Consider the following 91,231-nt stretch of genomic DNA (forward strand, 5'->3'; position numbering starts at 1 on the left):
CGATCACGACCGACCCCTACCTGGTCTACACCTCGAACATCTTCGCGATCCTCGGCCTGCGGGCGCTGTATTTCGCCTTGGCCGCGATCCTGCACCGTTTCGCCTATCTCAAGCCCGCGCTGGCCGCGCTGCTGATCTTCATCGGCGGCAAGGTGATCGTGGCCGAGATCCTGGGGATCGAAAAGGTGCCGCCGATGATCTCGCTGGGCGTGACCTTCGCCATCCTGGCCGCGGGCGTGATCGTGTCGCTGGTCAAGACCGCGCCGGGGCATGACGCCGCGCTGAGGAAGGACGAGGCCGCCGAGCGTCTGGCCGAGAAGGCCGTCGGACAGTCGCGCTGATCGAATCGCCGCCAACGTGAACGGAATGGGAACGCGGGCTTTGCAGAAAGGCCCGCGTTCTCTATGTTGCAGCCCATGAGCCAGTTTGACGATCACGACGCCTTCGAGGCCGCCGCCCGCCCCTCCCTTTCCCAGCGGGCGATGACGGGCCGAGCCGCGCCTTACCTGGACGGGCTGAACCCGGCGCAGCGGCTGGCGGTGGAAACGCTGGACGGCCCCGTGCTGCTGCTGGCGGGCGCGGGCACCGGCAAGACGCGCGCGCTGACCACGCGAATCGCGCACCTGCTGATGCAGGGCCGCGCCACGCCCGGTCGCATCTTGGCCGTGACCTTCACCAACAAGGCCGCGCGCGAGATGAAGGAACGGGTCGCCCGCTTGATGGGCGAGACGGTCGAGGGGATGCCTTGGCTCGGCACCTTCCACTCGATCAGCGTCAAGATTCTGCGCCGGCATGCGGAGATGGTGGGCGACGGGCAGGTCCATCTGAAATCCAGCTTTACGATTCTCGATACCGACGACCAGATCCGGCTGCTCAAGCAGCTGATCGCGGCCGAGAACATCGACGACAAGCGCTGGCCCGCGCGGATGCTGGCCGGGCTGATCGACGACTGGAAGAACCGCGCCCTGACGCCCTCGCGCGTGCCGGAAGGCGAATCGCACGCCTATGACGGCAAGGGCGCGAAGCTTTACGCCCAGTATCAGCGGCGCCTGCTGGAGCTGAACGCCGTCGATTTCGGCGATCTGCTGCTGCATTGCGTGATGATCTTCCAGGCGCACCCGGACGTGCTGGCGCAGTGGCAGGACCGCTTCCGCTATATCCTCGTGGACGAATACCAAGACACCAACGTCGCGCAGTACCTGTGGCTGCGGCTGCTGGCGCAGGCCCATCGCAACATCTGCTGCGTGGGTGACGACGACCAGTCGATCTACGGCTGGCGCGGGGCCGAGGTCGGCAACATCCTGCGGTTCGAGGCGGATTTCCCCGGCGCTCAGGTCATCCGGCTGGAACAGAACTACCGCTCCACCCCGCATATCCTCGCCGCGGCATCCGGCCTAATCGCCGCGAACAAGGGGCGGCTGGGCAAGACGCTCTGGACCGAACATACCGAGGGCGAGAAGGTCCGCCTGATCGGCCATTGGGACAGCGAGGCCGAGGCTCGCTGGATCGGCGAGGAGATCGAGGCCTTCCATGGCGGCCACCGCCATTCGGTCGGCCGGCGCAGCCTGAACGACATTGCCATCCTCGTGCGCGCCTCGCACCAGATGCGGGCCTTCGAGGACCGCTTCATGACCATCGGCCTGCCCTATCGCGTGATCGGCGGTCCCCGCTTCTATGAACGGCAGGAAATCCGCGACGCGATGGCCTATTTCCGGCTGGCCGTCAGCCCCACGGACGACCTCGCCTTCGAGCGGATCGTGAACACCCCGAAGCGCGGCCTCGGCGACAAGGCGATTCAGACCATCCAGCGCGAGGCGCGGGCCGAGGGCCTGTCGCTGCTGGAAGGCGCCGCCGCCGTGGTCGCCTCGGGCGCGCTGACCGGCAAGGGCGCGGCCAACCTGCGGCAGTTCACGCAGTTCATGGGCCGCTGGCACGCCGACGCGCTGGATTCCACCGTGAACCACGTCGAGCTGGCCGAGCGCATCCTGGACGAATCCGGCTATACGGCGATGTGGCAGAACGACCGCTCGCCCGACGCGCCTGGACGGCTCGACAACCTCAAGGAACTTGTCAAGGCGCTGGAAGAGTTCGACAATCTTCAGGGATTCCTCGAGCATGTCGCGCTGGTGATGGACGCCTCGGAAAGCGAGCAGGCCGAGGAGGTCTCGATCATGACCCTCCACGCGGCCAAGGGCCTCGAATACCCCATCGTCTTTCTGCCGGGGTGGGAGGACGGGTTGTTCCCCAGCCAGCGCAGCATGGACGAGTCGGGCCTGAAGGGCCTGGAGGAGGAACGGCGGCTGGCTTACGTCGGCCTGACCCGCGCCGAGAAGCTGGCGACCATCACCTTCGCCGGCAACCGCCGGATGTACGGGCAATGGCAGTCATCCCTGCCCTCGCGCTTCATCGACGAACTGCCCGAGGAGCATGTCGAGGTGCTGACACCCCCCGGCCTTTACGGCGGCGGCTTCGGCGCTGCGGCGCAGGTCATGGGCCAGCCCTTCGCACAATCGGCGATGCACGACCGCGCTAGCCGCGCCGATGTCTACAACTCGCCCGGCTGGAAGCGGATGCAGGAACGCGCGGCGGTGCGCCCCGCCCCCTCGCACCGCCCGCCGATCGTGATCGACGCTGAGCCTGCCGCGCGCTTCGCCGTGGGCGACCGGGTGTTTCACCAGAAGTTCGGCACCGGCAGCGTCATGGGCATCGCCGAGGATACCTTGACGGTCGAGTTCCCGGCGGGCTTCAAGACCATCAAGGCGGCTTACGTCCAGCCCGCCTCGGACGCGGCGTCGGACGACGCGCCCTTCTGAGACAGAACGAAAAGGCAGCCCATGTCACCAAAGCTCAAGGCCGCGCTCGACTACGGGCCGCTGATCGTGTTTCTGGCGGTGTTCCTGCTCTACCGCGACCAGGACGTCATGCTGTGGGGCCAGACCTACCCCGGCCTGATCCTGGCCACGCTGGTCTTCGTGCCGCTGACGGTGCTGGCCAATGCCGTGCTGTGGAAGATGACGGGCGAGCTGTCGGTCATGCAGCTGGTCACGCTGGTCGTGGTCGTGGTCTTCGGCGGGCTGACCGTCTGGCTGAACGACCCGCGCTTCATCAAGATGAAGCCGACACTGATCTATCTGACCTTTGCCGCGCTGCTGGCCATCGGCGCGGCGCTGGGCCGCAACTGGCTGGGTCGTGCGCTGGGCGAGGCGATTCCGCTGTCACCCGAGGGCTGGCGCATCCTGACCCGCCGCATCATCTGGTTCTGCCTGGGCCTCGCTGCGCTGAACGAGGTGATCTGGCGCACCCAGTCCGACACCACCTGGGTGGTCTTCAAGACCGTCGGGCTGATCGTTCTGACGATGCTGTTCTTTGTCGGGAACGCCCCGCTCTTCGGCCGCCACGCCCTGCAGCCGCAGGACAACGGCGATTCGCCGCGCTGAGGGCCCCAGGCTCTCAGCTGTGAGCCTGCGGCTCACCGGACATTGTCATCTGCCCGACAGGCCCGGACCACCCTGCATGACACGGCGCCATCCGGTGCCCAGCTGGGCCAACGATCTTCTGTCCCGAAATATCCTGGGGGAGCGCCGCAGGCGCGGGGGCAAAGCCCCCCTCTCGCGCAACAAAAAAAACCGCGCCTCGGTCACACCGGGCGCGGTTCTGATCCTTGCGGAACGGCTGATCTTACTTGATCTTGCCTTCCTTGTACTCGACGTGCTTGCGCACGACGGGGTCGTACTTGTTGACCGTCATCTTCTCGGTCATGGTCCGGGCGTTCTTCTTGGTGACATAGAAGTGCCCGGTGCCCGCCGTCGAGTTCAGACGGATCTTGATCGTCGTCGGCTTCGCCATTGGTCCTGCTCCTGCTTCGGGGCGGCCAGTGGCCAGTCCGATAACCCCGTGTAATCTGTGAAGCCCGCCTTTTAAGGCGAGCGTGGCCCAAGTCAACCCGAATCTGTGGGGAAACCCTTGGAAATCATGCGCGGATGGCCTGTAAGCCGGGTTCTGTCCGGGGCCTTGCGGCCCGTGGATGACCATTCCTCTGGTCCCGCCGTTGCCGACGGGCTCTAGCTGCCAACCCGGATCTGCTGGGGCGCAGGCAGCCCTGCGGGGCTCAGCCCCGCGCGCGATCCCTATTCGGCATTGCTCCTGGTGGGGCTTGCCGTGCCGGTCCGGTTGCCCGTCCCGCGGTGGGCTCTTGCCCCACCGTTTCACCCTTGCCCCCGCAAGCGGAGGCGGTCTGTTCTCTGTGGCGCTTTCCCTGGGGTTGCCCCCGCCGGGCGTTACCCGGCACCATGCCTGCATGGAGCCCGGACTTTCCTCGGACGGCTCACACCGCCCGCGGTCATCCGGCCATCCGCGCAAGCGCGCAGATAGGCGGAGGCCGCCCTGCGGTCAAGCGTCAGTCCAGCCGCACCGCCGCGAGGATCGGCCCCGGCTCGCCCCCGGCCAGCGCCTGCTGGACCAGGATCGCGTGCAGCGTGTCGGCGGGATAGGCCTCGTTCGGGTCGTTCCCCGGCCGCACGGTCAGGCGCAGCGGCTCGCGCGCGGGCCAGCGGGTCAGAAGCTCGCTGTCCACCACGATGTTGCGATAGTCGATGGTGCGGCCCCGGTTCTCGCCGGCCTTCACCTGCACCGAGCGGTGGGGAAGATAGCGCACCAGCGCGATCTCGACCCCGCCGGGAACCGCCACCCGGGGCGTGAGGTCGATGACATGGACCTCGCCCTCGGCCGCCGCCGTGACCATGATCGCGGGCGGCCGTGCCGCGTGCTCGTCGATCATTGCCATCAGCGCCGCGCGATGCAGGCTGAGCAGCGTGTCCTGCCCGTCGATGATGATCTGCGGCGTATAGACGCCCCGCTCGCCCGCGGCCTCGGCATAGGCCTCCTGCCGGGCGGTATGCTCGGGCCGGGCGAAGACGTCCGCCCAGCCGAGGTAATCCCAGTAGTCCACGTGCCAGCTGAGCGTCAGCACGCCCGGCTCGTCCGACATCGCCCCGATCAGTGCGTCGGCCGGCGGGCAGGACGAACAGCCCTGCGAGGTGAAAAGCTCGACGACCACCGGTGGGCTGCCGATCGGCCCCAGGCGGCCGCGCCCCGTCGCCTTGCCCTCGGGGGCCGCGAATGTCTGGCGTTCCGGCGCAAGCGAGAAGGCACCTTCGGGCAGCTCGGTCGCGGCACCCTCGGGCGCCTCGATGACCGCGATGCCGGCCTCGGCGGTAATGGCGGCCCCGACTCCCTGCCCTGGCGCCATGTCCTGCGCCCCCGAGGGCGCGGCCAGAACCGCCAGCGCGACGCCGATTGCCGCTGCAAGCCTCACCGGGCGAAAGCAAAGGATCGAAGTATCTGTCATTGCGTTCCGCTTAGGCCAGCCGCGCGCCCGAGGCCAAATCAATGCTTCGTTAGCATTTGTCTGCCCCCGTGATCTGTGCACTCGCACTTGAAAACCGCGCGAGATATGTATACCACGGCATACAAAGAAATGCCGGGCGAGTCTCGATGCATCCTTGCGCTTGCACCGCTGGATGAGTCGGGGCAATCCGGTCGTTGCCTGCCACCTGAGCCCTTGAGGAAGCAAAGCCATGCCGATCGTCACCGGAACCGATACCGCCAGGACCCGCCGCGAGCTGGTCGTCGGCGACCAGACCGTGGCCTATTACTCGATCCCCGCGGCCGCCGAGGCGGGCCTGGGCGACTTCTCGCGGCTGCCGGCCTCGCTGAAGGTCGTGCTGGAAAACCTGCTGCGCTTCGAGGACGGTGGCTTCACCGTCAGCGTGGATGACATCAAGGCCTTCGCGGACTGGGCGCAGAACGGCGGCAAGTCCGACCGCGAGATCGCCTATCGCCCGGCGCGCGTTCTGATGCAGGACTTCACCGGCGTTCCGGCGGTCGTTGACCTTGCCGCGATGCGCGACGGCATCAAGGCGCTGGGCGGCGACGCGCAGAAGATCAACCCGCTGAACCCCGTGGACCTGGTCATCGACCACTCGGTCATGGTGGACGAGTTCGGCAACCCCCGCGCCTTCCAGCGCAACGTGGACCTGGAATACGAACGGAACATGGAACGCTACCAGTTCCTGAAATGGGGCCAGGGCGCGTTCAACAACTTCCGCGTGGTGCCTCCGGGGACCGGCATCTGCCACCAGGTGAACCTGGAATATCTGGCGCAGACCGTCTGGACCGACACGGACCAGGGCGGCGCGACCGTGGCTTATCCCGACACGCTGGTCGGGACGGACAGCCATACCACGATGGTTAACGGTCTTGCCGTGCTGGGCTGGGGCGTCGGCGGGATCGAGGCCGAGGCCGCAATGCTGGGCCAGCCGATCTCGATGCTGATCCCCGAGGTCGTGGGCTTCAAGATCACCGGCGCGCTGCGCGAGGGCGTGACCGCGACTGACCTCGTGCTGAAGGTCGTCAAGATGCTGCGCGACCACAAGGTCGTCGGCAAGTTCGTCGAATTCTACGGCGAAGGCCTGGACAACATGCCGCTGGCCGACCGCGCGACCATCGCCAACATGGCCCCCGAATACGGCGCCACCTGCGGCTTCTTCCCGATCGACGACGAGACCCTGCGCTACCTGCGCCAGACCGGCCGCGACGAGGACCGCATCGCACTAGTCGAGGCCTATGCCCGCGCCAACGGCATGTGGCGCGAGCCGGGCTTCGAGCCGGTGTTCACCTCGACGCTGCATCTCGACCTGGGCGACGTGGTGCCCGCGATCTCGGGCCCCAAGCGTCCGCAGGACCACGTTGCGCTGGATGCCGCCGCCCAGACCTTCAAGGACTACATCGCCAGCCTGCCGCCCGCGCCCACCGCGCCGGTCACGCAGAAGAAGCTGATGACCGCCGAGGGCGGCGCGCCCTCGCCCCTGCCGGACGAGATCCCCGGCGGCGATCGCGACGGCACGGTCGCGCGCGGCGCGGTCGAGGGCACGAACTACGCGCTGCACGACGGCTCGGTCGTGATCGCGGCGATCACTTCCTGCACCAACACCTCGAACCCCTATGTGCTGATGGCTGCCGGCCTTGTCGCCAAGAAGGCCAACGAACTGGGACTGACCCGCAAGCCCTGGGTCAAGACCTCGCTCGCGCCCGGGTCGCAGGTCGTGGCCGAGTACCTGGAGGCCGCCGGCCTACAGGAGCACCTGGATGCGCTGGGCTTCAACCTGGTGGGCTTCGGCTGCACCACCTGCATCGGCAACTCGGGTCCGCTGGAGCCCGCGATCTCGAAGGCCATCAACGAGAACGACCTCGTCGCCGTCTCGGTCCTGTCGGGCAACCGCAACTTCGAGGGCCGGATCAGCCCCGACGTGCGCGCCAACTACCTGGCCTCGCCCCCGCTGGTCGTCGCTTATGCGATCGCCGGCGACATGAACATCGACATCACGCGCGAGCCGCTGGCCCGGACGGCGGACGGGCGCGACGTCTACCTGAAGGATCTCTGGCCCTCGTCGCAGGAGATTTCGGACCTCGTGGACCGGATCGTCACGCGCGAGATGTTCCAGGCCAAGTATGCCGACGTCTTCAAGGGCGACGAGCGCTGGCAGGCGGTCGAGACCACGGACAGCGAGACCTACGATTGGCCGCCGACCTCGACCTACATCCAGAACCCGCCCTACTTCCGCGGCATGTCGCAGGAACCGGGCGTGATCTCGGACATCGAGGGCGCGCGCGTGCTGGCGGTGCTGGGCGACATGATCACCACCGACCACATCTCGCCCGCGGGCTCGTTCAAGCCGACCACTCCGGCCGGGAAATACCTGACCGAGCGGCAGGTCGCGCCCGCCGACTTCAACAGCTACGGCTCGCGCCGCGGCAACCACGAAGTCATGATGCGCGGCACCTTCGCCAACATCCGCATCAAGAACGAGATGCTGGACGGCGTCGAAGGCGGCTACACCAAGGGGCCGGACGGGCAGCAGACCTCGATCTACGACGCCGCGATGGCGTGGAAGGACCGGGGCGTGCCGCTGATCGTGGTGGGCGGCGTCGAATACGGCGCAGGCTCGTCGCGCGACTGGGCGGCCAAGGGCACCAACCTGCTGGGCGTCAAGGCCGTGATCGCGGAAAGCTTCGAGCGCATCCACCGCTCGAACCTCGTCGGCATGGGCGTGATCCCCTTCGAGTTCACCGGCGGCGACAACCGCAAGTCGCTGGGCCTGACCGGCGACGAGGTGATCTCGATCCAGGGGCTGGCGGGCGAGTTCAAGCCGCTGTCGCTGGTGCCCGCCACGATCCGCCATGCGGACGGCACCGAGAAGACCGTGCAGCTGAAGGCGCGCGTCGATACCGAGGTCGAGATCGAATACCTCAAGAATGGCGGCGTGCTGCACTACGTGCTGCGCAACCTCGCCCGGTCGTAAGACCGCACGGGCTCCGACACCGACCCCGGCCTTCGCGGCCGGGGTTTTTTCATGCGCGCACCGGGACTTGGGGTTGATGGTCAGGGAAGCCGCCTTGCATCCCCCACCCGCGCTTGCCACATCGGAACCATGACCAGCGGAACGACGTGACGATGCAGAAGCTTTCCCTTCCCGAGCGGCCCGGCTGGCGCGACCGCGCGACCGAGCTGGGGTTCACCTTTGCCGACATGGGAGGAGAGCCCTACTGGGACGAGACCTCGGCCTATCGCTTCACGCTCGGTCAGATCGAGGATGACATCGAGGCGCCGGGGGCCGAGCTGCACGCCATGTGCCGCCAGGCCGTGGCCCATGCCGTCACCTCCGAGGAATGGCTGACCCGGCTGGAGATCCCCCGCCCCTACTGGGATTTCGTCGAGCGCAGCTGGGCCAATGGCGAGCCCGAGCTTTATGGCCGCTTCGACCTGGCCTATGACGGCAAGGGCCCGGCGAAGCTGCTGGAATACAACGCCGACACGCCGACCTCGCTATATGAATCCGCGTCCTTCCAGTGGCTGTGGTTCGAGGAAAGCCGCGACGCGGGCGTCCTGGGACCGAACACCGACCAGTTCAACCGCATCCACGAGGCGCTGGCCGAACGCTGGGCCGCCATCTGCGCGCCGGGCGAGAACGTCCATTTCGCCGCGGACAAGGACAACCCCGAAGATTATGCGACCGTCGAGGCGCTGGCCTGGGCCGCGCGCGAGGGCGGGCTCGGCGCGCATTTCACGCCCCTGTCGGGCATCGGCGTCACGGACAAGGGGCAACTGGCCGATGACCAAGATCGCGTGATCGGCACGCTGTTCAAGCTGTATCCTTGGGAGGATATGCTGCGCGACGACTTCGCGCCGAACCTTCAGCCCTCGGGCGCGCGCTTCATCGAGCCGCCGTGGAAGGCGGTCGTCTCGAACAAGGGGCTTCTGCCCCTGCTGTGGCATCTCTTCCCCAACCATCCGAACCTCCTGCCGGCGTTCTTCCAGGCGGATATCGAGGCCGCGCGCCGGGGCGAGCAGACCCCCTATGCCGCCGCCATCGCCGAGGCCGGGCCGCTGCTGGCCGGTGGCCATGTCACCAAGCCCATCTTCTCGCGCGAGGGTGCGGGCGTCGTGATCCACGAAGGCGGCCGCGAGACCGACCGTGCGCCGGACGACAGCTATTCGCATCACCCCCATGTAGTGCAGGCGCTGGCAGCGCTGCCCGATTTCGACGGCTTCCATCCCGTCCTCGGCGCCTGGATCGTGGGCGAGGACTGCGTGGGCCTGGGCGTCCGCGAGGACCGCGCCCGGATCACCCACAACCTGTCGCGCTTCAAGCCGCATTTCATCGAAGGGTAAGGCCATGACCGATCTTGCTGACCGCCCCGAGGAAACCCCCGCGCCGCGCCGCAAGCGGTCGCGCCACGTGGCCCTGCTGCTGGCCGGCGCCGCCGTCCTGACGCTGGCCGCCTGCGAGGATGACGCCGTGGACGCGCAGGCCTTCCCCGACCTGAACAGTTGCATCGCCGCCGCCCAGGAAGACGGGCTGTGGTTCACCGAGGAAGACTGCCGCACCCAGTTCGCCGCCGCCGAGCAGACGCATCTGGAAACGGCCCCCCGCTACGAATCGCGCGAACTCTGCGAGGAACAGCATGGCGCAGGCGCCTGCGGGACCGACCCGGCAGCGGGCGATCCCGCGACGGCGCAGCAGCAGGGCGGCGGGGGCTTCAGCTTCATGCCGCTGCTGGTGGGCTACATGATGGGCTCGATGCTGTCGCGCGGCGGCGGCGTCTTCAGCCAGCCGATGGTGCGGACGCCCACCGGCTACTCGACGCCCTCGGGTAACCAGACCTTTGCCAGCAACTCGGGTTCGGGCCGCGTGCCCGCCACGACCTTCAACCGCGCACCGACCACCATGGGCCAGCAGCCCATGAGCCGGGCGCAGGTCGCCCAGCGTGGCGGCTTCGGGGCGGGGGCGACGGCGCGCACGGCGACGGGCGGGGCGCGGGGCTTCGGCGGCTGAGATCAGGGGGCGGGCGGACGCCGCCCTTGCGTCGGACACGCGCCCGGCGCAGGGTCGCGCAGGATTTCCGAAAGGTCCCTCCATGACGCCCGAAAGCCAGTCCGCCCGTATCCGCGAGATCTGCGCCATGGCGCCGGTGATCCCGGTGATCGTGATCGAGGACGCGGCCTGGGCCGAGCCGCTGGCCCGCAGCCTCGTCGCGGGCGGCCTGCCCGTGCTCGAGGTCACGCTGCGCACCCCTGCCGCGCTTGAGGCCATTGCGGCAATGGCGCGGGTCGAGGGCGCGGTCGTGGGCGCCGGGACGGTCATCACGACGCAGGACGCTCACCGGGCCAGGGCGGCGGGGGCGCGTTTCGCGGTCTCTCCCGGCCTGACCGACACGCTGGTCGGCGCCTGCGAGGAATGCGCGCTGCCGCTGCTGCCGGGGGTCGCCACGGCGTCCGAGGCGATGCAGGCGGTCGAGGCGGGCTTTGACACGCTCAAGTTCTTCCCCGCCGGGCCTGCGGGCGGTCCTGCCTATCTCAAGGCGCTGGCAGGCCCGCTGCCGGGCATCCGCTTCTGCCCGACGGGCGGCGTCTCGGCCGCGAACGCGCCCGACTACTTGGCGCTGTCCAACGTCCTTTGCGTCGGCGGCAGCTGGATCTCTCCGGCGGACATGATGCGCGCGGGCGACTGGGCAGGGATCGAGGCGCTGGCGCGGCAGGCGGCGGCCCTTCGTCCATGAGCGTCCTTGCCACCGACACCCCTGACAGCCGCCGCCTGGCCTGGGCGAACGTCGGCGTTCTGGTGCTGGCCCAGGCGATCCTTGGTGCGCAGCTGTCGATGGTCTTCATCACCGCCGGGCTTGCGGGGGCGATGATCGCGCCGAACCCCTGCTTTGCCACGCTGCCGGTGTCGATGGTCATGCTGGGTTCGGCGATCTCGGCGCGGTTCCTGTCGGGCTTCATGGCGCGGCACGGGCGCCGGGCGGGCTTCACCGTCGCCTCGCTGGTCGCGGCCCTCGGCGCGGGCATTGCCTTCGCGGGGCTGGAACGCGGCAACTTCGCACTGTTCACCCTAGGCTGTACGCTGATCGGGGCGCAGATGTCGGCGCAGGGCTTCTATCGCTTCGCCGCCGCCGATACGGCACCCGAGGCGCTGCAGCCCAAGATGATCAGCTTCGTGCAGGCCGGTGGCCTCGTCTCGGCGTTGATCGGCCCGAAGCTCGCCACCATGACGGCCGAAGCAAGCGCGATCCCCTTCGCCATGACCTTTGCCGCCATCATCGGGCTGAACCTGCTGGGACCCTTCATCTATGCCATGCTGCGCATCCCCGTCCTGCCGCAGTCGCGCGGCGGCGCGGGCAAAGGGCGCAGCCTGTCGCAGATCCTGCGCAGCCCCGGCATTGTCGTGGCGATGATCTGCGGCACGGTCTCCTACGCGCTGATGAACCTGGTGATGACCTCGACGCCGCTGGCGATGGCCGGCTGCGGCTTTGCCGTCGCGGATGCGTCCGGCGTCACGCAGGCGCATATGATCGCCATGTTCGGACCCGCGTTCTTCACCGGCCACCTGATCGCCCGTTTCGGGGCCGAGCGGATCGTGACGGTCGGTCTGGTCATCCTTGCCGGGGCAGGCGCGGTCGCCCTGAGCGGGGTGGAGCTTGACCATTTCTACCTCGCGCTGATCCTGCTGGGCCTGGGCTGGAACTTCGGCTTCATCGGCTCGACCGCGATGCTGACCGCGCAGCACACGCCGGAAGAACGCGGCCGTGTACAGGGCATCAACGACGCAATCGTCTTCGGCGGCGTGTTCCTGGCCTCGCTGTCCTCGGGCGCGCTGATGGGCTGCGGGGGCGGCACCGCGCAGCAGGGCTGGTCGGCGGTCAACCTGATGATGCTGCCCTTCCTGACGCTGGCGGGCGGGGCGCTGATCTGGATGGCCCTGCGCCCGCGCGAGACGCGCTGAGGCGCTTAGAACAGCGAGCCCTGCTCGGGCGGCTTCCTCGCGCCGCGTCGTGGGCCGGGCGCGCTGCCTTCGGGATGCACCTTCACCCGCCCGTCGTGGAACTCGAGTTCCAGCGAGGCTGCCTTGCCCGCGACCGCTGCCGAGGTGACCAGCCCATCAGGGCCGCGCACGATGGCAAAGCCACGACGCAGGGTTTCGGTATGACCCAAGGTCTGGCGCAGGCGGTCGAGGGCTTCCAGCTGGCCCCGCCGCTCGGCCGTCAGCCGGAGAGCAAGGGCGGCGAGGCGGCGCGTGGCCTCCTGCGCCCGCACCCGCCCCTCGGTCTGCTCGCGCCGGATCTTCGCCTGCGCGCGGTCCAGCCGCGTGGTCAGGGCAGAAAGACGTTCCGCCACCTTGATGGTTGCGCGCTTACCCGCGCTGTCCAACCGGGGCTGCATGTCCTCTAGCCGCCGCGCTGCCTGCGCCTGCAACATCCGCACCGCGCCCGCACGGACCACGGGCAGCGCCGAGCGCCTGCGCTGCTGATCCCGAAGGCGCTCCTGCTCCAGTGCGCGCCCTGCCCGTTCCACGCCCGCGCGGCGGTCGGCCATGAAGCCGCGCAGAGCGAACAGTGGCAGGTGCAGCGCCTCGATGCTGCGGCGGCGGTCGCGGGTGAAAGCGCGCAGCACGGGCTCCAGCCGTGGGCCAGTGAGGTCCAGCCGCTGCCGCGCCGGGTCCGTCAGCGCCTGCGGGCGGCCCAAGCCGCGTCCCAGATCGCCCAGCCGCTGGGTGGAACGGTCCAGCCGAGCGCGCGTGCCGCGCAGCAGCCGCGCCTGCAGTTCCGACAGCCGCGCGGACAGATCGGCCAGCACCGGCACCGCCATCTCGGCCGCCGCCGTGGGCGTGGGCGCGCGCAGGTCGGCGGCATGGTCGATCAGCGTCGTGTCGGTTTCGTGCCCCACGGCCGAGATCAGCGGGATCGTCCCGGCCGCCACCGCACGGACCACCGCCTCGTCGTTGAAGCCCCACAGGTCCTCGACCGAGCCGCCGCCACGCGCCACGATGATGAGGTCGGGGCGCGGCACCGGCCCGCCGGGCCGGATTGCGTTCAGGCGCGTGATCGCGTCCGCTACCTGCGGCGCACAGGCGGTTCCCTGCACGGCCACCGGCCAGATCAGCACGCGGCTGGGGAAGCGGTCGCGCAGCCGGTGCAGGATGTCGCGGATCACCGCGCCGGTGGGCGAGGTCACGACCGCGATCACGCCCGGCAGGTAAGGGATCGGCCGCTTGGCAGAGGCGTCGAACAGCCCCTCGGCCGCCAGCGCCTTCCGCCGCTGCTCCAGCATCGCCATCAGCGCGCCGAGGCCCGCGGGTTCCACCTGCTCGACGATCAGCTGGTACTTGGACTGGTTGGCGAAGGTGGTCAGGCGTCCGGTGACGATGATCTCCATCCCCTCCTCGGGGCGGTGCGCCAGGCGGGCGGCCTGCATCTTCCAGCAGACGGCGGCCATGCAGGCGTTGTCGTCCTTGAGGTCGAAGTAGAGATGCCCCGAACCGGGCCGCGACACGCGCCCGACCTCGCCCCGCACGCGGACGCGGCCGAACTCGCCCTCGATCACGCGCTTCACGGCGCCCGAGATTTCAGAAACGGTCAGGGGCGGGGCGTTGCTGCCGGCCTCGGCGCCGGGCGCGTCGTCTTCGAAGAGGTCCATGGGGGATAGATGGACCGGTCGGGCTGCGGGGGCAAGCGCCCGACCGGGGTGCTGCCCATGAATGGGCCCCTGCCGCATTCATCCCGGGGTGTTTGCTCAAGGAAGAAACCCCGCCCGCGTCTTGTCCGAACCGGAGCTTTCGGCCACAAGCACGCGCAAGAATGGAGGGCTTGCGCATGAACATCCTGATCCTCGGTGGCGGCGGACGCGAACATGCGCTGGCCTGGGCCATCCGGCAGAACCCGAAATGCGACCGGCTGATCGTCGCGCCGGGAAACGCGGGGATCGCCGCCGTCGCCCGCTGCGCCGAGTTGGCGATCGAGGATGGCGCGGCGGTGGTCGCCTTCTGCGAGGAACACGCGATCGATCTGGTGGTGATCGGCCCCGAGGCGCCGCTGGCCGCGGGCGTGGCGGATGCGTTGCGCGCGGCGGGGATCGCGGCCTTCGGGCCGTCGCAGGCAGCGGCGCGGCTGGAAGCGTCCAAGTCCTTCACCAAGGAAATCTGCGACGCCTGCGGAGCGCCGACCGCCGCCTGGGCGCGCTTCGACGAGGCTGAGGGCGCGCGTGACTACATCCGCCGCATGGGTGCGCCCATTGTCGTCAAGGCGGATGGGCTGGCGGCCGGCAAGGGCGTCACCGTCGCCATGACCGAGGCCGAGGCGCTGGGGGCCATTGATGCGGCCTTCGGCGGCGCCTTTGGCGCGGCGGGCGCCGAGGTGGTGATCGAAGAATACATGGAAGGCGAGGAGGCGAGCTTCTTCGTCCTCGTGGACGGCACGGCCTGCCTGCCCATCGGCACCGCGCAGGACCACAAGCGCGTGGGCGAGGGCGACAGCGGCCCGAACACCGGCGGCATGGGCGCCTATTCCCCTGCCCCGATCCTGACCGAGGACCTGCAGGCCCGCGTCATGGCCGAGATCATCCAGCCCACCGTCGAGGAAATGGCGCGGCGCGGAACGCCCTTCCAGGGCGTTCTTTATGCCGGACTGATGATCCGGGACGGGCGCGCGCGGCTGGTGGAATACAACGTCCGCTTCGGTGACCCCGAATGCCAGGTGCTGATGATGCGGCTGGGCGCGCAGGCGCTGGACCTGATCCAGGCCTGCGCCGAGTCGCGGCTGGACAGCGTCAGCGTGAACTGGGCCGACGATCACGCGCTGACCGTGGTGCTGGCCGCGCAGGGCTATCCGGGCGACTATGCCAAGAGGACGGCGATCCGGCTGCCGCAAGACCTGGCCGAAAGCTCGTCCGCCATGATCTTCCATGCGGGCACGGCGGAACGCGAGGGGCGGCTGGTCTCGGCCGGCGGGCGGGTGCTGAACGCGACCGGCCGGGGGGCCAGGCTGGCCGAGGCGCGCGACCGCGCCTATGCGCTGGCCGAGGCGGTGGACTGGCCCGAGGGCTTCTTCCGCCGCGATATCGGCTGGCGGGCGCTGTAACGACAAGGAGCGCGTGATCGTCACGCGCCCCTTCTTTCGGGTCAGAGGATGCGCCGCTCAGACCGCGGCGTACATTCCTTCATAGATCGGCTGCAGCGTTTCCAGCTCGAACAGCGAAGACACCGAGGTCCCGTTCCAGGTGGACATGATCGCCTGCGCAAACAGCGGCGCGGTTGGCACGATACGGATGTTGCGGGCGTTCTTCACCGCCTCGGGCTGGGCGATCGAATCGGTGACGACCAGCGACTTCATGATCGAGTTCTCGATCCGGCCCACCGCCGGTCCGGACAGGACGCCATGGGTGATATAGGCGTGGACCTCGGTCGCGCCGTGGTCCGCCAGCAGTTGCGCGGCCTTCACCAGCGTCCCCGCCGTGTCGCAGATGTCGTCCACGATGATGCAGGTCTTGCCCGAAACATCGCCGATCACCGTCATCTCGGCGATCTCACCCGCCTTCTCGCGCCGCTTGTCGACGATCGCCAAGGGCGCGTCGATCCGGGCCGCGATCTCGCGCGCGCGGGCCACGCCGCCCACGTCGGGCGAGACGATCATCAGGTCGTCCATGCGGCCCTTGAAGTGGTGCATGATGTCCAACGAGAAGATCGGCGCGGCGTAGAGGTTGTCCACCGGAATGTCGAAGAACCCCTGGATCTGGGTCGCGTGCAGGTCCAGCGTCAGGACGCGGTCCACCCCGGCCTCGGTCAGCAGGTTCGCCACCAGCTTGGCGCTGATCGGCGTGCGGGCCTTGGCGCGGCGGTCCTGGCGGGCATAGCCGAAATAGGGGATCACCGCCGTGATCCGGTTGGCCGAGCTGCGCCGCAGCGCGTCGGCCATGATCAGCAGTTCCATCAGGTTGTCGTTGGCCGGGTTCGACGTCGACTGGATGATGTACATGTCCTCGCCGCGGACGTTCTCATACACCTCGACGAAGATTTCCTGGTCGTTGAAGCGTTCGACCCGCGCGTTCACCAGGTCCACGTTCATGCCGCGGTGCATCGACATCCGCCGTGCGATTCCGGTGGCCAGCGGACGATTCGCGTTCCCCGCGATCAGCTTGGGTTCGGTCATTGCAGGCATGGGAGTCCTTGGTCGCTAGGGTCGCCCGGCCGGGATTCGCCGGATTGCGGCCCGATTAGCACCGCGATAGCGTCCGGGTAAACCGCAGGAGGACCGGAACGTGGCGCAGATCGACTATTACCTCAGCACGATCAGCCCTTGGGCCTATCTCGCGGGCGACCGGCTGGAGCGCATCGCCGCGCGCCACGGGGCGAGCGTCACCTATCGCCCCATCGACGCCATGCAGCTTTTCGACCGCACCGGGGGCACGCGCCCGCAGAACCGCCACCCCGCGCGCATGGACTACCGTCGGCAGGAGCTGACCCGCTGGTCCGAACACCTGGGCCTGCCGATCCGGATCGACGTCCCGATGACGAACCCCGCCCCGGCGGCCTATGCGATCATCGCCGCGCAGGAGGCAGGGGGCGACGTGGCCGGGTTGGTGCGGGCGATCCTGTCCGCGCGCTTTGCCGAGGGACGCGACATCGCCGAGGACGAGGTGATCCGCGCGGCGCTGTCGCAGGCGGGCTTCGATCCGGGCCTTGCCGACCGCGGGCTGTTCGTGGGCGCCGAAACCTATGCCCGCAACCTCGAACGGGCAGTCGAGGCCGGCGTCTTCGGCGTTCCCTTCTATCACGTCTTGGACTCGGACCAGCGGTTCTGGGGCCAGGACCGGTTGGACTTTCTGGACCGGCACCTGGCCACGCTGTGAGCGCGGTTCATGTCCGGCACTGGCCGGGCGATCCCTCGCGCCCGGCGGTGGCGATCCATTGCATGATGGGCAGCGGGCGGGCCTTCGATCCCATGGCGCGACGGCTTGGCGGCAAGGTGGACCTGACCGCCTTCGACCTGCCCTCGCACGGGCGCAGCGAGGCGTGGCGTCCTGCCGGGGGTGAGGACTACCACACAACCGTTACCCGCATCGCGGAAGGGCTGCTGGGCACGGGGCCCGTGGACCTGATCGGCCATTCGCTCGGGGGCACGGTCGCCCTGCGGCTGGCGGTGGCCGCGCCGCAGCGGGTCCGCTCGGTGACGCTGATCGAGCCGGTGCTGTTCGCTGCCTCCCGCTCGGGCCATGCGCTGGACAACGAGCTTGCCGCCCTCGCCGCTGCCGGAGAGATGGAGGCCGCCGCGCGGCTGTTCCTGAGTGTCTGGGGGGCACCCGGCGGGTTCAAGGCGCTGCCGTGTAGTCTGCAGCAGGCGGCGGTCGAACTGATGCCCTTGGTGCTTGAAACGGACGCCGCGCTCAGCGCCGATGTCCACGGCATCCTGCGGCCGGGGGGGCTTGAGGCCGTGGCTGCCCCGACCCTGCTGATCGCAGGGGCGGAATCGCCCGCGGTCATGGACGAGATCCTCGACACGCTGGCGGCACGCCTGCCGAATGCGCAGCGGGCAACGGTGCCGCGCGCGGGGCATATGGTCCCCGTAACCCATCCCACCGAGGTGACGGCGCTGGTGGCCGGGCACCTCGGCCGCAGGTGAGGTTCAATCGAGGGCGAAGTCGTCCACGTGGTCGGCCGGGCCGATGGCCAGCCAGTCGGCGCGGACCCGCGCGACCCGCGTGTCAGCCCAGGTGCGGAAGACGAGCGTAAAGCCGCCGGCGGTCACGTCCTCGGCGGCGATATCCACACGCTGGTTTGCCGCCACCGAGATGTCCCACATCGACAGACCCACATGAACCACGGGCGGGCCCCGAAAGGGCGTGGCGAAGCTGACCGGGACCCGCTCGACCCTCGGGCCCGTGCCGGTCCACATCGGCCCGTTGTCCTCGAAGGCCGAGAACAGGAAGGCGCGGCCCTGTTGCACGCCGACGGCAGTATGGCTGAAGCGCAGCATCCGTCCCCCTTGGGCAGGTTCTTTCAACCCGCCGCATCCATGGGACTTAAACAACAACACCCCGCCCGACGGAACGGGCGAGGTGCCTAACTTTTTGTCGGTCTGACCAGGCCGGAGTTATTCCGGAACGGTCGACTGGTTGGGGTCCAGCCCGATGTGGGTTCCCAGCGCGTGCATGTCGCCCAGCATCTTGGCCGAGGCGGCAACCACCTCGTCCCCGACCGACTCGCGCCGCGCCTCGACGCCACGATGCGCGCGCTGCGCGTCGCGCATCATCTCGTTGTAGACCTCCTGCGTGATCTCGGCGCGGGCGTGGCCCCGCTCGGCCAGCAGGCTGACCGACTCGCCGTTGATCTCGGCGAAGCCGCCGGTCACGGCGAACTCGGTCGCGGTGCCCTGCGCGTCCACCACCGTGACGATCCCCGGCCGAAGCGTGACGATCGTCGCGGCGTGACCGGGCATCGCCGTCAGGTCGCCGTCGGTGCCCGGCAGGCGAACCTCGCGCACGGGAACGGAGACAAGTCTCCGTTCCGGCGAGACGAGGTCGAACTGCATCGTGTCGGCCATGTCGCCCCCTTACGCCGCGTCAGCGGCGAGGCGCTGCGCCTTGGCTTTCACGTCCTCGATGCCGCCGACCATGTAGAAGGCCGCTTCCGGCAGGTGGTCGTATTCGCCGGCCACGACCGCCTTGAACGAGCGGATCGTGTCTTCCAGCGGAACCTGCACGCCGTCCGAGCCGGTGAAGACCTTGGCCACGTCGAAGGGCTGCGACAGGAAGCGCTGGATCTTCCGGGCACGGGCCACCGTCAGCTTGTCCTCTTCCGACAGTTCGTCCATCCCGAGGATGGCGATGATGTCCTGAAGCGACTTGTACTTCTGCAGGATGCCCTGAACGTCACGGGCGACCTGATAGTGCTCTTCGCCGACCACGGCCGGGTCGAGGATCCGGCTGTTCGAGTCGAGCGGGTCCACGGCCGGATAGATCCCCAGTTCCGAGATGGCGCGCGACAGAACGGTCGTGGCGTCGAGGTGGGCAAAGGTCGTCGCGGGCGCCGGGTCGGTGAGGTCATCGGCCGGAACGTAGACGGCCTGGATCGAGGTGATCGAGCCCTTCTTGGTCGAGGTGATGCGTTCCTGCATTGCGCCCATGTCCGTCGCCAGCGTCGGCTGGTAGCCCACGGCCGAGGGGATGCGGCCCAGAAGCGCCGACACTTCCGAACCCGCTTGGGTGAAGCGGAAGATGTTGTCCACGAAGAACAGCACGTCCGTGCCGGTCGCGTCGCGGAACTGTTCCGCCACGGTCAGGCCGGTCAGGGCAACGCGCATCCGCGCGCCCGGAGGCTCGTTCATCTGGCCATAGACCAGAGCCACCTGCGACTCGGCCAGGTTGTCCGGCTTGATGACGCCCGATTCCACCATCTCGTGGTAAAGGTCGTTGCCTTCACGGGTCCGCTCGCCCACGCCCGCGAACACGGAATAGCCCGAGTGCACCTTGGCGATGTTGTTGATCAGTTCCATGATCAGAACGGTCTTGCCCACGCCGGCGCCGCCGAACAGGCCGATCTTGCCGCCCTTGGAATAGGGGGCCAGCAGGTCGATGACCTTGATGCCGGTGACGAGGATTTCCGAGCTGGTCGCCTGCGCGGCGAAGTCCGGCGCGGGCTGGTGGATCGCGCGGGTCTCGGTCGAATGGACCGGGCCGCGCTCGTCCACGGGTTCGCCCACGACGTTCAGGATGCGCCCCAGGGTGGCCTCGCCCACGGGAACCGAGATCGGCCCCCCGGTGTCGGTCACGGCGGCGCCGCGGACCAGGCCCTCGGTCGCGTCCATGGCGATGGTGCGGACGGTGTTCTCGCCCAGGTGCTGGGCGACTTCCAGAACCAGCTTGCGGCCGTTGTTCTCGGTTTCTAGCGCGTTCAGGATCGCCGGCAGGTGATCGTCGAACTGGACGTCCACGACCGGGCCGATGACCTGGGTGATCTTGCCCTTGGCGCCGGCGCGCGACGGTTCGTCGGCCAGGATGTTGCGGGCTTCAGCCTCTGCCATCTTCTTACCTCTTTATTTCCGTCAGAGCGCTTCGGCGCCCGCGATGATTTCGATGAGTTCGGTGGTGATCGCCGCCTGACGCGAGCGGTTGAACTGCGTCGTCAGCCTGTCGATCATCTCGCCCGCGTTGCGCGTCGCATTGTCCATGGCGGTCATCCGCGCGCCCTGCTCGGAGGCCGCGTTTTCCAGCAGCGACGCGAAGACCTGCGTGGTGATGGACCGCGGCAGCAGCTCGGACAGGATCGCTTCCTCGCCGGGCTCGTAGTCGTAGAGGGCCGAGGCGCTGTCGCCGCCCTGCCCCTCCTCGACCACTGCCGGGATGATCTGGCGCGCGGTCGGGACCTGGCTGATGACGGATTCGAAGCGGCTGTAGAAGAGCGTGGCCACGTCGAAGTCGCCGCCGTCGAAGCGTTCGAGGATCTCGCGCGCGATGTCGCGGGCGTTCTCGTAGCCGATGCGCTTGACCTCGGACAGATCGACGTGATGCACGAAGAACTGGCCCATGTCGCGGCGCAGCTGCTCGCGGGCCTTCTTGCCCACGGTCATGATGGCGACCTGCTTGCCCTGGCCCAGCAGCTCCTCGGCATGCTGGCGCGCCAGCTTGACGATCGAGCTGTTGAAGCCGCCCGCAAGGCCACGTTCCGACGTCAGCACCACCAGCAGGTGGCGCCGGTCCTCACCCGTGCCGGCCAGAAGGCGCGGTGCGCCTTCCGACCCGGCTGCCGCGGCGGTCAGGCCGGCCATGACGGCCGACATGCGCTCGGCATAGGGACGCGCGGCTTCCGCCGCGTCCTGCGCGCGGCGCAGCTTCGCGGCGGCGACCATCTGCATCGCCTTGGTGATCTTCCGCGTGTTCTTGACGCTTCCGATCCGGTTCTTGAGAGCCTTGAGGCTGGGCATCTGTCCCCTCTCCTCAGGCGTAGGTCTTGGCGTAGGCGTCCAGGACCGACTTCAGCCGAGCTTCCGCGTCACCCTTGATCTTCGGGTCTTCGCGGGTCAGCCAGTCGAGGACGTCCGCGTGCTGGTTGCGCAGGAACGAGATCAGACCCTCTTCCCAACGGCCGACCTCGCGCACCGGGATGTCGTCCAGGTAGCCCTTGGTGCCGGCATAGATGACGGCGACGATCTCGGCGTTGGTCAGCGGCGAGTACTGCGGCTGCTTCATCAGCTCGGTCAGGCGCGCGCCGCGGTTCAGCAGCTTCTGCGTCGCCGCGTCGAGGTCCGAGCCGAACTGCGCGAAGGCCGCCATCTCGCGGTACTGCGCCAGTTCCAGCTTCACCGGACCGGCGACCGACTTCATCGCGTTGGTCTGTGCGGCCGAGCCCACGCGCGACACCGACAGACCGGTGTTCACGGCCGGGCGGATGCCTTGGAAGAACAGGTCGGTTTCCAGGAAGATCTGGCCGTCGGTGATCGAGATCACGTTGGTCGGGATGTAGGCCGACACGTCGCCCGCCTGCGTCTCGATGATCGGCAGGGCGGTCAGCGAGCCCGCGCCGAAGTCCTCGTTCAGCTTGGCCGAACGCTCCAGCAGGCGCGAGTGCAGGTAGAACACGTCGCCCGGATAGGCTTCGCGCCCCGGCGGACGGCGCAGCAGCAGCGACATCTGGCGATAGGCCACGGCCTGCTTGGACAGGTCGTCATAGATGATCAGCGCGTCCATGCCGTTGTCGCGGAAGTATTCCGCCATCGCGGTCGCGGCATAGGGGGCCAGGTACTGCATCGGAGCGGGTTCCGACGCGGTCGCGGCGATCACGGTGGTGTAGGCCATCGCGCCGGTTTCTTCCAGCTTCTTGACCAGCTGGGCGACGGTCGAGCGCTTCTGGCCGATGGCGACATAGAAGCAGTGCAGCGTCTTCATGCCGTCCGCTTCGCGGCCGTTGTAGTTGCGCTGGTTCAGGATGGTGTCCATCGCGATCGCCGACTTGCCGGTCTGGCGGTCGCCGATGATCAGCTCGCGCTGGCCGCGGCCGACGGGGATCATGGCGTCAACGGACTTGAGGCCGGTCGCCATCGGCTCGTGCACCGACTTGCGCGGCATGATGCCGGGGGCCTTGACGTCGGCCACGCGGCGCTCGGTCGCGTCGATCGGGCCCTTGCCGTCGATGGGGTTGCCCAGCGCGTCCACGACACGGCCCAGCAGGCCGCGGCCCACCGGCACGTCCACGATGGACCGGGTGCGCTTGACGGTGTCGCCTTCCTTGATCGAGCGGTCGTCGCCGAAGATCACGACGCCGACGTTGTCGGTTTCAAGGTTCAGCACCATGCCCCGGATGCCGCCGGGGAATTCCACCATCTCGCCGGCCTGCACCTTGTCCAGGCCGTGAACGCGCGCGATGCCGTCGCCCACCGACAGCACCTGGCCGACCTCGGCCACCTCGGCGTCCTGACCGAAATTCTTGATCTGATCCTTGAGGATCGCCGAAATCTCGGCAGCCTGGATTCCCATTATCCGACCTCTTTCATGACATTCTGGAGAGAAGCGAGCTTCGAGCGGATCGAGCTGTCGATCATCTGCGAGCCCAGCTTGACGATCATTCCGCCGATGAGGCTTTCATCGACGCGGGTGTTCAGTTTCACGGTCCGGCCGGATTTCTGCGCCAGCGTCTCGGTCAGGCGGCGCTGCTGTTCCTCGGACAACGGGGCAGCGGCGATGACGTCGGCGGTGACCTCGCCGCGCTCGTCGGCGATCAGCTCGCCCAGGCGCTCGACCAGTTGCGGCAGGGTGAACAGGCGGCGGTTCTGCGCCATCAGACGCAGCGTGTTGGTCATGATGGCCGACAGGCCCATCCGCCCGGCAATGGCCACGATGGCCGATTCCTGGTCCTCGCGCGAATACAGGGGCGAGCCGATCAGGGTGCGCAGGTCGGCGCTGTCGTTCAGCGTCGTGCGCAGGCTCTCGACCTCGGTGGAGAGACGGTCGAGGGCGCCTTCCTCCTTGACCAGGTCGAACACGGCTTGCGCATAACGGCCGGCGATGTTTGCGGAAATCGAAGCGGTATTGGCCACGGACACCCCTTTGGTTTGCGCCAAACCCCGCGGGCGGGCCGCCCTTGGGGCGGTCAGTCACGGGGCGCGGACAACGGCAGGGCAGGCCTGTGGACGGCGCGCCCCTGAATCTGGCGCGTCTCTAACAGCAGTCGCCCTCTGCGCGCAACAGGTCGCAGGGCTAAAATGACACCGCCACCCGCCGAACTGTCCCGCATATGGGAGACCGGCTTGGGGGGAGCAAGGATGCGGTGCGGGCCGCGCCCAAGGGCGTGTCAGCGCGTCTCAAGCAGCCTGGCGCAATGCCGGTTCCCTTACGACGGAAAAATCGCTGGCTGCGAGCCGCTACCTTCCCGGGATGTTCATGCCTGCCCTGCCCTGTCCGCCCGACGGATGCGGCGCCGGCCGCACCAGGGGCCGTGGCTTGCGGATGCCACCCAGCACCTCAAGCGGGCTGGGCACCAGGATCTTCTGCGCGGGCCCGATCATGGCGGGGACCTGCTTGGCGAATTCGGCGATCACCACGCCCGCGATCAGGACGGATGCGATGCGGCTGCCCGTCCGTTCCCACATCTGGGCGCTTTTCAGCCAGAAGCGCCGGTCCGAGGGAGGGATGTAGACCGCCGCCCCCATCGCCTCGGTCACGAAGCCTGCGGCCCGCGCCTGCGCCTCGAGCTGGCCGCGCGTATAGCTGCGCCCGATGCCGAAGGGCGTGGCCTCGCTTTGCGCCCAAAGCCCGGCGCGGTTCGGCACCATCACCATCAGACGCCCGCCGGGGCCGAGGACGCGCCAGCATTCCGACAGCACCGCATCGGCGTGGTCCGCCGTTTCCAGCCCGTGCAGCACGATCAGGCGGTCCACGCTGCCGGTTTCCAGCGGCCAGGCGGTTTCCTCGCACAGGACGCTGTGGTTCGGCGCGCCCGCGGGCCAGGGCATCACCCCCTGTCGTGCGGGCATCAGCGCCGTCACCCGCCGCGCCCGCGCCAGGTAGGGCCGCAGCATCGGCACCGCGAAGCCATAGCCCGCGACGGTCATGCCCGAGGTCCGCTCGGGCGGCCACATTGCCGTCAGCCGGTCGCGCAGGATGCGCTGAACCACCCGGCCCAGCGCGCGTTGGTAATAGAAGCTGCGCAGGTCGAGGACGTCATGATGCATGGCGCCATCAGGGCCCCGCGCCGCCCCGCCGTCAAGCCGGTGCCCCCGGTTTGCCAAGCCGCACGGCCGCGCCTAACCTCGGCCCCACAAGGAGAACATCATGGCCGAACTGGTGACGATCCGCTGCCTGAACGACAACTATGCCTATCTTGTCCACGACCGGGGCTGCACGGTGCTGATCGACGCGCCCGAAGCGGGGCCCGTCCTTTCCGAACTGCGGGGCCGGGGCTGGAGCCTCGATGTCATTCTGCTGACCCATCACCATGACGATCATATCCAGGCCGTGCCCGAGATCGTGGCCGCGACCGGCGCCCAGGTCTGGGGGAACATGGCCGACACAAGCCGCCTGCCCCCGCTGGACCGCGCACTGGAAACGGGCGAATGGACCGAGGTCTGCGGCCAGTCGCTGAATGTCATCGACGTGCCGGGTCACACGGTCGGCCACGTGGCCTTCCATATGCCCGACGCGGGTCTGGTCTTCACCGCCGACAGCCTGATGGCCATAGGCTGCGGGCGGCTGTTCGAGGGGACGGCCGCGCAGATGTGGTCCTCGCTGTCGAAGCTGGCGGCCTTGCCGGACGAGACCCTGGTCTGCTCGGGCCACGATTATGCGCGCGGGAACGGCGCCTTTGCGGTGTCCGTCGACCCGGGGAACGAGGCGCTGCGGGCCCGGCTGGACGCCACGCTTGCGGGCGACCGCCCGGCCTCGCCCGCGACGCTTGGGGATGAGAAGGCCACCAATCCCTTCCTGCGCGCGGCCGAACTGGCGCAACCGGACGAGTCCCCGCTGGACAGCTTCACGCGGCTGCGCGCGGCCAAGGACTCGTTCCGGGGATGACGGGTGCTTGAAAGCATGGTGCGTCGTGATCACATCTGTCTCAACCGGAAGCCTATCGGCCGCGTCTGCCCAACAAATCCCTTGCGCCGCGCCGAAATGCACCAATTCTTAATCGTATCGTGACAGTCTGGTCAGGTGGGACCCTCACGGGGCCCAGACCGCCAGTCGACTGACAGGAGCAGTGCCGTGCCGTCCTTCTCGACCACCCTGGAACAGGCGATCCATTCCGCCTTGTCGCTGGCCAACCGCCACCGCCATGAACTCGCCACGCTTGAACATCTTCTTCTGGCCCTGACCGATGAACCCGATGCGGTGCGCGTCATGCGCGCCTGCAACGTCGATCTGAACGAATTGCGGCGGATGCTGACCGAGTTCATCGACGACGACCTTTCCACCCTGATCACCGACGTGGACGGGTCCGAGGCGGTGCCCACCGCCGCCTTCCAGCGCGTCATCCAGCGCGCCGCGATCCATGTCCAAAGCTCGGGCCGCAGCGAGGTCACGGGCGCCAACGTGCTGGTCGCCATCTTTGCCGAGCGGGAATCCAATGCCGCGTTCTTCCTGCAGGAACTCGACATGACCCGCTACGACGCGGTGAACTTCATCGCCCATGGGGTGGCGAAGAACCCCTCGTTTTCGGAATCGCGCCCGGTCAAGGGTGCCGAGGCCGAGCAGTCCCAGACCGAGGAACGGCAGGGCAAGGAGGATTCGGCCTTGGCCAAGTATTGCGTGGACCTGAACGCCAAGGCCTCGCAGGGCGACGTCGATCCGCTGATCGGCCGCGCCGACGAGGTCGAGCGCTGCATCCAGGTGCTCTGCCGCCGCCGCAAGAACAACCCGCTGCTGGTGGGCGACCCGGGCGTGGGCAAGACCGCCATCGCAGAAGGGCTGGCGCTGAAGATCACGCGCGGAGAGACGCCGGACGTGCTGGCGGGCGCCACGATCTTCTCGCTGGACATGGGCGCGCTGCTGGCGGGCACCCGTTATCGCGGCGACTTCGAGGAACGGCTGAAGGCCGTCGTGAAGGAGCTTGAGGAGCATCCCGACGCGATCCTCTTCATCGACGAGATCCATACGGTGATCGGCGCGGGGGCGACCTCGGGCGGCGCGATGGACGCGTCGAACCTGCTCAAGCCCGCGCTGTCGGGCGGCAAGCTGCGCTGCATGGGGTCAACGACCTACAAGGAGTTCCGCCAGCACTTCGAGAAGGACCGGGCGCTGTCCCGCCGCTTCCAGAAGATCGACGTGAACGAGCCTTCGGTGCCGGATGCGATCAAGATCCTGATGGGCCTCAAGCCCTCGTTCGAGAAGCATCACGAGCTGCGCTATACCTCTGAGGCGATCAAGACCGCGGTGGAACTGGCTTCGCGCTACATCAACGACCGCAAGCTGCCGGACTCGGCAATCGACGTGATCGACGAGGCGGGGGCGGCCCAGCATGTGGTGGCCGAAAGCCGCCGCAAGAAGGTGATCTCGCCCAAGGAGATCGAGGCGGTCGTCGCCAAGATCGCCCGCATTCCCCCGAAAAGCGTCAGCAAGGACGACGCCGAGGTGCTGCGCGACTTGGAGAAGACGCTCAAGCGGCTGGTCTTCGGGCAGGATAGCGCCATCGAGGCGCTGGCCTCCTCGATCAAGCTGGCCCGTGCCGGGTTGCGTGAACCGGAGAAGCCTATCGGCAACTACCTGTTCGCGGGGCCGACCGGCGTCGGCAAGACCGAGGTTGCCAAGCAGCTGGCCAACACCCTGGGCGTCGAACTGCTGCGCTTCGACATGTCGGAATACATGGAGAAGCACGCGGTGTCCCGCCTGATCGGCGCGCCTCCGGGCTATGTCGGCTTCGACCAGGGCGGGCTTCTGACCGACGGCGTGGACCAGCATCCGCATTGCGTGCTGCTGCTGGACGAGATCGAGAAGGCGCACCCCGATGTCTACAACATCCTGCTGCAGGTGATGGACCACGGGAAGCTGACCGACCACAACGGCCGTCAGGTGGACTTCCGCAACGTGATCCTGATCATGACCTCGAACGCGGGTGCCGCCGACCAGGCCCGCGCGGCCATCGGCTTCGGCCGCGACCGCCGCGAGGGCGAGGACAAGGAAGCGATCGAGCGCACCTTCACGCCCGAGTTCCGCAACCGGCTTGACGCGGTGATCAGTTTCGCGCCGCTCTCGCGCGAGGTGATCGTGCAGGTGGTCGAGAAGTTCATCCTGCAGCTGGAAGCCCAGCTCATGGACCGCAACGTCCATATCGAGCTGACCTCCGAGGCTGCGAACTGGCTGGCGGAAAAGGGCTACGACAACCGGATGGGCGCGCGACCGCTTGCCCGCGTCATCCAGGAGACGATCAAGAAGCCCTTGGCCGAGGAACTTCTGTTCGGCCGCCTGATCAAGGGCGGGATCGTCAAGGTCCGCATCGAGGACGACAAGCCGGTCTTCGACATCGAGGGCCCCGGTACGCCGCGGCTGGGCAAGGACCGCACGCCGCTTCTGACGGCCGAGTAAGGCCCGCGACCTTGAAAGGCGCCCTTTGGGGCGCCTTTCTTCATGCTTCCACGGCCAGAGCGCTCCCCGCTTCCCGCGCCCCGCGCCTTCGTCATCCGGCTGTCATGATCCTGTCACCTGTTCATGCTTCAAGGCCTGTCTGATCATCGGAAAGGGACTGGAACATGGTAACGAGCCTCGATCTGCGCGCATTCGATGAGGCGCTCGACGAGGACGTCGAACTGGAACTCGAGGATACGGCGCTGCCCCTGCAGATCGCGGCAGCCTATCGCGAGATGCATCCCAACCCGCTTCCCAAGAAGATCTATTTCCACGAGCTGCTGCGCCTTCAGGCCGAGTTGATCAAGCTGCAGAGCTGGGTCGCCCATCACAGGGAAAAGGTCGTCGTCATCTTCGAGGGCCGCGATTCGGCCGGCAAGGGCGGCGTCATCAAGCGCATCACCCAGCGCCTGAACCCCCGCGTCGTGCGCACCGTGGCCCTGCCCGCGCCCTCGGACCGCGAAAAGACCCAGTGGTATTTCCAGCGCTATGTCCCGCACCTGCCCGCGGGCGGCGAGATCGTGCTGTTCGACCGCAGCTGGTACAACCGCGCGGGCGTTGAACGCGTGATGGGCTTCGCCACCGAGGACGAGGTCGAGCAGTTCTTCCGCGACGTCCCCGAATTCGAGCGGATGCTGGTCCGCTCGGGCATCCGGCTGGTGAAATACTGGTTCTCGATCACCGACGTTGAACAGCAGATGCGCTTCCTCATGCGCATCCACGATCCCCTGAAGCAGTGGAAGCTGTCGCCGATGGACCTGCAGTCCCGCGTCCGCTGGGAGGCCTATACCAAGGCCAAGGAGGACATGTTCGAACGCACCTCGATCCCCGAGGCCCCCTGGTATATCGTTCCGGGCAACGACAAGAAGCGGGCGCGGCTGAACTGCATCAGCCATCTTCTGAGCCTCATCCCCTATACCGAGGTCGAATACGACCCGATCACCCTGCCCGAGCGCGTCTTCAACCCGGACTATGAGCGCGACGTCCTGCCGCGCGACCTTTTTGTTCCCGAACGCTACTGAAAGCACCCCGATGCCCAAAGCCTACTGGATCGCCCATGTCACCGTCGATGACCCCGAGGCCTACGGCGCCTATCGCGAGGCCAATGCCGCCGCCTTCGGGAAATACGGCGCCCGCTTCCTTGTCCGGGGCGGCGACCAGCAGGTGATGGAGGGCACGCTTCGCCCCCGCGCCGTGGTGATCGAGTTCCCCTCGCGCGAGGCGGCCGAGGCCTGTTACCACAGCCCCGAGTATCAGGCCGCGCTGGCGCTGCGGCAGCCCGCCGGCACTGCCGACCTGGCCATCGTCGACGGCTGGGATCAGCCGGATCGCGCCGATGGAAGCAACTGATCTTCTTTAACTTGCGCAGGCTGGAAAGGGCACTGATAATAAAGCCATGTTCCGTAGCCTGCTGCCCCGCCTGCTGGGAGACGATCCTCCCGAAACCACGCTGTCGCATGATGACGCGGAGGTTGCGATCGCCGCGTTGATGGTGCGGATCGCGCGCGCCGACAATCATTACGGCAAGGACGAGCGGACGCATATCGACGCGCTGCTGGCCCGCCGCCGCAGCCTGTCTGCGGCGGATGCGGCCGACCGCCGCGCCGCGGCCGAGATGATCGAGGCCGAGGCACCCGACACCGTGCGCTTCACCCGCGCCATCAAGGACCGCATCGCGCTGGAAGAACGGGCCGAGATCATCGGCGCCCTGTGGGAGATCGCGCTGGCCGACGGCACACGCAGCGCCGACGAGGACGCGATGATCCGGCTGGTCGCCAGCCTTCTGGGCGTCAGCGACGTGGAAAGCGCGCAGCAGCGCCAGCAGGTCGCCGGCGCCGCCTCGGGGCGCTGAGCGCGCCTGACGTTCCGACATCCCCGTTGCAATCCAGCCCGGATTCACGCCAGATGCGCAGGCCATGACAGCGCAAGCCCTTCGATCCCGCCTGCCCGCCGACGACGCGGCGCCCGCCCCGGTCATCCAGATCCGCGGGCTGCACAAGGCCTATGGTCCGCTGCAGGTGCTCAAGGGCGTGGACATGACGGCGCCGCGCGGCCATGTCGTCACGCTGATCGGCTCGTCCGGCTCGGGGAAGTCCACGCTGCTGCGCTGCTGCAACCTGCTGGAAATCAGCCAGGCGGGCGAGATCGTGATCGAGGGCGAGCCCGTCCGCTGGACCGGCGCCGGCCCCGACCGCCAGCCCGCCGATCGCGCGCAGGTCCGCCGCCTTCGCACCAACCTGTCCATGGTGTTCCAGCAGTTCAACCTGTGGTCCCACATGACCATCCTGCAGAACGTCATGGAGGCGCCCGTGACCGTGCTGGGCCAGCCCGCGGGACAGGTCGAGGCGCGCGCCCGCAAGCTCTTGGACAAGGTCGGCATCGGCGACAAGGCCGACGCCTGGCCCGCGCAGCTTTCGGGTGGTCAGCAGCAGCGCGCCGCCATTGCCCGCGCGCTCTGCATGGAGCCTCGGGCGCTTCTCTTCGACGAACCCACCAGCGCGCTCGACCCCGAGCTGCAGCAGGAGGTCGTGAAGGTCATCAAGGATCTCGCGGCCGAGCACCGGACCATGATCCTCGTCACCCACGACATGCGGCTGGCGGCCGATGTCAGCGACCACGTGGTGTTCCTGCACCAGGGCCGGATCGAGGAGGAAGGCCCGCCCGACCAGATTTTCCGCGCCCCCCGGACCGACCGGCTGCGCCAATTCCTCAGCGCCACGATGAGCGCCTGAGACATAACCGACGGGAGACCACCATGAAGAACCTGCTGATCGCCGCCGCCGTGCTGGCCCTGAGCGCGGGCGCAAGCCTGGCCGAGCCGCTGCGGATGGGCACCGAGGGCGCCTATCCTCCCTACAACTTCGTCAACGAGAAGGGCGAGGTGGACGGCTTCGAGATCGAGCTGGGCAACGAGCTGTGCAAGCGCATCCAGGCGGAGTGCACCTGGGTCCGCAACGACTGGGATTCGATCATCCCGAACCTCGTCAGCGGCAACTACGACACGATCATGGCGGGGATGAACATCACCGACGAACGCCGCAAGTCCATTGCCTTCTCGGACGCCTACACGCCGCCCCCGCCCTCGGCCTATGTGGCGCTGACGCCCGACGCCGACGTGAAGGGCATCGTGGCCGCGCAGACCAACACCATCCAGGCGGGCTATGTGGCTGAATCCGGCGCAACCCTGGTCGAGTTCGCCACCGGCGAGGAAGCCATCGCCGCCGTCCGCAACGGCGAGGCCGACGCCGTCTTCGCCGACCGCGACTTCCTCGTGCCCTTCGAGCGCGATTCCGAGGATCTCGTCTGGGTCGACGGCCAGGATCGCGTCGTCGTGGGCGAGGGCCTGGGCATCGGGATGCGCCAGTCGGACACCGAACTGAAGGCCCGCTTCGACAAGGCCATCGCCGACATGAAGGCCGACGGTTCGCTGGACGCGCTGATCGTCAAGTGGCTGGGCGCCGAGGCCAAGACCTTCGCTGGCATGGCCGCCGAGGGCGGTGCCGCCACCGACGCGGCTGCCGCGCCTGCCGCCGCCTCGAACTGACCCTCTGAAAGGGGCCGCCGTCCCGGTGCGGGCGGCGGCCTGACCCTACCATGTTCGCCATGTGCGCCGACCCCAAGGCCCTTGAAGGGCTCGCCTGGATGCTGTGCTACCTCACCTCGGGGACGCACATGCTGTTCTATGCGTCCTTCGGCACGGTGCTGGGGCTGCTGGCGGTGACCGCGCCTGCGGCGCTGCTGCTGGGCTTCCTGGGGGCGCTGGCCGCGCGTTCGCCCGTGGCGCCGCTGCGCTGGATCGGGCGGACCTATGCCGCCATCGTGCGCGGCGTGCCGGACGTGGTCTTCTTCCTTTTCGTGCCCATCGCGCTGGACCAGGGGATCGAGTGGCTGCGCTCGCGCGTCCTTTGCGACCCCTCGGTCCCGGTGCGGCAGGGCAACGAGTTCGTGGTCTGCGCCGCCGCCAAGATGCCCTTGTCCACCAGTCCCGAATGGGTGCACGACCTTTACGGCATCGCGCTGGCCGTGGCGGCCTTTGCCTTTGTCTTCGGCGCTTTCGCAGCCAATGTCCTTTACGGGGCGATGGGTGCGGTGCCGCGCGCCCAGCTTGAAACGGCCGAGGCCTACGGCATGACCCCGCGCCAGATCGACCGGCGCATCCTGATCCCGCAGATGTGGACCTATGCCCTGCCCGGCCTGTCGAATCTGTGGATGATCCTCATCAAGGCGACGCCCCTTCTGTTCCTGCTGGGGGTCGAGGACATCGTCTACTGGGCGCGCGAACTCGGCGGGTCCAAGACAACAACCTATGCCTATCCGCATGGCGACTGGCGCGTGTGGTACTTCCTGGCGCTGCTGGTCTTCTATCTCGGCATGACCTGGATCTCGCAGCGGCTGATCGACCGGCTGGCGGGCCGCCTGTCGCGCGGACAGGCGACCATGGCGGGCGAGGCCATGCGCAAGGCGGGCACCACCGCATGAACGAGTGCCTGCAAACCATCGCGGATTACGGCCTGCGCTCGATCGGGATCGGCGAGCGGCTGCTGCCGCGGACCGACTTCACGCTGTGCCAGCAGTTCGTGCTGATCGGCTCGGGACTGATCTGGAACCTTTACTTCGTCATCCTGTCGCTGGCTTTCGGCTTCGTTCTGGCGAACGGGCTGGCGCTGGCCAAGGCCAGCCGCAACCCGTGGCTCCGCCGCCCGGCCGATGGCTTCATTTTCGTCTTCCGGGGCAGCCCGCTCTTCATCCAGTTCTTCCTGGCCTATTCGGCGCTGGTTCTGCTGCCGCGCGAAGGCGTGCAGTTGCTCGGCCTGACCCTGCCGACCGGCTGGCTGACCCGCGCCTGGGCGGGCGCGCTGATCGTCCTGACCCTGAACACCGCCGCCTATTCGGCCGAGATCTTCCACGGCGCGCTGAGGAACGTACCCAAGGGCGACCTGGAAGCCGCCGACGCCTATGGCCTGACCGGCTGGAAGCGGTTCCGCCGCATCGTCTGGCCGACGATGATGCGGCTGGCCTGGCCCGCCTATACCAACGAGGCGATCTTCCTGTTCCACGCCACGACGCTGGTCTTCTTTTCGGCCTTTCCAGCGATCCAGCAGATGGGCGACAGCCTCTATTACGCCAGCTACTTCGCCGACAAGACCTTCAACCCCTTCGTGGCCTATCCCATCGTGGCGGGCTACTTCATCCTTCTGACCCTGTGCCTGATCGGGCTTTTCGGGGTCGTCAACCGGCGGCTGAACCGCCATCTGCCGGGCGCGGCCAAGCGGCTGCGCTATCGGCCCAATCTTTTCAGGTGACATCATGGACTGGCTGAGGGAACACCCTGAAGTCAAGACGATCCGCGTGGCCGCATCGGACCTGAACGGGGTCGCGCGCGGCAAGCGCGTGCCCGCCCGCTTTGCCGACAAGCTGCTGACGGAGGGGACCAAGTTCCCTTATTCCGTTCTCAACATGGACATTTGGGGCGAGGACGTCGAGGACAGCCCCCTTGTCTTCCAGGCCGGCGACCCGGACGGGCTTCTGATGCCGACCGAGCGGGGCTTCATGCCGATGCCTTGGCTGGACGCGCCCACGGGCCTGCTGCCCTTGTGGATGTTCCACCCCGACGGGCGCCCTTATGACGGCTGCCCGCGGCAGGCGCTCGCCCGCGTCATGGACCGCTACAAGGCGGCCGGACTGACGCCCGTGGTGGCGACCGAGCTGGAATTCTTCCTGATCGACGACAGCAAGTTCGGCGAATTGCAGGTGCCGCCCTCGCCCCGGTCGGGCAAGCGGCGGACGGGGGCGGAAACCCTGTCCCTGCGCGCGCTCGACGCCTTCGACCGCTTCTTCACGCAGCTTTACGACGGCTGCGAGGCGATGGACATTCCCGCCGACACCGCGATCTCGGAAGCCGCGCCGGGGCAGTTCGAGATCAACCTGATGCACCAGCCCGATCCGCTGAAGGCGGCGGACGACGCCTGGCTGTTCAAGATGCTGGTCAAGGGCATCGCCCGGCGCTTCGGCTTCGCCGGGTCCTTCATGGCCAAGCCCTATGACGTGTTCAACGGCAACGGGATGCACATGCATTTCTCGATCCTGGACGCCGAGGGAAACAACATCTTCGACGACGGGACCGAGGCCGGATCACCCATGCTGCGCCATGCCGTCGCAGGCTGCCTGCGGGCCATGCCGGGATCCACCCTGCTGTTCGCGCCGCATGAGAACAGCTATGACCGGCTGGTCCCGAATGCCCATGCCCCGACCGGCATCGGCTGGGCCTACGAGAACCGGACCTCTGCGATCCGCATCCCGTCCTCGCATCACAAGGCGCGGCGGATCGAACATCGGACGCCCGGCGGCGACGTGAACCCCTATCTGACCGTCGCTGCGATCCTGGGCGCGGCGCTGAACGGGATCGAGGACCGGCTGGACTGCCCGGCACCGATCACGGGCAACGCCTATGACCATGACCTGCAGCAGTTGCCGGGAACCTGGGCCGGGGCCATCGACTGCTTCGAGAAATGCCCCGACATCCGGCGCATCTTCCCGCAGCACCTGATCGAGAACCTGCTGATGACCAAGCGGCAGGAGTTGCACTACATGGCCGAGCTGTCGGACGCCGAGACGATCGAGCTGTATCTGGACACGGTCTGACGCGCACCGGGCGGGCCGCTACAGCGGCCCTTCGACCAGCCGCAGCGCCCCGTCCGGCAGGGGGCGCTGCAAGGCGCGGGCCCGCTCGAAGGGGGCGGTCAGCCATGCGTCCCATTCCTCGGGGGTGGTCAGGATCACCGGCATGGCCTTGGGATGGATCGCGCCCACCTCGGCGTTCGGCGGGCAGGTAAGGAAGGCGTAAAGATCATCGGTGGTCTCGCCGTCCTTCACCTTGCGCACCGACCGCCAGCCGCGCACCTCGAGCCCCGCGAAGAACATGGGCGCGTCCTCGTCCGCTGGCGCGAACCACTGGTTGCCGCCCTTCGTGCGCTCGGCGAAGGAGGTGAGCGGAACAAGGCAGCGGTGCGCGGGCCCCAGCCAGGGCCGCCAGTGGGGCGAGCCGGTGTTGCGCACGTTGGTCACGCCCGGATCGCGTTCCGTCTTGAGGACCGAAGGCGGGGATGGCAGTCCCCAGCGCGCCAGGGCCAGTTCCAGCCCCTCGTCCCCATGGCGCAGGATGGGCGCACGCTGGTCGGGATAGACCTGCCCGCCTTCAAGGTTGCCCGCGTTGTTCTGAAAGGACTGGTCGGGGAAAAGCTGGCGAATGGCGTCCACCGCCCGCGTGTGGCTGTAAAGATTGCACAAGATGGTCGTCCTTTCGCCCTGCGCCCGAGGCCGTGCCCCGTGCCAACGCACGACTGCCGCCTTGGATGCACGAAGGCGCCCTGCGGCTCCCCTGCGGAATGACGAAGCCGCGGCGCGATGACGCCGCGGCTCGTTCTGCATGAAACCCTGCGGGCGCGGAGCCTGCGGAAGGGATCACTCGCGGCCTTCGCCGCCTTCCATCTGCTCGCCCTCGCCCTGGTCGGCCTGCTGGTTGGCGCGCTCGGCGATCTGGGTCAGCAGCTCGTCGGTGCGCTTTTCCTCCTCCAGCGTTTCCTCGAGCAGGCGGGCGGCATCTTCCATGCCGAGCTGCTGGGCCCAGGTGCGCAGGGTGCCGTAGCGGGCGATCTCGTAATGCTCCATCGCCTGGGCGCCGGCGATCAGGACGGCATCGGCGGCCTCGCTGTCCTTGAACTCCTCGAGATGGTCCTCAAGCTCGGCGTTCAGGCCCTGGATGCTTTCGCAGATCTTGCCGCGCGCCGCCTTGCCGATGATCTCGAAGACCTGCTGAAGACGCTCGATCTGCCCTTCGCTTTCCTGCGCGTGCTGTTCCAGCGCCTGGCGCAACTCGTCGTTCTGCGCGGCCTTGGCCGCCTTCTTCAGCGCGCGGACCGAGGTGCGCTCGGCATAAAGGACGTCCTTGAGGCCGTTGTTGAACGCATCCTCGAGGGTTTTCTGAGTCGCCATGAGAAGCTCCTGTCTGTGTTGGTCGGCCCATGGCCGGTCCGCGGCGGGCCCCGGCCAGGCTGCGAGAGGTAAGTTCCTGACCCGCTCTCGGGTGCCGCGGCTTGTGACTAAAAAATGATAAGGTCGACAGGCGTGCCGGATCGAACGTCCCCCGCCTGTCGTTCGACCCGGAACCACGCATGAGGCATCGGGAAGATGATCAACACGCGAACGCATGGCATCATGGACGACGCACCCGGCGCGCTGCTTCCTGTCGCGCCCTGTCCTTTCGGCCTCGCTACCGGCAGGATCGAGCAATCGCGGCCGACGACCTGCCGCAACCCTGCAGGGATGGTGTGACCATGGCGGTGAAGCTGAAACCCCTGTCGAAGCAGGTCATCGTCATCACCGGCGCCTCCAGCGGTTTCGGGGCCGAGGCGGCCCTCATGGCCGCGCGGCGCGGCGCCAGGGTCGTGCTGGCCGCCCGTAGCGGCGCGGCCCTGCAGGAGATCGCGCAGGAGATCATCGCGGGCGGCGGCGAGGCGCTGGTCGTCGCCACCGACGTCACGCAGCGGTCCGAGCTGGAACGGCTGGCCCGCCTGGCCGTGGAACGCTTCGGGCGCATCGACACCTGGGTCAACAACGCGGGCGTCGGGATCTGGGGCACGCTGGAGCAGGTCCCCGAGGAGGACATGCGCCAGCTCTTCGAGGTGAACTTCTGGGGCCTCGTCAACGGCGCGATGGTGGCCATCCCGCACCTGGAAGCGGCAGGCGGCGGCGCGCTGATCAACATGGGCAGCGTCGGGTCGGACCGCGCCATCCCGTTGCAGGGGATCTATTCGGCCTCGAAGCACGCCGTCAAAGGCTTCACCGACGCCCTGCGGATGGAGCTTGAGCATCGCGGCGCGCCGATCTCGGTCACGCTGATCAAGCCCTGGTCCTCGGGGACGCCCCTGCCCGACAAGGTCCGGAACTACACCGGACGCAGACCCAAGCTGCCGCCGCCGGTCGTGGACCCCTCGCGCATCGCCCGCGCGATCCTGAACGCGGCCCAGCATCCGGTGCGCGACTCCTTCGTCGGGGCAAACGCGCCCATGACGGCGGGCTTGTCCAATGTCGCCCCCCGCCTGATGGACCGTCTCAGCGAGGCCATGATGTTCGAGGCCCAGCTGGGCGAGGAAACCGGGAACTCGCCCGGAAACCTGCGGGAAGGCGGCGGCGAGGCGCAGGTCCGCGGCGTGGATGGCAGCAAGCGCCCGACCGCGCCGATCGCCGAGGTCGCCATGAACAGCCCCGTGACGGCTTCGGTCCTGGCAGCGACCGTGCTGGGCTCGCTGGGCTATCTGGTGCTGCGCCGCCGCTGACAGGCGGAAACCACTGCGGCCGTCCTTCAAGGGCGGCCGTTCAGTCCGGCTTTGACGATCCCGGGGCGTTGCGGTTTGATCCGGCAGGCGCGCCAAGGGCGCGGGGACAGCGCGGAAGGGATCATGCATGGCCGGACGGATCGCGGTGATCGGGTCGAACAACGTCGATCTTGTGACCAATGTGCCCCGGATGCCGGGACCCGGCGAGACGCTGGCAGGCTCGCATTTCGCCACCCACTTCGGCGGCAAGGGCGCGAACCAGGCCGTCGCGGCGGCGCGGCTGGGGTCGCAGGTGACGATGGTCACGCGGGTCGGCGACGATTCCTTTGGCGGGGACGTGCTGCGGAACCTCGCGGACCAGGGCATCGACCTGACCCATGCGCGGGTGGCGCAGGGCACGGCGAACGGCGTGGCCTCGATCTTCGTGGACCCTTCGGGCGAGAACGTGATCGTCATTGTGGCCGGGGCGAACGGGACGCTGACGCCCGCCGACGTGGACGCAGCGGCGGAGGATATGGCCACCTGCGACCTGATCCTGCTGCAACTCGAGGTGCCGCTTGAGACGGTCTACCACGCGATCAAGCTCGCCCAGCGGATCGGCGTTCCCGCGATCCTGAACCCCGCCCCCGCCGCGCCGGGGCTGGATCTGGCGCAGCTTCATGGCCTCGCATGGTTCTGCCCCAACGAGACCGAACTCGCCCTGCTGACCGGCCTGCCCGTCACGACCGAGGACGAGATCGCCGCCGCCGCGCAGAGCCTCTTCGCCCACGGCATCGGCAACGTCGTGGTGACTCTGGGCGCGCGCGGCGCGCGTCTGGTGACGGCCGACGGCGTGACGTCGATCCCCGCCATCCGCGTCCGGCCCGTGGATACGACCGGCGCGGGGGACGCCTTCATCGGCGCCTTCGCCCATTTCCTCGCGGCGGGCGAAGCGCCCGAGCAGGCGCTGGCCCAAGCCGCCGGCTATGCCGCGCTGTCGGTGACGAAGCCGGGCGCACAGGGGTCATACGCCTCGGCAGAGGAATTCGCGGCTTTTCAGGCCACCACCGTCCAGTCCTGATCCCAACGGTATTCCTCGAGGTTTGGTCCCTCGGCGCAGCGGTCCACCACCACGAACAGCCCCGGATCGGCCAGCGGCGTCAGCACCCCGTGCCAAGCCCCGCGCGCAAGGTTGATCCCCTGCCCCGGCTCGGTCACGAAGGCGCGCGGGCGGCCCGGCTGACCGCCCTCGTCCGGGGCGACGATCACCAGGAAGGGATGCTCGGTCATCGGCAGGAAGGCCTGAGACCCCAGCGGATGCCGCTCGACCAGCCGGAAGGCGTAAGGCATCGCGACCTTTTGCGACCGGAAGATCGAGATCCCCGCCCGCCCCTCGACATCCAGCCGGGCGCGGTCATGCCAGCGGCCGCAGCGGCCCTCATTGATGATGCGGTCGGGCTCGCCCGTGGTCTCCAGCACCTCGCCCCAAGGCGCGAAGGCTTCGGCGGTCAGCGGCTCGGCCCTGATGATGCGATTGTCGTCCATCCCTTCCCTCATTCTTCTGCGAAACGATAAGCTGAATGTGGTCTGGGCCACTGTCCAGCGCGGGTGAACCTGCCCTATCACGGCAGCAGCAAAGATGAACGGGGGGCCGGATGGCCGGATTTCTGACGACCCATGTGCTGGACACCGCGCGGGGACGCCCGGCGGCGGGGATGCGGATCACGCTTTACGCGCTGGACGGCGAACGGCGCGCCCTGCGCGAGGTGGTGACGAACGACGACGGCCGCACCGACGGCCCGATCCTGCCGCAGGGCGAGTTCAAGGCCGGCCGCTACGAACTGGTCTTCCATGTCGGCGAGTGGCTCGACGGCCACCACCAGGCCGAGACGCCGCGCTTCCTGGACGAGGTGCCGATCCGCTTCGGCATGGCAGAGGACGACCATTACCACGTCCCGCTGCTGGTCTCGCCCTACGGCTATTCCACCTATCGGGGCAGCTGAGATGGACGGCGTCATCCTTCACGACTGGGCCGCCTTCGCGATCCGCTGGCTGCATGTCATCACCGCCATTGCCTGGATCGGGTCCTCCTTCTACTTCATCGCGCTGGACCTGAGCCTGCGGAAGGCCCCCGGCCTGCCCGAGAAGGCGCATGGTGAGGAATGGCAGGTCCACGGCGGTGGCTTCTACCACATCACCAAGTACCTGGTCGCACCCGAGCGGCTGCCCGAGCACCTGACCTGGTTTAAGTGGGAAAGCTATGCCACCTGGCTGTCGGGCGCCGCCATGCTGATGGTGCTCTACTGGGCGCAGGCCGAGCTTTACCTGATCGACCCCGCCAAGATGGAACTCTCCACGTGGGCAGCCATCCTGATCTCGGCCCTGTCTCTGGGGATCGGCTGGGTGATCTATGACCGCCTGTGCAAGAGCCGCCTGGGCGAGAACCCGACCACGCTGATGCTGCTGCTGTTCGCGCTGCTGGTGGTCATGGCTTGGGGCTATGATCAGGTCTTCACCGGTCGCGCGGCGCTGCTGCATCTCGGCGCCTTCACGGCGACGATCATGACCGCCAACGTCGCCATGATCATCATCCCGAACCAGCGGATCGTCGTGGCCGATCTCAAGGCGGGCCGCACGCCCGACCCGAAATACGGCAAGATCGCCAAGCTGCGCTCGACGCACAACAACTACCTGACCCTGCCGGTCGTGTTCCTGATGCTGTCGAACCACTATCCGCTGGCCTTTGCGAGCCGCTGGAACTGGCTGATCGCGGCGCTGGTGTTCCTGATGGGCGTGACCATCCGGCACTTCTTCAACAGCTCGCACGCGGGCAAGCCCAAGCCCTGGTGGACCTGGGGCGCGACCGTGGCGCTGTTCCTCGGGATCGTCTGGCTGTCCTCGCTGGGCACCCAGCGGCTGGAGGGCGAGGCGGACCTGACCGCGCGCGAGGCTCGGCTGACAGCCGACCCGCATTTCGAGGCCGTTCGCGACATCGTCGCGGGCCGCTGCTCGATGTGCCACGCGGCCGAGCCGAGCTGGGAGGGCCTCGCCACCGCCCCCAAGCGCGTGGTCCTGGAAAGCGACGCCCAGATCGCCCGCCATGCGCGCGAGATCTTCCTGCAGGCCGGTCTGACCGACGCCATGCCCCCCGGCAACGTCAGCTACATCGAGCCCGAGGAGCGCGCCACCCTGCGCGCCTGGTTCGACAGCGCCGGGCGGGGCTGATCCGGCCTGAAGACAGGATCAGGAAGAACCCGCATCTTCTTCCTGATCCAAATACCATGGGGTGAGCGGTCCGCAGGGCGGTGCGGGGCGAAGCCCCTTACCCCAGCGCGCCCTTCAGCTCGCGCGCGGCGAAGTCGATGAACAGCCGCACCTTGGGGTCCTGCAACTCGCGGTGCGGCGTCAGGACGCCGAACTCGGCGGCGACCGGAGGCGTGTCGGGCAGCACCTCGATCAGGCGGCCCTCGGCCAGCGCCTCGGCCACCTCGTAGCGGGGGCGGTTGGCGATCCCCGTCCCGTCCAGCGCCCAGTTCCGCAGCACCTCGCCATCGTCGGAGTCGAAGGCCCCGGCGACGGCAAGCTTCTTCGGTCCCTCGGGCGTCTGCAGCATCCAGAAATATTCGGGCGAACGGGGAAAGCGCAGCAGCAGGCAGTTGTGGCGCTTGAGGTCCTCGGGCGCCTCGGGCGTCCCGTGCTGGGCCAGATAGGCGGGCGCGGCCACCAGCACGCGCGGGCAATCCGCGATCTTGCGGCGGATCAGTGTCGAGTCCTCGGGCTGGCCCAGGTAAAAGGCCAGATCGATCCCGTCCTCGACGATGTTCACCGCGCGGTCTGACAGGCGCAGGCGCACCTGCACCTCGGGGTTCTCGGCCACGAAGCGCGGCACCAAGGGCGCGACCAGCCGCCGCCCCGCGCCCAGGGGGGCGGCCACGCGCAACGCGCCCTGCGGCGTGCCCGAATGGCTGGCCACCGCCGCCTCGGCCTCGTCCAGCGTCGCCAGCACCCGGCGGGCATTCTCGTACAGCACCTGCCCGATCTCGGTCGGCGTCAGCGTCCGGGTCGTGCGGTTCAGCAGGCGCGCGCCGAACTTGGCCTCGAGGTCGCGGATGCGGGTCGAGGCGGCGGCGGGCGACAGCCGCATGTCGCGCCCCCCCGCCGTGATCGAGCCCAGCTCGACCACGCGCACGAAGACCCTGAGGCTTTCCAGATAAGACATTGCCGCCTATTTTCATGAAACGGCGTAAACTGTTCACGTGCACCGGCGTTTTGTGCAAGCGTGAAGTTGCGTCATGCTGCGGGCCACCCAGGCGAGGGCGTCACCCACATGATCCGCTTTCTTCTCAACGATACCGAAATCCGGCTGACCGAGGCCGGCCCCGGCGACACGCTGCTGGACTTCCTGCGCCTTGGCCGGGGCCTCATCGGCACCAAGGAAGGCTGCGCCGAGGGGGATTGCGGCGCCTGCACGGTGCTGGTCGGCCGCCTGCACGACGGCGCGATGGTCTACGAGCCGGTGAACGCCTGCATCCGCTTCCTCGCCGCCTGCCACCGCTGCCACATCGTCACCATCGAGCATCTGCGCGGCCCGAACGGCGGGTTGCATCCCATCCAGCAGGCAATGGTGGACCATCACGGCAGCCAGTGCGGCTTCTGCACGCCGGGCTTCGTCATGGCGCTTTACGGGCTGTGGATGACGCACGAGAACCCCGACGTGGTGCAGATCGAGACCGCGCTGCAGGGCAATCTCTGCCGCTGCACGGGCTATGAGCCGATCGTCAAGGCGGCGCTGGCCGCGGGCCGCGCGGGCGGGCAGTTGCAGGACTTCCTGACGCTGGAACGGGCTGAGGTCGCGGCCAAGCTCTTCGCCATGCCCGTGGGCGCCGAGGTCAGCCGGGGTGACGAGCGCGCCATCCTGCCCGCCGACACGGACGAACTGGCCCGCGTGCTGGTCCAGCACCCGCAGGCCACCATCGTCGCGGGGGCGACGGACGTGGGGCTGTGGGTGACCAAGCAGATGCGCCCGATCTCGCCCGGCGTGTTCATCGGCCACCTGATGAAAGAGATCGAGGTCGGCGCGGACGAGATCCGCATCGGCGCGGGCGTGACCTATTCCGAGTTCGCCCCCGTGATCGACGACCACTTCCCCGAGGTCGAGGACTATTTCCTCCGCATCGGCGGCTGGCAGATCCGCAACGCGGGCACCATCGGCGGCAACATCGCCAACGGCTCGCCCATCGGGGAAACGCCGCCCCTGCTGATCGCGCTGGGTGCGCGGATCGTCCTGCGCCGCGGCGACAAGCGGCGCGAGTTGCCGCTTGAGCAGTTCTTTCTCGAATACGGCCGCCAGGACCGCCGCCCGGGCGAGTTCGTGGAAACCGTCGTGATCCCCCGGAAAGGGACCGCGATGATCGCCGCCTACAAGATGTCCAAGCGTCAGTCCGCCGACATCTCGGCCATCTCGGTGGGCTTCCGCATCGAAGTCGAGGGCGGCACCATCACCAGCGCCCGCGTCGCCTTCGGCGGCATGGCCGGCATCCCCGCTCGCGCCCGTCTTGCCGAGGCCGCGCTGGCGGGCCAGCCCTTCACCGCCGCCAGCTTCGAGGCTGCGGCCCGCGCCGTGAAGGATGACTTCACCCCGCTCACCGATTTCCGGGCGACTGCCGACTATCGCCACGCCGTCGCCGCCAACTTCTTCCGCCGGTTCTGGCTGGAAAACTCGGGGACTGACATTCCCGTCCGCCTGAACCGCGCCGTGGGGGAATAAGCCATGAAGCACGAAACGCTCGCCCCGCCCGTCACGCCCGAGACGCCGCATGAATCTGCGGAAAAGCACGTCACCGGCCGGGCGGATTACACCGACGATCTGGTGCTGCCGCAGGGGGCGCTGCATGCCTATCTAGGCCTGTCCACAATCACGCATGGGCGCATTCGGTCGATGGACCTCGACGCGGTGCGCGCTGCGCCGGGCGTCATCGACGTGCTGACCGCCGCCGACATCCCCGGCAAGAACGACGTGAGCCCGATCGGGAAGAACGACGACCCGATCCTCGCCGACGGCAAGGTCATGTTCCACGGCCAGCCGGTCTTCGCCGTAATCGCTGAGACTCGCGAGCAGGCCCGCCGCGCGGCGCGACTGGCAAAGATCGACTATGAGCCCCTGCCCCATGTGCTGGACCCCGTCGCCGCTTTGGAGGCGGGCGGGGGACTCGCCGTTCCCGGCATGACCCTGCGGCGGGGCGACCCGCAGGCGGCCCTGCCGAAAGCGCCGCGCCGGATCGACGGGCGCTTCGTGATCGGCGGACAGGATCATTTCTACCTCGAAACCCAGATCGCGCTTGCGATCCCGGGCGAGGATGACGAGGTCGTCATCTTCACCTCGACCCAGCACCCGACCGAGGTGCAGCACATGGTCGCCCACGCGCTGGGTGTGCCCGCGAACGCGGTGGTCGTGAACGTCCGCCGGATGGGCGGCGGCTTCGGCGGCAAGGAAACGCAGATGAACCTCTTCTGCTGCGTGGCCGCCGTAGCCGCGAAGAAGTGGCATCGCGCCGTCAAGCTGCGCCCCGACCGCGACGACGACATGATCGCGACCGGCAAGCGGCATGACTTCGTGGTCGACTACAGCATCGGCTTCGACGAGGCAGGCCGTATCCTGGCCGTCGAGGGCGACTGGTATGCCCGCTGCGGCTTCTCGGCCGACCTCAGCATGGCGGTGACCGACCGGGCGCTGTTCCACGCCGACAACGCTTACTTTTACCCCGACGTCGAGGTCCGCTCGCATCCCCTGCGGACGAACACGGTGTCGAACACCGCCTTCCGCGGCTTTGGCGGCCCGCAAGGGGTGATCGTCGCCGAGCGGATCATCGAGGAGATCGCCTATGCCACCGGCCAGGATACGCTGGCCGTCCGCAAGGCGAACCTTTACCGCAACGGCCAGCTGACCCCCTATCACCAGCCGGTCGAGGACATGATCCTGCCGCGCATCTTCGCGGAACTGGAAGAGTCCTGCGACTATGCCCGCCGCCGCCAGGCGGTGCTGGACTGGAACGCCCGGATGCAGGCCGCGGGCGGTCCCATCCGCAAGGGCATCGCGCTGACGCCGGTCAAGTTCGGCATCAGCTTCACCGCCACGCATTTCAACCAGGCGGGCGCGCTGGTCCATATCTATACCGACGGCTCGATCCAGCTGAACCACGGCGGCTGCGAGATGGGCCAAGGCCTGCACACCAAGATCGCGCAGATCGTGGCCGAGGCGTTCTCCGTTGGCCTCGATCGCATCAAGGTCACGAAGACGACGACCGAGAAGGTGCCGAACACCTCGGCCACGGCGGCCTCCTCGGGGACGGACCTGAATGGGATGGCGGCACTGGATGCAGCCAACCAGATCAAGCGTCGGCTGGTCGATTTCCTCTGCACCGCCAAGGACGCCACACCCGAGGAGATCCGCTTCGTGCCTGACCATGTCGTGGTCCGCGACGAGACGATCCCTTTCAGCAAGGTGATCGAGATGGCCTACCTGTCCCGCGTCCAGCTTTGGGCGGCGGGCTTCTATGCCACGCCCAAGATCCACTGGAACCGGGCCGAGGGGCGCGGGCGGCCCTTCTACTACTACGCCTATGGCGCGGCCTGTTCCGAGGTCTCGGTGGACACGCTGACCGGCGAATACGTGATCGAGCGCACCGACGTGCTGCATGACGTGGGGCGGTCGATCAATCCGGCGCTGGACAAGGGCCAAGTCGAGGGCGCCTTCGTTCAGGGCACCGGTTGGCTGACCAGCGAGGAGCTGTGGTGGGACAAGGAAGGGCGCCTGCGGACCCACGCGCCGTCCACCTACAAGATCCCGCTGGCGTCCGACCGGCCCAAGGTCTTCAACGTGAAGCTGGCCGAGTGGTCGGAAAACAAGGAACGCACCATCAAGCGGTCCAAGGCCGTGGGCGAGCCGCCCTTCATGCTGGGCATCTCGGTCTTCGAGGCGATCGGCCATGCCGTCGCCTCGGTCGCGGATTACCGCGAGTGCCCGAGGCTGGACGCACCCGCCACGCCGGAACGGGTGCTGATGGCCGTCGAACGGCTGCGGGGCGGGCCACCGGCCCTGCGCGGGGCATGATCCGCGTCCGCATCACGCGCGCCCGTGGCTCGACCCCGCGCGAGGAAGGGGCCGAGATGATGGTGGGCCCCGATGCCGTCACTGGCACCATCGGCGGCGGGCAGCTGGAATATCTCGCCATCGACCGCGCGCGGCAGATGCTGGCGCGGGGCGAGGATCGCGCCGTGATGGATATCCCCCTCGGACCCGAGATCGGCCAGTGCTGCGGCGGCCGGGTGGAACTGACGCTGGACCGGGAGCCCGCCAGCCCCGCGCCGCCCCGGCCCTCGGTCCTGATCTTCGGTGCGGGCCATGTAGGGCGCGCGCTCGCTCGCGCGATGCTGCTGCTGCCGGTGAACCTGCGCCTGATCGACCAGCGTCCGGCGGAATTGTCTCTGGCGGATATGCCCGGGGAACTGACCCCCCTGCCCGAGGCCGAGGTTCGCCGCGCCCCACCCGGGTCCGCCTATGTGATCCTGACCCACGATCACGCTCTCGACTTCCTCATCGCGGCCGAGGCGCTGGCGCGAGGCGACGCCGCCTATGTCGGCATGATCGGCAGCGCCACAAAGCGCGTCACCTTCTCGCGCTTTGCCAAGGCGCAGGGCATTGATCCCGCGCCGCTGACCTGCCCCATCGGCGGCACCGTCCGCGACAAGCGCCCCGAGGTCATCGCGGCCTTCACGGCGGCCGAGATCATGGCTACCCTGCTGGCCCGCCTCCCGGCCCGCGCAACTGCCTGAACCGAAAGCCCCCTGCCATGACCAAGACCCTCCTGCGCGGCCGCGTGCTGAGCTTCCATGCCGATCCCGCCGAGACCACCGACAGCCACCGCTTTTGGGAAAACGGCGCGATCCTGGTCGCGGACGGCCGCATCCTTGCCGTTGGCGACTGGGCGGACATCCGCGACCCCGAGGCGAAGGAAATCGACCACCGGCCCCACATCATCATGGCGGGCTTCGTCGATCCTCACATTCATTTCCCGCAGGTGCAGGTCGTAGCCGCTTGGGCTGCGCAGCTTCTGGACTGGCTGAACGACCATACCTTCCCCATCGAGGCGCAATATCGCGACCCCGCCCATGCCGCCCGCATGGCCGAGGCCTTCCTCGACCAGCTGATCGGGAACGGCACCACCACGGTGAGCGCCTTCTGCTCTGTCCATCGCGAAAGCGCCGAGGCCTTGTTCGCGGCGGCCGAGGCGCGGGGCATGGCGATGCTGGCGGGCAAGGTCATGATGGATCGCAACGCGCCCGACGCGGTGCTGGACACGGCGCAGGCCTCCTATGACGACAGCCGCGCGCTGATCGAGCGCTGGCACGGGCGCGGGCGGCTGGAATATGTCATCACGCCGCGCTTCGCGATCACCTCGACTCCCGAGCAGTTGCGGGCGGCAGGCACCCTAGCCGCCGAGAACCCCAGCTTGGCGGTTCAGACGCACCTCAACGAGAATCGCGCCGAAATCGAGCTGACGATGCAGCTTTACCCCGAGGCGAGCGATTACCTCGACATCTACGACCGCTTCGGCATGCTGGGGCCGCGCAGCCTGATGGGCCACGCGATCCACATGAACTCCCGCGAGATTGCGCGGATGGCCGAAACGGGGACGCGCGCGATCCACTGCCCGACCTCGAACCTGTTCCTCGGCTCGGGGCTGTTCGATGACCGGGGGATGCGGGACGCGGGCGTCGTCACCGGGGTCGCCACGGACATTGGCGGTGGCACGAGCTGGTCGATGCTGGCGACGCTGTCCGAGGCCTACAAGATCGCCCAGATGCGTGGTCAGCGGATGCACCCCTTCGCCGCCTTCCACTGGGCCACGCGCGGCAATGCCATTGCGCTGGGGATCGAGGACCGCGTCGGCAGCGTCCAGCCGGGCCGCCATGCCGATCTCGTGGTGCTCGACCCCCGCGCCACGCCCGCGATGCGGCTGCGCCATGACAAGGTGGACTCGCTGATGCAGGAACTGTTCATCCTTCAGGTCATGGGCGACGACCGGGCGGTGGTGGAAACCTATGTCGCTGGGCGGGCAATGAAGGCGGGGGCGCAGCCGACGAACTGACCAGCCGCCCCGGCGGAACGTCACTCGGTCGTGGACGGGGGGCGCCTGGGCTGCCTAATCTCCGGGCAGCACATGGCCCCGGCGCCGGCAGGCGCCCCTCAGAAGGATGCCCCCATGAACGCCCCTCTCATGCACGCCTCGTTCCGCGACTCGGTCGACCGGATGTTCACGCAGGCCGCGCAGCTGATGGACCTCGGGCCGGGGCTCGAGGAGAAGATCCGCGTCTGCAACTCGACCTATGTGGTCCGCTTCGGGGTGCGCCTGCGGGGCGAGATCCATACCTTCACCGGCTATCGGTCCGTCCATTCCGAACACCACGAGCCGGTCAAGGGCGGCATCCGCTATGCCCCCAACGTCAACCAGGACGAGGTCGAGGCGCTGGCCGCGCTGATGACCTACAAGTGCTCGCTGGTCGAACTGCCCTTCGGCGGGTCCAAGGGCGGGCTGACGCTGGACCCCCGCCAGTGGGAGGAGGACGAGCTTGAAAAGATCACCCGCCGCTTCACCTACGAGCTGTCGCGGCGCAGCCTGATCTCGCCCAGCCAGAACGTGCCCGCCCCCGACATGGGCACGGGCGAGCGCGAGATGGCCTGGATGGCCGACGCCTACAAGCGCCTGCACCCCGAGGACATCAACGCCCGCGCCTGCGTCACCGGCAAGCCGCTGCGCCTGGGCGGCATCGCGGGCCGGGTCGAGGCCACGGGCCGCGGCGTGCAATACGCCCTGCGCGAGGTCTTCCGCACGCCCGAGGTGCTGAAGCGGGCGGGACTGGCGGGCGGCCTTGAGGGACAGCGGATCGTGGTGCAGGGCCTGGGCAACGTGGGCTTCCACGCGGCGCAGTTCCTGTCCACCGAGGACGGGGCGAAGATCATCGCGGTCGCCGAGCGCGACGGCGCGGTGATGAACGAGGCGGGCCTCGACATCACGGCGCTTCAGGCCCACATGCGCACGACCGGCGGCGTCAGGGACTTCCCCGGCGCGACGTTCGAGCCGAACTCGGCCCGCGCGCTGGAACTGGACTGCGACATCCTGATCCCGGCAGCGATGGAGGCCGTGATCCATGTCGGCAACGCCAGCGCCATCCGCGCCCGGCTGATCGTCGAGGCCGCGAACGGCCCCGTCACCGCCGAGGCCGACGAAATCCTGCGCAACCGCGGCGTGGTCATTGTCCCCGACCTTTACGCCAACGCGGGCGGGGTGACGGTCAGCTATTTCGAATGGGTCAAGAACCTGCAGCAGATCAGCTTCGGCCGGCTCGAGCGCCGGCAGGAGGAAGCGCGCCACGCCCTGCTGGTGGACGAACTGGAACGGCTCGCCGCCGAGACGGGACTGAAGGGGGCGCTGTCGCACGGCTTCAAGCAGAAATACCTGCGCGGCGCGGACGAGCTGGAACTGGTGCGCTCGGGCCTCGACGACACGATGCGCGCGTCCTTCCAGCAGATGGTGACGGTGCTGGACGGCGACTCGCGCGTGCCGGACCTGAGGATCGCGGCCTATATCGTCGCCATCCGCCGCATCGCGGCCAGCTACGACGCACTGGGGCTGTAGGCCCGACCGGCGCGCGCGTCCTCCCGGCGCGCCCCGGTCAAGAATAAGGTTGCCTCGCAGGCGCGGGGGCCTATAGTCGCACGCAACGCTCGTTGGGGCGCCCCGCGCGGGGCTGAGATGTGCAAGGCACAGCACCCATCGAACCTGATCCGGGTCATGCCGGCGAAGGGAACGGGCAGTGCCGCGCAACCCGTGGCCTGATGTTCCCCCATGCCGGGCTTTGTGGGGGGAAGACATGGCGATCGCGCTGACCATCGCGGGGTCCGACAGCGGCGGCGGGGCCGGCATCCAGGCCGATCTCAAGACATTCTCGGCGCTGGGCGTCTATGGCGCCAGCGTCGTGACCGCGATCACCGCGCAGAACACCCGCGCCGTGACCCGCGTGGAAGGCGTCTCGCCCGAGATGATCCGTGCACAGGTGGATGCGGTCTTCGACGACCTCGATATTGGCGCGGTCAAGATCGGGATGCTGGGCACGGCCGAGGCGACCCGCGCCGTGGCCGAGGCGCTGGACGGCCGCGCGGTGCCGCTGGTGCTGGACCCCGTGATGATCGCCAAGTCCGGCGACCGGCTGATCCGGGACGACGCCATCGACGCCCTGCGCGAACTGCTGATTCCCTGCGCCACGGTCCTGACCCCGAACCTGCCCGAGGCCGCACGGCTTCTGTCCCGCATGGTCGCCGCCGACCCGACCGAGGCCGAGGCGCAGGGCCGCGCGCTTTGCGCCTTGGGCGCGGATTGGGTGCTGATGAAGGGCGGCCATGCCGAGAGTCCGGTCTGCACCGACCTGCTGGTCGGCCCCGAGACGCATTGCTTCTCGGCCCCCCGGATCGAGACAAAGAACACGCATGGCACCGGCTGCTCGCTGTCCTCGGCCATTGCCGCCGGACTGGCGCAGGACCTGTCCGTGCCCGAGGCCGTCGGCCGCGCGCATGGCTGGCTGCAGGGGGCCATCGCCGCGGCCGACCGGCTGCGGGTCGGCTCGGGCCACGGGCCGGTGCATCATTTCCACGGCTGGTGGCGGGAATGAGCGCGGCCTTCACCATTCTCGGTGCGGGTGTCCTGGGTCTTTCCGTGGCCACCGAGCTTGCCACGCGCGGACATGCCGTCACGTTGGTTGATCCCGCGATGGGTCCTGGCGGGCATGGCTGTTCCTGGTGGGCGGGCGGGATGCTCGCGCCCTTCTGCGAGTTCGAAAGCGCCGAGGAGCCCGTGCTGCGCCACGGGCAGGCCTCGATCGACTGGTGGGAGCGCCACGCGGGCGGCGTCAGCCGCAACGGCACGCTGGTCGTGGCGCTGGGCCGCGACCGTGCGGAACTCGACCGCTTCGCCCGCCGGACCGAAGGGTTCGAGGTCATCGGCGGCAACCGCGTGGCCGAACTGGAACCGGACCTCGCCGGCCGTTTCGACCGCGCCCTGTTCTTCGCGACCGAGGCGCATCTGAACCCCCGCGTTGCGCTGGCCGCGCTGCAATCGGGACTGGCCGCGCGCGGCATCAGCGTAACGGCCGGGCCACCCGATGACGCGGGCGAGGTCATCGACTGTCGGGGCCTTGCCGCCCGCGACATCCTGCCGGACCTGCGCGGCGTGCGCGGCGAGATGCTGGTCCTGCGCTGTCCCGAGGTGACGCTGGCGCGTCCCGTCCGGCTGCTGCACCCGCGCGTGCCGATCTACCTCGTCCCGCGCGGCGAGGGGATCTTCATGTTGGGCGCGACGATGATCGAAAGCGACCGGCGCGGCGTGGTCACGGCGCGGTCCGTGCTGGAACTGCTCAGCGCGGCCTATGCCCTGGACCCGGCCTTCGGCGAAGCCGAGATCCTGGAACTGGGGGCCGACGCGCGCCCGGCCTTCCCCGACAACCTGCCCCGCATCGGCCGCGCGGCTGGGCGGCTTTATGCGAACGGCCTTTATCGCCATGGTTATCTTCTTGCGCCGGCACTCGCGCGGCAGTTGGCTGACCATGTTGAGACGGGCGACAAACCGGAGTTCTGGCATGAAACTGACGATCAACGGTAACCCGCAGGACATCGATGCCGCGACCCTCGCCGAGGCTCTTGCCGCGCTTGAGCTTTCCGAGGCCCGCGTCGCCACCGCCCTGAACGGCACCTTCGTGCCCGCCTCCGCACGTGCCGCCACGGTGCTGTCGCCGGGCGATTCGCTGGAAATCGTCGCACCCATGCAGGGAGGGTAGGATGCCCACCTTCTATGACACGCAAGTCGCCTCTCCGATGATGCTGGGGACGGCGCAGTATCCCAGTCCCGCGATCCTTGCCGCCGCCTTCAGCGCCTCCGGCGCAGGCATCGCCACCGTGTCCCTGCGGCGCGAGGCGGGAGGCGGGCAGGACTTCCTGCGGCTGATCGAAGGGCTTGGCGTCGCGCTGCTGCCCAACACCGCCGGCTGCCACACGGTCAAGGAGGCCGTGACCACCGCCCAGATGGCGCGCGAGCTTCTGGGCACCGCCTGGATCAAGCTCGAGGTCATCAGCCATGGCGACCTGCTGGCGCCCGACGTCTTCGCGCTGGTCGAGGCCGCGCGCGAGCTTTGCGCGCAAGGGTTCAAGGTCTTCCCCTATTGCACCGAGGACCTGTCCGTCTGCGACCAGTTGCTGCGTGCCGGATGCGAGGTGCTGATGCCTTGGGGCGCGCCGATCGGTTCGGGTCTGGGGCTGAACAACCTTCTGGGCCTCAAGGCGCTGAGGGCGGCCTTTCCCGAGGTCCCCATGGTGATCGACGCAGGCATCGGCCGCCCCAGCCATGCGGCGGCGGCGATGGAACTGGGCTTCGACGCGGTCCTTCTGAACACCGCCGTCGCCAAGGCAGGCGACCCGGTGACGATGGCACGCGCCATGGCGCAGGCGCTGGATGCGGGCCGCGCGGCCTACATGTCCGACCCCATCGAGCCGCGCGAGATGGCCACGCCCTCGACCCCCGTGATCGGCAAGGCCTTTCTGCAATGAGCCGCGTTTCCGGCCATGCCCATGCAGAAGGATCGCCGATGTCCCTGCCCCGCTTCTATCCCATCTTCGAGTCGGCCGATTGGGTAGCCCGCGCGCTGGCGGTGGGCGTCCGCATGGTGCAACTGCGGATCAAGGACGCGCCCGAGGACGTCCTGCGGGCGGAGATCACCCGCGCCCGCGACCTCGCGCAGGATGCAGGCGCGATCCTTGTCGTCAACGACCACTGGCGGCTTGCCATCGAGCTTGGCTGCGACTGGCTGCACCTGGGACAGGAAGACTTGGACGAGGCCGATCTGTCTGCCATCCGCGCGGCCGGTCTGCGGCTGGGCGTGTCCACCCACGACGGGGCCGAACTCGACCGGGCGCTGTCCGTCCGGCCCGACTACGTCGCGCTTGGCCCGGTCTGGCCCACGATCCTGAAGAAGATGCCTTGGGCGCCGCAAGGGCTGGACCGCGTGGCGGAATGGAAGCGCCGCGTGGGCGACGTGCCGTTGGTCGCCATCGGCGGCCTGACGCCCGAACGCGGTCGCGCGGCGCTGGACGCAGGGGCGGATGTCGCCTCGGCCGTCACGGACATCACGCTGAACCCCGATCCCGAAGCGCGGATGCGGGAATGGCTGCAGGTGACGGGATGAGCGGAGCGCCCGAAGCCGGGGGTTTCACACCCCCGGACCCCCGTGGGATAATTGAACGAAGAAGAATGAGACATGTCCGGCAGATGATCCTGCCCGAGGTGGGAGAGGTTGGCCAGCGGCGGTTGCAGGGGGCGCGCCTTCTTGTCGTTGGCGCTGGTGGTCTCGGCTCGCCCGCGATCATGTATCTGGCGGGGGCTGGCGTCGGAGCGCTGACGGTCGTCGATCCCGACGTGGCCGAGACCGGCAACCTGCACCGCCAGCCGATCCATGCGGGGCGCGTGGGCTGGAACAAGGCAAATTCAGCCCGCGCCTTCGTGCAGTCGCTCGACCCGGAGGTTTCGGTGGCGGCGCTGACCCATCCACTGACGCCTGCCAATGCGGCCGGGCTGGTCGGCGGGGCCGACGTGGTGCTGGACTGCGCGGACAGCTTCGCCGTCAGCTATGTCCTGTCGGACGCCTGCCTTGCGGCCGGGGTGCCGCTGGTCTCGGCCTCGGCGCTGGGCTTGTCGGGCTACTGCGGAGGCTTCTGCGGCGGTGCGCCCAGCCTGCGGGCCGTCTTTCCCGACCTGCCGGACCGCGCCGCGAACTGCGCCACCGCGGGGGTGCTGGGGCCGGTCGTGGGAATGCTGGGCACGGCGCAGGCGCAGATGGCGCTGGCGCTGCTGTTGGGGTTCGCGCCCTCGCCCCTTGGGCAGCTTCTCACCCTGAACTCCGGCCTCCGCTGGGGCGGCTTCCGCTTCGACGGCGCGCCCGAGCCCGAAGATGGCTTCCGCTTCATCGACGCAAGCGACATCCGCCCGGGCGATTTCGTGCTGGAGTTGCGCGGCGAGGACGAGGCCCCGGTTCCCATCCACCCCTCGGCCCGGCGGGCTGATCCCGCCGCGCCGCCTGCGCCGCCACCCGGCGCCCGCGCCGTGCTGGCCTGCCGCTCGGGCCTGCGCGCCTGGCGGGCGGCCCGCCTGCTTGCCCCCACCCACCCCGAGATCGTGCTGATCGCTGCCGGAGACCACTGATGAAGCACCTGCTGACCGCCGCGCTGCTGGCGCTGGCGAGCCCTGCCGTGGCGCAGGACAAGCTGACGCTGATGCTGGACTGGTTCGTGAACCCCGACCACGCCCCCGTCGTGATCGCGCAGGAGCGCGGCTTCTTCACCGACGCGGGGCTTGAGGTCGAGATCGTGGCCCCCGCCGATCCCGCCGACCCGCCCAAGCTAGTCGCCGCGGGGCAGGCCGACCTTGCCATCACCTACCAGCCGCAACTGCACCTGCAGGTGCACGAGGGACTGCCGCTGCGCCGCGTCGGCACGCTGGTGGCGATGCCGCTGAACTGCCTGATGGTTCGCGTCGACGGGCCGGTGCAGGAGGTGGCGGACCTCAAGGGCCGCAGGATCGGCTATTCGGTCGCGGGGGTGGAGCAGGCGCTGGTTTCGGCGCTGTTGAAGTCTGCCGGGCTGACGCTGGACGATGTCGAGATGGTCAACGTCAACTGGTCGCTGACGCCCGCGCTGCTGTCGGGGCAGGTCGATGCGACCATTGGCGGCTATCGGAACTTCGAGATGACGCAGATTCGGCTCGCGGGCGGCGAAGGCCGCTGCCTGTTCCTGGAGGAAGAGGGCCTGCCCGCCTATGACGAGCTGATCTTCGTCGCCAACCCCGACCGCATGGACCCCGAACGCATCAGCCGCTTCCTGTCCGCCGTCGAGCGCGGCACCCAGTTCATGCTGAACCACCCCGAGGAGGCGCGCGAGGTCTTTGCCGCCCATGCCCCCGACCTGTCGGACGAGTTGAACACCCAGGCCTGGGCGGACACCTTCGGCCGCTTCGCCCTGTCCCCCGCGGCGCTGGATCATGGCCGTTATCGCCGGTTCGAGCAGTTCCTGCTGGAGGCTGGGCTGATCGATGAGGCCTGGCCGGTAGACCGCATTGCCCTTGATCCGGGGGCCAGGGAATGACGGATTACGGCCGCAGCTTTGCTGCCTGGCGCGAGGCCGCCGGAGCCTGGGACGACTATGTGCGCCATCCCTTTGTGCAGGGCTTGGGCGATGGGACGCTGCCACGTCAGGGGTTCCTGCGCTATCTCGTGCAGGACTATCGCTTCCTGATCCATTTCAGCCGCGCCTGGGCGCTGGGCGCGGCCAAGGCCGGAACGCTGGCCGAGATGCGCGCCTGCATTGTCACGGTGGATGCGCTGGTCAACCACGAGATGCCGCTGCACATCCGCATCTGCGCCGAGGCGGGAATTTCGCCCGAGGCACTGGAAGATGCACCCGAGGCTCCCCAGAACCTCGCCTATACCCGCTATGTGCTGGAAGCGGGCTACAGCGGCGACTTTTTGGACCTCCTGGCGGCGCTGGCGCCCTGCGTGCTGGGCTATGGCGAGATCGGCCTGCGCCTTTCGCGCGAGGGGGCGACGGACAGCCCCTATTGCGACTGGATCGAGACCTATGCCTCGGAGGATTATCAGCGGACCTGCCGCGAGGTCGGTGCGCTGATCGACGCGGCGGTAGCGGCGCGGCTGGGCGGGACCCCCGAGACCCTGCCGCGCTGGGCAGAACTCGCGGGGCGCTTCGCCACAGCGACGCGGCTGGAGGCGGCCTTCTGGAACCTCGGCCTTGAGAAGTGACGCGGCGCCGCGGGTCGCGGGCGCGGCGCCCGGCCTGTTTGCGGCGCTCGACCTGACGCTTGAACCGGGACGGCTGACTTGCCTTCTGGGCGCTTCGGGCGTCGGCAAGTCGACGCTGCTGCGGCTGCTCGCCGGGCTGCCGACAGGGGTCGAGTTCCAAGGCACGGTGGCCACCCTGCCCTGCGCGCTGATGGGGCAGGACGGGGGGCTGTTTCCCTGGCTGACCGTGGCACAGAACATCGGCCTTGGCGCGCGGCTGCGGCGCGAGGCCGCCGATCCCGCCCGCATCGCCCGGATGGTCGAGGCCGTGGGGCTGGACGGTCTGGAAGACCGGCTGCCCGCGCAGCTTTCGGGCGGCCAGCGGCAACGGGCGGCCTTGGCGCGGACGCTGGCCGAGGACCGGCCGCTGGTGCTGCTGGACGAGCCCTTCTCGGCGCTGGACGCGCGGCTGCGGCTGCAGATCGGCGACATGGCGGCGCGGCTGTTGCAGGGCACGACGGTCCTGATGGTCACCCATGATCCCGCCGAGGCCGCGCGCCTGGGCGACCGCATCCTTGTGATGACGCCGGGTGGACTCGCCGAACACCCCGCCCCGCCCGGCCCGGTCCCCCGCCGCCACGACGCGCCCGAGGTGCTGGCCGCGCAGGCCGCCCTGACGGACAGGCTGCTCGCATGAGGGCGCTGCTGGCCATCGCGGCGGCCCTGCTGCTGTGGGAAGGCTTCGTCCGCCTGACCGGCCTGCCGCCCTACCTGCTGCCAAGCCCCTTGGCCGTGGGCAGGGCGCTGTGGGTTCATCGCGCCGAGCTTGCCCCGGCGGCAATGCTTACCGCCTGGGAAACGCTGCTGGGGCTGGGCCTTGGCGCGGCCTTCGGCATCGTCACGGCGGCCGCGATGGCAACCGTTCCCCGGCTCGGCCGGGCGCTGTCCCCGGCGCTTGTGGTCAGCCAGGCGATCCCGGTCTTTGCGCTGGCGCCGATCCTGACGCTGTGGCTGGGCTTCGGCATGGCCCCCAAGATCGCGATGGTGGTGCTGATCGTCTTCGTGCCCGTGGCGCAGGCGCTTTACGACGGCCTGATGGCCCCGCCTGCTGCGCAGATGGACGTGGCGCGGACCATGGGCGCAGGCCGCTGGGCCGAGCTGCGCCACCTGCGCTTTCCGGCGGCGCTGCCCCGGCTCGCATCCGGGCTGCGGCTGGGCGCGATCTATGCGCCCGTGGGCGCAGTCATCGGCGAATGGGTCGGCGGCGCACGAGGCCTGGGCGCGCTGATGATCCAGGCGAACGGGCGGATGAAGACTGACCTGATGTTCGCGGCCCTGATCGTCGTGGTGGCGCTGTCGCTGACGATCTACACCACGATCAACCGTGCGCTCGGGCGGATGCTGCGGAAGCGCGGCTTCTGAGGTTTCGGCCCGAGGGCCGCAACCTCAGCCTTCGACGGGTTCCTCGGCGGTGCGCAGGGCGGCGGCGATCAGGTCCGGGATGGCGTCGTTCATCCCGATCGGCGGGGCGATGGGGCCGTGGCCGCGCCAGCCCTGCGGGATGTCCTCGGTCGTGTGGCCGCCGTTGGTGGCGAAGAACGGCAGGCAGACGGCGGGACCCTCGGGCACCACGTCGTCGAGGAAGGGCGCTTCCTCGATGAAGGCGGTGGTCACGGCTGCGAAGCCCGCGCGATCCGGCAGCGCCTCGGCAAAGGCGCGGGTGCTGTTGGCCGATGCCCGCGAGCCCTTGGACCCGTGGCCCACGACCACCAGCGTCGCGCGCGTTGGGTCGATGCCCGCGCGTCGCGCCGCCTCTTGCGCGATCCGTGCGCCGATGGCGGGCAGTTCAGGATCGAGCCCTAGAGGCGCGATCAGCCGCGCGCCCTCCACCCCGGCCTCGGCCAGGCGGCGCGGCGTTTCGCTGCGGACGAACCAGCCGTCGGCCATGAATTGCGGGAAAACCAGCCGCACACCCTCCAGCGCCGACAGGCTGCGGCGGCAGGCAAGTGTCGCGCCGCGCACGGTCCAGCCGGGCAGCAGCGCCTGCACGCGGGCGGCCAGCGCCTCGAGTTCCGGCTGCAGCGCGCCGGGGTCGCCCGGCTGGCCATGCGCCACGATGGCGGCGAAGGGCGGGGCGGCAGGCTCGACGGCGGCCGCGCCGGTGGCGCAGCGGCAGCCCTGGCAGCGGGGTGCGGCGTCGATCATCTGGCGTCCTCAAGCTCGAAGGCGGCGGCGAACTGGGCAGGCATGGGGAACTCGGCCAGCGCGCGGCTGCGGGCCTGCGGAGACATCTTGCGGGCGGTCTTCTGGACGATGACCAGCAGCGCGTCGGGTTCCTGCGTGGTGGCGAAATCGCCGAGGTAATGGCGGATGAAGGTGAAGCAGGCGACATCTTCCAGCGCCTGCACGGCGGGGTCGCGCTTGATGCCTTCCTTGCGCAGCATCCGGCCGGCGTGGTCCACCTGATCCTCGGGATAGCCCGCGTCGCGCATCAGGCCCATGACACGCTCGGCGTGCCTGCGGCCCTGTTCGCGCCGCCAGGTCAGGTAGCCCTCGCGCCCCTCGGGGAAGTCCTTGCGCGGCAGCAGCCAGCGCTCGATGTGCTGGCCGCGGCAAGCGATGGCCAAGGCGTCGGATGCGTCAGGATGCAGCCGCTCCTGCTCGGCGGTCATGCGCTGGCCGTAAAGCAGCTCGACCGGCTGGCCGTCTTCAAGCCGCGGGTCGGCGGCGTTGGCGGCGTCGATGGCGGCGAAGACCTGCTGGCGTGACGTCATGCTGCGCTCCCTTGCGTTGCGTCCAACAGGTGCCACGGCCGCGCGGCCTTGCCAAGCCGCCCCCTGCCGGGAATACCCCGGGCAACAGGAAAGGTTTGCCGATGCTGGCTTTCGTCGCCCCCCGTCTGGTGCTGCTGTCGATCCCTAAGACGGGAACCACCGCGCTCGAGACAGCATTGGCGCCCAAGGCCGAGATGGTCCTGCGCTCGCGTCCCGAGATCAAGCACCTGACGATGAGCCAGTACAACCTGCGGATCGAACCCCTGCTGCGCAACATTCCCGGCCCGCCCTTCCGGGTCGCGGCGGTCGTGCGAGAGCCGATTTCGTGGCTGGGAAGCTGGTATCGCTATCGCCAGCGCCCGCAGACCATGGGCAAGCCCAACAGCACCATCGGCATCAGCTTCGAGGGTTTCGTGCAGGACTACCTGTCCGAGGACCGCCCCCCCTATGCCGCGCTGGGGCGGCAGTCGGGTTTCCTGTCGCCCGCCCCCGGCCGGAACGGTCCCGACCTCCTGTTCCGCTACGAACAGATGGACGAGGTGCTGCGCTTCTTCGGCGAGGCGCTGAAGACGGAACTGACGCTCAGGCGCGTCAACGTCTCGCCCCCCGCCGACATGACGCTGGCCCCGGACACCGAGGCGCGGCTGCGCGCGGCGCTGGCCGAGGATTACGCCCTGTGGGAAGCCGCCGCCCGGTCCGCGCCGTAAAGGGCGCGCGCGCGATCCTCGAAGGCGCGGACGATGCGGTGCATGGCCTCGCCGAAGACGACACCGATCACGCGGCGCAGGATGGCATTGCGGAACTCGAAGTCCACGAAGAAGCAGACCTCGCAGCCGCCCTGGGGTCGGTCCTTGAAGGTCCATTCGCTGTGCAGATGCGTGAAAGGCCCGTCCAGGTAGCGCGTGTCGATGCGCTTCTGGTCGGGAAACAGCGTGACGCGGCTGCCGAAGCGTTCACGGAAGACCTTGAAGCTGATGACCAGGTCGGCCTCGATCACCTCGGACCCGTCCGGGCCGGGCGTGCGGGACCGGATGCGCGCCGCCGTGTTCCAAGGCAGGAACTTGGGATAGCTTTCCACGTCTGCGACAAGGTCATACATCTGCTGCGCGGTATAGGGCAGCACCCGTGTTTCGGTATGAGTGGGCAAGGGGCAGTCCTTCGGCGTCAGGCGGGCACGGTCTAGCAGAGGTTTCGGACGATGAACAACATGATCTGGCTGATGCGGGCGGCCCGATGGGTCCGCAACCCGCCCTCGGCGGGGCGGGTCAAGCTGGTGGTCGCCATCGTGGTGGTGGTGATCCTGCTGGGCACGGCCGACTGGATGGGCTGGGTGCCCGAGTGGGCGCAGATGGACCGCGCCCCCCGCCGCATCCCCGGGTCCTGAGGCTTAAAGCCCGGCTTCCGCGAAGGTGTTGCAGTCGGCCATCTCGCCCGACTGCATTCCCCGGATCAGCCACTCGCTGCGCTCGGCGGCGGAGCCATGGGTGAAGCTGTCGGGCATGGGCGCGCGGCCCGCCTTTTCCATCAGGATGTCGTCCCCGACCGCACGCGAGGCGTTCACGGCCTCGTCGATGTCGCCGCGCTCGATCGAGCCGAAACGGTCGCCCGCGTGGCGCGCCCAGATCCCGGCAAAGCAGTCGGCCTGCAGTTCGGTCAGAACCGAAAGGCGGTTTGCGTCGGTCTGGCCTACCTGCCCGCGGAGGCGGTTGACGCGCGGCAGGATGCCGATCTGGTTCTGGACGTGGTGCCCGATCTCATGTGCGATCACATAGGCATAGGCGAAGTCGCCCCCTGCCCCCATCTGCCGCTGCATGACCCGGAAGAAGTCGGTGTCGAGGTAAACGCGCTGGTCGCCGGGGCAGTAGAAGGGCCCCATGGCCGAGGACGCGCCGCCGCAGGCCGACTGCACGGCACCCGAGAACATCACCAGCCTGGGTTCCTGGTACTGCAGCCCCGCCTGCTGGGCGAGGACATCGGTCCAGATCTCCTCGGTGTCGGCCAGCACAACCGAGACGAACTGCCCCATCTCCTGTTCTTCGGTGCTGAGTTGGCGTTCCGCGCCGGGGCGCGCGTCGTCCTGCATCCCGCTGACCAGGGGCGAGATGTCGACGCCGAAGAACCAGCCTACCGCCAGCACGACCAGCGTGCCGACCAGTCCAAGGCCGCCCGCGCCGGCCGAGCCCATGCCGCGCCGATCCTCGATGTTGCTGCTGCCGCGCCGGCCTCGCCATTCCATGTCGCGCATCCTTTGGGGTGATCCGCTCCAACGGTTACGCAGGCTTGACGGACCGCGCAAGAGTTGGAAAGGAAACGGCGTTGCGGACGTCTGAACCGTGGCCAATGATGCGAGGGGCGGATGTTCGACTGGGTTCTGTCGGTGATCGAGGGCTGGGGCTATCCCGGCATCTTCTTCCTGATGCTGGCAGAGAACGTCTTTCCGCCCATCCCCTCCGAGGTCATCATGCCGCTGGCGGGCTACCTGGCCGCGACGGGCAAGCTGTCCTTCCTGCCCACGGTGCTGATCGGCACCATCGGGTCGGTCCTGGGCACGTCCTTGTGGTACTTCATCGGGGCCTGGATCGGGGCGGCGCGGCTGAAGCGCTGGTCGGCCCGCCACGGCCGACTGCTGACGGTTTCCCCCTCGGACATTGACAATGCGCAGGCGTGGTTCGACCGGCACGGCGGCAAGGCCGTGCTGATCGGGCGCATGATCCCTGCCGTCCGCACGCTGATCTCGGTCCCGGCGGGCGTCGCGCGGATGCCCTTCGGCCGCTTCCTGGCCTTCACGGTAGGGGGCAGCCTGCTGTGGACGACGCTGCTGGCCAGTGCCGGGCTTGCGCTCGAGGCGAACTACCACCGTGTCGCCGATGTGATCGATCCGCTGTCGAAGCTGGTCGTGGTGACGGTGGTTCTGGTCTACCTCTACCGCGTCATCACCTGGAAGCCGCATTGAGGACAACCCGCCCATGATCCGCCCCTCGCATTCCGACACCCGCACCTGGGCAGTGCTTGCCGCAGCCGGCTCGGCCGCGCTGCTGGCGGGGGCCTTCTTCTTCCAGGCCTTGGGCTATGCGCCCTGCGAGCTGTGCCTGCTGCAGCGCTGGCCCCATGCCGCCGCCGTGGTGATCGGCCTTGCCGTGGCCGCGACCGGCTTCCGCCGGGCCTGGGGGCTGCTGGGGCTGGTGGCGGCGATACTCGCCACCGCCTTCGCCATCTATCACGTGGGCGTGGAACAGGCTTGGTGGGCCGGGCCGAGCGCCTGCTCGGGCGGTCTGGGCGATCTGTCGGCGGTCAGCACGGACGAGTTGCTTGCCCGCATCCGGGGCGCGCAGGTGATCCGCTGCGACCAGCCAAGCTGGATCTTCCTCGGCCTCAGCATGGCCGCCTGGAACGCGATCCTGTCGGCGGTGCTGGTTGCCGTCTGGGCGCTGTCGCTGCGTCGTTCCGGGCGCCGAAAACCCTGAAAATTCAGGCGAAATGGTTGAATTTCAAGGCGGCAGATGATACATCTGCCCCCAACGACATCTAAAGGCGAAACCCTTGGCCGATACCCCCGAAGACGACCTGCCGACGGACGATCCCGAAGGCACGGAGGCGCCCGAGCGCGCCGTGATGCCCCATGACGGTCCTACCATCGACATCGCGACCGAGATGCGCACCGCGTATCTCGATTACGCCATGTCGGTCATCGTCAGCCGCGCGATCCCGGACCTGCGCGACGGGCTCAAGCCCGTCCATCGCCGCATCCTGTTCGCGATGGACGAGACGAACAACACCTTCGACAAGGCTTACCGCAAGTCGGCCCGTCCCGTGGGCGACGTGATGGGTAAGTACCACCCGCATGGCGACGCCGCGATCTATGACGCCTTGGTGCGGATGGCGCAGGACTTTTCCATGTCCCTGCCGCTTCTGGACGGCCAGGGCAACTTCGGCTCGATGGACGGCGACCCGCCCGCGGCCATGCGCTATACCGAGGTCCGGATGGCGAAGGCCGCCAACTGGCTGCTGATGGACATCGACAAGGAAACTGTCGATTTCCAGGACAACTACGACGGCAAGGACCGCGAGCCGACCGTCCTGCCCGCGCGCTTCCCCAACATGCTGGTCAACGGCGCGGGCGGCATCGCCGTCGGCATGGCGACCAATATCCCGCCCCACAACCTGGGCGAGGTGATCGACGCCACGCTGGCGCTGATCGAGAACCCCGACCTGCCGACCGAGCGGCTGATGGAGATCGTGCCCGGCCCCGACTTCCCGACGGGCGGCGTGATCCTCGGGCGCTCGGGCATCCGCAAGGCCTATCTGGAAGGCCGCGGGTCGATCACCGTGCGCGCCCGCACCCGGATCGAGACGGTCCGCGCGGGGCGCGAGGCGATCATCCTGGACGACGTGCCCTATCAGGTGAACAAGGCCACGCTGATCGAGCGGATCGCGGACCTTGCAAAGGAAAAGAAGGTCGAGGGCATCGCCCATGTCCAGGACGAATCCGACCGTCAGGGCGTGCGCGTGGTCATCGAGCTCAAGCGCGACGCGACCGCCGAGGTCGTGCTGAACCAGCTTTTCCGCTTCACGCCGATGCAGTCCACCTTCGGCGCCAACATGCTGGCGCTGAACGGCGGGCGGCCGGAACAGCTGACGCTGCGCGACTTCCTGACCTACTTCATCGCCTTCCGCGAGGAGGTCGTCGCCCGCCGCACGGCCTTTGAACTGCGCAAGGCGCGCGAGCGCAGCCATATCCTCTGCGGCCTTGCCGTCGCCGTGTCGAACGTGGACGAGGTCGTGGCGACCATCCGCGCCTCGCGCGATGCGGCCGAGGCGCGCGACCGGCTGATGGAACGGCGCTGGCCGGCGCATGAGATCCTCGAATATCTCAAGCTGATCGACGATCCGCTGCACCCGGTGAACGAGGACGGCACCTACAACCTGTCCGACGCGCAGGCCCGCGCCATCCTCGACCTGCGGCTGCAGCGTCTGACGCAGCTCGGGGTGCAGGAAGTCACGAACGAGCTGCAGTCGCTGGCCGACGCCATCCGCGACTATTTGGCGATCCTCGCCAGCCGCCAGCGCGTGCTGGGCATCATCTCGGACGAGCTGCGCGAGGTGAAGGAACTGTTCGCCGTTCCGCGCCGGACCGAGATCGTCGAATGGGCGGGCGACCTCGACGACGAGGACCTGATCGAGCGCGAGGACATGGTCGTCACCATCACCTCGGGCGGCTACGTCAAGCGCACGGCACTCAGCGAGTTCCGCAGCCAGCGGCGCGGCGGCAAGGGCCTGTCCTCGATGGCGACCAAGGAAGACGACGTCGTCACGACGCTGTTCGTGGCGAACACGCATACCGAACTGCTGTTCTTCACCACCGACGGGATGGTCTATCGGCTCAAGACTTGGCGGCTGCCCTTGGGCGGGCGGACCGCGCGTGGCAAGGCGCTGGTCAACATCCTGCCGATCGACGGCGGCACCTCGATCGCGGCGCTGATGCCGGTGGACGTGCCCGAGAAGGACTGGGACGCGCTGCAGGTGATCTTCGCCACCTCGGACGGCGACGTGCGCCGCAACGCCCTGTCGGACTTCACCAACGTCAAGTCGAACGGCAAGATCGCGATGAAGCTGCCCGAGGGCGTCAGCCTGGTGGACGTCCGCATCGCGGATGAAAACGACGACGTGATGCTGGTCACGGCCATGGGGCGCGCGATCCGCTTCCCGGCGACCGACGTGCGGATCTTCAAGGGCCGCGACTCGACCGGTGTGCGGGGCATCCGTCTGGCCAGTGGCGACCGCGTCGTGTCCATGTCGATCATCCGCCACTTCGAGGCGAGCCCCGAGGAGCGCGCGGCCTATATCAAGATGCGCCGCGCCGTCGAGGGCGCCTTGGACGACGGGGCCGAGCCGGACGAGGACGAGAACGTCAGCGAGGCCGCGCTGTCTTCGGAACGCTATGCCGAGATGAGCGCGCATGAGGACCTGATCCTGACCGTGACCGCGCGCGGCGCGGGCAAGCTGTCGTCGGCGCACGACTATCCGGTGCGCGGGCGCGGCGGTCAGGGCGTGATGGCGATGGACAAGGCCATGCGCGGCGGCACGCTGATCGCGAGCTTCCCCGTCACGCGCGACGACCAGATCATGCTGGCGACCTCGACCGGCCAGTCGATCCGCGTGCCTGTGGAAGGCATCAGCTTCCGCTCGCGTTCGGCAGGCGGCGTCCGCGTCCTGAACACGGCCGAGGGCGAGGAGGTCGTCTCGGTCGCCCGCGTCGCCGACCAGAGCGACGGCAACGGCGGTCCCGAGATCGACACGGTCGAAGCGGAAAGCTGAGATCCCCTCCCATGAACCGGAAACGCCGCGCCTGGAAAAGCGCGGCGTTTCTCGTTGGAAAGCGCTGACCGGCTGAGACGCCGGCTAGCCGGGACAGGTGGGCCTAGCGCTGGCCGGGGCTGTCGTTGTCGCCCGCATCCTCCATCCCGCCCGACGAGGCTCCGGCGATGCGGGGGTCGAGACCCTCGGGATCGTTCCCGCCCGCGGGCTTCGGGCTGACGGCAGCGGCCGTCCTGAGCGGCACGCCGTCACCTTCGCCCTCTTCCTCCTCGTCGTCAGGCGTCTTGCCCGCAATGGCGGCGGCCTGGGACAGGACCGTGCCCTCATCGTTGTAGAAGTCGCGCACGGTGAAGGGGATGGCGATGCCCTCGCGCCGGAACCTTTCGATGATCTGGTGCCGGATCTCGGTCGAAACGCCCATGCCCTGGTTGATGTCCGAGATGATGGCCCGGATCTCGAAGGTCATGCCCTCGTTGACAAGGCCGGTGAACAGCACCGAAGGCGCGGGGTTGATGAGGACCGTGGGCTGGTCCTCGGCGATGTCCAGCAGGATCTTCGACACGCGGCGCGTATCCGCCCCATAGGCCACGTTCACCGGCACGATGATGCGGCCCTGCAGGTTGCCGCGCGTCCAGTTCGTGACCTCCTTCGAGATCAGGTCCGAGTTCGGCACCACGATGTCGGTGCGGTCAAAGGTCTGGATGCGGGTCGAGCGGACCGAGATGCGCCGTACATAGCCCTGCGCGTTGCCGACCTGGATCCAGTCGCCGACCGCGACCGGGCGCTCGACCAGCAGGATGATGCCGGACACGAAGTTCGACACGATGTTCTGCAGGCCGAAACCGATACCGACCGACAGGGCACCGGCGACGATGGCCAGGCTGGACATGTCGATGCCCGCCGAGGTGATCGCCACCAGCGCCGCCAGCACGATCCCTACATAGCCCAAGCCCGACACGGCCGCGTTCTTGGCGCCCTCGTCCAGCTTGGTGCGCGGCAGGATCGAGTTGCGCACCGTTCCCTGCACCACCCGCGTCAGCAGGTAGCCCAGCGTGAAGACGATGATGAAGGTCAGGATCGCGCCGGGCGACAGCCGGACGCCGCCAAGGGTGACGCCCTGCCGCAGCCGGGTCCAGGCCTCGACAAGCTCGGTCCCCCGCGCGCCCCAGATCAGCGCCAGCACCGGCAGGGACAGAAGGACCAGCGCGAAGCCGATCAGCACCGGCGTCAGGTCGTCGCGCGCCCCGTTGCGGTTGCGGCGCAGAAGGACCCACAGGTCGGTCGAGAACTCCTGCAGCAGGATCAGCAGCGCCAGCAGCCCGACCGTCATCGCCATCGGCCACAAAATGGCGTTGGCCATGGTGACGAAGCCGACCACCAGCGCCAGCGGCGCGATCACGGCCGCCAGCCGGGCGAGGTTGCCCGCAAAGCCCACCACGCGGGTGCGATAGCCGGGCGTGCCCGGCGTGGTATAGCTGGGGGCGCGGCGCAGGATGTTGCCAAGACGATACAGGACCACCGCACCCAGAACGACAAGCGGCAGGTGCCAGACGGCGGCGGCGGCCTCGCTGATCTCCATGGGCACGCGGCGGCCCAGCGGCGCGCCGGCGCGCAGGCCCGACAGTGGCAGCAGCGCCTGGGCAGTGACGTAATGGGCCGCCACCATCACCGACAGCAGGGTCGAATAGATCCGGCCGCGCTGGCGCAGCTCGTCCGGATAGCAGATCGGCGGGTCGCTGTTCATCGGGAAGAAGCGGCGCCCCAGCCAGCGCCCGGCAAAGACCAGAAGCGCCGCAATCGGCAGCGCCATCAGGATCGGCCGCCCCCAGGGGCCGATCAGGCCGGTGGTGTCGATGGCCCGGACCAGCAGGTAGGCGCCCACGGTCGGAATGACGATCTGCCCCAGCGAGGCCGCGAAGGCGACCGCGTCGCGGGCATAATCGCTGGCCCGCGAGGACAGCCGCGAGGGCAGCGAATCCACCCAGCGGCGCCCGAAGATCAGAAGACCCAGCGCCGCCAGCAGGTGGATCACAATCACGGGGACCCGCTCGATCAGGGCCGAGCGCGCGGCCCCATAGGTCCGGTCGCGCATGTCCTGCACGATGCCCTGGACGACCTGCATCCCCGCATCGGCCGCCGCAGCCCAGCTGGCCGGCAGCAGCGGCGAGGGGCTGAGCCGCAGCAGCTCGTTCGTCTGCTGGGCCCGCGCCTGTTCGTCGATGGCCCGCACGAGGCTGTCGGCGCGGCTGTAGGCCTCGGTCGCGCGCTGGCCGGGAGCCTGCAGTTCCGAAAGCTGCTGGTTCAGCTCCTTGCGGCGGGCGGCGATGTCCTCGGCCTCGGTTTCCCCTTCGGCGGGCGCGGGACCAAGGGCGGCGATCTGTTCGCGCACGGTGGCGATGCGCGGGGCGTTCAGCGTCTGCGCCTGGGAAAAGCGCTCGCGCCAGCCCGCGACCTCGGCCCGCGCCGCATCCAGCGCGGCGGGCGGAGTGTCCGGGGCGTCCAGCAGTTGCTCGGCCCGGCCCGCCGTCTGCTCCCAGGCGGCATAGTCGAGTTCGTTGGCGGGCTGCGCCAGCGCAGCCGTGGCCAGCGACAGCCACAGCGCCGCCACCAAGGCAAGGGCAACCGCCGCCAGCCGCGAGGGCGCGGCGCAAACAGAACCGACGTGCATGGAGGTCACGCCTCGGTCACGTCCGGCAGCGAGGATACCCCGCGTTCCAGCCAATGGGGCACCGGCAGGCCCTTGCTGCGCAGGAACACCGGGTTCCACAGCTTGGTCTGGTAGCGCGTGCCCACGTCGCAGAGGATGGTAACGATGGTCTTGCCCGGCCCCATCTCGCGCGCCATGCGGATCGCGCCCGCGACGTTGATCCCGGACGAGCCACCGAGGCACAGGCCCTCGTATTCCAGCAAGTCATACAGCACCGGCAGCGCCTCGTCGTCGGGCACGCGGCAGCTGAAATCCGGCGTGATCCCTTCCAGGTTCGCCGTGATCCGGCCCTGCCCGATCCCTTCGGTGATCGAGTTGCCGGGCGCGCTCAACTCGCCCTCGGTATAGAAGGAATGCAGCGCCGAGCCCTCGGGGTCCGCCAGCCCGATCTTCACGCCCTTGTCCTGCAGGGCCATCGCCACGCCCGCCAGCGTTCCGCCCGACCCGACCGAGCAGATGAAGCCGTCCACCTTTCCTTCCGTCTGTTCCCAGATCTCGGGGCCGGTGGTTTCCAGATGCGCCTGGCGGTTCGCGGTGTTGTCGAACTGGTTGGCCCAGATCGCGCCGCCGGGCAGCGATTTTGCCAGCGCCTCGGCAAGGCGGCCCGAATAGCGGACATAGTTGTTGGGGTTCTTGTAGGGCGCGGCCGGAACCTCGACCAGTTCCGCCCCGGCAAGCCGCAGCATGTCCTTCTTTTCCTGACTCTGGGTTTCCGGGATCACGATCACGGACTTGAAGCCCATGGATGCACCGACCAGCGCCAACCCGATGCCAGTATTGCCCGCCGTCCCCTCGACCACCGTGCCGCCGGGGCGCAGTTCGCCCCGCGCCACCGCGTCCTTGATGATGTACAGCGCGGCGCGGTCCTTGACCGACTGGCCGGGGTTCATGAACTCGGCCTTGCCCCAGATTTCGCAGCCTGTCGCCTCGGAGGCGCGGTTGAGGCGGATCAGGGGGGTATGGCCGATCGCGGCGGCCAGGTCGGGACAGTTGCGCATGAGCGGGGCCTTTCCTTGTCGCCCCCGTTAAACCAGCAGCGGCCGGGGCGGGCAACCCGGCTCGCGCAGGCGTCAACCAGGCGCGAGACCCCGCTTCAGCTCATCCGCCATGCGGTTCAGCCACAGTGCCAGAATCATCAGCGGCCCGCTGACGATGCGGCCGTCCAGCACCATGCGCATCAGCTCGTCGCGCGACACGAGTTGGCCACGGATGTCCTCGCCCTCGGACGGCAGGCCGGTCACGGTGGCAACGCCGTCGGGCAGGTCCGCGATGCCGATGAATCCATAGATGAACTCGGCCGCGATCCCCGGCGTGGGATAGAAGGCCGGCGCGGGGATCAGGCGGGACAGGGTCAGGCCGGCTTCCTCGACAGCTTCGCGCAGGGCGGTGGACTCGGGCGTCTCGCCCGCGTCGATGCGGCCCGCGACGGGTTCGTAGATCCAGGGCTGGCCGTCGCCCCGCGCGGCAGGCCCCGCGCGGAACTGGTCCACCAGCAGAACCCGGTCGCGGTCCGGATCCCAGGGCAGCACGACGACGGCGTCGCCCGAAACGAAGACGGCGCGTTCCAGCGGCTCGGACCAGCCGCCCTGATGCAGGCGATGCGTCAGCCGCAGCGATTCGACCGAGAAATACTGCCCATAGGGCTCGCGCCTGCTTTCGATCCGCAGCCGGTCCTGGTCCCTGGGGCCAGGCGGCAGGGCTTCGCCACGCTCGGCCGCCGCGCGCAGGCGAGAGGCCGCCCACCAGGCAATCATCGGCAGCCGTGCGCGGATCGCCTCGGCGGGCTGGTCCGGGTCGCGTGCCAGCAGGTCGGCGGCGACCCGGGCTGCAAGGTCCCGCTGGAACGGGCCGTCTTCGGGCCGGGTGCCGGGAACCGTGCCCATCACCCTGCCCTGCGGCGCCTCGACCGGTTGCAGGTCCATGATCTCGGCATAGCGCCTCAGCCCCTCACTCGCCGCGACCGGTTGCGCCGTGACCTGGCCCGGCGCCTCTCGGTCCCAGCCGGGCCAGCCGTCGAGGGCGATCCCCGCGCGACCGCCGCCCGAAAGCCGACCGGGCAGGGTCACGGCGGCGCCCGCAGGCTCAAGCCCCAGGGCCGCCATCATCGCGGGCTCGGCCAGCGGTCCGACCAGCAGCAGACGGGCGCTCACAGACGCTCGCCCTGCAGGCGCAGCGCCGAGGCGCGACCCAGGTTGCGCGCGATCTCGACAAAGGTGCCGGTCGCGGCCTCGTTCAGGATCGCGCCCAGACGCCGGTTTCCGGGGTGGCCCGAGGCCTCGATCAGCCGGGTCATCTCGGCATCCGACAGGGGCGAGCTGGCCATGAAGACCAAAGCCTCGATCCAGCCGGTCTGGTCGGCGCGGATCTCGGGCTCCTGCGCCCAGGCATCCTCAAGGATCGAGGAATTGCGCGCACCGCCCTGCGCGGCCTCCTGCGCGCCCTGCAGTGTCGCCACCGCGATGTTCAGCGAGGCGGCGACGGCCGGCTCGACCAGGTCCGCGGCCTCCATCAACTCGCGCACCTGCGCAGCGCGGGGATGGCTCCGGGCGGCAGCGGCCGCGAAGCTTTCCCGCGCCGTGGCCTCGATATCCGGCGAGGCCATCGCCTCGCGTGCGCCGATCTCGAGCAGGACCACGCGGCGGCCCAGGCCGCTTTCCCAGAAGCTCAGCGCCTCGGCCACCGCGGCGCGCTCGGCAGGATCGCGCAGCCCTTCGACACCACGGGCGATGCCGTCACGCAGCGCCCTGCGGATGTTCTGCGCGGGCGCGACCCGTTCGACGATTACGCCCCAGCCGTCGTCCGGGCCCGCATGCGGCGGAGTGTCGGGCCGGAAGGGGTCGCCCGAGGCGGCTATCTCGGCCGCAAGCACGTCGGCCAGCAGGTCGACCTGCATGGCGGCCACGATGCGGTCGGCATCCACGGCCTGGAACTGGGGCGGTGCCTGCCCCGGCGCAAGCGGCGCCTGGGCGAAGGCGGGGGGCGGGGCAAGGCCCAAGCAGGCGGCCAGAACGAGGCCGGTCAGGCCGATGGATGCGGTTCGGATCATCGGGACGGGTCCTCTGGCGCGGGCTCATCTGCCACCGTGCGATTTTTCCGCGAAAGCCCTTGCGCTTCAACCCCCGCCCCGATAAATGCCCCGCACCACCCAAAGCGCGGAGAGGTGCCGGAGTGGTCGAACGGGGCGGTCTCGAAAACCGTTGAGCCTTCACGGGTTCCGTGGGTTCGAATCCCACCCTCTCCGCCACTTTCAAGGCAGACCCCACGAACATCAGAGCTCCAGAAAGCTCGCGATGCTGCCTGCGTGGCCAGATGCGCAGCCCAGACCTTCTCATTCATCGCGCTCTCCTTCCCGGCCGCGGTCTAAAGCCTTGAAAGCGGCATAAGTGGGCTTCACCCGGGCCCTGCCCACGCTTTGAACTTGAAGCTAGGTGATGCCGAACTCGGGGAAGGCGAAGGCAGGCTGGAAAGTTCCGGCTCCGGAAAGCCGTACCTCGTCGGTCGATGATCCTCTGCAACGCCAAGCCATATTGCCAAGGTGGCGTGCCAAAGGCCAGTTCACCCGCACAATGGCCTGCCTGCGGCGCACACTTGCCTGGCTCCGCAGGACCACAGCTGAAGGATCGAACCGTTGGACTTGCCTCTGCCCTCCCGCCTTGGTGCTGCCTGGAACCGGCGGGGCGCCGCATTCATGTGCCTCGCCATGGCGGGCTTCGCGGTCGAGGATGCGCTGCTCAAGATCGCCGCAGGCAGCCTGCCGGTCGGGCAGGTGCTGATGACCTTCGGCGTGTTCGGCGTGACTGCCTTCTCGGCCTGGGCGATGGGGTCGGGCGAGCCGCCCGTCAGCCGTGCCATGCTGCGGCCGGCGATCATCCTGCGCTCGTTGTCCGAGATTGTCGGGCGGCTGTTCTTCATGCTGGCGATCGCGCTGACGCCGCTGTCCACCGCCTCGGCGATCCTGCAGGCGACGCCGCTGGTGGTGATGGTTGGCGCGGTACTGATCTTCGGAGAAAGGATCGGGCCGCGGCGCTGGCTGGCGGTGGCCACGGGCTTTGCCGGCGTGCTGATGATCCTGCGCCCCGGCACCGAGGGCTTCGGGCCGCTGTCGCTGCTTGCCGTGCTGGGCATGCTGGGCTTCGCGGGGCGTGACCTCGCCACCCGTGCGGCACCACCGGCGCTGTCCTTCCGGCAACTGGGCGTGCTGGGTTTTGCAATGCTGATCGTGGCGGGGCTGATCGCCCTGCCCTTCGGTCCCGCGCCGGTCCGGCCCGATGCGGCTGGATGGCTCGGACTGACGGCGGCCTCGGTGGCGGGGATCGGGGCCTATACCTCGCTGACTATCGCCATGCGGACCGGAGAGGTCGGCGCGGTCACGCCCTTCCGCTATACCCGCCTTGTCTTCGCAATGGTCGCAGGGGTCACGGTCTTCGGCGAAAGGCCGGACCTGTGGACGGTGACCGGCTCGACCCTGATCATCCTGGCCGGGATCACGGCCCTGCGGCTGAGCCGCAGGGCCAAGGCAGCCGCATGATCCTGCGGCAGCCCGACCGCGCCGTTTTTCCACGGCCGGGCATCTCAGATGCCGGGCCTCTCGCAGACTTCTCGTCACCACGGGACAGACGACGCCTTGCTGTTCCCGGCCACCCCGGACAAGGTGCGGCAAGTTCAACTGAAGAGCAGCAGCCCATGGGATCTCGTCGCCCTGCCCGTAACCTCGTCCTGATGGCAGCCGCAATGGCGGCCCTGTCGGGGTGCGGCATGTTCAAGCGGCACTCCGAACTCGAATGCATGGAACGCGCCATGTATTTCGAATCGAACCGCTCCAGCCGGGACGGCATGGTCGCGGTCGGCAGCGTCGTCATGAACAGGGTCGCATCGCGCCAGTATCCCCGGACGGTCTGCGGGGTGGTCTCGCAGAAGAACCAGTTCGCCCCGGGGGTGATGACGCGCAGGATGGACAAGCGCTCGGCGCCGATGGTCCGAGAGGCGGCGATCGCCGTCTTGCGGGGCGAGCGTCATCCGATGATCGGCGACGCGCAGTTCTTCCATGCGGCAAGCTACCGGGCCGGTTACAACAACATGCATTACGTGCTGACCACGGGCGGGAACGCCTTCTACGAACGGCGCAGGCCCGAGCATGTGACCCAGCCCGTCCCCCGGCCTGCCATCGAGGGCATCACCCGCCCGCGGTCGTGACAAGGATGCACTGACGGCGCGGGAATCCGGCTTGCGGCCCCGCGTCCGCTGCATCCTGCGCAAGCGGACCTCCCTCCTGGTCGAAGGGGTCACCTCTCGGGAAAGCGGTCGCCGAAATGCCTGCGCAGGGCTTGTCCGATGGCCTCGCTGCTGTAGGGCTTCTCGATCCAGACCGCGCGCCCGAAGACGCCGCCGACTTCCTCGGCCTCGGGCACAAGCCCGCTTGCCATGACGAAGGGCACGCCGGCGTCCTCGAGCTGCGCGGCCACGGGTTCGGATGAAAGGCCGTTCAGATCCTGGTCCAGCACGGCAAAGCTGATCGGCGTGGTTTCATCCAGGACCGACAGGGCCTTGTCGGGGCTGGCGGCGATCACGACATCCTCGGCCCCCAGCCTGCGCAGGCTCTGCGCGGCGTTCATGGCGATGATCATGTTGTCCTCGACAACCAGCACGCGGCCCGAAAGGCGGATGTCGTCCGCCTGGGCCGGCGCAGGCCGCAGTTGGGCCGCAGGCGCAGGCGCTTCGGGCCGGATCGAAAGACCCGGGATCTGCATCGTCATCTCGAAGCCTTCGGGGGCAAAGCTGGTCGTGACCGTCCCGCCGAGTTCGTGCGGAATCGCCTGTTCGATCAGCGCGCTGCCGAAGCCCACGCGATGGGGCGCAGACACGGCCGGACCTCCGCGCTCGCGCCACCGGATCTCGACCCCGCCCTTCCATTCGCCGAGGCTCACCTGCAGCCGCCCGCCCGAGGGTCCCAGCGCCCCGTGCTTCACCGCATTGGTCGTCAGTTCATGGATCACCAGCGTCAGGGCCGAGCGCTGCCGGGACGACAGCATGACGTCGCCGCCAACGTATTCCACCCGCTCGCCGGCCGAGCCACCATAGACGCGGACCTCGTCCAGGATCAGCTGGCGCAGCGAGGTTTCCTGCTGCCCGCGGTCGGTCAGGACGTCGCTTGCCCGCTTCATGGCGGCAAGCCGCTCCTGCGTTTCGGCGACATAGGCCTGCAGAGCGGGGTCCCCGCCATCCGCCCCCGACTCGATAACGGCCGAAACCGTCGAATAGACGTTGCGCAGCCGGTGCGTCAGTTCGGCGATCACGACCTCCTGCCGCTCGTTGCGGGTGGTGCTGCGGCGGTCGCGTTCGGCGCTGAGGCGCAGCGTGATCTCCAGCAGGCTGACGCGCAGCACCTCGGCCGCGGCAAGGTCACCCGCAGTCCAGCTTTCGCAGAAGCCGCGCCGCTGCTCGCGCCAGGCCGAAAAGCTGGTGCGCGGCGACAGGCGGCCATCGGGCAGCTTCTCCTTTGCGGGCCGGCCGGCCCAGATCAGGTCCTGTGTCATCTCACGACGAAACAGGATCACGCCGTCGCTGCGGCGGCTGTGGATCGGCAGTGCCAGCATGCCCCCGATCCCGCGATCCTGCGGAACGGTGCCGGGACAGACCTGCTCGAGGTTGTCGGCGCTGAACACCCGGCTCGACCCGTTGCGGGCCACGTGATCCATCAATGTCCTGAATTCCTCGGGAGAGGGAACCAGTCCGGACACGTGATAATGGCCGCCGACCCTCAGGGCGATGCCGTCCACCCTGATCGCGCGGCCGATCTCGCGGGCAACTGCGGCCAGATCCGGGGTCGCGGCGGTTGCGCTTTCGAACATGATCGAGATCCGCTCATGCGCCTCGAGGGCCGCCGCGCCCTGCCGGCTTTCCTCCTGTCGCGCACGCAACCCAAGCTCATAGGCCAGCAGCCGGGCGAACAGCTCGATGGCGGAACGGGTCTCGTAATCGACGTAATGCGGCTGCTCGTGGTGACAGGCGATCATCCCCCACAGCTCGCCTTCGACCAGGATCGAGGCCGACATCGACGACCGCACATCCATGTTGCGCAGATATTGCAGATGGATCGGGGACACCGCGCGGGTGATGGACAGCGACAGGTCGGTGGGCACGCCGTTCGGGGCATGCGGGGGCACGATCGGATGGACCTGCGCATCCACGTCCGCGATGATCCGGATCAGGTTCCGCGTGTAAAGCGCCCGCGCCTGCGGCGGGATGTCCGAGGCGGGAAAGCGGTGGCCCATGTAGCTTGCCCCCGCCCCGCTGAGCGTTTCGGCAAGCACCACGCCGCTGAAATCCGGCTCGAAGCGATAAACCATCACCCGGTCGAAGCCGGTCAGCGCCCAGACCGCATCCGTCGCGATGGCGCACAGTTCGTCCTGGTCCTCCGCACGCACAAGCCGGGGCACCAGCGACTGCACCACGGCGCCGGGGTCGCGCACGCGGTCGGATTTCTTGCGTTCGAACTCGATCAGGAAGACGGAGCCGTCCCTGTGTATGGCGATGTCGAAGCCGCGGCCATCCTCGAACACATCCACGTCGAAAAGTCGGATGCCCTGATCGGTCCGGCCCATGACCTGCACCTTGCCGCGCAACGTGTGCATGGTGGATGCGGGCAGGATGTCGGTCAGCCTTTGCGCGATCAGCGAGCCGGGCTCGAGCCCCAGGGTCGCCCCGCAGTTCGCCGAGGCATTGCGCACGATCCATTGCGTCGTCACGACCAGCAGGCAACCGAAGTCCTGGACATGGCCCAGGAACTGGATCTGCTCCTGCGCGCAGGCATCGATCATCTCTTGCGTCACGGTGTCGTGGGCCGGTTCGGCGGCGATCCTCGGAAGCGTGGTTTCAGTCATGACGTCCTTTCGGAACGGAGGCGGACCGGGGATCGAACAAGCCGAAGATGGCGTTGACCTCGGCAACCATGTGATCGGCCTCGGGTCCCTGCGCCGGCCGCGCGGACAGGCCGAGGCAAAGCCTGCGCCAGTCGGCATTGCGCGGGTCCAGTGACAGGAACCTGCCGGCCGAACGGGCCTCGCCCCGGGCAGAAGCCGACCAGTGACGGTGCATCATCTGCGCACCGCGCCGCGATCCAAGGAAGATATACAACGCCGGAACTGCCGTGACCCGAAGCTGTTCGCGAGCCTTAGGCAGCGGAAGACCCAGGGCGGCAAGATCGGCTTCCAGCGCGTGGCGATACTCTGCGCGCAATGCCTGGGCCTGGGCGTATCCCGCGCCCTCCGTCAGCGACAGGGCGGAAAAGGCGCGCAGGTGATCCGACAGGAACAGGCCGAGACCGTGCGGTCCGGCGATATCGCACGATCGGTAGGCGGCATCGACGCGCTCATGCGCGGCACGCGTGTCGTCTCGCAATCTGGTGCGGAGGCTTTCAGCCTGGTTCAATATCCCACTTTCGGCAAGACACGCGTCAACAAGGACGCCGAGCAAGGGGACTACCCTCACGTCCTGAGAGGAGGTGTCAAGGGCAAGACGCCCCATGACGGCCCCAAGGACTGCAGGTGACAGCCCTGGGGACGCTTGGCAAGCGCCCGGTTCAGGCCGTCGCGGAACGCGGCCATTTCCACGACAGATTGACGCTTAGGCCCGGCAGCGGCTGGCCCGCGGACACGCAACGCAAGGTGATGCGCGCAGCCCGGCTGCGCGACCAGATCAAGTGTCGTCTGCCTGCCCCTCTGAAGAACTGCTCGGCCGCCTACAGGTCACCTGGAGGGAAGCAGGTCCGCCTGGGTGAGAGGCTTCAGCCAGATCGGGTTCGTGAATGCCATCTTGCCTTCGGCATCCTCCACGACAAGCGCGACCCACTGCGCGTCCTGGCCGCTTGTCTCGGGCATCACGGTCTCGAACTCCACCGTCCCGGACAGGGGGGCGGCGTCCAGGCTGCGGCTCTCGATCTCGCCCTGCGGCCCGACAAGGGTCGCCTTGGCAAGACCGTTCGCGGCGGTCAGGTCGAAGGACAGCCCGAGGGGTTCGCCGGGTTGCGCCCTCAGGTCCGAGCCGAACATCACCGACGGGATGATGAGGGGACCACGGGTCACATAGGCATGGCCGTTCTTCAGGTTTGCGACAAAGCCCTCGGCGGTCAGGCTGCCCGGCACATGGACATAGGCGCGGGCCTGCCCGCTTTCGTCCACCCAGACGTCATGGGCGTCCGAGCCGCCGGAAAGATAGATGCGCTGCCCCCGGGTCCAGAGCTGGCCCGCCCGCTCGAACACCTTCGCGTCGTCCTCCGGGCCGTTCAGTTCAAGAAGGTCGATCCCGGTCGCAAATCCTCCCGGCACCGTCCCGGCCTCCAGGCTGGCGAGGTAGCCATAGGGGATGAACGGATGGTTGGACTGGATGGCATCGGCACCGAGGCGGCGGGCTTCGGCAAGGACCTCGGCCGCGGTCGCGGTGGAGGTGTCGATCTGCAGCGGCTCGCCCAGGGTCAGCGGATAGGCGTTGAAATGCCCCCAGGACGGTGAAAGCTCGACCGAGGGGATGAAGGGGATGTTCCGCGCTTCGGCGATGCGGGCAAGCTCGGCATGGTTGACGGTGGTGTCGTGGTCGCTGACGAAGATCAGGTCCAGCCCGGCCGCCAGTTCGCTGCGGACGAGATCGGCAGGCGGCGTCGTGCCTTCGAGCTGGTCGGCATGATGGTGCATGTCTGAGGCGAACCAGCCTTGTTCAGACGGGCGCGCCAGCAGTTCGAGTTCCACGGGGACATCCATCCTGCCGCCGGCGGCGACGGTGACAGGAACCTCCCTTGCCTTGCCGAGGAAGCCCGCGCCATGGCCGACCGACAGCACGTAATCGCCGGGCGCCAGCGTCGCCTGCGTCTTCCCGGGTGCATCCGTTTCGGTGAAGAACGTCCGCCGGCCCAGGAACTCGACGACCGGCGTCTGGCCTTCGGCGATGCCGATCTTGGCATCGAGCGGTTTGCCCGATGTGTCGGTCACGGCAAAGGACACGGTTCCCGGCGGCTGCAGGTCGCCGAAATCAAGCGTCGTGCTTTCGCCTGCGACCACGGTCAGCGTCCGGGGCGCGGACTGCGAATATCCCTCGGCCGTCCCGTAGATGCGGTATTCCCCGGCGGGCAGGGTCATCGAGTAGGTTCCGTCCGGCGTCAGGGTCCAGGCGAAGGGCGCGCCTTCCTTCTCGACCACCAGCACCGCGTTCTCGACGGCCTTGCCGTCCGACGCGATCCGGCCCGTCAGCGTGCCGCCCGGCGTCTCCGCGCGGTCGATCTCTGCCGCAACAACGGGCGCGAGGTCCCCCGAGGGCCCGGCCTGAAGCCATCCCTCGAAGGTCCGGCTTTCTCCGGGCGCGAGCGAATGCAGCAGATACAGGTCCTTCGACTTGTACTCGATGCGGTCGAAATAGGGCGCGTGCAGGGCAATGAACCAGTCGCGGTCATAGGCCACGACGCGGTCGGACAGTGCCTTCTCGGCAGTGGCCGAGTCCTCGCCAGCCAGCCCCGGCACGGAAAACAGGTAGCCGGTGTCCGGCCACAGCGTGAAGCCCGACATGTGGTCGGCCAGCACCTCGGACCCGTTGTTGGTCATGGTGGTCGCAAGATGGATGCGATCCGACCCCTCCTCCAGCGTGTAGGTCGTCTGGATCTCGGCCTCGCCGAAATCGCGGATGACGCGGATGACCACCTTTTCGGGCGTCTCGGTCACGACCTCGACCTGCTGGCGGGTGTTCGGCCAGCCGGACCAGTTGTTGGGAATGAAATCCGCGAAGGCGATGCGATCGAGATCGGGCACGCCGTTCCTGACCGGGGCCATATCGACGATGACGCCCCGCGGAACGCCCCAAGGGGCCTGCGATTCAACGGCCAGGGTGAAGGCCAGATGGTCGTTCTGCACCGTGATGTCGCCGGCGGCGACTGCCTCGCCGTCGGGGATCGGGGTCGGTCCCCGCGTCACCGTCACGTCGGCGAAGGCCGCATGGCCAAAGACAATGGCCGCACCGCCAATCAGTGCTGAACGTGCATTCATCCGGGGGAACCTTCCTGTGTTGGGATAAGCCGCAAGAGCAACGATTAGACGCACCCCGGGCTGCCCCGGTCAAGAACAGCCAAGTGCCGCACTGCACAGCAGACTCCCGCGCAGGCTGAGGCAGGAGTCCCCACGCTTGAAACGTGACAGCCGCGGGATGGCGGGCATTTCCTCCTTCTCCCTACTTCCAGTTCCGCCACAGCCAGGCCGCGATGTCGCCGAGGTCGCCTGCGCGGGCAAGAAGATGCTCGCGTTCCAGGGCAGGTGGCGCATGCTTGCGGTCGAGCCGATCCAGCATGCGGCGCAGCCGCCGGTGGTGGATACCTGTCCAGAGCTGAACCGGATCGGCCAGCAGGCCGGCAAAGGTGGTCACAAGCGAGGCGGCCCCGGTCAGCAGCAGTCCCGCCAACAGAAGCTCGGCCGTGGAAAGTTCGGCCGGGAACAGCCCGTACCACATCCGGCCGATCCAGCTGCCCAGGGCGAAGTCCTCGATGGCCTGCGCCTGCGCCCTCAGATGCGCCACCGGTCCCGCCAGAGAGATGACCCCGGGGGTGGCGCGATGGAACAGCAGCAGCCCGGCCAGCACCACGATCAGCGAGGTCGTGATCTCGGCCACCGCGTTGCGCGTCTCGACATGGCTGGAGATCGCGGCCCCGATCTCCTCCTCCGAGGCCTCCGGCCCCAGCCCCTTCAGGTCGAGCCGGGAGACGAAGTCCCTCAGGTCGGTCTCCAGCCGGCGCGACAGATCCGAAGGCAGGAAGATCCTGCGGCTGTCCAGCCATTGCCCAAGCCGGGGCAGCCGGCAAAGCCTTGCAAGCCCGGCGCCCAGCCTGATCAGCAGGAAGAGGGGCGACAGCGTCACGTTGACGGGTGCCCGCAGCATGTCCCAAGGCAGCGCCGCCCTGTGCAGGCTCAAGGTGCCCTTCAGGCCGTATCTGGCCCGGACGAAGCGGCGGATTTCCGCATCCCGCGGCATCTCGGTCGGGGTATGGTGCATGGAGGCGCAGGACCTCATCAGACTGGCCCGCCAGTCTGCAGGCCGGTGGGGAAAGGGATCAAAGGGATGGGGCTAGGCCTCAAGCTTTGCAGACGGTCTTAACTTTATCCGTTCAGCATTATTCCAGAAAGCAGTCCCTTCTGTCCCCTGCAGAACCTCGGACGGGCCATGCCCTTTCCACCATGCCATGCCGACAACTCCCGTGCGACGTCCTTCATCGCGGGGACACAGTCAGGACGCTGCCATCATGATTTCTCACCTTGATGCGGGACAAGGTGAAAGGCATGCTTCACACAAGCCACCTTGTGGAAGCCTCGGGTGCCCCATGTATCCCCAGAAGATGAGCGCAACAGGACCGCAGCCTGTCCCTGATCTGGACGGCCTCGCGCCTGTCGGTGCCCGGGATGCCGACACCTTTGTCGCAGCTTGCGACCTGGCCAAGGCGCGTTCCTACATCCATTATTTCCCGTTCCTGCATTTCTACGGCAGCGACGGCCGGCTCCGCTGGGAGCGGCATGGAGACACGGTCCTCGTCTATCAGATCCGGCGACGGAACGCCGGAGGCACGCGCATGACCTTGTACCTGCCACCGATGCCTTTCGACACCGCGGCGCTGCATCACGCCCTGGAACGGATGCAGCATTTCAACAAGAGCAAGTCCGCCCGGATCAATTGGGTCGCCGAAGAGGACGTCCCCAAGGTCGCGCGCGCGGGATTCTCGGTCTTCTTCAAGATGGACGAGTTCATCTATGATCGCGCTGCCGTCATGAAGCTCGAAGGTTCAGGCTTCAGCAGGCTGAGGCGAGAACTCTCAGGCGCCCTCAGGACAAGCAACCTTGAAATCCGGCCCTACCGCCCCGCGGACGAGCCCGCCTGCCTCGCCGTGCTGGAGGACTGGGAGGAAAGGATGGTCGCGGCAGGCATAAAGCTGACCGTCGGAAGCTACGCAACACGGGCCTGCCTGGCGCAGTCAGACCGCTTCACCTATCCCCTGCTGACCGGAATGGTCGCCGAGATCGACGGCGAAGCAAGGGGCTTCGCCTTCGGGGGCCGGCTTTCGAGCGAGATGGGATGCGCCTATCTCTTTCACACGGACCCCCGCTTCCCCGGCCTCCCAGAGCTTCTGCGCTACCGGCTGATGGAAGCCTATCCTGATCTCTCGTGCTTCAACGACTCCGGGGACAGCGGCCGCAAGGGGCTGCAGCAGTTGAAGCAGCAGTTCCGGCCGGTCGAGATGCATGGCCGTTTCGGCGCGCAGATGAACTGAACTTTCTTCCTGTGCGGCTGAGCGCCGCGACCGGGGGCTGACTTGCGGACAACTCAGGCATGCGGCCATGCGGTCCCAAGGGGGGACAGGAGCACAGTAGCAAAGCGCCATCTCCCCGGTGTCGCGACGGCGTGACTTCCACAGGTCGAGGCCGCCCGCCCTGGCGGTCAAAGCCGTCAGACCGCCGCCGCTGACCGTCTGCGCGCCAGGGCCCAGCGGATCGCAGGCAGCAGCCAGAACAGGATCGTGGCGACCCCGAGCCCCGCGGCGATCGGGCGCTCGAAGAAGGCCAGCAGGTCGCCGTCCGCCTTGATCATCGAGGTGACGAAGTTCTTTTCCAGCATCGGCCCCAGCACCATCCCGAGGATCGCGGGCGCGATGGGGACGTCCAGTTCCTCCATCGCGAAGCCGATCACGCCGAAGACCAGCATCACCACCACTCCGAACAGCGAGTTGGTGATGGCGAAGGCGCCGACCACGCAGGACAGAAGGATGACCGGCATCAGGATGTTCTGGGGCACCGACAGCATCCGGGCGCCCAGCCGGATCGCCGCCCAGCCGAGCGGCAGCATGATCAGGTTGGCCAGCAGGAACACGATGAACAGCGCATAGATCAGTTGCGGCTGTTCCAGAAACACCGTCGGGCCGGGGTTCATGCCCTTGATGTAAAGCACGCCGATCACGATGGCGGTGATGGAATCGCCGGGGATGCCGAAGACCAGCGCCGGAATCCACGCCCCGGACACGGCGGCGTTGTTGGAGGAGCCTGCCTCGACCAGCCCCTCGACATGGCCCTTGCCGAAACGCTCGGGTGTCTTCGAGAACCGCTTGGACACCGCATAGCTGATCCAGGAGGCGATGTCGGCCCCCGCGCCCGGCAGCGCCCCGATCAGCGTGCCCAGGATGTTGCCGCGCATCATCTGTTTCGGATAGCGGCGGATGTTCTGCCACTGGGTGCGGAACAGGCCGGAGGTGTCGGGACGCTCGGCCCGGCGCAGGCGGGTGGGGGCGACGACGGCGCGGAAGACCTCGGCCGTGGCGAAAAGGCCGATCATCGCGCAGATGAAGGGAACGCCCCCCATCAGGTCGACGCTGCCAAAGGTGAAGCGCGGCTGACCGGCGGGGTTGTCGAAGCCGACGCTGGCCACGGCCAGCCCGATCGCCAGCGACATCAGCCCGCGCGGGACCGAGCCGGGCGACACGAAGATCGCGCAGGAAAGCCCCAGCACCACCAGCCAGAAATACTCGAAGGACGAGAAGGCCAGCGCGACCTCGGCCAGTACCGGGGCGGCGAGGATCAGGACCAGCGTGCCGAAGGTGCCGCCGATGGCCGAAAACACCAGCAGCGCGCCCAGCGCGTTCGCCGCCTGCCCGCCCCGGGTCAGGCACCAGGCGTCCTCGGCATAGGCGGCGCTGGCGGGGGTGCCGGGGATGCGCAGCAGCGCCGCCGGCAGGTCCCCCGCGAAGATCGCCATGGCGGCGGCGGTGACGATGGCGGCGATGGCCGGGACCGGCTCCATGAAGAAGGTCACCGGGACCAGAAGCGCCGTCGCCATTGTCGCGGTAAGGCCCGGCATGGCGCCGACAAACATCCCGAAGGCCCCCGACAGGACCATCGTGATCAGCACCTCGGGCGTCAGGACCAGTTGCAGCGCCTGCGCGAGAACCATCACCAGCCTCCCAGGAAGGGGGTGCGCGGCAGCGGCACCAGAAGCAGGTCGCCGAAGGCATAGCGCGTGGCGACGATCGCGGGCACGGCGATCAGCAGCGCGGTAAAAGGCCGCACGCCCATCAGCAGCAGCATCCCCAGCAGCGTGACCAGAGCCGCCGGAAGAAAGCCGAAAGGCACCGACAGCGCCATGTAGGCCAGCACCAGCATGACCGCCGCCGCAAGCCGCGCCCATGACGCGGGTTTTCGGGCCCAGTGCGGATCGCGCAGGGTGGCGGCCTCGGCCTGCATGGCGGCCAGTTCGTCGTCACCGGGGCTGGCATCGGCGCCGCCCCGCAGGCCCGAGACAACCATCCACAGCCCGACCGCCGCCGAAAGCGCGGCGATGACGTTCGGCAGCGTGTCGGCCCCATAATGCTGGCCGGGAATGGCCTTGAGGTCGCGCGACATCCAGACCAGGGCCCCCGCCATCGTCAGGCAGACGGTTCCCAGCACCAGATCGCGGCTGCCCACCCCTGTCCGTCCCATCGCCCCTCCGCCATGTCCGTGGATGACAAGGTCCGCGGCGCCACCACCGCGGACCTTCCGGTTCACTGCGCGGCGAGCCCGGTCGCCTTCATCACCTCGCCCAGCCGGGCATCGTCGGCGGCCACCCGCGCCGTTGCGTCCTCGGGGCCGGCCCAGACAAGCCCGAACCCGCGCTCGTTCATGAAGTTCTGGTAGTCGGGGCTGTCATAGGCCGCCTTGATCGCCTCGACGAGCTTCGCCCGCACGTCCTCGGGCATGCCCTTGGGGGCGACGATGGTGCGCCAGACCGAAAGCTGCCAGTCCGAACCGGTCGCCTCCTTGAGCGTGGGGGTATCGGGGAACAGCGGCTGCCGCTCGTCCGACATGCTGGCCAGCGGCCGCACCCGGCCGGCATCGATCAGCGACCGTCCTTCGGCCAGAGACGAAGGCACCAGTTGCACCCCGCCGGCCACCATGTCGGTCAGGCCCGCCACCGATCCTTCCGACGGCACCCAGGGGACGTTCGTCACGGGGATGTCCTCGGACAGAAGCCAGCCCAGCAGGTTCAGGTGCCAGATGCCGCCCTGCCCCGTGCCCGAGGCCTTGATCGTGCCGGGCGGGTTCGACTTGATGTGGTCGCGCAGCGCGGCGGCATCGGCCCAGGGCGCATTGGCCTCGACCATCAGCCCGCCGGGATCGGCGTTGACCATCGCAAGGATGTCGAAATCCTCGTAGGTCAGATCGGTCAATCCCTGCCAGTGCATCATGTCGATCTCGATCGTCATGACGCCGATGGTGTAGCCGTCTGGCCGGGCCCGCGCGATGGCGGTGTGACCGACCACGCCCGAACCGCCGGTGCGGTTCACCACGTTCACCGGCTGGCCCAGGTTCTGCTGCAGAAGCTGGCCGAAGATGCGCCCCACCGCGTCGGTGCCGCCGCCCGCGCCCCATGGCACGATCATCTCGATCGGCCGCTCCGGCCAGGCGGTCTGCGCGGCGACCGGTGCGGCCAACGCAAGCGCGGCCGTAATCGCCGCGGACGCGGCAATGAGCTGACGTCTGAACACGAGCCTCTCCCTTGATCAATCGGCAGGCAGATCCAGGACCTTCTGCCCTCCTCCATGCGCAGAGTGCGAAGCGATGTATACATTGTCAATCGTTCAATGAGAGCCTGCTTAGAGTCTTTCAAATTGATACGATTCTGCCATAACGGAGGCAGAATTTGCTCTGCTGCAAACACGTATACGTCGCGCACTTGCACTCGCTCGAAACCGGATGTCACTGAGGTCGGAATGCCCTTCGGACCGGAACGGCAAGGCCGCCGACTCAGACTGCATTCACCGGTGTCACCGCAGCATCCCCGGCCAGAACGGCCTGCAGGTTCCGCCGTTGCAGCGCCCCCATTGCGGCGCGGGTTTCCACCGTGGCCGAGCCGATATGCGGCAGCGGCAGCAGGTTCGGCAGTCGGGCAAGGCGCGGGTCGACATGGGGCTCGCCCCGGAAGACGTCCAGCGCGGCACCGCGGATGCGGCCCTGCTCTAGTGCCTCGATCAGCGCCGCCTCGTCTATGACCGAGCCTCGGGCGATGTTGACCAGCACGCCGTCCGTCCCCAGCGCCTCGATCACCTGCGCCGAGACGAGCCCCTCGGTTTCCGGCCCGCCCACGACCGCGACGATCATGTCGTCCACGGCCCGGGCCAGCGCCACCGGATCATCGTGGAAGGTCCAGCCCGGCGTGCTCTTGGGGCTGCGCGACCAGTAGTGGATCTCGCATTTGAACGGCACCAGCCGCGCCGCGATCTCCTGCCCGATGCGGCCGAGGCCCAGCACTCCCACGCGCCGGCCGGACATCTTGCGCGCCAGCGGCAGGTCGCCCTTGGCCGACCAGTCGCCCGACCGGACCGCGGCCATCGCCGGCTCGAACCCGCGATTCTGCGCGATCAGCATCCCCACGGCAAGATCGGCCACGTCGTCGTTCAGGACGTCCGGCGTGTTCGTCACGACGATGCCCCGCGCGGTCGCCGCCTCCACGTCGATGGCATCATAACCCACGCCGAAGTTCGCGATCACCCTCAGCCCCGGCAGCAGGTCCATGCTGTCCCCGCCCAGCGCCGCGTGACCCTTGTAGGCTAGCCCCTCGACGCCGCTGCGCAGGTCCTGCGGCAGGGACGCCAGCGCGTCCAGCGACGGCAGGGCCTGCGCCCCCATCCCGGCCAGCGCGGCGGAGTCGGTGTCGGTATAGCTGCCGATGGCGAGGATGCGGGTCATGCGAGTCTCCTTGGTCCGGCCATGCGGCCGATCGATAGGGGGCGCCCTCCGGACAAGGGCGCCGAAGATACCGGGGAAGGCGCCTTACGGCTTTGCGGCCTCGACGGTCAGGTCCAGCCCGTTGAGGGCGGCGACATGGGCGGCCAGCGCAGGCAGGTAGTCGGCGCCGCGCCCGGCGGTCTCGGCCTGGCAGAAGTAGTTCTTGATCGCCGCGCCCATGGGGTTCATCGCTCCCGCCGCGTCGGCCATCTGCGCGGCATAGCGCGTGTCCTTGGCCGCATTGGCGATGGTGAACTTGTGGATCTCGGGCTCGCCGCCGACCGATCCGGCCATGAAGGTCTCGAAGAACCCGTTCGACATCCGCGACGCGCCGATGACCCGTCGCACCGTCGCGGGGCTGATCCCGGACCGGGCGCCGATCGCCAACGCCTCGGAATAAAGCGCCGCATAGCCCATGGCGATGAAGTTCATGATCAGCTTCATCTTGTGGGCCGATCCGACCGGGCCGATGTGGTTGATGGTCGAGGCCCAGCACTCGATGACCGGCCGGATCCGCTGGAACATCTCGGGCGAACAGCCGACCATGGCGTCCAGCGTGCCCGCCTCGGCTTCGCGCGGGGTGCGCCCCAGCGGCGCATCGACCAGCGTGGCGCCTTTCGCCGCCAGCTCCTCGGCCAGCCGCAGGGTCGATCCGGGATCGGCGGTGGTGGTGTCGATGACGATCAGGCCCTCGCGCGCACCCGACAGGATGCCGTCCGGCCCGCGCATGGTGGCCTCGACCACGGCCGAGTTGGGCAGGCACAGATGCAGCACATCGACGGCGCGCGCCATCTCGGCCGGGGATGCCGCCTCGGTCGCGCCCATGGCCAGCAGGTTATCGACAGGGGCGCGGTTGCGGTTGCCGAGAACCTGCACCGCATGGCCCTTGCGCAGCAGGTTCGCGGCCATCCCGTGGCCCATGAACCCTACCCCGATGAAGCCGATCCGCGGTTTCGTCCCGCTGGTGTCATCCGTTCCGTTCGTCATGGCACATCCCTCCCGCTTGGCCGTCGTGCGAAACGGTATACCAAAATGCCGCCGCTACAAGTCGGCCGATGCAGGCAACCGGGGTCTTCCGGCAGATGCACCTGCGGACGGAGGACGAACGGGAGGCAGGCCACGCCTTCCGGCCAGCGATGTTGCCGCAGCGCCGGAATGGTGCTTCACTGTGCACTGTCACCATTCGGACAAAGGAAGCGGTCCTTGCCTGCCAGGCCACGCACGGTCAGGGTCGTCTATGTGACCGACCGCGATTTCCTGAGGCCGACGCTGGTTTCGATATGGAGCTTGCTGCAGCATCTCAGCGGTCCCGCCGAACTGCACCTGTGGGGTGTCGGATTCGACGCCCGGGGCTGGGCGGATGCAGAAAGCGTCGTTGCCGAGAACGATCGCGTCACCCTGCTGTGCAGGGATATCGGCTCGGGGGATCTTGATGGGGCGCACGGGCCCAAGGACTATATCTCGGCTGCCACGATGGGGCGGCTGCTGATCCCCCGCCTGATTGACGGCTACGTCCTGTACATCGACGGCGATACCCTTGTGACGGGCGATGTGGGCCGGCTGTTCGCCGCCGACCTGGGCAGCGCCTATGCCGGGGTGGTGCGCGATTACCACGTTTCGCACTGGTTGGCAGAGACCGATGCGGATTCGGCTGAACGCGACCAGAGACTTGCGGAAATCCGGCAGTTCATGAAGCCTGCGCCGGCCGGAGACTACTTCAACGCCGGCGTTCTTCTTCTCAACTGCGACGCCCTCCGCGCACAACCGGAGCTTCTGTCCCGCATCGAGGACGTGGCCGCGGCTTCGGCATGCACGCATGGCGATCAGGACCACCTGAATGCCCTGTTCAGGAACAACGTGGTGCAACTGGACCTGATCTGGAATGCGTCCTGGGGGCGTGTCCGGCGCCATCGAAACCTGCTGGCACGGTCAGGCCTGCCGACCCGGGGCCTCATGCCCGGCAGGCCCACCATCCTGCATTACCACGGCCCGCAGAAGCCCTGGCGGAACAGGCGCTGGGACGTCTGGTCCTCGCGGGGCCGCGCCACGCTGGTCTATCAGAGCGCCTTGCGGAAATTTCTCCGCAAGCATCCTCACCTCAAGCCGACCTGACACGATCGATGCCGGTCCCGACGCGTGCGACCATGCAGCGCCTTCGTATCCCTAAGTGACCTTGCTGCCTTTCATCCGGGCCGGATACCTCTTGGAGCCTGCCTCACACGCCGAACAGCGGGACCAGTTCGACCGGCAAGACCCCACGGGCGCCTCTCGTCGGGCATTTCTCCAAGGTAGGCGATGCCGAGGTCCTGCGGCAGACGGAACGGCAGCTCGAGACCTTGGGCATGGATTATGATGTCTCGCCCCATACCGACGCGCGCCTTTCGGGCGACAACTCGTGGCTTGACAGGTTCACCCTCGACCCGGCGCGCTATACGCATCTGATCGTCATCTGCGGACCATTCACTCCGGCGATGGCCGTCCGGGATGACAGCATCTTCGTACGCTTCCGGCATTGCGTGCATATCGGAGTTAATCTGACGATGGTGGAAGCGTTGCGTGGTTCAATCCGTTCGAAGTCCTGCTGGAGCGGGACAGCGACAGGACCGCGCGTGCGGATCTGAGCTTTCGCAAAGCGCCGGTTCCCGTGCCTGTCATGGGGCTTTGCCTGACCGGGCCGCAGCGTGAGTATGAAGGGCGACACAGAGGCGAGCTTGCCGCCGCAAGGCTGCGCGGCCTTGTCGAGGGACCCGGCGGTGCCTGTGCCGAGCTGGACACATCCGGGCCTTGCCGAAACCAACCGCCTCGGCCTGTCCAACGGGGCGCAGGTCGAGGCCGTCTGCCGGCGGCTCGATGTCATGCTGACGACACGGCTTCACGGCATGGTCTTGGCCTTGAAGAACGGCGTTCCGGTGATCGCCATCGATCCGGTCGCCGGGGGCGATAAGGTGACACGCCAGGCACGCCTGCTGGGCTGGAACGAGGTGTTCGAGGCTGATCTCGTGACGGACGAGGCTGTAGCAGCGGCACTTGAGCGCTGCCTGTCCGAAGAAGGACGCGCCCGAGCCTCCCTTGTGAAGGAGGCGGCGACCCGGTCCCTTGCCGATTTCGATGCCGAGTTCACGGCTGCGCTGAAGGTCCCAGCCCAACCGGAGCTGCGCGCGGACCTCGTTCCCGCCCCGGGCAGGGTTCGTGCCTTGCGCAAGATGTTCAAGGCTTGGAAACGCCGCCGTCGCAGGATGAAGGCGGGCTGACCTGACCTGTTTGGCCCCTGACCGACGTGCAACCTCCTGAACATGCCGCAGTGCGGTTACGAGGGCGGCAGTTGGATTGCACGCGGGCAGGTCGCCGCTCCTGCCTCACAGGCCAATCCCGTATTAGCAAAAAAGGACAAGGTTTCATTCCCAAGGTCGGTCGGCAGGCTTGATGCCGCCATTTCTTGCCATTGTGGGAAAGTTTTCGCGCTTGGTCCCACGGAACGGGAAGGCGGGGCGGCGTCGGTCAGCGGGGCCTCTCTGGCTGACCAAGGGAGGCTCACCTACATCAGCAGCATCGGCATGGGAGAGATGCAATGGCCCGGATCATTCTTGCCGCCTGCGTGGCGACCATCTTCGGCAGCGGGGCCTTCGCCGCAAGTTTCGGGCCGCTGGTCACGCCGACCGAACTCGCTGCCGAGGCACCGGCCGCGCAGCCGGTCATCCTCGACATCCGCGATGCGGGCTACGACAAGGGCCACCTGCCCGGCGCGATCTCGGCCCCCTATGCGACCGTTCGGGGCGGCAGCGACAACCCCGGCGCGGTGCCGGACGTGGCGGCGCTGGAAACCGCGTTCGAGCAGCTTGGACTGCGGCAGGACCAGCCCATCGTGATCGTGCCGGAAGGCAAGACGGACACCGATTTCGGCGCGGCGGCCCGGGTCTACTGGACGCTGAAGTCCACCGGCTTTACCGATCTGACGATCCTGAACGGCGGCACCCAGGCCTGGACGGCGGCCGGCCTGCCGGTCGAGACCGCCGTGGTCACACCGCAGCCGAGCGAGCTGGATCTGACCTTCTCGGACCAGTGGCTCGCCTCGACCGATACGGTCACGCAGGTGGTCGAGGGAACGCATGACGCGGTGCTGGTCGATGCGCGGCCGACGGATTTCCACGAGGGCCGCTCCAAGCACGATGCCGCGGTCAGGCCCGGCACCCTGCCGGGCGCGCAGAGCCTGCCCCATTCCACGTTCTTCACTCCGGGCACGCCCACCATCGCGGCCGCCACCGACGTGACCGCGCTGAAGCAGGCGCTCGGGATCGGAGGCGGCAAGGACATCGTCGCCTTCTGCAACACCGGCCACTGGGCCGCGACCGAGTGGTTCGCGCTGTCCGAGCTTGCCGGGCTGGAGAACGTCAAGCTTTATCCCGGCTCGATGGTCGAATATTCGCAGACCGACATGCCGATGGAGAACGTGCCGGGCCTGCTGTCCAACCTGACCCGGCAGATCTTCGGGGGCTGACATGGCCAACACCTTTGCCGCATCCGCCGCACAGCCCCTTGCCCGCCGGAGCGCGGGGCTTCCCTTCGCGGCCGTCGTTTTGGCGGGCGTGGCCGCCACCACCCTCTTTGCAGGCGCGCGCTTCGGGCTGATGCTGGTCCTCGGCCTCGGCTTCGGGCTGGTGCTGGAAGGGCTGCGCTTTGGCTTTGCCGGGCCCTGGCGGCAGATGATCCTGCGGCGCGATCCGGGCGGGATCCTGGCGCAGCTGCTGTCGATCGGGCTGGTGGCGCTGGTCGCCCTTCCGCTGCTTGGCGCCAACCCCGAGGAACTGATCGGCTCGCAGGGCCGGATCGGCTGGGCGATGATCGGCGGCGCCTTTGTCTTCGGCACCGCCATGCAGGTCGTTCTGGGCTGCGGCTCGGGGACGCTGGTCAACGCGGGATCGGGCAATGCGGTGGCGCTGGTGGCGCTGCCGCTGTTCTGCATCGGCAGCCTGCTGGGCACCCTGCATCTGGACTGGTGGACGAACCTGGGCGCGCTGCCCCCCATCGTCCTGTCGGGAGGCTCGGGCCTTGCCCTGACCCTGGCAATGCTGGCGGCGGTCGCAGCCGTCGTGCTGGTCCGGGCCGCGCCCGGCACGCGGCGCATCCCCGGACGCTACGTGCTGGCGGCGGTGCTGCTGGCGGCGCTGGCCATCGCCAACCTGGTTGTCGCGGGGCAGCCATGGGGCGTCGTCTACGGGCTTGGCCTCTGGGCGGCGAAAAGCGCGGCCGGGTTGGGTGTCGATCTTTCGGCCTCGGGCTTCTGGTCAGCGCCGATCAATGCCGAGCGGCTGCATTCCAGCATCCTGACCGACTACACCTCGCTGACCAACATCGGCATGATCCTGGGGGCGGCGTGGATCAGCATGCGCCGAACGGGCGCGCTGGACCAGCCGGTGCCGCGCCTGCCCGCGCGCGCCTGGATCGCGGCGGCACTTTCGGGCCTTGTGCTGGGCTATTCGTCGCGCCTGGCCTTCGGCTGCAACGTGGGCGCCTTTTATTCCGGCATTGCGACCGGCAGCCTGCACGGATGGGTCTGGTTCGCAGCGGCCTTTGCGGGCTCCGTCCTTGGCCTGCGCCTGCGGCCCTGGTTCGGGCTGGAGCCCCGGCAATGACCCGGCGCGCGGTTGCAGCCATCGCCTGCGTGATGCTGGCGGCCCTGCTCGCCTTCGATCTCGCGGCGGTGCCGCCAAATCCCTATGACGCCCCGGCGCTGTTCGCCTTGGGATCAGGCGCGGCCCCCGTCGGCGGCTTCTGCGGGGCCCCGGCCAGCGTACCGGGAAACTGAGGCTTGCGCTCGTGAAGGCCCGTCGGCCCGACGCGACTGGCGTCGGGCAGCCCAGGCCCGTGGCGGTTGTGCTTGCCAGGGCATAGCGGAGACAGAATATCCCGTGAGGTTCCGCTGGAAGCGCACGTCAGCCTTGTCGCAGGGCGGCCACAAGATTGCAGACTCTCCCTCACTGAACCCGCTCTGGCCGCTCTCTGAGGTGGCAGCCACATCGTCCCCCTTCACCCCCGCGGTTGCAGGAAGAAGCGCACCATCTCGGCCGAGGCGTCCGGGCCTGCGGGGTCGGTGTAGCTGCCCTCGGGGCGCCCGCCCGACCATGCGTGGCCTGCCCCTTCGATCCGCCAGGACTCGACCAGCGGCGTGCCATCGGCAGCTTCCACGAGATTGCGGCTGTAAGCCCGCCCGCCCGCCGACCGGCCCTTTTCGCGCCGGGATGTGCCCCGCAGCGCTGGCCCGGCCGCGGCCACCAGCGCCTCGGCGTTGGAGGGATGGACGGTGGCGTCGGCCGCGCCGTGGAAGATGATCATGCGGACCGATCCTTCGGTGCGGCGCGGCGCTCGCCCGCCCTGCCCGCGCATCGCCCCGAAGGCCGAGGGCATGTCATGGGCAATCCCATGCGGCAGCCCCGAATGGATGCCCACGGCCGCGAAGAGGCTCGGGTGAGTTGCCGCCAGCGTGGCGGCCATCGCGCCCCCGGCGGACAGCCCGGCCACGAAGACCCGATCCC

87 protein-coding genes, 1 tRNA gene, 1 other RNA gene and 1 riboswitch (1 of these 90 running past the window's edge) are annotated in these 91,231 nt (G+C 68.4%); of the genes, 55 read left to right on the plus strand and 34 right to left on the minus strand.

Annotation, left to right across the window (positions count from 1 at the left end; genetic code table 11):
• From BLQ03_RS08110 to BLQ03_RS08120, 3 genes are all read left to right on the plus strand, one after another.
• Positions 1-341, plus strand: partial view of a TerC family protein gene (locus BLQ03_RS08110; protein ID WP_090754676.1) — the 3' end only. It extends 691 nt beyond the left edge of the window; 341 of the gene's 1,032 nt are visible here — the last part of the coding sequence; its start codon lies beyond the left edge, outside the window; its stop codon occupies positions 339-341.
• Positions 342-416: 75 nt separating this feature from the next.
• Positions 417-2,813: an ATP-dependent helicase gene (locus tag BLQ03_RS08115; RefSeq protein WP_090754679.1), complete on the plus strand. Its 2,397-nt coding sequence runs from the start codon at positions 417-419 to the stop codon at positions 2,811-2,813.
• 21 nt (positions 2,814-2,834) lie between these two features.
• Positions 2,835-3,437, plus strand: coding sequence for an inner membrane-spanning protein YciB (locus BLQ03_RS08120; protein WP_090754682.1), 603 nt, complete (start codon positions 2,835-2,837; stop codon positions 3,435-3,437).
• A gap of 241 nt (positions 3,438-3,678) precedes the next feature.
• On the opposite strand, the gene rpmG is transcribed toward BLQ03_RS08120, so the two are convergent.
• From rpmG to BLQ03_RS08135, 3 genes are all read right to left on the minus strand, one after another.
• The gene (gene rpmG, locus BLQ03_RS08125) at positions 3,679-3,846 is read right to left on the minus strand and encodes a 50S ribosomal protein L33 (RefSeq protein ID WP_011750518.1); all 168 of its coding nucleotides are present in this window, start codon (positions 3,844-3,846) and stop codon (positions 3,679-3,681) included.
• A 126-nt stretch (positions 3,847-3,972) separates the two neighbouring features.
• Positions 3,973-4,355: RNase P RNA component class A (gene rnpB / locus BLQ03_RS08130), an RNA gene on the minus strand.
• A 41-nt stretch (positions 4,356-4,396) separates the two neighbouring features.
• The gene (locus BLQ03_RS08135) at positions 4,397-5,347 is read right to left on the minus strand and encodes a DUF1223 domain-containing protein (protein ID WP_217629684.1); all 951 of its coding nucleotides are present in this window, start codon (positions 5,345-5,347) and stop codon (positions 4,397-4,399) included.
• A gap of 229 nt (positions 5,348-5,576) precedes the next feature.
• Here BLQ03_RS08135 and acnA point away from each other — a divergent pair, with 229 nt between their 5' ends.
• The 5 genes from acnA to BLQ03_RS08160 all read left to right on the plus strand — a co-directional run bounded on the left by acnA (position 5,577) and on the right by BLQ03_RS08160 (position 12,341).
• Positions 5,577-8,360, plus strand: a complete 2,784-nt coding sequence (gene acnA, locus BLQ03_RS08140) for an aconitate hydratase AcnA (protein ID WP_090754687.1) — start codon at positions 5,577-5,579, stop codon at positions 8,358-8,360.
• A gap of 152 nt (positions 8,361-8,512) precedes the next feature.
• Positions 8,513-9,730 carry a glutathionylspermidine synthase family protein gene (locus tag BLQ03_RS08145; RefSeq protein ID WP_090754690.1) on the plus strand — a complete coding sequence of 406 codons (1,218 nt, stop codon included), beginning with the start codon at positions 8,513-8,515 and terminating at the stop codon, positions 9,728-9,730.
• 4 nt (positions 9,731-9,734) lie between these two features.
• Positions 9,735-10,394 carry a DUF1190 domain-containing protein gene (locus BLQ03_RS08150; protein ID WP_090754692.1) on the plus strand — a complete coding sequence of 220 codons (660 nt, stop codon included), beginning with the start codon at positions 9,735-9,737 and terminating at the stop codon, positions 10,392-10,394.
• Between the two features lie 82 nt (positions 10,395-10,476).
• Positions 10,477-11,118, plus strand: a complete 642-nt coding sequence (gene eda, locus BLQ03_RS08155) for a bifunctional 4-hydroxy-2-oxoglutarate aldolase/2-dehydro-3-deoxy-phosphogluconate aldolase (RefSeq protein ID WP_090754693.1) — start codon at positions 10,477-10,479, stop codon at positions 11,116-11,118.
• Positions 11,115-12,341, plus strand: coding sequence for an MFS transporter (locus BLQ03_RS08160; RefSeq protein WP_090754695.1), 1,227 nt, complete (start codon positions 11,115-11,117; stop codon positions 12,339-12,341). Before eda ends, BLQ03_RS08160 begins: the two co-directional genes overlap by 4 nt.
• Positions 12,342-12,346: 5 nt before the next feature.
• Here BLQ03_RS08160 and xseA read toward each other — a convergent pair whose 3' ends face one another.
• A complete protein-coding gene (xseA, locus tag BLQ03_RS08165; RefSeq protein ID WP_090754697.1) occupies positions 12,347-14,032 on the minus strand; it encodes an exodeoxyribonuclease VII large subunit in 1,686 nt (561 codons plus the stop codon).
• Positions 14,033-14,208: 176 nt separating this feature from the next.
• On the opposite strand from xseA, the gene purD reads away from it, so the two are divergent.
• Complete coding sequence (gene purD, locus BLQ03_RS08170; RefSeq protein WP_090754860.1) at positions 14,209-15,471, plus strand: phosphoribosylamine--glycine ligase; 1,263 nt, start codon at positions 14,209-14,211, stop codon at positions 15,469-15,471.
• Between the two features lie 57 nt (positions 15,472-15,528).
• Here purD and BLQ03_RS08175 read toward each other — a convergent pair whose 3' ends face one another.
• Positions 15,529-16,548, minus strand: a complete 1,020-nt coding sequence (locus tag BLQ03_RS08175) for a ribose-phosphate pyrophosphokinase (protein ID WP_090754699.1) — start codon at positions 16,546-16,548, stop codon at positions 15,529-15,531.
• Positions 16,549-16,648: 100 nt separating this feature from the next.
• On the opposite strand from BLQ03_RS08175, the gene BLQ03_RS08180 reads away from it, so the two are divergent.
• Positions 16,649-17,239: a 2-hydroxychromene-2-carboxylate isomerase gene (locus tag BLQ03_RS08180; protein WP_090754701.1), complete on the plus strand. Its 591-nt coding sequence runs from the start codon at positions 16,649-16,651 to the stop codon at positions 17,237-17,239.
• Positions 17,236-18,009 (plus strand): alpha/beta fold hydrolase, encoded by a 774-nt coding sequence (locus tag BLQ03_RS08185; RefSeq protein ID WP_090754703.1) that lies wholly within the window; start codon positions 17,236-17,238, stop codon positions 18,007-18,009. The genes BLQ03_RS08180 and BLQ03_RS08185 overlap by 4 nt, the downstream gene beginning before the upstream one ends.
• 3 nt (positions 18,010-18,012) lie before the next feature.
• Here the strand turns inward: BLQ03_RS08185 and BLQ03_RS08190 are convergent, their stop codons facing one another.
• From BLQ03_RS08190 to BLQ03_RS08220, 7 genes are all read right to left on the minus strand, one after another.
• A complete protein-coding gene (locus tag BLQ03_RS08190; RefSeq protein ID WP_090754705.1) occupies positions 18,013-18,363 on the minus strand; it encodes an H-type lectin domain-containing protein in 351 nt (116 codons plus the stop codon).
• Positions 18,364-18,480: 117 nt separating this feature from the next.
• Entirely contained in the window at positions 18,481-18,930 is a 450-nt protein-coding gene (locus BLQ03_RS08195) for a F0F1 ATP synthase subunit epsilon (protein WP_090754707.1), read from the minus strand.
• A 9-nt stretch (positions 18,931-18,939) separates the two neighbouring features.
• A complete protein-coding gene (gene atpD / locus BLQ03_RS08200) occupies positions 18,940-20,409 on the minus strand; it encodes a F0F1 ATP synthase subunit beta (protein WP_090754709.1) in 1,470 nt (489 codons plus the stop codon).
• Between the two features lie 21 nt (positions 20,410-20,430).
• Complete coding sequence (locus BLQ03_RS08205) at positions 20,431-21,309, minus strand: F0F1 ATP synthase subunit gamma (protein WP_090754711.1); 879 nt, start codon at positions 21,307-21,309, stop codon at positions 20,431-20,433.
• 13 nt (positions 21,310-21,322) lie between these two features.
• Positions 21,323-22,858, minus strand: a complete 1,536-nt coding sequence (gene atpA / locus BLQ03_RS08210) for a F0F1 ATP synthase subunit alpha (RefSeq protein WP_090754713.1) — start codon at positions 22,856-22,858, stop codon at positions 21,323-21,325.
• A complete protein-coding gene (locus BLQ03_RS08215) occupies positions 22,858-23,418 on the minus strand; it encodes a F0F1 ATP synthase subunit delta (RefSeq protein WP_175558797.1) in 561 nt (186 codons plus the stop codon). Before BLQ03_RS08215 ends, atpA begins: the two co-directional genes overlap by 1 nt.
• A gap of 324 nt (positions 23,419-23,742) precedes the next feature.
• Positions 23,743-24,552 carry a methyltransferase domain-containing protein gene (locus BLQ03_RS08220; RefSeq protein ID WP_090754716.1) on the minus strand — a complete coding sequence of 270 codons (810 nt, stop codon included), beginning with the start codon at positions 24,550-24,552 and terminating at the stop codon, positions 23,743-23,745.
• A gap of 97 nt (positions 24,553-24,649) precedes the next feature.
• On the opposite strand from BLQ03_RS08220, the gene gloB reads away from it, so the two are divergent.
• The 10 genes from gloB (at position 24,650) to BLQ03_RS08270 (ending at position 34,573) form a co-directional block, all read left to right on the plus strand.
• The gene (gloB, locus tag BLQ03_RS08225) at positions 24,650-25,390 is read left to right on the plus strand and encodes a hydroxyacylglutathione hydrolase (protein WP_090754718.1); all 741 of its coding nucleotides are present in this window, start codon (positions 24,650-24,652) and stop codon (positions 25,388-25,390) included.
• Between the two features lie 186 nt (positions 25,391-25,576).
• Positions 25,577-27,892 carry an ATP-dependent Clp protease ATP-binding subunit ClpA gene (gene clpA / locus BLQ03_RS08230; protein ID WP_090754720.1) on the plus strand — a complete coding sequence of 772 codons (2,316 nt, stop codon included), beginning with the start codon at positions 25,577-25,579 and terminating at the stop codon, positions 27,890-27,892.
• A 164-nt stretch (positions 27,893-28,056) separates the two neighbouring features.
• Positions 28,057-28,953, plus strand: a complete 897-nt coding sequence (gene ppk2 / locus BLQ03_RS08235) for a polyphosphate kinase 2 (RefSeq protein ID WP_090754721.1) — start codon at positions 28,057-28,059, stop codon at positions 28,951-28,953.
• A 10-nt stretch (positions 28,954-28,963) separates the two neighbouring features.
• The gene (locus BLQ03_RS08240; RefSeq protein ID WP_090754724.1) at positions 28,964-29,281 is read left to right on the plus strand and encodes a DUF1330 domain-containing protein; all 318 of its coding nucleotides are present in this window, start codon (positions 28,964-28,966) and stop codon (positions 29,279-29,281) included.
• A 46-nt stretch (positions 29,282-29,327) separates the two neighbouring features.
• Complete coding sequence (locus tag BLQ03_RS08245) at positions 29,328-29,783, plus strand: tellurite resistance TerB family protein (RefSeq protein WP_090754726.1); 456 nt, start codon at positions 29,328-29,330, stop codon at positions 29,781-29,783.
• Positions 29,784-29,847: 64 nt separating this feature from the next.
• Entirely contained in the window at positions 29,848-30,663 is an 816-nt protein-coding gene (locus tag BLQ03_RS08250) for an ABC transporter ATP-binding protein (RefSeq protein WP_090754728.1), read from the plus strand.
• Positions 30,664-30,686: 23 nt separating this feature from the next.
• Positions 30,687-31,475, plus strand: a complete 789-nt coding sequence (locus BLQ03_RS08255; protein ID WP_090754730.1) for a transporter substrate-binding domain-containing protein — start codon at positions 30,687-30,689, stop codon at positions 31,473-31,475.
• A gap of 50 nt (positions 31,476-31,525) precedes the next feature.
• Positions 31,526-32,410, plus strand: a complete 885-nt coding sequence (locus tag BLQ03_RS08260) for an ABC transporter permease subunit (RefSeq protein WP_090754731.1) — start codon at positions 31,526-31,528, stop codon at positions 32,408-32,410.
• Entirely contained in the window at positions 32,407-33,234 is an 828-nt protein-coding gene (locus BLQ03_RS08265) for an ABC transporter permease (RefSeq protein ID WP_090754733.1), read from the plus strand. Before BLQ03_RS08260 ends, BLQ03_RS08265 begins: the two co-directional genes overlap by 4 nt.
• A 4-nt stretch (positions 33,235-33,238) precedes the next feature.
• The gene (locus BLQ03_RS08270) at positions 33,239-34,573 is read left to right on the plus strand and encodes a glutamine synthetase family protein (RefSeq protein ID WP_090754735.1); all 1,335 of its coding nucleotides are present in this window, start codon (positions 33,239-33,241) and stop codon (positions 34,571-34,573) included.
• 18 nt (positions 34,574-34,591) lie between these two features.
• Here BLQ03_RS08270 and BLQ03_RS08275 read toward each other — a convergent pair whose 3' ends face one another.
• Both BLQ03_RS08275 and BLQ03_RS08280 read right to left on the minus strand, forming a co-directional pair.
• Positions 34,592-35,218 carry an SOS response-associated peptidase gene (locus BLQ03_RS08275; protein ID WP_175558798.1) on the minus strand — a complete coding sequence of 209 codons (627 nt, stop codon included), beginning with the start codon at positions 35,216-35,218 and terminating at the stop codon, positions 34,592-34,594.
• A gap of 174 nt (positions 35,219-35,392) precedes the next feature.
• Positions 35,393-35,923 carry a YciE/YciF ferroxidase family protein gene (locus BLQ03_RS08280; protein ID WP_090754739.1) on the minus strand — a complete coding sequence of 177 codons (531 nt, stop codon included), beginning with the start codon at positions 35,921-35,923 and terminating at the stop codon, positions 35,393-35,395.
• 341 nt (positions 35,924-36,264) lie between these two features.
• On the opposite strand from BLQ03_RS08280, the gene BLQ03_RS08285 reads away from it, so the two are divergent.
• Both BLQ03_RS08285 and rbsK read left to right on the plus strand, forming a co-directional pair.
• A complete protein-coding gene (locus tag BLQ03_RS08285; protein ID WP_090754741.1) occupies positions 36,265-37,266 on the plus strand; it encodes an SDR family oxidoreductase in 1,002 nt (333 codons plus the stop codon).
• A 127-nt stretch (positions 37,267-37,393) separates the two neighbouring features.
• The gene (gene rbsK / locus BLQ03_RS08290; RefSeq protein ID WP_090754743.1) at positions 37,394-38,326 is read left to right on the plus strand and encodes a ribokinase; all 933 of its coding nucleotides are present in this window, start codon (positions 37,394-37,396) and stop codon (positions 38,324-38,326) included.
• Here rbsK and BLQ03_RS08295 read toward each other — a convergent pair.
• Positions 38,302-38,790, minus strand: coding sequence for an ureidoglycolate lyase (locus BLQ03_RS08295; protein WP_090754745.1), 489 nt, complete (start codon positions 38,788-38,790; stop codon positions 38,302-38,304). The two genes, rbsK and BLQ03_RS08295, sit on opposite strands and share 25 nt — an antisense overlap.
• Before the next feature lie 110 nt (positions 38,791-38,900).
• Between BLQ03_RS08295 and uraH the strand changes: the two genes are divergently transcribed.
• Positions 38,901-39,248: a hydroxyisourate hydrolase gene (uraH, locus tag BLQ03_RS08300; RefSeq protein ID WP_090754747.1), complete on the plus strand. Its 348-nt coding sequence runs from the start codon at positions 38,901-38,903 to the stop codon at positions 39,246-39,248.
• 1 nt (position 39,249) lies between these two features.
• Positions 39,250-40,470, plus strand: a complete 1,221-nt coding sequence (locus BLQ03_RS08305; RefSeq protein ID WP_090754749.1) for a urate hydroxylase PuuD — start codon at positions 39,250-39,252, stop codon at positions 40,468-40,470.
• A 97-nt stretch (positions 40,471-40,567) separates the two neighbouring features.
• On the opposite strand, the gene BLQ03_RS08310 is transcribed toward BLQ03_RS08305, so the two are convergent.
• Complete coding sequence (locus BLQ03_RS08310) at positions 40,568-41,464, minus strand: LysR family transcriptional regulator (protein ID WP_090754751.1); 897 nt, start codon at positions 41,462-41,464, stop codon at positions 40,568-40,570.
• 108 nt (positions 41,465-41,572) lie between these two features.
• On the opposite strand from BLQ03_RS08310, the gene xdhA reads away from it, so the two are divergent.
• From xdhA to BLQ03_RS08385, 15 genes are all read left to right on the plus strand, one after another.
• A complete protein-coding gene (gene xdhA, locus BLQ03_RS08315; RefSeq protein ID WP_090754754.1) occupies positions 41,573-43,012 on the plus strand; it encodes a xanthine dehydrogenase small subunit in 1,440 nt (479 codons plus the stop codon).
• A 3-nt stretch (positions 43,013-43,015) separates the two neighbouring features.
• Positions 43,016-45,355 (plus strand): xanthine dehydrogenase molybdopterin binding subunit, encoded by a 2,340-nt coding sequence (xdhB, locus tag BLQ03_RS08320; protein WP_090754756.1) that lies wholly within the window; start codon positions 43,016-43,018, stop codon positions 45,353-45,355.
• A complete protein-coding gene (xdhC, locus tag BLQ03_RS08325; RefSeq protein ID WP_090754757.1) occupies positions 45,352-46,077 on the plus strand; it encodes a xanthine dehydrogenase accessory protein XdhC in 726 nt (241 codons plus the stop codon). The genes xdhB and xdhC overlap by 4 nt, the downstream gene beginning before the upstream one ends.
• A 17-nt stretch (positions 46,078-46,094) precedes the next feature.
• Entirely contained in the window at positions 46,095-47,393 is a 1,299-nt protein-coding gene (gene guaD, locus BLQ03_RS08330) for a guanine deaminase (protein ID WP_090754759.1), read from the plus strand.
• Between the two features lie 114 nt (positions 47,394-47,507).
• Positions 47,508-48,941: a Glu/Leu/Phe/Val family dehydrogenase gene (locus BLQ03_RS08335; RefSeq protein WP_245688746.1), complete on the plus strand. Its 1,434-nt coding sequence runs from the start codon at positions 47,508-47,510 to the stop codon at positions 48,939-48,941.
• Positions 48,942-49,024: 83 nt separating this feature from the next.
• Positions 49,025-49,129, plus strand: a riboswitch (TPP riboswitch).
• A gap of 47 nt (positions 49,130-49,176) precedes the next feature.
• The gene (thiD, locus tag BLQ03_RS08340; protein ID WP_090754761.1) at positions 49,177-49,971 is read left to right on the plus strand and encodes a bifunctional hydroxymethylpyrimidine kinase/phosphomethylpyrimidine kinase; all 795 of its coding nucleotides are present in this window, start codon (positions 49,177-49,179) and stop codon (positions 49,969-49,971) included.
• On the plus strand, positions 49,968-50,957 hold the full coding sequence (gene thiO / locus BLQ03_RS08345) for a glycine oxidase ThiO (protein WP_090754762.1): 990 nt from the start codon (positions 49,968-49,970) through the stop codon (positions 50,955-50,957). The genes thiD and thiO overlap by 4 nt, the downstream gene beginning before the upstream one ends.
• The gene (gene thiS, locus BLQ03_RS08350; RefSeq protein WP_090754764.1) at positions 50,935-51,132 is read left to right on the plus strand and encodes a sulfur carrier protein ThiS; all 198 of its coding nucleotides are present in this window, start codon (positions 50,935-50,937) and stop codon (positions 51,130-51,132) included. Before thiO ends, thiS begins: the two co-directional genes overlap by 23 nt.
• A gap of 1 nt (position 51,133) precedes the next feature.
• Complete coding sequence (locus tag BLQ03_RS08355) at positions 51,134-51,898, plus strand: thiazole synthase (protein ID WP_090754766.1); 765 nt, start codon at positions 51,134-51,136, stop codon at positions 51,896-51,898.
• Between the two features lie 38 nt (positions 51,899-51,936).
• Positions 51,937-52,533 carry a thiamine phosphate synthase gene (locus BLQ03_RS08360; RefSeq protein WP_090754768.1) on the plus strand — a complete coding sequence of 199 codons (597 nt, stop codon included), beginning with the start codon at positions 51,937-51,939 and terminating at the stop codon, positions 52,531-52,533.
• Positions 52,534-52,598: 65 nt separating this feature from the next.
• The gene (locus BLQ03_RS08365; protein WP_090754770.1) at positions 52,599-53,546 is read left to right on the plus strand and encodes a HesA/MoeB/ThiF family protein; all 948 of its coding nucleotides are present in this window, start codon (positions 52,599-52,601) and stop codon (positions 53,544-53,546) included.
• Entirely contained in the window at positions 53,546-54,484 is a 939-nt protein-coding gene (locus BLQ03_RS08370; RefSeq protein ID WP_090754773.1) for an ABC transporter substrate-binding protein, read from the plus strand. Before BLQ03_RS08365 ends, BLQ03_RS08370 begins: the two co-directional genes overlap by 1 nt.
• A complete protein-coding gene (gene tenA / locus BLQ03_RS08375; protein WP_090754775.1) occupies positions 54,481-55,155 on the plus strand; it encodes a thiaminase II in 675 nt (224 codons plus the stop codon). Before BLQ03_RS08370 ends, tenA begins: the two co-directional genes overlap by 4 nt.
• Positions 55,145-55,831, plus strand: coding sequence for an ABC transporter ATP-binding protein (locus BLQ03_RS08380; RefSeq protein ID WP_090754777.1), 687 nt, complete (start codon positions 55,145-55,147; stop codon positions 55,829-55,831). Before tenA ends, BLQ03_RS08380 begins: the two co-directional genes overlap by 11 nt.
• The gene (locus tag BLQ03_RS08385; protein ID WP_090754779.1) at positions 55,828-56,556 is read left to right on the plus strand and encodes an ABC transporter permease; all 729 of its coding nucleotides are present in this window, start codon (positions 55,828-55,830) and stop codon (positions 56,554-56,556) included. Before BLQ03_RS08380 ends, BLQ03_RS08385 begins: the two co-directional genes overlap by 4 nt.
• Before the next feature lie 24 nt (positions 56,557-56,580).
• Here BLQ03_RS08385 and BLQ03_RS08390 read toward each other — a convergent pair whose 3' ends face one another.
• Positions 56,581-57,339 (minus strand): CbiX/SirB N-terminal domain-containing protein, encoded by a 759-nt coding sequence (locus tag BLQ03_RS08390; protein WP_139166669.1) that lies wholly within the window; start codon positions 57,337-57,339, stop codon positions 56,581-56,583.
• Entirely contained in the window at positions 57,336-57,908 is a 573-nt protein-coding gene (locus tag BLQ03_RS08395; RefSeq protein ID WP_090754781.1) for a DUF4202 domain-containing protein, read from the minus strand. Before BLQ03_RS08395 ends, BLQ03_RS08390 begins: the two co-directional genes overlap by 4 nt.
• Before the next feature lie 101 nt (positions 57,909-58,009).
• On the opposite strand from BLQ03_RS08395, the gene BLQ03_RS08400 reads away from it, so the two are divergent.
• On the plus strand, positions 58,010-58,615 hold the full coding sequence (locus BLQ03_RS08400; RefSeq protein WP_090754782.1) for a sulfotransferase family protein: 606 nt from the start codon (positions 58,010-58,012) through the stop codon (positions 58,613-58,615).
• Here the strand turns inward: BLQ03_RS08400 and BLQ03_RS08405 are convergent.
• Positions 58,576-59,055 (minus strand): type II toxin-antitoxin system RatA family toxin, encoded by a 480-nt coding sequence (locus BLQ03_RS08405; protein WP_090754784.1) that lies wholly within the window; start codon positions 59,053-59,055, stop codon positions 58,576-58,578. The two genes, BLQ03_RS08400 and BLQ03_RS08405, sit on opposite strands and share 40 nt — an antisense overlap.
• Before the next feature lie 51 nt (positions 59,056-59,106).
• Here BLQ03_RS08405 and BLQ03_RS08410 point away from each other — a divergent pair, with 51 nt between their 5' ends.
• A complete protein-coding gene (locus BLQ03_RS08410) occupies positions 59,107-59,292 on the plus strand; it encodes a hypothetical protein (protein WP_090754786.1) in 186 nt (61 codons plus the stop codon).
• Between the two features lie 3 nt (positions 59,293-59,295).
• Here BLQ03_RS08410 and ypfJ read toward each other — a convergent pair whose 3' ends face one another.
• The gene (ypfJ, locus tag BLQ03_RS08415) at positions 59,296-60,144 is read right to left on the minus strand and encodes a KPN_02809 family neutral zinc metallopeptidase (RefSeq protein ID WP_090754788.1); all 849 of its coding nucleotides are present in this window, start codon (positions 60,142-60,144) and stop codon (positions 59,296-59,298) included.
• A 120-nt stretch (positions 60,145-60,264) separates the two neighbouring features.
• Between ypfJ and BLQ03_RS08420 the strand changes: the two genes are divergently transcribed.
• The 3 genes from BLQ03_RS08420 (at position 60,265) to gyrA (ending at position 64,223) form a co-directional block, all read left to right on the plus strand.
• Positions 60,265-60,861: a DedA family protein gene (locus BLQ03_RS08420; RefSeq protein ID WP_090754790.1), complete on the plus strand. Its 597-nt coding sequence runs from the start codon at positions 60,265-60,267 to the stop codon at positions 60,859-60,861.
• A gap of 13 nt (positions 60,862-60,874) precedes the next feature.
• Complete coding sequence (locus tag BLQ03_RS08425; protein WP_090754792.1) at positions 60,875-61,372, plus strand: disulfide bond formation protein B; 498 nt, start codon at positions 60,875-60,877, stop codon at positions 61,370-61,372.
• A gap of 76 nt (positions 61,373-61,448) precedes the next feature.
• Positions 61,449-64,223: a DNA gyrase subunit A gene (gene gyrA, locus BLQ03_RS08430; protein ID WP_090754793.1), complete on the plus strand. Its 2,775-nt coding sequence runs from the start codon at positions 61,449-61,451 to the stop codon at positions 64,221-64,223.
• A gap of 103 nt (positions 64,224-64,326) precedes the next feature.
• Here the strand turns inward: gyrA and BLQ03_RS08435 are convergent, their stop codons facing one another.
• From BLQ03_RS08435 to BLQ03_RS08450, 4 genes are all read right to left on the minus strand, one after another.
• Entirely contained in the window at positions 64,327-66,891 is a 2,565-nt protein-coding gene (locus tag BLQ03_RS08435; RefSeq protein ID WP_139166671.1) for a mechanosensitive ion channel family protein, read from the minus strand.
• A gap of 5 nt (positions 66,892-66,896) precedes the next feature.
• Positions 66,897-67,928 carry a cysteine synthase A gene (locus BLQ03_RS08440; RefSeq protein WP_090754797.1) on the minus strand — a complete coding sequence of 344 codons (1,032 nt, stop codon included), beginning with the start codon at positions 67,926-67,928 and terminating at the stop codon, positions 66,897-66,899.
• 72 nt (positions 67,929-68,000) lie between these two features.
• Positions 68,001-69,080: an NUDIX domain-containing protein gene (locus tag BLQ03_RS08445; protein ID WP_245688748.1), complete on the minus strand. Its 1,080-nt coding sequence runs from the start codon at positions 69,078-69,080 to the stop codon at positions 68,001-68,003.
• The gene (locus BLQ03_RS08450) at positions 69,077-69,976 is read right to left on the minus strand and encodes a hypothetical protein (RefSeq protein WP_090754799.1); all 900 of its coding nucleotides are present in this window, start codon (positions 69,974-69,976) and stop codon (positions 69,077-69,079) included. The genes BLQ03_RS08445 and BLQ03_RS08450 overlap by 4 nt, the downstream gene beginning before the upstream one ends.
• Positions 69,977-70,084: 108 nt before the next feature.
• On the opposite strand from BLQ03_RS08450, the gene BLQ03_RS08455 reads away from it, so the two are divergent.
• From BLQ03_RS08455 to BLQ03_RS08465, 3 genes are all read left to right on the plus strand, one after another.
• Positions 70,085-70,174 (plus strand) — tRNA-Ser (locus BLQ03_RS08455).
• Positions 70,175-70,558: 384 nt separating this feature from the next.
• Positions 70,559-71,458, plus strand: a complete 900-nt coding sequence (locus BLQ03_RS08460) for a DMT family transporter (RefSeq protein ID WP_281200997.1) — start codon at positions 70,559-70,561, stop codon at positions 71,456-71,458.
• 155 nt (positions 71,459-71,613) lie between these two features.
• Positions 71,614-72,123, plus strand: a complete 510-nt coding sequence (locus BLQ03_RS08465) for a cell wall hydrolase (RefSeq protein WP_090754802.1) — start codon at positions 71,614-71,616, stop codon at positions 72,121-72,123.
• A gap of 89 nt (positions 72,124-72,212) precedes the next feature.
• Here BLQ03_RS08465 and BLQ03_RS08470 read toward each other — a convergent pair whose 3' ends face one another.
• The 4 genes from BLQ03_RS08470 to BLQ03_RS08485 form a co-directional block, all read right to left on the minus strand.
• A complete protein-coding gene (locus BLQ03_RS08470) occupies positions 72,213-74,810 on the minus strand; it encodes a GAF domain-containing protein (protein ID WP_175558800.1) in 2,598 nt (865 codons plus the stop codon).
• Complete coding sequence (locus tag BLQ03_RS18275) at positions 74,803-75,402, minus strand: heme oxygenase-like domain-containing protein (RefSeq protein WP_175558801.1); 600 nt, start codon at positions 75,400-75,402, stop codon at positions 74,803-74,805. The genes BLQ03_RS08470 and BLQ03_RS18275 overlap by 8 nt, the downstream gene beginning before the upstream one ends.
• A 272-nt stretch (positions 75,403-75,674) precedes the next feature.
• A complete protein-coding gene (locus tag BLQ03_RS08480; protein WP_090754808.1) occupies positions 75,675-77,954 on the minus strand; it encodes a CehA/McbA family metallohydrolase in 2,280 nt (759 codons plus the stop codon).
• A 181-nt stretch (positions 77,955-78,135) separates the two neighbouring features.
• Entirely contained in the window at positions 78,136-78,969 is an 834-nt protein-coding gene (locus tag BLQ03_RS08485; RefSeq protein WP_245688750.1) for a DUF6635 family protein, read from the minus strand.
• Between the two features lie 169 nt (positions 78,970-79,138).
• Here BLQ03_RS08485 and BLQ03_RS08490 point away from each other — a divergent pair, with 169 nt between their 5' ends.
• Positions 79,139-80,218 carry a phosphatidylglycerol lysyltransferase domain-containing protein gene (locus BLQ03_RS08490; protein ID WP_139166673.1) on the plus strand — a complete coding sequence of 360 codons (1,080 nt, stop codon included), beginning with the start codon at positions 79,139-79,141 and terminating at the stop codon, positions 80,216-80,218.
• A gap of 176 nt (positions 80,219-80,394) precedes the next feature.
• Here the strand turns inward: BLQ03_RS08490 and BLQ03_RS08495 are convergent, their stop codons facing one another.
• The 5 genes from BLQ03_RS08495 to BLQ03_RS08515 all read right to left on the minus strand — a co-directional run bounded on the left by BLQ03_RS08495 (position 80,395) and on the right by BLQ03_RS08515 (position 85,688).
• A complete protein-coding gene (locus BLQ03_RS08495) occupies positions 80,395-81,888 on the minus strand; it encodes a tripartite tricarboxylate transporter permease (protein WP_090754815.1) in 1,494 nt (497 codons plus the stop codon).
• On the minus strand, positions 81,888-82,415 hold the full coding sequence (locus BLQ03_RS08500; RefSeq protein ID WP_090754817.1) for a tripartite tricarboxylate transporter TctB family protein: 528 nt from the start codon (positions 82,413-82,415) through the stop codon (positions 81,888-81,890). Before BLQ03_RS08500 ends, BLQ03_RS08495 begins: the two co-directional genes overlap by 1 nt.
• A 62-nt stretch (positions 82,416-82,477) precedes the next feature.
• Positions 82,478-83,461 (minus strand): tripartite tricarboxylate transporter substrate binding protein, encoded by a 984-nt coding sequence (locus BLQ03_RS08505; RefSeq protein ID WP_245688752.1) that lies wholly within the window; start codon positions 83,459-83,461, stop codon positions 82,478-82,480.
• A gap of 259 nt (positions 83,462-83,720) precedes the next feature.
• Entirely contained in the window at positions 83,721-84,662 is a 942-nt protein-coding gene (locus tag BLQ03_RS08510; RefSeq protein ID WP_090754819.1) for a 2-hydroxyacid dehydrogenase, read from the minus strand.
• An 84-nt stretch (positions 84,663-84,746) separates the two neighbouring features.
• Positions 84,747-85,688, minus strand: a complete 942-nt coding sequence (locus BLQ03_RS08515; protein ID WP_090754820.1) for an NAD(P)-dependent oxidoreductase — start codon at positions 85,686-85,688, stop codon at positions 84,747-84,749.
• Positions 85,689-85,940: 252 nt separating this feature from the next.
• Between BLQ03_RS08515 and BLQ03_RS08520 the strand changes: the two genes are divergently transcribed.
• From BLQ03_RS08520 to BLQ03_RS18280, 6 genes are all read left to right on the plus strand, one after another.
• Positions 85,941-86,813 (plus strand): glycosyltransferase family 8 protein, encoded by an 873-nt coding sequence (locus BLQ03_RS08520; protein WP_175558803.1) that lies wholly within the window; start codon positions 85,941-85,943, stop codon positions 86,811-86,813.
• Positions 86,814-87,043: 230 nt separating this feature from the next.
• Entirely contained in the window at positions 87,044-87,322 is a 279-nt protein-coding gene (locus tag BLQ03_RS17910) for a hypothetical protein (RefSeq protein ID WP_139166675.1), read from the plus strand.
• A 66-nt stretch (positions 87,323-87,388) separates the two neighbouring features.
• Positions 87,389-87,952 carry a polysaccharide pyruvyl transferase family protein gene (locus BLQ03_RS08525; RefSeq protein ID WP_139166676.1) on the plus strand — a complete coding sequence of 188 codons (564 nt, stop codon included), beginning with the start codon at positions 87,389-87,391 and terminating at the stop codon, positions 87,950-87,952.
• Positions 87,953-88,269: 317 nt separating this feature from the next.
• Positions 88,270-89,196 carry a sulfurtransferase gene (locus BLQ03_RS08530; protein ID WP_090754823.1) on the plus strand — a complete coding sequence of 309 codons (927 nt, stop codon included), beginning with the start codon at positions 88,270-88,272 and terminating at the stop codon, positions 89,194-89,196.
• A gap of 1 nt (position 89,197) precedes the next feature.
• The gene (locus BLQ03_RS08535) at positions 89,198-90,331 is read left to right on the plus strand and encodes a YeeE/YedE thiosulfate transporter family protein (RefSeq protein WP_090754824.1); all 1,134 of its coding nucleotides are present in this window, start codon (positions 89,198-89,200) and stop codon (positions 90,329-90,331) included.
• A complete protein-coding gene (locus tag BLQ03_RS18280; protein WP_175558804.1) occupies positions 90,328-90,504 on the plus strand; it encodes a hypothetical protein in 177 nt (58 codons plus the stop codon). The genes BLQ03_RS08535 and BLQ03_RS18280 overlap by 4 nt, the downstream gene beginning before the upstream one ends.
• 221 nt (positions 90,505-90,725) lie before the next feature.
• Here BLQ03_RS18280 and BLQ03_RS08540 read toward each other — a convergent pair.
• Positions 90,726-91,231 (minus strand): extracellular catalytic domain type 1 short-chain-length polyhydroxyalkanoate depolymerase (locus tag BLQ03_RS08540; RefSeq protein WP_175558805.1); only part of this gene is annotated, 506 nt, incomplete at its 5' end.

It is taken from the genome of Paracoccus chinensis (genome assembly GCF_900102885.1).
In the GTDB taxonomy this organism is placed as follows: Bacteria; Pseudomonadota; Alphaproteobacteria; order Rhodobacterales; family Rhodobacteraceae; genus Paracoccus; species Paracoccus chinensis.

What these genes read in the sequence shown, in the direction of transcription:
- BLQ03_RS08470 (WP_175558800.1), bottom strand. Translation starts at nt 74,810, where the DNA reads ATGACTGAAACCACGCTTCCGAGGATCGCCGCCGAACCGGCCCACGAC.
- BLQ03_RS08285 (WP_090754741.1), top strand. Translation starts at nt 36,265, where the DNA reads ATGGCGGTGAAGCTGAAACCCCTGTCGAAGCAGGTCATCGTCATCACC.
- BLQ03_RS08115 (WP_090754679.1), top strand. Translation starts at nt 417, where the DNA reads ATGAGCCAGTTTGACGATCACGACGCCTTCGAGGCCGCCGCCCGCCCC.
- BLQ03_RS08395 (WP_090754781.1), bottom strand. Translation starts at nt 57,908, where the DNA reads ATGACGTCACGCCAGCAGGTCTTCGCCGCCATCGACGCCGCCAACGCC.
- BLQ03_RS08440 (WP_090754797.1), bottom strand. Translation starts at nt 67,928, where the DNA reads ATGCGCAACTGTCCCGACCTGGCCGCCGCGATCGGCCATACCCCCCTG.
- BLQ03_RS08135 (WP_217629684.1), bottom strand. Translation starts at nt 5,347, where the DNA reads ATGACAGATACTTCGATCCTTTGCTTTCGCCCGGTGAGGCTTGCAGCG.
- BLQ03_RS08270 (WP_090754735.1), top strand. Translation starts at nt 33,239, where the DNA reads ATGGACTGGCTGAGGGAACACCCTGAAGTCAAGACGATCCGCGTGGCC.
- BLQ03_RS08250 (WP_090754728.1), top strand. Translation starts at nt 29,848, where the DNA reads ATGACAGCGCAAGCCCTTCGATCCCGCCTGCCCGCCGACGACGCGGCG.
- atpD (WP_090754709.1), bottom strand. Translation starts at nt 20,409, where the DNA reads ATGGCAGAGGCTGAAGCCCGCAACATCCTGGCCGACGAACCGTCGCGC.
- ppk2 (WP_090754721.1), top strand. Translation starts at nt 28,057, where the DNA reads ATGGTAACGAGCCTCGATCTGCGCGCATTCGATGAGGCGCTCGACGAG.
- BLQ03_RS08335 (WP_245688746.1), top strand. Translation starts at nt 47,508, where the DNA reads ATGAACGCCCCTCTCATGCACGCCTCGTTCCGCGACTCGGTCGACCGG.
- xdhC (WP_090754757.1), top strand. Translation starts at nt 45,352, where the DNA reads ATGATCCGCGTCCGCATCACGCGCGCCCGTGGCTCGACCCCGCGCGAG.
- BLQ03_RS08400 (WP_090754782.1), top strand. Translation starts at nt 58,010, where the DNA reads ATGCTGGCTTTCGTCGCCCCCCGTCTGGTGCTGCTGTCGATCCCTAAG.
- rbsK (WP_090754743.1), top strand. Translation starts at nt 37,394, where the DNA reads ATGGCCGGACGGATCGCGGTGATCGGGTCGAACAACGTCGATCTTGTG.
- BLQ03_RS08535 (WP_090754824.1), top strand. Translation starts at nt 89,198, where the DNA reads ATGGCCAACACCTTTGCCGCATCCGCCGCACAGCCCCTTGCCCGCCGG.
- BLQ03_RS08410 (WP_090754786.1), top strand. Translation starts at nt 59,107, where the DNA reads ATGAACAACATGATCTGGCTGATGCGGGCGGCCCGATGGGTCCGCAAC.
- uraH (WP_090754747.1), top strand. Translation starts at nt 38,901, where the DNA reads ATGGCCGGATTTCTGACGACCCATGTGCTGGACACCGCGCGGGGACGC.
- BLQ03_RS08265 (WP_090754733.1), top strand. Translation starts at nt 32,407, where the DNA reads ATGAACGAGTGCCTGCAAACCATCGCGGATTACGGCCTGCGCTCGATC.
- BLQ03_RS08370 (WP_090754773.1), top strand. Translation starts at nt 53,546, where the DNA reads ATGAAGCACCTGCTGACCGCCGCGCTGCTGGCGCTGGCGAGCCCTGCC.
- BLQ03_RS08435 (WP_139166671.1), bottom strand. Translation starts at nt 66,891, where the DNA reads ATGCACGTCGGTTCTGTTTGCGCCGCGCCCTCGCGGCTGGCGGCGGTT.
- BLQ03_RS08480 (WP_090754808.1), bottom strand. Translation starts at nt 77,954, where the DNA reads ATGAATGCACGTTCAGCACTGATTGGCGGTGCGGCCATTGTCTTTGGC.
- BLQ03_RS08510 (WP_090754819.1), bottom strand. Translation starts at nt 84,662, where the DNA reads ATGACCCGCATCCTCGCCATCGGCAGCTATACCGACACCGACTCCGCC.
- BLQ03_RS08310 (WP_090754751.1), bottom strand. Translation starts at nt 41,464, where the DNA reads ATGTCTTATCTGGAAAGCCTCAGGGTCTTCGTGCGCGTGGTCGAGCTG.
- BLQ03_RS08490 (WP_139166673.1), top strand. Translation starts at nt 79,139, where the DNA reads ATGCCGACAACTCCCGTGCGACGTCCTTCATCGCGGGGACACAGTCAG.
- BLQ03_RS08365 (WP_090754770.1), top strand. Translation starts at nt 52,599, where the DNA reads ATGAGACATGTCCGGCAGATGATCCTGCCCGAGGTGGGAGAGGTTGGC.
- eda (WP_090754693.1), top strand. Translation starts at nt 10,477, where the DNA reads ATGACGCCCGAAAGCCAGTCCGCCCGTATCCGCGAGATCTGCGCCATG.
- BLQ03_RS08525 (WP_139166676.1), top strand. Translation starts at nt 87,389, where the DNA reads ATGAAGGGCGACACAGAGGCGAGCTTGCCGCCGCAAGGCTGCGCGGCC.
- BLQ03_RS08245 (WP_090754726.1), top strand. Translation starts at nt 29,328, where the DNA reads ATGTTCCGTAGCCTGCTGCCCCGCCTGCTGGGAGACGATCCTCCCGAA.
- BLQ03_RS08465 (WP_090754802.1), top strand. Translation starts at nt 71,614, where the DNA reads ATGGGATCTCGTCGCCCTGCCCGTAACCTCGTCCTGATGGCAGCCGCA.
- BLQ03_RS08360 (WP_090754768.1), top strand. Translation starts at nt 51,937, where the DNA reads ATGTCCCTGCCCCGCTTCTATCCCATCTTCGAGTCGGCCGATTGGGTA.
- BLQ03_RS17910 (WP_139166675.1), top strand. Translation starts at nt 87,044, where the DNA reads ATGGATTATGATGTCTCGCCCCATACCGACGCGCGCCTTTCGGGCGAC.
- xdhA (WP_090754754.1), top strand. Translation starts at nt 41,573, where the DNA reads ATGATCCGCTTTCTTCTCAACGATACCGAAATCCGGCTGACCGAGGCC.
- ypfJ (WP_090754788.1), bottom strand. Translation starts at nt 60,144, where the DNA reads ATGGAATGGCGAGGCCGGCGCGGCAGCAGCAACATCGAGGATCGGCGC.
- BLQ03_RS08420 (WP_090754790.1), top strand. Translation starts at nt 60,265, where the DNA reads ATGTTCGACTGGGTTCTGTCGGTGATCGAGGGCTGGGGCTATCCCGGC.
- thiO (WP_090754762.1), top strand. Translation starts at nt 49,968, where the DNA reads ATGAGCGCGGCCTTCACCATTCTCGGTGCGGGTGTCCTGGGTCTTTCC.
- BLQ03_RS08485 (WP_245688750.1), bottom strand. Translation starts at nt 78,969, where the DNA reads ATGAGGTCCTGCGCCTCCATGCACCATACCCCGACCGAGATGCCGCGG.
- BLQ03_RS08390 (WP_139166669.1), bottom strand. Translation starts at nt 57,339, where the DNA reads ATGATCGACGCCGCACCCCGCTGCCAGGGCTGCCGCTGCGCCACCGGC.
- BLQ03_RS08220 (WP_090754716.1), bottom strand. Translation starts at nt 24,552, where the DNA reads ATGCATCATGACGTCCTCGACCTGCGCAGCTTCTATTACCAACGCGCG.
- BLQ03_RS08530 (WP_090754823.1), top strand. Translation starts at nt 88,270, where the DNA reads ATGGCCCGGATCATTCTTGCCGCCTGCGTGGCGACCATCTTCGGCAGC.
- BLQ03_RS08195 (WP_090754707.1), bottom strand. Translation starts at nt 18,930, where the DNA reads ATGGCCGACACGATGCAGTTCGACCTCGTCTCGCCGGAACGGAGACTT.
- BLQ03_RS08385 (WP_090754779.1), top strand. Translation starts at nt 55,828, where the DNA reads ATGAGGGCGCTGCTGGCCATCGCGGCGGCCCTGCTGCTGTGGGAAGGC.
- purD (WP_090754860.1), top strand. Translation starts at nt 14,209, where the DNA reads ATGAACATCCTGATCCTCGGTGGCGGCGGACGCGAACATGCGCTGGCC.
- xdhB (WP_090754756.1), top strand. Translation starts at nt 43,016, where the DNA reads ATGAAGCACGAAACGCTCGCCCCGCCCGTCACGCCCGAGACGCCGCAT.
- BLQ03_RS08355 (WP_090754766.1), top strand. Translation starts at nt 51,134, where the DNA reads ATGCCCACCTTCTATGACACGCAAGTCGCCTCTCCGATGATGCTGGGG.
- BLQ03_RS08240 (WP_090754724.1), top strand. Translation starts at nt 28,964, where the DNA reads ATGCCCAAAGCCTACTGGATCGCCCATGTCACCGTCGATGACCCCGAG.
- BLQ03_RS08425 (WP_090754792.1), top strand. Translation starts at nt 60,875, where the DNA reads ATGATCCGCCCCTCGCATTCCGACACCCGCACCTGGGCAGTGCTTGCC.
- xseA (WP_090754697.1), bottom strand. Translation starts at nt 14,032, where the DNA reads ATGGACCTCTTCGAAGACGACGCGCCCGGCGCCGAGGCCGGCAGCAAC.
- thiD (WP_090754761.1), top strand. Translation starts at nt 49,177, where the DNA reads ATGGCGATCGCGCTGACCATCGCGGGGTCCGACAGCGGCGGCGGGGCC.
- BLQ03_RS18280 (WP_175558804.1), top strand. Translation starts at nt 90,328, where the DNA reads ATGACCCGGCGCGCGGTTGCAGCCATCGCCTGCGTGATGCTGGCGGCC.
- rpmG (WP_011750518.1), bottom strand. Translation starts at nt 3,846, where the DNA reads ATGGCGAAGCCGACGACGATCAAGATCCGTCTGAACTCGACGGCGGGC.
- BLQ03_RS08255 (WP_090754730.1), top strand. Translation starts at nt 30,687, where the DNA reads ATGAAGAACCTGCTGATCGCCGCCGCCGTGCTGGCCCTGAGCGCGGGC.
- BLQ03_RS08500 (WP_090754817.1), bottom strand. Translation starts at nt 82,415, where the DNA reads ATGGGACGGACAGGGGTGGGCAGCCGCGATCTGGTGCTGGGAACCGTC.
- BLQ03_RS08260 (WP_090754731.1), top strand. Translation starts at nt 31,526, where the DNA reads ATGTTCGCCATGTGCGCCGACCCCAAGGCCCTTGAAGGGCTCGCCTGG.
- BLQ03_RS08205 (WP_090754711.1), bottom strand. Translation starts at nt 21,309, where the DNA reads ATGCCCAGCCTCAAGGCTCTCAAGAACCGGATCGGAAGCGTCAAGAAC.
- acnA (WP_090754687.1), top strand. Translation starts at nt 5,577, where the DNA reads ATGCCGATCGTCACCGGAACCGATACCGCCAGGACCCGCCGCGAGCTG.
- BLQ03_RS08120 (WP_090754682.1), top strand. Translation starts at nt 2,835, where the DNA reads ATGTCACCAAAGCTCAAGGCCGCGCTCGACTACGGGCCGCTGATCGTG.
- atpA (WP_090754713.1), bottom strand. Translation starts at nt 22,858, where the DNA reads ATGGGAATCCAGGCTGCCGAGATTTCGGCGATCCTCAAGGATCAGATC.
- BLQ03_RS08150 (WP_090754692.1), top strand. Translation starts at nt 9,735, where the DNA reads ATGACCGATCTTGCTGACCGCCCCGAGGAAACCCCCGCGCCGCGCCGC.
- guaD (WP_090754759.1), top strand. Translation starts at nt 46,095, where the DNA reads ATGACCAAGACCCTCCTGCGCGGCCGCGTGCTGAGCTTCCATGCCGAT.
- BLQ03_RS08450 (WP_090754799.1), bottom strand. Translation starts at nt 69,976, where the DNA reads ATGATCCGAACCGCATCCATCGGCCTGACCGGCCTCGTTCTGGCCGCC.
- BLQ03_RS08280 (WP_090754739.1), bottom strand. Translation starts at nt 35,923, where the DNA reads ATGGCGACTCAGAAAACCCTCGAGGATGCGTTCAACAACGGCCTCAAG.
- BLQ03_RS08160 (WP_090754695.1), top strand. Translation starts at nt 11,115, where the DNA reads ATGAGCGTCCTTGCCACCGACACCCCTGACAGCCGCCGCCTGGCCTGG.
- BLQ03_RS08295 (WP_090754745.1), bottom strand. Translation starts at nt 38,790, where the DNA reads ATGGACGACAATCGCATCATCAGGGCCGAGCCGCTGACCGCCGAAGCC.
- thiS (WP_090754764.1), top strand. Translation starts at nt 50,935, where the DNA reads ATGAAACTGACGATCAACGGTAACCCGCAGGACATCGATGCCGCGACC.
- BLQ03_RS08495 (WP_090754815.1), bottom strand. Translation starts at nt 81,888, where the DNA reads ATGGTTCTCGCGCAGGCGCTGCAACTGGTCCTGACGCCCGAGGTGCTG.
- BLQ03_RS08145 (WP_090754690.1), top strand. Translation starts at nt 8,513, where the DNA reads ATGCAGAAGCTTTCCCTTCCCGAGCGGCCCGGCTGGCGCGACCGCGCG.
- BLQ03_RS08305 (WP_090754749.1), top strand. Translation starts at nt 39,250, where the DNA reads ATGGACGGCGTCATCCTTCACGACTGGGCCGCCTTCGCGATCCGCTGG.
- BLQ03_RS08190 (WP_090754705.1), bottom strand. Translation starts at nt 18,363, where the DNA reads ATGCTGCGCTTCAGCCATACTGCCGTCGGCGTGCAACAGGGCCGCGCC.
- BLQ03_RS08175 (WP_090754699.1), bottom strand. Translation starts at nt 16,548, where the DNA reads ATGCCTGCAATGACCGAACCCAAGCTGATCGCGGGGAACGCGAATCGT.
- BLQ03_RS08515 (WP_090754820.1), bottom strand. Translation starts at nt 85,688, where the DNA reads ATGACGAACGGAACGGATGACACCAGCGGGACGAAACCGCGGATCGGC.
- tenA (WP_090754775.1), top strand. Translation starts at nt 54,481, where the DNA reads ATGACGGATTACGGCCGCAGCTTTGCTGCCTGGCGCGAGGCCGCCGGA.